This window comes from Haloferax marinisediminis (genome assembly GCF_009674585.1).
Taxonomy (GTDB): domain Archaea; phylum Halobacteriota; class Halobacteria; order Halobacteriales; family Haloferacaceae; genus Haloferax; species Haloferax marinisediminis.
The window spans coordinates 1562096-1672472 of record NZ_WKJP01000001.1; the positions used below are offsets into that span (position 1 = coordinate 1562096).

The window sequence follows — 110377 nt, forward strand, 5'->3', positions numbered from 1 at the left end:
TCGAACGCGGTGACGAACCGTTGGCTAACGATACGAGTCTCGGTGTTGGCTACGCTCCGGGAACGCCGACCGAACGGTTCGTCCGAACACTCGAACCGCGACTCCACAGTGAACTCACAGCCGTCGGAAAGGACGTGAAACTGATGGCAGTTCGCCGTGGAAACCGTCTGTCTCTCACGGTTGCGGCGGCAGTCATCGACTCTCACGTCGAAACCCTGGGCGAGTACCGCGACGTCATCGACCGCATCGAAGCCCTTGCAGAACAGCACGCGGCCGACACCATCGACCTGCCTGTCTCGGTCACGGTGAACAACGCGGACAACTACAAGGAAGAATCACTCTATCTGACGACGACCGGGCTCTCTGCCGAAGCAGGCGACGATGGGTGTGTTGGCCGTGGAAATCGTGCGAACGGGTTGATTACACCGTCTCGACCGATGAGTTTGGAAGCCACGGCGGGGAAGAACCCAGTGACACACGTCGGGAAACTGTACAACCTCCTCTCGCTTCGAATCGCTCGGCGACTCGGCGACGAACTCGGTGCGACCTACAGCAGTGTGCAACTGCTCTCTCGAATCGGCGACCCAGTTTCGGAACCACAGGCTGTCGACGTCGTCACCACGGTCACCGACGACGACGTGGTAACGAAGGCGGTTGCCGACGAATTCGAGCGGATAGACGAACTACGGTCGGACCTCCTCGCCGGCCGTGTTGCAGTCTTTTGACGAAGGTGTTCACCCACGAGCAACGACAGATCCCTCGCTACTACAGTTATGCCCAGTGTCAACGAATAACACATATCGATGACGAACGAGTCAGCACCGGACACCGGCGACCTTCGCTGGCACAAGGCCCTCGACCCCAACGAACTCCCAGAGGGGCGCGTGACGGCCGTCTCCTTCGGCGGTACGACTGTCTGTATGACCCACTACGACGGGCAGTACGCAGCTATCGACAACGCCTGTCCCCACCAAGGTGGGCCACTGGGTGAAGGCTCGATAGAGAAGGGGTTGCTCCGGTGTCCGTGGCATGGGTGGGACTTCGACCCACTCACCGGACAGTCCCCGGGTGACCACGACGACTGCACGCTCGTGTACGCAGTCGAAGAACGAGACGATGGAATCTACGTCGGCCTCCCACCAGAACGAGTACGAGAACGGACCGTCTCCGACGTGATGGTGGAGACGATGACGGCGTGGGGCGTCTCACAGGTGTGGGGTATCGTCGGCCACTCCAATCTGGGACTCGCCGACGCCTTCCGCGAGGCGTCCGAGCGAGGCGACCTTTCCTACTACGGTGTCAGACACGAAGGGGCGGCAGCGTTCGCAGCCTCAGCGTACGGAAAACTCACGGGCGAGCCCGCGGCGTGCTTCGCCATCGCCGGCCCGGGAGCGACCAACCTCCTCACCGGCCTCTGGGACGCCAACGTTGACCGCGCACCAGTTCTCGCACTCACCGGGCAAGTCGCGACGCAAGTTCTGGGGACTGGAAACTTCCAAGAGGTCGACCTCGAAGCGGCATACGGCGACGTTGCGCTCTTCGAACAGACGGTGCTGCCGAACAGTGACCACGCCGAACTGATGACACGGGCAGCGAAGACGGCGCTCCTCGAAGGGGGCGTGTCGCATCTCGTCTTCCCAGACGAGGTACAGACGATTCCTGCGGATGGTGCGAAAGCCGGTAGCCCCGAGGGGCGACTCACGCGGCGAGATATCGCCCCACCTTCGGCATCGATTCAGGAGGCAGTGGACTTGCTCGCAGACGCGACTCGACCGCTCATCATCGTCGGCCACGGCGCTCGATTCGATATGGACCGTGTCGTCGCCCTCGCCGAACACCTCGACTGCCCGGTGGTGACGACGTTCAAAGCGAAGGGGCAACTCTCAGACACCCATCCACTCGCAGGCGGCGTCCTCGGGCGGAGTGGAACACCTATCGCGAGCCACTTCATGAACGAGTCAGACCTTCTCCTCGTCTTCGGGGCGAGTTTCTCGAACCACACGGGAATCTCCGAGTACAAGCGAATCGTCCACGTCGACCACGACCCGATGGTCCTGGGCAAGCACCACAGTGTCGACGTTCCCGTGTGGGGTGATGTGGGTGTCACCGTCGACATCCTCAGAGACCGACTGAACGAGCTAGACCTGCACGCCGAGAGTCAACGCGCCGAAGTCGCAGAGCGGTGGGATATCTGGCGAGCAGAGAAGGCGACGAGACGCGACCAACCACCGGAACGTGGCGTCAACTACGCGACTGTATTCGACGCGATGAGCCGACTCCTCCCCGAGAACGCAATCGTGCCGGTCGACGTCGGCAACAACACCTACGCCTTCGGTCGCTACTTCGAATGCACCGACCACACGGTCTTGATGTCCGGCTATCTCGGGTCCATCGGGTTTGCATTCCCCGCCGCCCTCGGGGCGTGGGCGGCGACCCGCGAACCCGACTCACCGTTCGCGGGGCGACCAGTCGTCTCGGTTTCGAGCGACGGTGGATTCGGTCAGTACATGGGCGAACTGACGACGGCAGTCAAGTACGACATGAACCTCACGCACGTCCTCTTGACCGATGACGAACTGGGGAAAATTAGCAAAGAACAACGCGACGGTGGGTGGCCAGTCTGGCAGACAGACCTCGTGAACCCGGACTTCGCTGCGTACGCCGAGAACTGCGGCGCACGCGGATTCCGAGTCGAATCACCAGCAGCGCTCGAACCCGCACTCGAAGATGCACTCTCCTTCGATGGGCCGGCGCTCGTCGAGGTGCTGACCGATGCGAATCCAGTCTGAGTGTTCGAACCCAGTTTGACCAGTTCGAACCCGAACTGACTGAGACGGTCTCAGTCGTCGGCTTCGACGGATTCTGCCCGCGGTATCGTTACGTCCGCCAATCCACCCTCGATTTGCTCGCGCTGGCTTTCGAACTTCCCGGGGAGGACGAGTCGTCCACCGAGGTCGTCGAGCGGTTCGTCGCTCGCGTAGCCCGGGCCGTTCGTGGCGAGTTCGAACAGCACACCGCCGAACTCTCGGAAGTAGACCGAACGGAACCAGTGGCGGTTGATCTGCTGTGTCGGGCGCAGTCCCGCCGACTGGACGGCCGCGCGCATCGATTCCTGGTCTTCGTCGGTCGGCGTCTGGAAGGCGACGTGGTGGACCGTCCCGTGTCCTTGCCGACTGCCCTCGATTGTCGGGAGCACGTCGACGTACTTGCCGACCGGACCGGATGCGGCGAATCGAGTTCGCTCGTCACCCGGCGTGTCGCCCTGTGCCGCTTCAGTTCCGACTTCTTCCAGCCCCATCGTTTCGAGCAGGCCCTTCGTCGGTTCTGGGTCAGCAAGCCAGAGCGTGACCGAGTGGAATCCGCGGATTGCGGCCGACTCGGGGACGAACTCAGTCCACGGGACCGTGGGGTCGTCGTCCGGGATGTCGACTTCCACGAGTTCGACCGGGAGGCCGTCGGGGTCACGGAACGGGAGGACCGTCTCTCCGAAGCGTTCTATTCGGTCGTCGTAATCGACGCCGTAGTCGTCGAATCGGTCTTCCCAGTAGTCGAGGCTCCCGTCTGGGACGCGGAACGCAGTTCGGGAGACCTGTCCCGTCCCGACTTTCCCACGCGAGAGGTGTTCCCACGGGAAGAACGTCATGCTCGTTCCGGGCGTGCCCTCAGCGTCCGTGAAGAAGAAATGGTACGTGCTGGGGTCGTCTTGGTTGATAGAGCGCTTGGCGAGTCTCAGGCCGAGCGTTTCGACCCAGAAGTCCAGATTCTGCTGGGGGTCGCCTGCCATACACGTTACGTGGTGAATTCCCGGTGTCGGAGTGGGTGTTGCCATTGAACCATAATATGGGCTGGAAGGACTTGAGTTTCTGGCGACGTGAGTGTTACCGGGTTACGGCGAGGTCGACTGTTGGTGTTCAGGGAGCGCCCCAACCCACGAGACACCGACGGCAATCGTTCACTGTGGGAGGAGGCTATCGAACAGTCGACTGACAGCGAAGAGAACCACGGCCAGGACTGCCGCAGTCACCGTGACACCGAAGACAGTGACCGGAAGCGTGGACACTGCAAACGGGTTGTCGCCACCGGCAGCGAGAAACATCGCTAACGCATCTTGGCCGCCGTATCCGAGGAGGAACATCCCGTCGAAGACGGCGACGGCGAACGGGCCGGTGACTAGGCTGAAGATCGATGCGACGTCCTCGATGTCGAGCAGACGACGTGCTTCGCGTTCGGTCAACTCCGCGCCGCGGCGAATACGCTTGTAGCCCACGTACACCAGTCCGAGCGCTGCGACGACTTGGATGGCGCCCGCGTACGCGCCGATGACGATGATTCTCGGAGTCGACCACAGCGGGTTTCCGCTGGGAAAGAGCATCCGCGTCGATTCAGGGAGTGCCAACGCGATGGGGAGCACCATCGCCAGTGCAGCGAGGATGAGACTCTGCCACGCGAGTTTCCGTGAGAGTGGTTGTTTGAACAGGCTCCGGCGGCGCACCCTGAGGCGCTCGTACGTCGAGTCGCTGAGGAGTGCCGACGCGATGGGGTCGTCGATGTGATTTTCGCTGTTCATACAGTCGTATCGGCGGGTCTGCTAGCGGATGTTAAAACTCAGTCGGTCCGGAAATCATCATCTAACGAAGAACGTCTCAAACGCCAGAATATCGGGGAGTTGGATTCTGTACTAGAACTGTCGAACGGGCGAAAACAGCAGAGAAAGCGTGCAATCGGTGGACGAAAAATCGTGCTGTTCGTGTCTCGCCTCTCCCACGTGAGAGATAACGCTACGCTAACGGCTCTTCGGGTCGCTTCGACTCGACCTCTTCGAGGAAGTATATCTCGGGTTCACCGACGACACCCGCTTCTTCCATCACGGAACGGAGGTCAGACGATTCGAGGAATTTCTGTGCGTTCTCCATCGTGTCCCAGTCGAACATCATAACGAGGTCGTTCGAATCCTCAGCGAGACTGAGCAGACGATAGCCCTGTGACCCGTACTCGTTTCGGGTGCTGTCGTGGTCGTCGAAGTACGGTTTCCACTTGTCGTAGTCCTCTACAGCGTGTTTGACTAGTATTGTTACCACCATTCTCCACCAACACAGACGTACGACTGATGTGGAGATATACTCACTAGATTTGGTCGCGAAATATTCACGACGCGACGACAGACCGGACGGCAGGACTGCCACGAACCCGTGCAGGACACACGTTTTTGTTCGCTGACAGTGACTCTCCGAGTATGAAGACACGCCCCCTCGGCGGAACTGGTCACGACACCAGTATCATGACCTTCGGCACCATCGCGCTCAACTGGCTCGAACAGGAGGGCGCAGACCAGATGGTCGAACTCGTCCTCGACCGAGGGGTCAACCATTTCGACGTGGCCCCGATGTACGGGGACGCAGAACTGAAGCTGGGACCGAAGCTCCGGCAGCACCGCGACGAGATTTTCCTCGGGTGTAAGACCCAAGAACGAACCTACGACGGTGCGAAGCGAAAACTCGAACAGTCGCTCACTCGCCTCGGCGTCGACCACATCGACCTCTACCAGGTCCACGGGCTCGAATACGAGCACGAACTGGACACGATTACGGGCGACGGCGGCGCACTCGAAGCGTTCCGAGAGGCCAAAGACGACGGCCTCATCAGTCACATCGGGCTGACGAGTCACAGCGAACCGCAACTCATCCTCGACGCCATCGACCGTATCGACGACCTGGAGACACTCATGTTCCCGATGAACCCTGTCGTCGCCGGAAAGGACGACGCCGACCACGACTACGACGCAGTGCTCGAGCGCGCGGACGAGGAGGGTATCGGAACGCTCGGCATCAAAGCCTTCGCGAAGGGTCCGTGGCCGTCGACGGACGAACTTCCCGAAGGAGACCGACCATATGCGAACTGGTACGAACCCGTCGACACGCCCGCCGAAATCGAGGAGCGATTCGACTTCGCGGCCGCGCAGGGCCTGACGAGTGTCGTCAGCATGGGCGACCCCAAACTGATGGCGATGGTCCTCGACGCAGCACAGCGATACGACGGGATGGACGAGGCGGCCCAGCGCTCGCTCATCGAGAAACTTCGTCACGACGAGAGTCCAGTCCCAGAACAGCTCCACCACTGAGAACTACTCTCTCCGCTCATGGACGTTCCAACGACGGTGCAGACAGCCCTCGAAGACCGACCAGTGAGCGGTGCAGTGTGTCTCGAAGCGGGTGCTGGCGTCGGCAACACGACGGCCGGGCTCCTCGCGGCCGGGGCGAGTCGCGTCTACGCAGTCACAAACGACCCTGCGCACGCCTCACTCGTCCACGAACGAGTCGCACGCGACGAACCTGACCGGACTGCCGTCCTCGAGGCGGACGTTCGTAGTCTTCCGCTGGCAACCAATTCAGTCGATATACTCACCGCCCATGGCCTGTTCAACGTCCTCCCACCAGCGACGTTGGACGCCGTCGTGAGCGAGTTGACACGGGTCGCCGCGCCGGGGTGTCATCTCGTCGTCGACGACTACGACCCACTCCCCGACACCGCTCGCGTCCGCGACCTCTTCGCGCTCGAAAACGCTGCATCCGAGTTGGCTGACGGGAACCCTGCGCTGACGTTCTACCCATCAGGCGTGCTCCGTCGACTGTTCGTCGGCGAAGGGTGGGAGTTCGACCGAGAGCGGACGCTTCTCGACCCGGTTCCGTGGACGAACCGTCACCTTAGAGCACACGCCAGCGCCACCCGAACTGCGGCGTCGAGAGTCCCTGACGAACGTGGAACAGCGCTGGCTGAGGAGGCAGACCGACTCGCGGCGGCCATCGGCGAGGAGTCTGTCGGAACGATGTACAGCCTCGCATTTCGACTTCCCGAGTAACCGCCTCGCAGACGGGTTCTGGTTTCGTTCAGCGGGCCGATGCTGAACTGCCGTTCGTCCTAATAGATGCGGCTAATTTCTCCGATGGCGTATGCTATGTTATGTCAACCCACACGATTGGCGACCAGCAGCTACAGGTGATACACGCTGCCTTCACGGGCACACTCGTCCAACCCGAAGACCCCGGATTCGACGACGCACGGGCGATTTGGAATGGGATGGTAGACAAGTATCCGCTCCTCATCGCTCGCTGTGCCGACGTCGACGACGTCGTCACCGCGGTGAACTTCGCTCGGGAGAACGACCTCCCCGTGGCGATCAGAGGCGGCGGTCACAACGTCGCCGGAAGCGCCATCTGTGACGATGGACTCGTCATCGACCTCTCCGAGATGACGAACGTCGTCGTCGATACAGAGACCCGCCGGGCCAGCGTACAAGGTGGTGCGACGATTGGCGACGTCGACCGGGCGACCCAACGGCACGGCCTCGCAACGGCGCTCGGAGTCGTCTCCGAGACAGGTATCGCCGGGCTCACGCTCAACGGCGGGCTCGGACACCTCCGCAGGAAGTACGGCCTCTCGCTGGATAACCTCACGTCCGTCGAGATTGTCACTGCGGACGGAGTCGTTCGGACGGCGAGCGACGAAGAGAACACAGACCTCTTCTGGGCGATTCGAGGTGGTGGCGGCAACTTCGGTGTCGTCACGAATTTCGAGTACAAACTGCACGAGGTCGGACCCGACGTGAACATGCTCTTCACCTGGTACGGTGGTGACGATGTCGAAGACGCGCTGCGTGCATTCCGTGAGTACACGACAGCTGCTTCCAGAGACGGGAGTGTCGTCGCCTTCTACGCGTTCGTCCCCGAGGACGAAACGTTCCCAGAAGAATCGTGGGGCGACCCGGCAATCGCCATGATTGGTTGCTACGACGGGCCGACCGACGAAGCCGAAGCCGAGTTCCGAGAACTCCGAACGGTGGCCGAGCCAATCGCTGACATGAGTGGCCCGATAGAGTACACGGCACTCCAGACGCTCTTAGACGAGGATTACCCCGATGGCCTGCGCTACTACTGGAAGGCCGTCTACGTGGAGGAACTCACGGACGACATCGTTGACCTCGTCGTCAGGTACGGTGCGGACAGTCCATCACACCTCTCGACGGTCGACGTCTGGCACCTCGGTGGCGCAATCGGTGATGTCGAACCGGATGCGACCGCCTTCTGGCACCGGACCAACGACTACATGCTCACCTTCGAAGCGAACTGGGAAGACCCAGCGGTGGACGACGAAAACGTGGCGTGGGTCCGAAACGGTATCGAAGAACTCAGAGAGATGCTCGTCACGACCGGTGGCTACGGGAACTTCCCGGGGTTCGGCGAAGACCCGTCACAGACGCTGTTCGGCGACAACTACAACCGACTCGTGGACGTGAAGACCGTGTACGACCCCGAGAACCTGTTCAAACTGAACACGAACATCGAACCACACGAACAGCCCAGCGAGTGAGACGAGGGTCGGACTCCGATACCGACCTGTTTAGAGGGGTCTCTCACCGTCGTAGGCTTCGAACCATCCCTCGACGACGCCTTTCAGCGCGCCGGTCGTACTCCCAAGATTGAGCATCTGATAGCCGTGTTTCGCCTTCTCGTTCACGTCGTCCATCCCGAATCCGAGTCCGCCGACGGGAACGCCGGCGTCGACGGCGGTCGACAGAATCGTCTCGACAGCTTCCTGCACCTTCGGGTGGTCGATGTCGCCGGGGTACCCGAGCGAGACGGAGAGGTCGAAGGGGCCGATGAACACGAACCCGAGTTCGGGGACGGCCAGAATCTCGTCGAGGTTCGCGAGCGACTGGCGGTTCTCGATGGTCACACCGACGAGCGTCTCGTTGTCTTCGGTGTCGACGTAATCCTCGGCGAGGCCCCATCGTCGAGCACGCGGCGACGCGAGACCGCGGTCACCGGGACCGCCATCGTAGCGGAATCGAGACGACCGGACGGCGGCGCGAACCTCGTCGGCCGACTCGACACGGGGGAGGAACACGTTCCTGACGCCGAGGTCCAGCGCCTTCCGGACGAGTGTCGGGTCGGTGGTCGGAAGCCGAACCACCAACTCGGTTCCGGTGCGCTCCGCCGCACGAAGTACGTCCTCCATCGCACCGGCGTCCCACGGACTCGGCCCGCCGTGTTCGAGGTCGACCCAGACGAAGTCGACACCGAGGTCACCGTAGAACTCTACGAGCGTCGGACTGTACGCGGTGTCGAGAACGCCGAGCGCGACACCGCCCTCGTCGAATCGAGCGCGAAGACCGTTCTGTCGTCGTGACGGAGGCATGCCAATGATACGACAGGTGGTCTCAAAAAATGCGGTGGCGGTTGCGGTGAGTCAGAACAACCCGTGAATCGTTCCGTCGTCGTCGACGTCGATGTCGACGGCGGCGGGTCGCGCCGGGAGTCCCGGCATCGTCATCACGTCACCCGTGAGCGCCACGACGAACCCGGCACCTGCAGCAGGGTAGAGTTCGCGGACGTGGAGTGTCCAGTCGGTCGGCACACCGGTTTTCGAGGCGTCGTCCGAGAGTGAGTACGGTGTCTTCGAGAGGCAGACCGGAAGCGAGTCGAACCCGTGTTCGACGAGTCGGTTGAGGTCCTTCTCGGCTTGCTTCGAGAACGTCACGTCGTTCGCGCCGTAGACATGCGTCGCAACTGCCGTAATCTTCTCGCGGAGCGAGTCGTCGAGGTCGTACGTCAGTTGCAGGTCTGCACGCCCGGAAGAGACCTGTTGTCGAACGAGTTCGGCGAGTTCCTCAGCACCGCGTCCACCCTCAGCGTGTGCTGTCGACACCGAGGCCGGAATCTCACGGGTCGCACACGCATCGAGAATGGCTGCGACTTCGGCGTCAGTATCGTCGGGGAACCGGTTGACTGCGACGACGACGGGAAGACCGAAGTCTCGAAGCACGGAGACGTGGTGGAAGAGGTTTGGAAGACCGTCGCGGACCGCGTCGGGATTCGGGGTGGCGAGTACGTCGAAGTTTGCCGGCCACATGTCGAGGCCGTGGCGTTTGAGGCCGCGAACCGTCGCCACGACGACGACTGCTTCCGGTGCGGCACCTTCGCGGGAGACGATATCGAGGAACTTCTCTGCGCCGAGGTCGGCACCGAATCCCGCCTCTGTGACGAGGTAGTCAGTGTGGGCGAGTCCGACTTCGTCGGCGACGAGCGTGTTGGTTCCGTGGGCGATGTTCGCGAAGGGACCACCGTGGACGAACGCCGGCACGCCTTCGAGTGTCTGGACGAGATTGGGTCGCAACGCGTCTCGGAGGAGCGCGCTGACCGCACCAGTCGCGCCGATATCGTCGACGGTCACTGGTGTGCCGTCTCGGTCGGTGGCGACGACGATTCGGGCGACCCGCCGTTTGAGGTCTGCGAGGTCGGATGCGAGACAGAGAACGGCCATCAGTTCGGACGCCGCTGTGATGCCGAATCCGTCTTCGCGCGGCGGGCCGTTCGCACTGCCACCGAGTCCGACGACGGTTTCGCGGAGCGCTCTGTCGTTTACGTCGAGCGAGCGTCGCCACGTAATCTGGTCGACGTCGATTTCGAGGTCGTTTCCGTGGTGGACGTGGGCGTCGAGCATCGCCGAGATGAGGTTGTGTGCGGCGGTGAGTGCGTGAATGTCTCCGGTGAAGTGGAGGTTGATATCCTCCATCGGTAGCACCTGTGAATAGCCGCCGCCTGCGGCGCCACCTTTGATACCGAACACTGGTCCGAGCGACGGTTCACGGACGGCCACGGCGACGTCTTCGCCGAGTCGGGCTAACCCCTGTGCGAGTCCGACCGAGATGACGGTCTTTCCCTCGCCTTTCGGCGTCGGCGTGATACCAGTGACGAGCACGAGTGACCCATTTCGGCCGCGCTCGCGGGCAGCGTCGACCGCCTCTTGCCGCAGTTTCGCCTTGTTCGAACCGTAGGGCTCGATGTCGTCTGGGCCGAGGCCGAGTCGAGCGGCGACTGTCTCGATATCGTCCAGTGTGGCAGTTCGTGCGATTTCCTCGTCGGATGGAACCTCGAAATCAGCTGTTTCGTGTGTCATAGTAGTCTCTATCTGTCGATTCGCGCAGAAGACGAATGAAATGGGTTCGTGTCTCTAAGAATACGAGAATTGGGGACACCGACCCCGCAGTCACCTCGTTCCCGAAGAGTGAGAGTCTGAAACCGCCATTATCTCCACTGCCATCGAATACTCACCCGGTGACTGCAGATGGTGTCATTCCTCGTCGGGTACGGAAGTACCGAAGGGCAGACTGCGAAGATATCGGAGCGAATCGTCGATGTACTCGAAGGACGCGGCCACACTGCGATTGCTGTCTCGGTCGACGACGTCCCCCCGGCGGCGACGCCAGCGGAGTTCGACGCGATACTCGTCGGGTCGTCGATTCACCTGGGCAAACACGCCAAGAACGTGTACCAGTTCGTCCGCGAGAACCGCGAGGTACTCGAAGACCGGCCGAACGCGTTCTTCCAGGTGTCGCTCTCCTCGGCCGTTGGTGACGAAGCGCGACAGGCAGAGGCCGCATCGTACATCGACGAGTTCGTCGAGAAGACCGGATGGCACCCGGAGAGAATCGCGCTCTTCGGCGGTGCACTCCGCTACTCGGAGTACGGATTCATCACTCGACTGATGATGAAACGCATCGCGAAGGAAGCGACCGGCGACACGGACACGTCTCGTGACTACGAGTACACAGACTGGGACGAAGTCGAAGCGTTCGCTGCAGACTTCGCGTCTCTCGTCGAGACGGGTGACGTGTCGGCGGACGGAGAGACGGAAGGAACCGAGGCGTGAGCGCCGAGCAGGCACGCCTCGACAGTTCCTGACAACACCACGACATCGCTATCGCTCGTGGCAAAGATGACGGCGCGCACACAGACTTTTCCCGTTCTACACTATTGTACATTACAATGGTTGGTGGCGACTCCTCACGGACGAATCGAGTCACGACGACGGCACAGGGGACCGAACTGAGCGACTTCCAGCGCTTTCAGGAGTCACGTGACTACGAGGTGGCGGACGTAACCGAGTACGCCGAGGTCGCCGACGAGTTGCGCGGCGCCGTCGACGGTGAAGTCCGGTTCGACGAGTACGCGCAGATACTGTACGCGACTGATGGGTCGATTTACGGGGCGCGACCGGCCGGTGTCGTCATCCCGAAAAGCGTCAGCGACGTTCGAGCGGCCGTCGAAATCGCGGGAACACACGACGTGCCGATTCTCCCACGTGGTGCCGGGTCGTCGCTGGCGGGACAGACCGTCGGCCCCGGGTGCATCGTCCTCGACTTCTCGAAGTATATGGACGACATCGTCGACGTCGACCCCGAGAGCAGGCGAGCGACGGTGCAACCGGGGGTCGTCCAAGACGACCTCGACGACCGACTCGCCGAGTTCGGCCTGAAGTTCGCGCCCGACCCGGCGTCGTCGAACCGTGCGACCATCGGCGGCGGCATCGGGAACAACTCGACCGGCGCACACTCGGTTCGATACGGTATCACCGACGCCTACACCGAGGAGTTGCAGGTGATACTCGCCGACGGGTCGATGATTCACACGAGAGACGTGGTCGTCGACAGCGACGAGTGGGACGAACTCGTCGGGAAAGACGACCGAGAAGCGGCACTCTATCGGACCGTCCGGCAATTGGTCGAAGACAACGAAGCAGAAATCGAGCGCAAGTACCCCACGCTCAAACGCTCCGTCTCGGGCTACAACCTCCACAAGGTCATCTTCGAGAACGACGAGGGAGAGACGGTCATCAACCTCTCGAAACTCTTCGTCGGCGCAGAGGGGACGCTTGGTGTGGTGGTCGAAGCGACCCTGTCGTTGGTGACGGTGCCGGAAGAGACGGCACTCGTCCTCTACGCCTACGACGACCTGATAGACGCGATGGCAGCGGTCCCGGATGCGCTCGACTACGGCGCGAGCGCCGTCGAACTCATGGACGACGAGGTGTTCGAGATGGCACGCGCGTCGAGTGAGTACGCGCAGTATGTCGAGCAAATCCCGGACGGGACGGCGGCCACGCTGATGTTGGAGTTCGACTCGGAGCTCCACGACGACTTCGAGGCAGCCATCGAGGCTGCCAACGACCACTTCTTGCAGTCCGGGTCGGACGACGGAAACGCGTTCGACGCCATCGAGGCGTACACCGACGACGCGCAAGCAAACATCTGGAAACTCCGAAAAGCGGCGATTCCGCTGCTCATGTCGTTACAGGGCGACCCCAAGCCGTACCCGTTCATCGAGGACGCTAGCGTGCCGCCGGAGGAACTCGCGGAGTACGTCCAGTCGTTCGAGGAGGTGCTCGCAAACCACGGAACGTCGGCGGCGTACTTCGCACACGCCGGGTCCGGGACGCTCCACATCCGACCTATCTTGAACCTGAAGGACGCCGACGGCATCGAGACGATGCACTCGATTACCGACGACGTGACCGACCTCGTGTTGGAACACCACGGGTCGTTTTCGGGCGAACACGGCGACGGTCGGGCCCGAACCGAGTGGAATCCGAAGATGTACGGCCCCCAACTGTGGGACGCCTTCAAGCAACTGAAGTCGGCGTTCGACCCCGACTGGCGACTGAATCCGGGGAACGTCGTCTACCGCGACGACGACCCGGCAGACATGCGCGAGAACCTCAGATACGGGCCGACCTACCAGTCGCTCGAACCCACGACTGCACTCGACTTCGAAGAGGAAGGCGGGTTTTCCCACCTCGTGGAGTTGTGCAACGGGTGTGGAACGTGCCGGCAGACTGGGTCGGAGACGATGTGTCCAACCTATCGGGCGTCGAAGGACGAAGCAGAGACCACGCGAGGGCGGGCGAACATGCTCCGGGCGGCGATTAGCGGTGACCTGCCCGAAGACGAACTCTACACCGACCGATTCCAAGAGGAGGTTCTCGGGCTCTGTGTCGGGTGTAAGGGCTGTAAGAACGACTGCCCGACCGGCGTCGACCTCGCGAAACTCAAAGCCGAGGTCAAACACCAACACCACCAAGAATCGGGGTCGTCGTTCCGCGAGCGACTGTTCGCACAGATAGACAACGCGGCGAAACTGGGGAGCGCGCTCGCACCGGTGTCGAACTGGGCGACCGAACTTCCGGGTGCGCGGACGGTGATGGACCGCCTCTTCGGAATCGCACCGGACCGAGAGCTTCCGTCGTTCACCCGAAACACCCTCGAAGACTGGATGGCGACGCACGACCCCGCCGTGTCGGCGAACGACGCGACGCACAAGGTGCTCTTGTTCCCGGACACCTACACGAACTACGTCACGCCCGAAATCGGCAGGGCCGCAGTTCGGACACTGGAGGCCGCGGGCGTCCACGTACAACTGGCGAAAAACGTCGCACCCAGCGGCAGAGCAGCATTCTCCGGTGGGTTCCTCGACCTCGCACGCGGCCGCGCCGCCCGCAACGTCGAGACGCTCGCACCCTACGTCGAAGACGGGTGGTCGGTGGTGTTCACCGAACCCTCCGACGCAGTGATGTTCCAAGACGAGTACGCCGACCTGCTCGACCACCCCGCCGTGACCGACGTTGGCGCGGCGACGTACGGCGTCATGGAGTTTATCGACGTGTACCGACTCGACGAGGCACTCCCGATTCGTGGCCGAGACGAGTCAGTCGGTGCAGGCGCGGCAGGTGCTGGAAAGGCCGTCGTCGACGGCGGCGCGATCGAGTCACTGACGTATCACGGCCACTGCAATCAGAAGGCGCTGAACAAGGACCACCACGCGGTGGGCGTGCTCCGCCGGGTCGGCTACGAGGTCGACCCACTCGATTCGAGCTGCTGCGGCATGGCGGGGAGCTTCGGATACGAATCCGAACACTACGACCTCTCGAAGGCGATGGGTCGCATCCTGTTCAGCCAAGTCGACGAAAGCGGGGGCGACACGGTGGTCGCACCCGGCGCATCGTGTCGAACACAGCTCGAAGACCGCGATACTGGCGCGACGAGGCCGCCGCACCCCATCGAGAAGGTCGCAGAGCGAATCAGTGGGTGAGTCGGCGGTCGAACGTCGCCGACGTCGTCACACGAGAAGTCCGCACGGACAGTTCGTGGGGAGTGGGCACACACGATTCAGTTTCCCTATGTTTTTTGCCTCGTAGAGAGGCACGTCATCATAGACCATGGCGAATGCACCAGATGTCGGCGAACTGACGCCACCGAACCGGACACTGATGGGCCCCGGACCGAGCGACGTACACCCGCGCGTACTCAAGGCGATGTCCACGCCGCTGGTCGGGCACCTCGACCCGTCGTTCATCGACATCATGAACGATGTTCAAGAGCTCATGCGCTACACCTTCCGGACCGACAACCAGTGGACGATTCCCGTCTCTGGTACCGGGTCGGCGTCGATGGAGGCGGCCATCGGCAACCTCGTCGAACCGGGTGACACCATGCTCGTCCCGACCAACGGCTACTTCGGCGGCCGCATGGAGTCGATGGCCGAACGCGCCGGCGGAAACGTCGTCCACGTCGACGCGCCGTGGGGCGAACCGCTCGACCCCGTAGACGTTCAGGAAGCGTTCGACGAGTACCAACCCGACGTGTTCGGATTCGTCCACGCCGAAACCTCGACCGGCGTCAAGCAGCCGAACGTCTCCGAACTGACGAGCATCGCTCACGACCACGACGCACTCGTCGTCGCCGACACCGTCACCTCGCTCGGTGGCGTCGAACTCGAAGTCGACGACTGGGGCATCGACGTGGCGTACTCTGGACCACAGAAGTGTCTCTCCTGCCCGCCGGGTGCGAGTCCGCTGACGCTCAACGACCGCGCGATGGACAAGGTGCTCTCGCGTGAGCACTCACCCCGTTCGTGGTATCTCGACCTCTCCTTGCTCGAAGGCTACTGGGGTGAGGAGCGCGCGTACCACCACACGGCACCCATCACGAACGTCTACGCGATTCGTGAGGCGCTCCGACTCGTCGCCGAAGAAGGAATAGAGAACCGCTGGGACCGCCATCTCGAGGTCGCCAGCGCCCTCAAAGCCGGTGTCGAAGCGATGGGTCTCGGTCTGAACCCCGAAGACGACTACTGGTTGCCGAGTCTCAACGCCGTCCTCGTCCCCGACGGCGTCGACGCGGGCGAAGCAATCTCGTACGTTCTCGAACACTACGACCTCGAAATCGCTGGTGGCCTCGGTGCGCTCGCCGGCGACATCTTCCGTATCGGGTGTATGGGCTACTCCGCCAAACCGAAGAACGTCTCGTTCCTCATGACTGCACTCGGTGAGGCACTCGAAGCGCAGGGCGCGGACGTCGACGTCGATGCCGGGTTCTCGGCGATGCGCGAGCAGCTGTCCCGATAACACGGATTGACTCGCGTCTAATCCGCGTTAATTCGGTTCAACGGACCGTAGGACCGGGACAAATCGAGTCACACAGTTTCCACCCTTCATCATCGTGGCGTCGTGAGTGGCGACCGGAGCGAATCACGATGAAGCTACACACAATCGTCGGCGTCGCACTCGCCGTCCTCGTCGCGACTGCGGGTGTGGCCGCCGCCACGCCAGGAGCGAGTGCGAGCGACTCTGACGCGAACCCGAAAAACCAGCAAGGCCCCCCGAGCGAGTTGCCCGCGGAGGTTCCCGATTTCGTGTCTGACATCCACGACACGGTTACTGACTTCCTCGACGACACACTCGACGGTGCGCTCGGTCCTGCCGTGAGCGAGCATGCGGGGTCACCATCGTCGGCCGGGAACTAAGCAGATGGCCAACAACTACACAGGGAACGGAGACGCATTGGTAGGTACAATATGAGACGGACAGTCCTCGTCGCAGCATCGATACTTGTCCTCGTCACGGCAGGTATCGGTCTCGCATTCGTAACCGGTGCTGGCCCGTTCGCTGGAGGGGCAGACACCGGAGACCAGACGACCGAGGACTTCCCCACGCAGACAGCGACACCGACGAGTGGCGATGGTGCTGGGGGCGGAAGCAGTGGGGGCGACAGTAGTGGAAGCGATGGCGGGAGCGACGATAGCGGAGACACGAACACGGCCGACCAGACGCAGGCCGCCTCGGGCCCACCGTTCGCCTTCACAATCGTCAGCATCGAAGAGTGCGGACAGACGTGTCGTGACGTGACGAGTAGACTGACGAACCAGCAAGAGGCAGATGCGACCGGTGTCACCGTCTACAGTCGTATCTTCGCAGGCAACAGCACGGCCTCCGAGGACGAGGTCTGGCGCGGAAGCGAAGCAGTTGGTAACCTCGACGCTGGTGAGTCGTACACAACCACGAGGAGAGTCCAACTTTCCTTCTCGGAGGCGTTCGCAGTGCAACAAGCGGACGGGTGGATTACGGTTCAGACGACCATCCAGACGGACCAGCGAACGCTGACGTACACGGAACGTCGAGACGTCATCTAAAAACGGGGGTTCGGTCTGCGATTCGTTCAGTCGTCGGCGGACGCGATTCCAGTCGGGTCTTCAGGCAGAACGCCGATTCTCTGGAGCAGTCCCAGTGAGTCCCACGTCGCCCAGCCTTCGACGATCTGTCCGTCCGTCACCCGCATCGACATGATGCCGGGAGTCTTCTCGTCGTCAGTCGGCGCGTTCCCCGTCGGCGGGATTCCGTAGAACTCTCCTTCGTGGGTCCCGCCGCCGCAGAATCCGAGCGTCACGATCTCGTCGTCCGCGTGGATATATTCGATATCCATCTCGTAGTCCGGGAACCCCGTCAAGACGTTCTGGATGAACAACTTCAGCCCATCTCTGTCGACGTCCGCCCCGGTCATGTCGAACCAGTGGCCGACGTAGTCGGGACTGAACAGTTCATCTATCGCGTCCATGTCGTGGCCGTTCCATACCTCCTCGACGAACCGTCGTGCGAGGGCTTCGTTTTCTCGTGCAGTCATCTGTGAGACCTCCACGAGAAAATTCACGATGTGACAGTTTTGTTACGACCAGTCTAGGGTTAGTTAACTAGCACTTTATGGCATCACAGTGGTATGATAGTCGACGACACACATAGTAGACCGCAGCATATTTTCTTGGCATCTGATACGTGTTCGAACAGGGCGAGGGCCCGAGCGTCGCACCCGCTGCAATTCGTGAGAGTCGACCATCGCATGCGAACGAGACACAGGCCGACCACCGCATCCGCAACGACTTTTCACGCCGACACCGAACGCCGGGTATGAACATCGAGGTTCGCGAACTGGCCGGTCTCGGCCCGGACGCCCGACGCGCCTTCTTCGAGCGCGACGCTGGCGTCGCCGAGGTACGGTCCGACGTGCGCGACATCGTCGAACGAGTCCACAGAGAAGGCGACGTCGCACTCCGAGAGTACTCCCGCGAGTTCGACGGCGTCGAAGTGGGGAACATCGACGTGAGTGACGCGGCAGAACGCGCCTACGACGAAATCGACGACGACGTCCGCGAGGCAATCGAGACTGCTGCGGCGAACATCCGCGAGTTCCACGAGCGACAGGTCCCCGAAGACTGGCGCGAAGACTTCGACGGGAGAGAACTCGGGCGTCGCTACCGACCGCTCGACCGCGTCGGCGTCTACGCACCCGGTGGAACCGCCGCGTACCCCTCGAGCGTCCTCATGGGCGTCATCCCCGCGAAGGTCGCTGGCGTCGAACACGTGGCCGTCGCCACGCCGCCTGCCGACCCGATGAACCCCGTCACGCTGGCCGCGATGCACGTCGCCGGTGCCGATGCGGTGTACTCCGTCGGCGGCGCACAGGGAATCGCCGCCCTCGCCTACGGAACCGAGACGGTCAAAGCCGTCCAGAAAATCGTCGGCCCCGGAAACAAGTGGGTGACCGCCGCGAAGGCCGAAGTCCGCGGTGACGTGGATATCGACTTCCTCGCTGGTCCCTCGGAGATTCTCGTCGTCGCCGACGAGACGGCAGACCCGCGATTCGTCGCGGCCGACCTCGTCGCACAGGCCGAACACGACCCGAACGCCTCCGTCGTCGCCGTCACCGACGACGCGGACCTCGCAGACGCCATCGTCGCCGAAGTCGAACGACAGGCCGCCGAGCGCGAGCGCACAGAGACCATCGAAGCGGCACTCGAAAACGACGCGTCGGGTGTGCTCCTCGCACGGTCGATGTCCGAGGCAGTTCTCTTCGCCGAGGAGTACGCCGCAGAGCACCTGTCGATTCAGGCCGACGACGACGAAGCGCTGCTCGACCGCATCGACTCGGCAGGGAGCGTCTTCCTCGGTCCGTACACACCCGTCGCAGCCGGTGACTACGCCTCCGGCACGAACCACGTTCTCCCGACTGGCGCGGGCGCGAAGCGACAGGGTGGCCTCTCGGTCGACCACTTCGTCCGTTCGACGACCGTCCAGCGACTCGACCGCGACGCCCTCTCGGACCTCTCGGAGACCATCACGACGCTCGCAGAAGCGGAGGGACTGGACGCACACGCACAGAGCGTCCGCGAGCGATTCGACGAGTAGTGAGTCACTTCCACGAGTAGGGACGTCGTACCGGGACAAACACACCTTGCTCCCGGCGCCACAGTTAACCGTTCCCACAGTATATCGGGTAGTATGAGCACAGAATCCGCGACCGGAAGCGGCGACGGGGCTGTTACGGTCACGCCCGCTGCCGCGGAGGAAGCCATCTCGCTCCTCGAAGGAGAGTCGATGGACACCGACGTTGCCGGTCTCCGCCTGTTCGTCCAACAGGGTGGGTGTGCTGGCCTCTCCTACGGGATGCGATTCGATACAGAACCGGAAGACGACGACACGGTCGTCGAACAACACGGGCTTCGTGTGTTCGTCGACCCTGCGAGTATCAACTACATCGGCGGGTCCACGCTCGCGTTCGAAGGTGGCCTGCAAGGCGCAGGCTTCCACGTCGAGAACCCGAACGCGACGAGTAGTTGCGGATGTGGTGAGTCCTTCCGGACGTAGGGCCCGACTTCTTAAGCCACTCGCCCGCGAATCGAGGTACATGACCGACTTACAATCACAGACAGTCGCCAGTGGAAAGACCGTCTACGTCGCCCGCGACGAGGTCGAACGCGGGTCGAAAGGACCGTTTTACGTCGTGTACGCCACTGACGACGCCGAGAACCGATGGGGCTACCTCTGTGGCAACTGTGACTCGTTCAACACTGCGATGGACACGATGGGTCGCATCGAGTGCAACGAGTGTGGAAACGTCCGAAAACCCGACGAGTGGGACGCCGCTCACGAGTAGAGAACTCACTTCGAACACACATTCAGTTTCGAGTGGTACTGGTTACCGTGGCAAGCTTTATCACGAGAGCTAGTGTAGATAGAGTTGCATGGCCCAGGCTTCGATGCCCCCTGTTCAGGAGGCTCGGTCGATATTCGGCCGGCTGGGGTACACCGTCTCGGGGGACGGAACCCAAATGCTAGCCGAACACAAGTGGCGTACGGTCCAAGTGACCGCACTGAGTTCGCGAGAAGCGTCTGAGTGCCGACCGGTACTTACAGACGGCGGCGACGACACAGGCTATCGTCTTCGCTGCTTCGTGACGTGGGACGACCACATCGAGACGCTCAAAGAGCGACTTCTCGGTGTCGACCTCCCGTACGAGTGGGCCATTATTGGTGTGTCGAACAGTGGTGGGGACGACTACGAAGTCGTCCGCGGCGCGAACACGTAGACTCGCGCCCAAACGTTTTCTCAACCCATCCCTAACGGGTGGGTATGCCGCAGACCACGCAGTCGGGGCTCCGTCGATTCGTTCGTAGTAAACGGCTCAATGCGGCCCTCGCGTGGCTATTCGTTGGATTCCTCGCTGCCGTCGCTACCGGCAGCGTCGTTGCGAACGGAGACCTCGTCTGGGGTGGGTTCGCCGGAATCGTCGCCATCTTGACTGTCGTTCCGGCACTCGCGTTCCGCGACGCACAGGCGATGCTCCCGTGGGAAGTCGTCGCACTCGCGTCCTTCCCGCTCGTCGCTCGCGTGCTCGTTCGAGGGCAAACGATCGGCGGGCTGACGTTCTCGGGACGTGTCTCGACGTATCTGGCAGTCGCCGCAGTCGCGCTCATCATCGCCGTGGAGTTGGACGTGTTCACGCCCGTTCGGATGAACCACTCGTTCGCCGTCTTCTTCGTCGTCATCGCCACGATGGCCGCCGCTGGGGTCTGGGCCGTCGTCCAGTGGTTGTCAGACCTCTATCTCGGGACGCGCCTCCTGTTGAACGGCCGGCCAGAGGAGGTCATCGAGACGGCACTGATGTGGGACTTCGTGGCCGCAACGGTCGCCGGCCTCGTGGCGGGTCTCGTATTCGAGTACTACTTCCGCCGTCGTGCTGAGCCAAAACAGCGCCTCCCCACCGAGGTGGTCGAAGCAGCGGAGATTGTCGACCCGAAGGGAGGTGGGTCTCGATGAAAATCCGCGCTCGCCTGCGCATCGGCGCACGTCGCCAACAACAACTCGCGCGAGCGATGCAACTGATTCTCATCGGCCTCATCTTCATCGGCCTCGACCGCAGAAACCTCGGAATCGTCGTGAACGCGTCGGTCGGCCTCGGTGTGACCTACCTGCCGGCGATACTCGAACGCGACTACCGAATCCCGATGGACGCCGGGTTGACGCTCTGGATATCCGCTGCAGCGTTTCTCCACGCACTCGGAACGGTCGGCATCCCCGGCTCCGAGACGAGCTTCTACGCCGGTGTCTGGTGGTGGGACCACCTCACGCACGCACTCTCGTCGTCTGTCGTCGCTGCCGCAGGGTACGCGACGATTCGGGCAGTCGACCAGCACACCAGTGCAATCTTCCTCCCCGGTCGGTTCATGTTCGTCTTCATCTTGCTGTTCGTCCTCGCGTTCGGCGTCTTCTGGGAGGTCATCGAGTTCGCAATCTCGCGGGTCGCCGCCCTCGCCGGCACGGGGTCGGTGTTGACCCAGTACGGCCTCGAAGATACGCTCCTGGACCTCGTGTTCGACACGGTCGGTGGACTGATAGTCGCCATCTGGGGAACGGCACACCTGACCGACGTAGTCGGTGCTATTCGGTCCCGACTGGACAACACGGCGTGACGCGGACGCGACTCGTCTCGGTCGCTGCACGCTCGACAGTCGGGTGAGTCTGCGTCGTCGCTCGCCACTCACGAAAATCGGGATGCCGTATCGTGACACATCGGGGACGATTATTTGTGATAGTACGACGAATAGTCTGCCGAGATGGTGTTCAAGAAAATCACCCTCATCGGTCGGAGTAACGAGAGTTTCGACGCAGCAGTCGACGACGCAATCGACCGAGCAGAGGAGACGCTCGCCGGTGTCAAGTGGGTCGAAGTGAAAGAACTCGGGGTAGAACTGGCGTCCGTCGAGACCCGAGAGTACCAAGCAGAAGTCGAAGTCGCATTCGAACTGCAGGCCAAAGCAGACGAGTAATCGGCCACACCGAGAGGGACGTCGAGAGCCGGGTCGGCGGACACTCCGGCCCAGTCCCGCGTTGCGACCTGTCCCGACGGCTTCTTGTTCGACCGCGCCCCCACATTCGAGAAGCGAATGCCTCGGCTCCTCCACTACTCTGATATCGAGAACGTCTTCGACGACCCCGAACGTGCGGGCCGTCTCGCCGGTTGCGTCACCGTCCTCGACGACGACGACACGGTGGTCGTCGGAACGGGCGACAACACCTCTCCGGGCGTCCTGTCGCTCGTCGAACGCGGCGGACAGGCACTCGATTTCTACGACGCCGTCGACGCCGACCTCGAGACGTTCGGCAACCACGACTTCGACTACGGTGCGACTCGAACCCGAGAACTCGTCGCCGCGAGTCGTCCCACTTGGGTCTCCAGCAACGTCCGTGACGAGGCGGGCGAGCGATTCGCCGCCGCCGAAGGCGCGGTCCCGTGGACGACCCGGGACGTAGACGGGATGACACTCGGTTTTTTCGGTGTCACCGACCCCGCGACGGGGTCCATCAACCCCGAGGCGGTCGGACTCACGTTCGACGACCCGTACGAGGCAGCGAACGAGGCCATCACCGCGCTCCGCGAGAACGGTGCCGACGTGGTCGTCGCACTCTCACACCTCGGAAGCGGAGACGACGACCTCGTCCGCCGGTGCGACGTCGACCTCGTCCTCGGCGGCCACGTCCACGCCGAACGCGACGACGTGGTCGACGGTGTCCCAATCGTTCGACCCGGTGCCAACGGCCACGTCGTCTGGGAGGTGCGAATCGACGCAGAGCGAATCGAGACGGTCCGACATCGGACCGCCGAGTACCGACCGGACGAGTCGTTCGTCGCGGCGCTCAACGGGCGTGTCGACGCCGCTGGACTGGACGAGGTCCTCTGCCGAATCGACCGCCCGATGGACCGCTCTGAAGAGACAGTGGCCGCCGGCGAGTGCCGTGTCGGCAACGCCATCGCCGACGCCTATCGGTGGGCCACCGGCGCCGACGTTGGCCTGCAAAACAGCGGTGGAATCCGCTCTGGTCCACCCGTTGGCCCCGAGATAACACACGCAGACCTGGTGAGTCTCGTTCCCTTCGAAGAGCACATCGTCGTCGCCGAGGTGACCGGAACGGAACTCCTCGCGGTGTTCAACGCTGCCCGTGGTGCTACGATGGGGTTCGGGAAACCCGACTGGTGGCACGCACACGTCAGCGGTGCTCGACTCGTCTGGGACGACGACCGCGACGAAGTCGTCGAGGCGACAGTTGCAGGTGAGCCAATCGACCCAGAGGCGACGTATACGCTCGCCACCAGCGACTACGTGCTCCACAGCACACAGGAGTTCCCAGCGCTCACGCAGGCCCACCGCGCCGGCGAGTTCGAGATTCAACACGAGGCACTCGCACGGTACGCCCGCGAAGTCGGCTTCGACGCAGCGGTGGAGGGACGAATCGAGCGTCGGTCCACCGCAGCAGCGGAGGACTGACCGATGTCCCGTGACTACTGTGACGCCGGCCACTCCGTCCAAGAGGGAAAGGTTGACGCACACCCAGTGAGTGGGTGGCGAATATGACACGGGTCGTGGTCCCGGTTCGGTATCCGCTCTCCAGACACTCGCGGGCGACGCTCGAAGAGGCAGTCCGCATCGCGAGGGAACGCGACGCGGAGTTGACGGTCCTCCACGTCGACCTCTACCAGTCGAATCGCGGTGTCACGCGGACCGACCTCAAGCGTGCGGTCGAGCGCGAGTTTGGTCCACTCACACGCGCACGGTACGTCGTCCGGAAAGGATTCCTCGTCGAAGAGACCATCCTCGAAGAGGTGGCCGCCGAAGAGGCCGATATCGTCGTCATCGGGTCGAAGCAAGCGAGTCGCTGGCGGCGGATGCTCCGACGGTTCCTCGACGACCCGGACATCGACATGTTCCTCCGGGAGAAACTCGACGCGACGGTCATCACCGTCCGCGCCGACCACTAGTCAGCGGAACGGACACCGAACGGTCCGGTCTCGATAGTGTTCGAACTGTGAGTTCGTCACAGGGCTCTAGTTTACTGCTGTCTGATTACCCGAAAGGTTACTCGTCGTACTCGAATCTAAGGGGTCTTCCAGTTCACCCATGACCGCTTCGAGCGCGTCGGTCGCAGTGAGTAATCCAACGACATCCCCGTCAGAGAGGACGAGGGCTAGCTCCTGTCGTTCGGCCTGGAAGCGGTCGATTGCGTCGCTGACGGTGGTGTCTGCCGACATCGTCATCGGCGGTGCTGCAATCTCTTCGAACGTCGCGTCTCCATCCCGCAACGCGTCCATCTTATCGACCACCTGCGGGACGTAGACGATGCCCACCACTTCCTCGGGTGTGGACCCGATGAGTGGGTAGCGGGTATGTGGTGTCTCGGACACACGTTCGAGATTCTCTTCGATGGAAACCTCAGTCGAGAGGAACACGACATCTGACTCGGCGACCATCACGTTCCGAATCTCGATAGTCCCCGCCTCCAGTGCGTTCAACACCTCGTCGTGCCGCTCGCCTTCTATCTCTCCGCGCTCCAGAAGAGAACTCAACCGGTTTCGCAGTTGGCTCCGGGATTCGATAGCGTCCTGTTCTGCTTCGAGCCACGCGCCGGACATCTCGATTCCGAACAGTCGGAGCGTCCACTTTGCGACCCAGTCACCGAGCTTGATGAGTGGGGAGATGGCCACGTAGAACCAGTGGAGAGGGGCTGCTCCGTACCTGCAGACCAACCGAGAGCGTTCGACGCCGAGATACGTCGGCGTCTGCTCGCCGTGGGTCAGGTGGATGAGGTTGATGATGAAGTACGCGATGAGCGCCCCGGCACCGATTCTCGCGAGCGGTGTTCCGCCGAAGATAGGCTCGAATATCGCGGCGAGTGCCGGTTCGGCGACAATCCCAACTGCGATACTCGACGCGGTGATTCCGACCTGACACGTCGTCAGGTACAGTTCGAGGTCGTTGGTCATCTTCCACGCCCGTTCCAGTTTCGAGTCACCGTCGACGAAGTCGCCTTCGGTAAATTGACGAGCGCGTGTCAACGCGAACTCGATGGCGACGAAGAAGCCATTTGCGAGGATGAGCAAAACGCCTGCGAACAAGCGAATCCCAATCTCGGCTGGGTTCATTGGTGGTAGCGCTACATCTTTGTGTTCGACACAGGAGTATGTGTCGGATTGTCCGAGAATTTAAATACGTTATTGTGGAAAACGCAGAACCACACGGCGGCGATGTCGTTTCGACACTTCTGTGGCCACGTTTTTAACTGGGTCATCCAAAACATATTGCCAAATGGCGACTCGAGAGTTAGACGACCTCGACCGACGCATTCTGTACCACCTCCAGCTGGAAGCCCGTCACACGTCTTCGAGCGACATCGCAGATGCGCTCGACGTCTCTGCGAGTACGATTCGAAATCGGATTCAGCGACTCGAGGCGGATGGTGTGGTTCGAGGCTACCACGCCGACGTCGATTACGAGACGGCAGGGTATCAGCTGTTCACGCAAATCGTCTGTACGGCCCCGATTCCGACGCGCGGAACGCTTGCAGAGGCGGCAGCCGATGTAGACGGTGTCGTCGAAGTTCAAGAGGTAATGACCGGAGAGGCCAACGTACTCGTTCGAGCTGTGGGTGTCGATGGCGACGACCTGACACGCATCGGTGAGGAGTTGGACGAACTCGGTCTCAAGGTTTCTGACGAGGACTTGATTCGGAGCACTCACCGCAGTTCGTATTCGCGGTTTGGAGAGTCGGACGAGACGTAATTCGAGCGAGACTTGGTGATATTTTCCCCTCCGTAGTCAGCACGCGATACAACCCACGGTTCGAGGCGCAAAGCGTACTCAGCGAAACCTACTCATTGCCACGGTCAGCATCGGTCATGTCACCTCGACCAGACGGCGGCGACGCAACTGTGTGCCGCACGCGGTCGTCGTCGCCAGAGACCTGAAGCGACCCACTCGTCTCGTCGAAGACGAGGTGCGTGTGTGGGTACGCGAACTCGACGTTCGCATCCGACTGTTCGAGCAGATTCCACAGACGTGTCTGTACGTCCGACTGGATGCGTGGCATCTTGTACGGTTTCATCGCCCAGTAGCGAAGTCGCAAGAGGACGCCGTTGTCGGCGTAGGAGGCGATGTACGCGGTCGGTTTCGCCGGGTAGCGGGCGCTCCCGACACGAATGTCCGGCCCACCTTCGATGACCTGGTCGGTGTCGCGAGCAGCGATTTCTATCAACTCGCGCGCCCGTTCCAAATCCGACTCGTAAGTGACGAGCACGTCGAGTGTCATCCGCGTCCGCTCGTCTTCGGCCGAGTAGTTGATGACGTCGCGGTTACGGATGCTCCCGTTCGGGATGACGAGGAAGGTGTTGTCGAGTGTGAACATCTTCGTGTAGCTCAGATTAATCTCGTCGATGAACCCGCGGGTTCCGTCGTCCAACTCTATCATGTCCCCAATCTCGTAGGGTTGGTCCACGATGACGAACACACCGTTGATGATACTCCCGACGATTGGTGCGAGGACGATACCGAGGACGGCCGAAAACACCGTCACAGACAGGACGATGTTCCCGATTTTGAAGCCGAGAAGGTTCGCGGCGAACGCAATTCCGGCGAGGACGATAGACAGACGGACGATGCGGAGGACGGTCTGTGCGACACTCTGTCGGGTGAACTGCCGCGCCACTGGGCGGCCCAGCAGTCGGACGGCGTACTTCGAGACGACGACCGTCAAGACGAGAACGATGAATGCCGCCACGTACTGCCAGCCGGGGAACAACAGGTAGTCCGGGACGAACGCCGGTGCCGTCACGAGTCCGGACTGGAGTGGAGCGAAGACGGTCTCTCGTCCCGCCATCGGGCGTAGACTCCCGACACGAACTACTGCGTCGGCAACGCCGTCGACTCCGTGCATGGAAATCGCAACGCAGAGTGACGAAAAAAGGGTTGTCACTTTCGAGGTGTAAGACCCGAAGTGAACGACCCCCCGACTCACAGAAGACCGACCGGTGGCGGGCATGTCGGAGTGAAGACGTTACCACCTATTTTCGGAATTCGGTGCTACTCGGATATCAGTAAATGACTTAGGTGATGCCTGTATACCTCACGAACATGGCTGATGAACTGCGGCTTACGATGGAGCGCGTCGGCGAGCGCTTTAGTCTCGGCGAGTACGAGATAGACGCGTATCTGGCCGTCCTCGAACACGGGCAGTTGACTGCGAGCGAAATCGCAGACCGAACGAGCATCCCGCAACCGCGGGTGTACGACACGGTTCGAAGTCTCTCTGACCGTGGCCTCGTGGAACTCCGCGAGTCGCGGCCGATGAAAATCGTCGCGGTCGACCCCGAAGACGCGTTCTCGAACGTCCAGTCGTCGCTCGACGAACTCATCGAGGAACTCGAAGCGCGCTACACCGCGCCTGCTCGTGACACCGAAGCAGTCTCGCTCGTCAAGTCGCGGTCGACGATTCTCCGGTACATCGAAGAGATCATCGAGTCCGCAGAGTACGAACTCATCCTGTCGCTGACGCCCGACCTGCTTCGGCGCTTCCGCGACGACCTCGCGGCGGCCGTCGACAGCGGCATCAGCATCGACCTCTTGATTACGCCCGCCTCTCGCGCGCCCGACCCGGACGAGTTCAACTATCTCGACGTGGCGACCATCGCTCGCGCCCGTCGCGGTATCACCTCGCCGGTGCTCGCAGTCGCCGACGGTGAGTACTCCATCTACGCGACGCAAGACGCCCTCCGCGACGACCGCGACCGCTACGGCGTCATCTTCAACCGCTCGGCACTCGGGTTCCTCGTCAGCGGGTTCTTCGGAACGGTCCTCTGGTCCACTGCCGAGACTATCGTCGCCAACGGGAAGCGTCGCCCCTTCCCGCGTCGCTACGCCTCGATTCGCCGTGCCGTCAAGGATATCCGCGAGATAGAAGGAGACTTCTACGCCTCTGTCTCCGGTCGCGACATCGAGACGGGAGACGCCATCGTCGTCGAAGGTCGTGTCATCGAAACCGCGTTCGAAGACACCGAAGAAGTCGCCTCGCTCCACATCGAGACCGACGAAGGCGTCGTCGAAGTCGGTGGCCTCGTCGCTGCACTCGAAGACATCGAAGGACAAGAGATTCTGCTCGGGCTCGACGAAGTTCCAGACCGCGACCAGTTCAACTGAAGCGGGGGAAAACCCCCAAATCGCTCGCTGACTGCGTTCGTTTTTCGACGTCTCTTATTCGTCGCCGAACTCGTAGACGACTGCGCCGCACTCGGCACAGCCGAGGACCTCGTGTTCCGGAGAGTCGTAGATGCCCGCAGTGCCACCACAGCAATTGCGCACCGTCGTCTCTTCGACGACGCCGCCACAACTCGGACAGACTTCGGTGAACATCCGGAGTGGTTCGGTCGCAGAGAGTGCGACCATGGGGTCGACGGAGCGTTCGACGACCGTGTAGAGCGTTGCAACGTCGGCGATTGCCTGTGGGCGAGAAATCCAGACGGACATCGACGGCCCGTCGATGGAGATGCCGTCGAACTCAGGAGCGACTTCTGCGTCGAACGGGAGCGCGGTGGCGACGGCTTCCGCCAGTTCATCGTCCGAGGCCTTCCGCAGCGTCGCCATCGTCGACTCCCACTCCTCGCGCGCGTCGTCCGCGAGGAACAGTCCGTCGGGCTCTTCGACCAGCACACCGGCATCGAGGAGCGTCGACAGCATCACCTCGGGTTCGACGTTGGCGTCGAGTGTGTCCGACTGGCGGGGTTCGCCGTCATCGTGTTCGAAGACACCGCTGAGTCCAACGGCCGCGACGAGTCGTGGGGCGAACGACGGCGTGCCGGGGACGACGTAGCCACGGAGGTAGACGAGGAGCGCTCCGATGGCGAGGACGACGAATCCCGCAGGAAGCCACAGAACGCCGAGTGCGAATCCGACGATGGCGACGAACGCGGCATTCACAGCTGTACAGGGGAGACACCGATTCTCACCGGTGTGCTCGGGGCGTCTCAGTGAATCGATGACAGACATGAGTGGAAAATTGGGTGTGGGGGTGTTTCGCTGTTTGGGTCGTCAGTTCGCTGGTGGTGTCTCGACGGCGTCGAGGCGGACCGCGTGGCCTTCCTCAGACGACCGGTAGATGGCGTCGATGACACGCTGGACTGCGAGCCCCTCTTCGACCGTGTTGCGGCCGGGGTGTTCGCCAGCGGCGACCGATTCGACGAACAGTTTCTGTTCGGACTTGTGCGTGTCGTTGGTCTGTGTCTCGACGTTGGCCGTGGTAAGGTGGTTGCTCCCACCGAGGCCACCGTCGTAGAACTGCAGTTCGTGGCTTGCACGGTCGAAACGCGCGCCGCCTTCGGTTCCGCGGAGGAAGAACTCGTCGTTGGTCGGGCGGTTCGTCGCCCACGCGACTTCGAGCGAGATGGTCGTTCCCTCGGCGGTTCGGATGAAGGCGCTGGCGGAGTCGTCGACGTCGAACGCCTCCGGTCCGATGTCGTCACCCCACATCTCGACGAACGTGTAGTCGTCTCTGTCACCGAACTCCGAGCGAGTTACGCCGGAGACTTCGACGACGTCTGGGAAGTCGAGGAAGTAGAGCGCGAGGTCGATCGCGTGGACACCGATGTCGATGAGAGCGCCACCGCCGGCGATATCCTTCGAGGTAAACCACGAGCCACGTCCGGGGATGCCGCGCCGTCGAACGTAGTTGGCTTCGACGTGAGTGACGTCACCGAGGCGACCCGCCTCGTAGTGGTGACGAATGACTTCGACAGGGTTCGCAAATCGGTTGTTGAAGCCGACCATGCAGAAGCCCTCGGCTTGTCTTGCTGCATCGGCGATTCGCTCGGCAGATTCGAGCGAGTGCGCGAGCGGTTTTTCGAGAAGCACGTCGAGGCCAGCGTCGAGTGCGGCGACCGCGTACTCCTCGTGGAAGCGGTTCGGCGTCGTGATGATGACGGCGTCGACTTCGTCGAAGAGTTCGTCTTTATCCTCGTACGTGTTGACGTCGTACTTCTCTGCGAAGTGCCGACGTGCGTCTGCCTGAATGTCGAGGCCGCCAACGAGGGTCGCGCCGATGTCGACGAGGCGGTCTGCGTGGTGGTGCCCGATGTTTCCGAGTCCGACGATACCAACTCGGACCGATGAACCTGTACTCATGAATCGATTATTAACTACTGCTGGTGTTAAGTTTCACGTTCTTTGGGCTGATTTACCAGAACCGACAGCAAGCGGACGGGAGAAGAGTGCCAACTGACGACTGAGACTGAGACTGAGACGATGACTGTTCGTCTCAGTAGAGTTGCTCTTCGCGCTCTTTCCGTTCTTGTTCGCGGCGTTCTTCTTCTTTGAGTCGCCGACGGCCACGAAGGTACTGCCGCCCTTTCGGGATGAACTTGTTCTTCACGTCGAGCAGGAACGAGACGATGCCGTAGGCCCAGAAGAAGAACAGAATCGTCATCCCGCCGAGATAGAACCAGCCGAGTTCGTTGACCATGGATGTGTGATACGTCCTCGGTCGGATAAACGTTGTGTGGGAGCGTCGAGGCTTCAGTCGTCGCTTTCGGCTTCCGTGCCGGTTGGCCCACCCGCTTTGACGGCGCTTTCGATACCGTGGCTGATTGCCTCACCCGTCTCCGTGTCGAAGAGGTGGACTCTCGAGCGGTCGAGGACCACCGAGACGTCCGTGTCTTCTTCGATGACGGTGTCGGGTGCGACACTCATCAGCAGTTGGTCGTTCATCGCGATGGTGTCCTCGTCGAGGTGCGCTTCCGCATCTTCTTCGAGTTTCAGGTAGACGAAGATTTCGTCACCCATCGGTTCGAGAACGTCCGTAATCGCTTCGATCTCGTGGCTCGGGTTCGTCACGAGATGTTCGTCTTCGACGAGGTAGACGTCCTCGGGACGGATACCCAGCGTGACCTCTCGTCCGACCTCGATACCGAGGTCTGCGGGGTCGAATTCGATGTCGATGTTGGTCGACTCGAAGCCAGATTCCGTGACGTCACCGTCGAGGAAGTTCATCGACGGCGACCCGATGAAGCCAGCGACGAACAGGTTCGCCGGTTCGTTGTAGCAGACCAACGGCGGGTCGATCTGCTGGAGTTGACCGGAGTCGATGACTGCGATGCGGTCGGACATCGTCATCGCCTCTGCCTGGTCGTGGGTGACGTAGATGATGGTCGTGTCCAGTTCCTTGTGGAGGCGCTGGAGTTCCGTCCGCATGTGGACGCGAAGCTTCGCGTCGAGGTTTGCGAGCGGTTCGTCCATCAGGAAGACACCGGGGTTCCGGACGATTGCACGGGCGATCGCGACGCGCTGTCGCTGTCCACCGGACATCTCGTCGGGCATGCGCTCGAGCATGCCTTCGAGTTGCACGACGTCTGCAGCACGGTTGACGCGGCGTTCGATTTCTTCTTTGTCGTAGTTACGGAGTCGAAGGCCGAACGAGATGTTGTCGTACACGTCCATGTGCGGGAACAGCGCGATGTTCTGGAACACCATCGCCACCCCACGGTCCTTCGGCGGGAGGTTCGTGACCTCGCGGTCACCGATGAAGACCTTCCCCTCCGAGGGGATGGTCAGTCCCGCAATCATCTCCATCGTCGTCGACTTCCCGCATCCGGACGGACCGACGAGACAGATGAATTCGCCGTCCTGGATGTCGAGGTTCATGTCGTCGACAGCCGTTACATCGTCGTAGTGCTTGCTTACGTGTTCGAGTTTGACGTCTCCCATGGTTACTCCTTCAGTGCTCCTGCAGTTAGTCCGCTGACGATACGTTCCTGTGCGATTATGACAAGGATGGCCACGGGTAAGACCCCCACGATGGAAGCGGCGGCCATCAGGTTGTACGGCGTGTCGAACTGGCCTTGATATTTCAGGATACCAGCGACGATTGGTGCCCACGAGGAGGCCTCACCGTTGTTCATCAGGAACGAGAAGAAGAACTCGTTGTACACAGCGATGAACGTGAGGACTCCTGCGGTCGCGACACCGGGTGCTGACAGCGGCACGATGACGCGGAAGAGCGCCCCGAGCCGTGTCGTTCCTTCGACCCGCGCTGCATCCTCCAGTCCGTCGGGAATCTGCCCGTAGAACGTCGTGAGGATGAAGATGGACAGCGGGAGCAGCAACGCACTGAACGGGAACACCATCGGTGCCGGCGTGTTGAACAGGTCCGGCGACGAGATGGTGATTGCGCCCAGGCTAATCGCTGTGTTCCCGGTGAACAGTTCGAACAGCGGGATGAGGAACGCTGCCGGCGGGAAGTACGAGATTGCGAGGATGCCGAGCATCAACGCTCCCTTCCCGCGGAAGCGGAGGCGCCCGAAGACGTACCCCGCGAGACTCGCGAGGAGCAACACGATAATCGTCGTCGTGATGCCCAACACGAAGCTGTTGAACATGTACAAGTGGAACGGCACGCGCTCGAACATCTCGATGAACACCGCCGGGTTGAACCCTTTCGGGAGCAGCCCCATGTTGGTGATGAGACGGTTCGGCGTGAGCGCGATGACCAAGAGCCAGTAGAACGGGAACAGCGTCGTGACCAAGAAGAACACCGTCGCGACGTAGAACATCGCTCGGTACACTCTGTCGGGGTTCTTAATCGCCTTGTTGACCCAGCGGCCGAACGGCCCGCGCTTCATCTCAGCGTCGTCGGAACCGAGGTTGATTCCTGAGTTTTCGTTAGACATCTTAGAGCCCCTCGCTGGCGAAGTTGTAGATGTACACGGAGACCACGAGCGCGATGATCGCTGCGGTGACGAATGCCACCGTCGCGGAGGTCCCGTACAGCGGTGCGTTGAACGTACTGACGACGAGACAGGAGAGCGACGGCACGGTCTGACACCCTGCCATCGTCTCGATGATACCGTAGACGCGCATCGCGTCGATGGTGCGGAACAGCATCGCGACCAGCACCGTCGGCAGGATGAGCGGTAACGTAATCATCCTGAACTGCTGCCAGCGGGATGCGCCGGCGACTTTCGCGACGTCGTACAGCGAGCGGTCGATACTCTGCATCCCTGCGAGGATGAGCAGCGCCATGAACGCCGAAGTCTTCCAGACGTCGGCCACGATGATGAGGAACAGCGAGTCTGCGGTGTCGCGCAGTGGCGTCGTTCCGATGAGACCGAGTTGGTTCAGCAGCGCCGGGTTTTCCGTCGTTCCGATGAGGAACCCGATGTTCGGCTGGAACATCAGATACCAGATCATCCCCTGAATGACGATGGGAACGGCCCACGGGATGATGATAGCGACGCGGACCCATCGCCGACCACGGAAGTCCTGGTCTAAGATGAGTGCCTGACCGAAGCCGATGAGTGTTTCGAAGAGCACACTGAAGACGGTGAAGATGAGCGTCACCATCAGCGCACTCGAGTAGATGTCTGTTACGAACGGGAATTCTGTCGTGAAGGTCGGAAGGAAGGCCGACGGAAGCGCGAAGTCTCGCGCGCCAGTGAAGAGGTCGATGTAGTTCTGCAGCCCAACGAACTCACCCAGTCGTGCAGACCCCGTTAGCTGGTCGGCGAACAGCGACATGCTGAACGTCGTCGCTAGCGGGTACACTGCGATTACCCCCAAAAGGATGAGTGCGGGCGTTAGAAGCAGGTACGCGAACTGCGTCTCGGACAGATTCTCCATCCAGTTGACGGCAGACGCGTACGGACCGCTCCGTCGGGACTCAGAGAGTGCCTCCCCCGATTTTTGCTCTGTTGCCATGACAATTAATAACGATTGTGGGTGGTGTTACGTCTTACCCAACGACGGAGTTACGAGGCGCTCTGCTCGATCTGTTCGAGCTGGTTTGCGAGGTCCGACATCGCCTGTTCGGGCGACTTCTCCTGGGCCATCGCGTTGTTGACTTCCTGAGAGACCTTCCCGGACTGCTGGGGCCACACGACGGTGACCGGACGCGGAATCGCGTTCTCGCCAGCAACCTTCAGGGCGTCGAGGTACCGACCGATGACCGGCACCTGTTGTGCGCGGTCGGAGTCGAGCGTCGCGGGACGCGGCGGAATCCACCCACCGATTTCGAACATGTCGAGCTGGAACTGCTCTTCCTGCATGGCCTTGAACACCTGCACAGCGGCCTGCTTCTTCTCGTCCGGTGCGTTCGGGTTCAGCGTCAGGTGCCAGCCACCGAGGGCTGCGACGGGGCCACCAGTGCCTTCGTACTGAGCTTCGTCCGGCGTGACACCGTACGGAATCGGCATGACACCGAGGTCTTCGCCGAAGACGTCGTCGGCACCGTTGATGTTGATCGAGTACGGCCAGTTGCGGTGCATGATTGCGTTGCCACCGGTGAACGGCTTGCGCGACGGCTCCTCGGTCCACTGCAGGACGGCCTCGGGCGAGATGTTACCCGTGATGCCGTCGAGAGCGTGTTCGTCGTCCTCGCCGTGGATGAGCGTGCGGACCATCCGGATGGCGTTGAGGACGGGTTCTTCTTCGACCGTAATCGGTCGGTCACCGACGGGGCCGAAGAGGTTCTCGCGGCCACCGAAGTAGGCGCCACCGTACGAGGTCATGAACTCGTTGAAGTCACAGCACGAGAGACCCTCGTAGACGTTCGCCTGGAAGGTAAAGCCGTACTCGATGTCGGAGTTCGCTTCCATGGCTTCCTTCGTAATCGCCGAGAACTCTTCCCAGGACATGGACTCGGTCGCCCACGTCTCGAAGTCCTCGTCGGTGTAGCCTGCGTTGCGGAGCAGGTCCTTGCGGTACTGCATCGTCGGGAAGTCAGGGAACAGCGGCTGACCGTACAGGTCGCCGTTCGCGCCCTTCGCCGTGGCGACGCTCGCACCGAAGTACTGGTCCTCGATGGTCGAAATCATCTCGGACGGGAGCGACTGCGACAGGTTTTGGATCTGGTTACGCGCGATGAACGGAACCGTCCACCCACTGTCCATCATGAGGAGCGTTGGTTCTTCGCGGCCACCGTTCAGCCACTGCTGGTACTGCGCCTGACGGTTGTCGGTAACCTGCGAACCTGCGATGAGTTCGACAGTGATGTTGTCTGGGAGACCAGCGTCAGAAAGTGCCTGACGGATTTCGTCCGCGCTGTCTGCCATACGCGTGTCTGCGGCCCACTGAAGCGTGATGTCCTCAGTCGGTGCTTCGGTGTTGATCGGGGTGTCGGTGTCTCCACCGTCGCCGCCGTCTCCACCGTCTCCACCGGAGTCACCATCGCCGCCGCCGGTGCTAATACAGCCCGCGAGTCCAACTGCGACGCCCGATGCGCCTGCAGCCTTCACGAAGCTGCGTCGTGAGACGCCATTCCGCTTGCCCTTGCGTGATTCAGCATCAACCATTACAGTTTGTACTCTACATTTAGTGATTATTTATAGTTTGGGTGCCGGCTACTACCGCTGTTGTAGTAAACCGCTTGTCAATAGTGCTGCCACTCCGGAAGCCTCCCCGTCTTGCAACTTCGACGACTACAGAGTCATTTCGGAGTATTGAAACTTAATCTTTGCCCGGGTCCGGGGCCTGCGGTGTCTACAACGCCGCACGAGTTTACTCCTGTTGACTGCCAGGTTACGCTCGACCGAATCGAGGTCGTCGCCGAGCGTGGTTCAGTCGGCGACGACACGGTGTACGTCGATGTTCGAGTTGTTGGGACTCGGGTTGTTCGAGCCGTTTGGGCTCACCTATTTTGGACTCTAAATGGTTCACACGCGTGCCCGCGAGGAAAGCGGTACCCAAGGCCGTCGTCGACCATCACCACGTGTGAGGGTCAGTTTACGTGTGAGAGTCAGTTTGTGTGTCCACGGTGAGAATAGTAGACCGTTGAGAGGTCCACTTCTGAACGCGTAGAGACGTAATCGCTTTACCCCCGCCTCTGGAATCCGAGGTGTATGGATGGGCGCACTCGCGAGTACCTCGAAGGTCGCTTCGGAGATTACTACCGAAGCACCGACATCCCCCTTCCGCCCGCCCCGAGCGAACGGGAGTGGGGCGTCATCCCGTGGTCTGCCGGCGGGACACGGATGCACCGCCACCAGTCGTTACTCGACCTGGGAGACCTCAGTGACTACCTCGCACGCACCGCGCCCCGGCACGTGTACTTCTCGTCCGCCCGCTTTGCCGACCCCGGCGCGGCCTCGATGGACGACAAGGAGTGGCGCGAGGCCGACCTCGTGTTCGACATCGACGCGGACCACCTCCCCGGTGTCGACCCCGAGACGACCGCCTACCCGGACATGCTCGAAGCGGGCAAGCAAGCACTGCTGGACCTCCTCGACATCCTCGAAGACGACTTCGCCTTCGACGAGATGCAGGCAGTGTTCTCCGGCGGTCGCGGCTACCACGTCCACGTCCGCGACGAGTCGATTCGCGGCCTCGACAGCGAAGCACGCCGCGAAGTCGTCGACTACATTCGCGCAATCGACCTCGACGTCGACGGCCTCATCGAGACGCGCCAGCACGGGACGACGACTCGTCGCGTTCTCCGAACTGAGGGTGGGTGGGGGCGGCGCACCCACCAGCGCCTCCTCCGGTTCGTCGACGGGCTGATGGACCTCGAAGAAGAGGCGGCCCTCGAACGACTGAAAGAACTCGACGGCATCGGTGACGGGCGAGCGAAGACCATCCTCGGTGCGTTCCAGAACAACCCCGATGCCATCCGCGAGGGGAACGTCGAGGCGGGTGGCCCCGGCGTCCGGACACTGGTCGAAGCACTCGCACAGGAGACCATCACCGACGAGACGTCGCCAATCGACGAACCCGTGACCACGGACACGAAGCGCCTGATTCGATTACCGAAGAGTATCCACGGTGGGTCTGGCCTCGTCGTCGAACCGCTCGACCGCGACGAAATCGAGGCGTTCGACCCACTCGTCGACGCCGTTCCCGACCGCTTCCGGGGACGCGACATCACTGTCAGAGTCACCGACCCCGGTGAGGTGAGGTTCGATGACGATACCTTTACACTTCAGTCGGGCGTCCACTCAGTACGCGAAAGCCTCGGGGTGTTTCTCATGGCCCGCGGTCGAGCAGAGAAGGTGTCAGAATGAACGTAGACGACCTCAGGAGTGTGCTGCGGACGGAGCGACAGAAAGATAGCTTGCAGCAGCTCCGCGAGTCGTTCTACGACGACGTCGCGGAGTTCATCGCCGAACAGAAGGCGATGCGCAATCGCAAGGCCGAGGAGCTCGGCACCCACTACTCGTCGGAGATTCGTCGTATCACCGACGAAATCGAGACTGCCGAAGAGGTCGTCACCTCGATTTACGAACGGCGTGTCGGCAAAGTCGTCAAAGCCGCCAGTTTCGCGGCCGCTGGGATGTCCTCGACCACGGAAGGACTGACCCACGAAGAAAAACGTCTCTTCGACGACCTGGTCGCCCGCATCGAGGAGAATCGGACGAACGTCCTCTCGACGCTCGAAGACGTGGGTGCCGACGACGCGACGGGCACTGCTGGTGCCGCAGGGGCAGTCTCTCCCGACACACCGAGTGCACGAGAGGCCGAGCCAGCGTCCACCGAAACTGCCTCACCGGGCCCGGCGGTTCCACCGGACGAACCCGACCCGGAGATTGGTGTTCCCGAAACCGAAGACGCGGGAGACGTGCTCGCGGACGCGATGGGTGGCAGTTCGAACGACTCGTCGCCGACAGACGACGAGCAGTCAGCCACGACGCACGAGCAGCCGACCGGACCAGACGAACAGTCGGCCGGACAAGACGCCAAGTCGGCCACGAGCGACGACACGTCCAGCACCGACCGCCCTGTCGACGAAGCGGCGGCAGTTATCGGCGACGACACAGCACCGGCGGCCGACCCGTCGACCGAAGAGCGCGCTGCGTCGGCCCCCGACGACGACCCGCTTTCCGGCCTCGTGGACGAACGCGAGACGGTTCGTATTACCGCCGACGTAGGCACCATCTTCGGCGTCGACGAACGCGAGTACGACCTCGCAGAAGAAGACGTGGTGACGCTCCCGTCGGCCAACGCGGGCCCACTCGTCGAACGCGGTGCCGCAGAGAGACTCGAGTAAGAAACACCCTTCTGCTCGCCGTCCGAAGCGAGTGATATGCTCGCAATCGGCGACGATGCCCCCGACTTCGAACTCACCGACCAGCACGGCGACTCCGTCTCACTCTCTGACTTCCGCGGCGAGCACGTCGTGGTCTACTTCTACCCCCGAGCGGACACGCCGGGCTGTACCACCGAAGCCTGTGGGTTCCGTGATTCGTGGGACGAGTTCACTGCCCGTGACGTGACCGTCCTCGGCATCAGCGACGACCCCGTCTCGGACCTCGACTCGTTCGCCGAGAAGTACGACCTTCCGTTCTCACTCCTCTCAGACGAGGACGGTTCCGTCTCGACGAAGTACGACTCCTACGGCGAGAAGAACATGTTCGGAAAGACCTTCGACGGAGTGTTCCGCAACACGTACGTCATCGGCCCCGGTGGAACCATAGAACACGTTTACGAAGGCGTCTCTCCCGAGGGACACGCCGAAGCAATCCTCACAGATATCGAGGCCTGAGGTATCGAACAGGAGGGTTTTGACCAGCAGCGTGGCCGCTGGTCGAGAGACAACTACACACCGAGTACCATCTTTACAATCGGGGAGGGACACACCGCATTTCCGGTGAAACAAACGCGTAGCTAGTTGAAAATTTAGTATCCCGATTAGTGGGTACCACTACATAGCAGACAGGAGTATTAAGAATATATCGGTCCGGCGGAATCACACGAACCAAAGATAGTCAACGAAGACTGAACGCCGGTCAGCAAGAGAGACCTACCAGCGGTCGGCAGACCCTACTGGAACCTATTGGAAGGTCCGACCGACTTCGGTCTCGCGGTCGCGTTCGACCTCGCTCTTCTGGAAGCGCTCTTCGATCTCTTCGTACCGGCGGCGGACGTCGTCGGTGACGCTCGCACGGATTTCGTCGAGTGCGTTCTCGAAGTGTTCCATCGTCACGCGGACGTTGCCGATGCTCTCGTGGATATCCTCTTTCTTCACGCTCTGGATGAACTCGCGGGAGGCGTTCATCGATGCCTCACGGGTGAGCGCTTCGATGTCGGCACCGACGTAGCCGTCGGTCTTCGCGGCGATTTTGTCGAGGTCGACGTCGTCAGCCAGTGGTTTGTCTCGGGTGTGCACGTCGAGGATTGCACGGCGTGCATCCTCGTCTGGCACGGGGACGTGGACGTGACGGTCCAGTCGACCCGGACGCAGGAGCGCCGAGTCGATGAGGTCTGGCCGGTTGGTCGTCGCGATGACGACCACGTCTTCGAGGGATTCGAGGCCGTCGAGTTCCGTCAGGAGCTGCGAGACCACGCGTTCGGTGACACCCGAACTCGACGAGTCGCGGCCACGTTCGGTCGCGATGGAGTCGATTTCGTCGAAGAACACCACCGTGGGGGCGTTCTCGCGGGCCTTCTTGAACACTTCGCGGACGCCCTTTTCGGACTCACCGACGAACTTGTTCAGCAGTTCGGGCCCCTTGATGGAGATGAAGTTGGACTCCGCCTCGTTGGCGACGGCCTTCGCGAGGAGCGTCTTCCCCGTTCCCGGCGGACCGTACATCAGGACGCCCTTGGCGGCGTCCATGTCCATCTGCTGGAACACCTCGGGGTATTCGAGCGGCCACTGGATGGTCTCGCGGAGGCGCTCTTTGGTGTCTTCGAGGCCACCGACGTCGGTCCAGCTGACGTCCGGGACTTCGACGAACACTTCGCGGAGCGCCGACGGTTCGATGCTCTTGCGGGCCTGTTTGAAGTCGTCCTCGGTGACCCGAAGGTTTTCGAGGACTTCGGCGTCGATTTCCTCCGCGTCGAGGTCGATTTGCGGGCGGATGCGACGCAGGGCGTGCATCGCCGACTCCTTGGCGAGGGATTCGAGGTCGGCACCGACGAACCCGTGGGTGCTGTCGGCGTACTCGTCGAGGTCGATGCCGTCCGACAGCGGCATGTTCCGCGTGTGGACCTGCAGAATCTCCTTGCGGCCGTCGCGGTCCGGGACGCCAATCTCTATCTCACGGTCGAACCGGCCACCCCGACGGAGTGCGGTGTCGATGGCGTCGACACGGTTGGTCGCGCCGATGACGACGACTTCGCCGCGTTCGTCCAACCCGTCCATAAGCGAGAGGAGTTGGGCGACGACGCGGCGTTCGACGTCACCGCCGGCCTCGCTTCGTTTGGGTGCGATGGAGTCGATTTCGTCGATGAAGACGATGGCGGGCGACTGCTCGGTCGCCTCCTCGAAGATTTCACGGAGTTGTTCTTCGGACTCTCCGTAGTACTTCGACATAATCTCCGGGCCGGAGATGGTGTGGAACGAGGCGTCGATTTCGTTGGCGACAGCCTTCGCGATGAGCGTCTTCCCGGTGCCCGGCGGGCCGTGCAAGAGCACGCCTTTCGGCGGTTCGATACCGAGGCGCTTGAACAGTTCCGGGTGGCGCATCGGGAGTTCGATCATCTCCCGGACCTGTTCGAGTTCCTTGTCGAGGCCACCGATGTCTTCGTAGGTCACAGACGGCCCGTCGCCGCTGCTCGGGGCGGTGTCTTTGATCTGCTCGGCAGGCTTTTGGCTGACCTGGAACTCCGTGCTGTCGGTGACGACGACCGTCCCGTCGGGGTCGGTCGAGGCGATTTTGATGGGGACCGACTGACTGGACGCACTCATGAAGCCGAATCCGAGCGGAAGCTGCACGTTCTGGCCCGTCGTGACGGGTTGCCCAGAGAGCTTGTCGCGGATGTAGGTCCCGATGTTTCCGCCGATACGGAGGTTCTGCGGGAGCGCAATCGTGACGCGCTTGGCGGGCTTTACGTCCGCCTTTTCGACTTCCACACGGTCGTCGATACCGACACCGGACTGCTGGCGAAGTCGGCCATCGATGCGGATGATGCCCGTCCCCTGGTCTTCAGGGTACCCGGGCCAGACTCGCGCGATAGCGGTCGCGCTGTTGGGCCCCTCGATGCGGATGAAGTCGCCACCTTCGAGGCCGAGTTCGGAGGCGGCAGCGCGGTCGATTGCGGCGAGTCCACGGCCTGCGTCCTTCTGCTTGAGTGGTTTGACAGTGAGTTTCATTTATTTCTGGATGGTGATGGTGAGCACGCCGTTTCGAACGTCCACGTCGACATCGCCGCCGACGGGGAGTTCGAACTCCGTCTCGGTCATGTGGCCGCCGGTGTCGGCGACGACGATAGCCGTCGTGCCGACGATATCGACGTCGATCTCGTCCTCCGAGAGACCGATGTCGGCCGCGATGACCCAGCTATCTTCGTATTCGTACCGGCGGATGAAACGTTCGTTTCCACCGGCGAATTGCTGCATGCTCATGATAAGTCTAACCCAAGGTTAGCGTTTTGACTATATAAACTTTTCTCCCAAAAACCGGGTGACGACGGTGGAGTACCACATTATCGGTTGAATTGCGGTTCACACTCGTCGTACCTCGGTAGTTGATTCGCAGGGGAGTAACGTCAAACTAGTGGCCCATTTGGCGAACTGAATTCGAACCCGGAGGTTCACCACTTCGTGGGGGTTTATTCTCTCGTGGCGTTCAGTTCGCTAGTATGGACGCGGCTACGGTGGACCACCACGGACGGACGACGGCCTATCGACTCCGCGACGCGGGCGGGGAGGGGCCAACGATACTGTGCATTCACGGGAGCGGAGGCTCACACGCCGTCTGGCGCGGGCAGTTCCGACTCGCAGGTGACTACCCGGTCGCCGCACTGGACCTGAGCGGGCACGGTGACAGTGACGACATCGACGCAGAACCGGGATACGAGACGCTCTCTGCCTACGTCGACGATGTCGTCGCCGTCGCCGACGCGACGGGGGCGAGTGTCCTCGTGGGCAACTCCCTCGGCGGGGCCGTCGTCATGACGCTCGCACTGGAACGCGACCTCGACCTCGACGCCCTCGTCCTCACCGGAACTGGCGCGAAACTCGCCGTCCTCGACGACCTATTGAACTGGCTGGACGACGACTTCGACCGCGCTGTCTCGTTCCTTCACGGTGACGACAAACTGTTCCACAGCGACGACGAGCGATTCATCGACGGCTCGAAACAAGCCATGTACGACGCCGGGCAGGCGGTCACCAGCCGCGACTTTCGCTCCTGTCACACCTTCGACGTCCGCGACACCCTCGATGAGATAGCAGTCCCGACGCTCGCACTCGTCGGTGAACACGACCGTCTCACGCCACCGTCGTATCACGAGTATCTCGCCGACTCGATGCCGGACTGCGAGATGGCGACGATAGCGGACGCTGCACATCTGGCGATGTTAGAACAGCCGGCGGCGTTCAACGCGGCAGTGAAATCGTTCCTCGACCAGCGTGTCTCCGAAACATAGGTGCCCGGCGCATCTTCGGAACATGGGCGTCTGATGCGTCACCGAAAACGAGGCGTCTGACGCGACGTTCGAGTGTCGTCCGCTCAGTACAACTCGTCTAAGTCTTTCTCGACGTGGCTGTGTTCTTCGGCGGGGAATTCTCCCGCTTCGACGGCGTCTCGGTACGCACCTACTGCCTTCTCCATCTCGGCTTTCACGTCGCCGAACTGGGTTGCGAACGGCGGCACACGGTCGCTCATGCCGACCACGTCGTCGATGACGAGAACCTGTCCGTCACAGTCGGGGCCAGCACCGATACCGATGGTCGGGATGTCGATGGTCTCCGTCACCTGCTTGGCGACGTTCGCCGGGACGTGTTCGAGGACCAGTGAGAACGCGCCTGCCTCGGCGTGTGCCTTCGCCAGTTCGAGGATTTCTCGGGCGCTATCGCGGGTGGTTCCCTGTCTGCTGTAGCCGACTTCTTTGACGCGTTGCGGCGTGAGACCCAGGTGTGCCATCACTGGGATACCGAGTTGGACGAGGCGCTTCGTCAACTTGACCGTGTGCGGGCCGCTCTCCAACTTGACTGCGTCTGCGTCTGCTTCTTTGAGCATCCGGCCGCAGTTCTCGATACTCGCTGCTTCGTCCACGCCGAACGAGAGGAACGGCATGTCGGCGACGACGAGGGCGTCGTCAGTCGCCCGTGCCACCGCACCAGTCCGACTCAACATCTCGTCGACCGTCACCGGAAGCGTCGATTCGTACCCGAGCGACGTGTTTCCCATGCTGTCCCCGACGAGGACGATGTCGATTCCAGCCTCGTCGACGATGCGCGCTGTCGGGGCGTCGTACGCCGTGAGCATCGTAATTGGCTCCGTCCCAGCCTTCGTCTGTAGGGCCCGTACCGTGACCATGAAGGCCGTTCGCGCGTCTGACTTATCAGCGTCACCCTTGTGGTCCGCGACGGAACCGGCACGCATTAGCCCCCGCCCTCGTAGCTTTAGTCGTGCAACCAGTCGAGCGAACGAACCCAGAGGGCGTCGACTATGGGTGGGTCATGCAGATGACGTTCGTCACGACGATTCTCGTCGGGTCGCCCATCGTGGCAGTCCTCTCGTTGAACACGACGCTCCCGACGTGGGGTGCTCGTGCCGGGTTCGCCATCCGAGTCGGTGCAGTCATCTGGTTCGTGACGGCCATCGTCCTGTTCATCTACGCCAAACGGACCGACGCAGGCGACGGCGGGTCGACTCCCGAACCCGAGCCGGAAAACTGACACGTCGACCACTGTCCCGGAAACTCTTTCACACGATACGCAGAGGTTCTCGTATGATAGACGAGACCATCGAGGAGATTCGCGAGATGCAGACACACAGCTCCTCGGTCGTCGCCGTCAAGGCTACACGCTCACTCGCGGAGTTGACCGAGCGCAACTACGCGACCGTCGAAGAGTTCGAACGTGACCTCGAACGCAACGTCGGCGCGCTCAAGCGCGCGAACCAGTCGCACGCCTCTCTCTACAACGCGTTGATGGAAGTCCTTCGAGGCGTACAGGGGAAGGCAGACACGTTCGAAGAGGCACGAGAACTCACCCTCGACACCATCGACCGCGTCGTCGAGAGTGTCGAGATGGGCAAGAGTCGTGCCGCAGAGAACGCGGCGTCGCTCTTCGAAGACGGCGATACCTTCCTCACGCACGACTACTCCTCGACGGTGATGGAAGCCGTCGAACTCGCCGTCGCGGACGGCGCAGACCTGACCGCCTACGTCACAGAGGCCCGACCACGGTTCCTCGGACGGAAGTTCGCACGTGAACTCGCGGCTATCGACGGCGTCGAACCACACCTGATGGTCGACGGCGCGTCCGGCATATTCCTCAGTGAGTGTGACCGAGTCGTCATCGGCATGGACTGCATCGTCGACGAGACGCTGTACAACCGCGTCGGCACCTTCCCGCTCGTCGCCACTGCCACCCGGATGGGCGTTCCCGTGACTGTCGTCGGGTCGAGTGCCAAAGTCGTCGACGATGGCTTCCGCTTCGAGAACGAGATTCGCTCGCCCAGCGAGGTCATGCTCGAACCCGTCGAAGGAATCCAACTGGAGAATCCCGCCTACGACGCGACGCCGGTCGAACTTATCGACCAGGTCATCACCGACGAAGGCGTCATCGAGTTCTGAGTCGCTGACTGACTTCTTCTATTCGACAGCGACCCACTCGCCAGACTCGTCAGAGCGCTCGATTGCGTCGAGCACCTGCTGGACCTCGTAGGCGTCTTCGAACGACGGGTGGAACTCGCCGCCTTCCGCAGCGGCCGTGAGGAACTCGTAGTTCTCGTGGACGAAGGTGTGCTCCCACCCGATGACGTGGCCCGGTGGCCACCAGTGGTCGACGTAGGGGTCGGACTCGTCGGTGACGAGCACCGTCTCGTAGCCTCGTGAATCGCCCGTCTTGACCTCCAACTCGTTGAGGCGTTCGAGCGAGAACTTCAGGCTTCCGTCGGACCCGTGAATCTCGATGGTGTGGTCGTTCTTGTGACCGTTCGCGAAGCGCGAGGCTTCGAACGAGCCAATCGCGCCGTTCTCGAACTCGGCCTGTGCGGTGTAGGCGTCGTCGACGGTGACCGGTTTGTACTCGTCCGTTCCGGGGACGGGACGTTCGTCGACGAACGTCTGGAGGTGCCCGGAGACGCGAGTGATGTCGCCAGCAACCTCGCCGACGAGGAAGCGCGCGAGGTCGACAGTGTGTGCACCGAGGTCACCGAGGGCACCGGACCCGGCGAGGTCTTTGTCCATCCGCCACGCCCACGGCGCTTCGGGGTCGACGAGCCAATCTTGAAGATAGCGACCGCGCACGTGGTGAATCTCACCGAGTTCGCCGTCTTCGATGAGGCCTTTCGCGTACTGGATAGCCGGCACGAAGCGGTAGTTGAAGGCACACCCGGCGACAGCGTCGGCGTCGCGGGCGGCGTCGCGCATCTCCTTTGCCTCTTCGAGGGTCGGCGCGAGCGGTTTCTCACAGAAGACGTCGACGCCGGCGTCGAGCGCCGCAATCGAGGGTTCGGCGTGGAGGTGGTTCGGACCGAGGTTGTAGAACACGTCCACGTCGTCGACGATATCGCGCCAGTCGGTCGCCGTGGATTCGAAGCCGAATCGGTCGGCAGCGTCCGCGAGGGCTTCCTCGTCGCGGCCGACGATGACCGTTCGCTCCACCTCGGGTGCCTCGGGGAAGAACATCGGGAGGCGTGCGAGGGCGTTCGAGTGGGCTTTGCCCATGAAGCGGTAGCCGAGGACGCCGACTTTGAGGGGTTCAGACATTGGTTACTCCGCCCAGTAGGCTTCGCCGGGTTTCGTCTCGAAGACGGCGCGCGAGAGCACGTCGACCGCCTTCTCCAGTCCTTCGTTCGAGGAGGTGAGGGCGTCTTCGTGTTCGATGGAGAGCGCACCTTCGTAGCCGACCATCCGGAGCGTCGAGACGACGTCCTTCCAGTGTTCTTCGCCGTGGCCGTAGCCAATCGAGCGGAAGAGCCACGAACGGTCCGCGGTGTCGGCGTAGGAGGTGGTGTCGAGGACACCCTTGACCTTCGCGTGGTGGTCGTACACCTTCGTGTCCTTGGCGTGGAAGTGGTGGATTGCGTCGTGTTCGCCGAGGAATCGGATTGCCTCGGTGATGTCGATGTCCTGCCAGTAGAGGTGTGATGGGTCGAAGTTAGCTCCGATGCGCTCGTTGGTTGCTTCGCGGAGTTTCAGCATCCCCGTCGGTTCGTAGACGAGCATGTTCGGGTGCATCTCGATGGCCATGTCGACGCCGTGGTCGTCTGCGAACTCGGCGAGGTCCGACCAGTAGTCGATGGCGACCTCCCACTGGTACTCGTGCGCGTCGGCGTGCTCTGTCGGCCACGGGGCCGTAATCCAGTTCGGAACCTCGTCGTTCGGACCGCCCGCAGGAAGTCCGGAGAAGCAGGTGACGGTGTCGACGCCGAGCGCATCGGCGAGTTCGATGGCTTCCCGGAGTTCGTCGTCGGCCTCGGCGGCCGTCTCCTCGTCCGGATGGAGCGGGTTGTTGTGCGTCGCCAGCGCGCTGATTTGCATGTCGCGCTCCTCGACCGCTGCGAGGAGGTCTGCTTGCGCGTCGTCGTCGCCGAGGACAGAAGTTCGGTCGACGTGGTCTTCGCCCGGCCACCCGCCGACGCCGAGTTCGACGCCCGAGACGCCGATACTCGACAGGTAGTCGAGGGCGTCGTCGAGTGATTCGTTCCCGAGTGGGACAGTGAGCACTCCGATGTACATACGCGGTCCTACTACTACGAAGCGAATAAAAATTAAGGATACGAGCAAGGGTGTGTGACAGCGTGCGAATCTGTCGTTCGTCGACGTGAGTGAACCTGAGAACCCGATTCCGCGTCAGCGACGCAGGAATTCCGAGAGACGTTCTCTGAGGCCCGCCTCTTCACCGAGGCGGAGGTAGTACGACGCACCGCCGTCTTCGTAGTAGTTGTCGATGCGACGTTGGACCTCGAAGCCCATCCGCTCGTAGAAGTCGAGGGCGTTCTGGTTCGTCGTCCGGGCGTGGCACGTCACCACCGGATGTTCCTTGGCGACTTCGGCGACGAGTCGTTTGCCGTGGCCTTCACCGCGGGCCTCGGGAGCGACTGCGAGAAACAGGATGTAGCCGTCGCGTCGTGTCGACGCGAAGGCGACGAGTGCGTCGTTTTCGAAGAGGAGATAGGTCGTCGACCGCCGGTAGGCGTCCATGAAGAACCCTCGGCGCTGCTTCAGGAGACCCTCGTTGACCCGAATTTCTTCTTTGAGGGCCCACGCCGCTTCGGCGTACTCGGTCTCGCCGGGGCCGTCTATCCGCATCTCCACGTTGACGCTCACATCCCGAGGTAACCGGAGCGAGAATATAACTCCACCGTCCGTCAGGACACCTGCCAGTCACGACAGACTCCTGTCTCGATACCCCTCTGTCAGGATAGCTGCCAGTCACGACGGCCGACCGAAAGGACGAGGATAGTCGCCCACGCTCTAGTCGATATGGGCTTTACACTCCGCGAACACACCGCCGACGTGGCCGTCGAGGCCGACGGCCCGAGTCTCGGAGCAGTCTTCGCCGCCGTCGCCGACGGCCTCGCTGCGGCGATGTGTGACGACATCCCCGAGACAGGAGAACGCTTCTCCCTCTCCGTTCGCGCCGAGAGCAGAGAGGCCGCGTTGTTCGACTACCTCGACCAACTCATCTACGAACGCGACGTTCGGGGCGTCCTCCCCGTCGCTCACGAAGCGACGGTCCGACAGGACGGCGACGAGTGGGTGGTCGATGCCTCGGCACGTGGGGTTCCGTTCGCCGACGTCGATGCGCGCGACGTGAAGGCAGTCACCTACTCCGAGATGCGACTCGACTCGACTGACGACGGGTGGGAGTCGTACGTCGTCTTCGACGTCTGATTCGACGCATCGGCTGATTCTCTTGTTCAATCGTTCTATACCTTCTCTCTGCTGAATTCAGCCGAATAATTCCCTCGGCGTTTTACGCACTCGTCGGCTAGGTTGGGTATGTCCTCCACCGTTCGACGCGCGGCCATACTGAGTGGCCTCGTCGCCCTCCTCACCGTCGCGACCGGCACCGTGAGTGCGCACGTCAAGTACGTGACTCCGGGGAGCGACCCCATCGAAGTCCTCGCGTTCCTCGTCACGGCGCTGTCGAACCCGTTCAACCTCGCCGTCCTCGGCGTGGGTGGCCTCGGTGTCACCATCGCCGGCGCGGCCTACCTCAAACTCCGACCGTTCCCGAACGACGTCCGCGTCTTCCGGCGCACGCTCAAATCGTACGAAGACCTCCTTCCGTGGCTGCTTCGCCTCGCGGTCGGTCTCCCACTGGTCGGCGCAGGCTTTTCGGGCTACTTCTTTTCGCCCGTCGTCGAACCCGCGTCGCCAGTCTTCGTCCGCTTGTTCGGCATCACTGTCGGGTTCCTCCTGCTGTTCGGCTTTGGGACGCGACTCGTCGCTGCGTTCGGTCTCCTCTCATATCTCGTCGGCCTCGCCGTGGAACCCGCGCTCCTCCTCGCGTTCGAGTACGTCCCGGGGTTCCTCGCGATCGCACTCGTCGGTGGTGGAAAGCCGAGTGCTGACGACGTGGTCGCCTCCATGGCGGCAGACGACCGGACGGTCTACTCCCGCTTCGACCCGTTCTACCGCCGCGTCGCGCTTCCGTTCGTCGAGCGAACCAATCACCTCGAAGCGTACGTCCCCACGATACTCCGCCTCGGCCTCGGTATCACCTTCATCTACCTCGGTGTGGCACAGAAACTGATGGAACCCGGCGACGCGCTCGCCGTCGTCGCCAAGTACGACCTCACTGCTGTCGTGCCCGTCGCACCCGAGTTGTGGGTCGTCGGCGCGGGACTGACCGAACTGCTCGTTGGGCTGCTCCTCCTCGCCGGCGCGTTCACTCGTGCGGCATCGAGCGTCTCGTTCCTGCTCTTTACGACAACGCTGTTCGGCCTCCCGGACGATCCAGTTCTCGCCCACATCTCACTGTTCGGCCTCGTCTCGGCACTGCTCGTGACCGGCGGTGGACCGTTCTCCGTCGACGAGGCGTTGCACACTCGCAGTCAGAGTGACACCCCGACCACCGAACCACCCCGGTCTGCGAAGGGCGACTGACTGGCGACTGACTGGCGGCGTGACGGAATCCTATTCAATCGCCGTCTCGATTGTTCGGATATGACCACACGCGAGTTCGGCGATATCGAACTGCGACGAGTTCGCGAGCACGTCTGGGAGATTCCGCAGGAGGGCGAGATGAACGCCCCCGCGCGAATACTCGCATCCGAGGCGCTGCTCGAACAGATTGGACAGGACAAGACGCTCGAACAGTTGCGGAACGCGACGCACCTGCCGGGCATCACCAAACACGCGATTTGCATGCCCGACGGCCACCAGGGCTACGGCTTCCCCGTCGGCGGCGTCGGCGCGACAGACACCACTGATGGGTGTATCTCGCCGGGAGCCGTCGGCTACGACATCAACTGCGGCGTCCGCATGATGACGACGAACCTCACCTACGAGGACCTTCAGGGACACGAAGAGGAACTCGTGGAGGCGCTCTTCGACGCGATTCCGAGTGGCCTCGGCGGCGGCGGTGTCGTCACGGGCGACGCGGAGACGATAGACGACATCCTCGAACGTGGGATGCAGTGGGCGCTCGACGAAGGCTACGCCACGGAAGACGACCTCGCCCACTGTGAGGACGAAGGCTTCCGCGACGACGCACGTCCAGAGTTCGTCTCGCAAAAAGCCAAAGACCGCGGTCGCAACCAAATCGGCAGCCTCGGCTCCGGAAACCACTTCCTCGAAGTCCAGCGCGTCACCGACATCTACCGCGACGACGTGGCCGAATCGTTCGGCCTCGAAGCCGACCAAATCGTCGTTCTCATTCACTGTGGCTCGCGTGGCCTCGGCCACCAGACCTGTACGGACTACCTCCGTCGCATCGAGAAAGAACACACGGACCTGCTCGAAGAACTGCCGGACAAGGAACTCGCCGCCGCACCCGCCGGGTCCGAACTCGCCGAAGAGTACTACGGCGCGATGTGCGCCGCCATCAACTTCGCGTGGGTGAACCGACAACTCATCATGCACCGCACGCGCGAGGTGTTCGCCGACGTGTTCGACCGCGACTGGCGCGACATGGAGATGCGTCTCCTCTACGACGTAGCGCACAACATCGCCAAGAAAGAGGTCCACGACGTGAACGGCGACGAGCGCGAACTCTACGTCCACCGAAAAGGCGCGACCAGAGCGTTCCCCGCTGGCCGACCCGAACTCCCGCCGGCGTACGCCGACGTGGGGCAACCCGTCATCATCCCTGGGAGTATGGGTGCAGGAAGCTACGTTCTTCGAGGCGGCGAGCAGTCCCTCGGTCTCACGTTCGGGTCGACGGCCCACGGCGCAGGTCGCTTGATGAGTCGGACGAAGGCGAAACAGGAGTACTGGGGCGAGACGGTTCAAGAAGAACTCCGCGAGCAAGAGAAGATATACGTGAAAGCACAGTCGGGTGCGACGGTTGCCGAAGAAGCACCCGGCGTCTACAAAGACGTAGACGAAGTCGTGCGCGTCTCCGACGAGTTAGGCATCGGCGACAAGGTCGCCCGGACGTTCCCCGTCTGCAACATCAAAGGCTGAAAAAGTCACAAACTCGATTTTCAAGCAGTCGTCGTAGCCACGACTCGGCGCTTGTAGAAGTAGTACGCGAGCGCCGCGAGGCCGAGGAAGACGGCGGTGACGCCGTCACCGACTGCACCGCCGGAGAGGAACGCCGAGACGATGCTCCCGAGTCCGAGTGCTAGGACGAGGAGGCCGCCACCGAGAATCCATGCTCGGGGGTCGGGATTCGCGTCGGCGTACTGGCCGCTCTCGATGAGCGCCATCTCCTTTCTGTGGTCGAGATACACCATCACCGCACCGAAGACGAGGATGGCGACACCGAGGAGGACGAATGGCGTGAAGAACAACGCGTCACCAAGACCGAATGCAGACTGAACTGGTATCACAGACGTCTATCGATGTGAGAGGTATTGAAACACCAGTGATAGTTGTTACCTACTCACGTCTCGATAAATCGACCAGAACGTATCACCGACCTCAGAAGTAGCCCGGTCCACGTGGCCCCGGATTCGGCCCACGCGGACTCGCCGGTCCCTGTCCACCGATGACGACGTAGTCGCTCTCGGGGGTCCCGTCGACTTCTCGCCCGTTTTCGTACTTGACGAACGAGAGGTAGAAGTCGCGTCCACAGGGCGACTCCAATCCCGGATTCTCGACGTCGTCTGCGTCGCTCACTACGTCGGTCCACGTCACTTCTGCGGCGTCGCTCTCACCACAGACGAAGTGGACACCCTCGGCGTCTTCGAACTCCTCGCCGGGGTCGGCGTATTCCCACCCTTCCAGTGGGTACGGCGTCACCGACTTGTCGGCGAGGTAGCCGTCACGTTCGAGTTCGACGACGGCACCGCAGTGTGGACAGTAGTAGGAGACCGGAAATCCCATGAGAGAATGTAGGATTCTGCGGCCTTAACGCCCCCGCCGGAGTGAGTACGACTCGCCACTGAAGTTTATATACTAATCCGCGGCCAGCAACCGTATCCGTTGAGAATCACCGCGAGGCGTGATGCGGGTGTGCGGCACGTCGCCTCGCGGTCGCGAGTGCCGCCTGTTCGCCATCGATTCAGTCCGCCGTTCAGTGGTCAGTCCCGAGTTCAGACGCCCGATGGCCCGTCACCGACGTACCGGAACGCGACACCAGCACGTTCGGCCGTCACTTCGTCGCGGGCGGAGTCGCCGACGAAGACGGCGTCGTCGGGGTCGGCGTCGATTCGGTCGAGCGTCGTCAGCAACGGTTCGGGGTCGGGTTTGCGTGTCTCGACGGTGTCGCGGCCGACGACGGCATCGACGTGGTGCGAGAGGTCGTGGACGTCGAGTGCGACGCGACAGGCGTCCTCTGCGTTGAGCGAGCAGACGCCCGAGGGAACGCCGTCGTCCGGGAGGTAGTCGGCCAGCGGGAGCAAGTCGGAGACCCACGCCCCCTGTCGTTCGTGGGAGGCGAGTTCGCGTTCCAGTTCGTCGCGGACACCCGCCTCGTCAGCAACGTCGAGCATGTCCCAGAGGTCCATCGAAGTCGCGTCAACGCCGGCGTCTTGGAGGACGAGCGCCGCGTCGTGGGCCGCGTCGTTCCAGTCGACGCGGAGGTTGACGAGCGTGCCGTCTAAGTCGTAGACGACGGCATCGAAATCAGAGAGGTCGGGGAGACTCATTGGTCGGAGTAGGGCGTCGGAGTGAAAAGACGCTTCGGGAGGAAACCGGTCTCAGTCGAGCAGCGACCGCGCGATGACTTCCTTCTGAATCTCGCTCGTCCCCTCGTAGATGGTCGTAATCTTCGCATCGCGGTAGTAGCGTTCCACGTCGAAGTCGGTCGTGTAGCCGTAGCCACCGTGGACCTGCACGGCCTCGTTAGTCACGTCGACTGCGGCCTCACTCGCGTAGTACTTCGCCATCGACGCGGCGGTTCGTGGGTCTTCGCCGGCGTCGGCGACGCGTGCCGCTTCGCGGACCATCGTGCGCGAGGCGTGGACCTTCGTCCCCATGTCCGCAATCTTGTGGCGAATCGCCTGAATCTTCGAGATGGGGTTGTCGAACTGTTCGCGTTCGTTCGCGTAGGCGATGGCGTCGTCGAGGGCGGACTGTGCGAGTCCGGTCGCCTGCGCGGCGATACCGATACGGCCACCGGTCAGGATGTGGAACGCCGCAGAGAGACCACGACCTTCCTCGGTGAGGCGGTTCTCGGCCGGGATACGCACGTCGTCGAAGGTGAGCCCCGTCGTGTCGGAGGCACGGAGGCCGAGTTTCTCTTCTTTCTTGCCGACTTCGTAACCGGCGTCTTCGGGGACGAGGAACTGCGTGACCGAGTTCGGGTCGTCAGGGTCTGTCTTCGCGAAGAGGATGCACACGCCGCCTCGCTGGCCGTTCGTGATCCACTGCTTCTGGCCGTTGATGATGTACTCGTCACCCTCACGGCGAGCGACGGTCGACATCTCTGCCGGGTTCGACCCCGCTTCGGGTTCGGACAGGGCGAACATTCCGACTGGACGACCTTCGGCCATCTTCGGAAGCCACTTTTCTTTCTGGGCTTCGGAAGCGAACTCCGCGATACACTCGGTCGCGAGACAGTGAACAGAGAGTGCGGTGGCGACGGCGAGTTGCCCGTAGGCGACTTCCTCGTTGACGACGGCGTAGGTGGTTCGGTCGGCACCGAATCCGCCGTACTCCTCGGGGACGGTCAGTCCCGTCAAGTCGAGTTCTGCGAGTCCGTCCCAGACCTCCTCGGGGAACGTCTCGGTCTCGTCGGCCTCACGCGCAGTCGGGCGGATTTCCTCGACGGCGAACTCGTGGACCACGTCCTGAATGGCCCGTTGCTCGTCAGTCAGACCCGTAGCAGACCCTACTGATTCCATGGTGTTCACTACGGACCGTCATTGAAAAAGATGATTGAACTGTCTCAGCGGATGTGACACCCGTGTCACGGGAGGAGAAGAGACGAGTGGAGAGGAGAACAGGAGGAGAAACGGGGAGACTGCTCAGTTCTGGAGGAACGTCAGCACGTCCTCGGCGGAGGCACCCAGACCGCCACCCTGTGCGAAGGTCGGACTTCCGCCGCCACCACCGCCGAACTCGTCGGTCACTTTGGAGACGACGTCGCCGGCGGCGACGTCACCTGCGCTCGCGACGACGAGGAACGGCGCGTTGGATTCGCCGACAGCGACGATGACGTCTGCATCGCCGCGCGCCTCCTTCGCTGCCTCGCCAACTTCGTTGGCCTCGAATCCCGAGACTGACCCGAGTTTCCACGTCACACCGTCTCGTTCGACCGTCTCGAAGTCGGCGAGTCGAGCGCCCAGAATCTCCGACTTCAACTCGAAGAGTTGGGATTCGAGTTCGTCGCGTGCGTCGACGGCGTCTGCTGCCGCCGACCCGAGGTCTTCGAGGCTCGTTCCGAGGACGCTCGCGGCATCGTACGCGGACTTCTGTACCTCGGCGCGGTGGTCGATTGCCGACGGGCCGACTGCGAACTCGACACGGGTGAGTCCCTCACCGGGGTTCGACCGGCCGAGCAGTTCGACCGGCCCGATTTCGGTGGTGTTCGAGACGTGCGTGCCGCCGCAGGCCGCCCAGTCCCATCCCTCGATGGTGACGATTCGTACCTCGTCGGCGTCGGCGAACACGCCCTCTTCGGTCTTGACGTTGAACGCGACTTCCTCGCGGTCACGGGCTTCTTCGACCGGAATCTCTTCCCACGACACGTCTCGCGAGTCCCAGACTGCTCGGTTGACGAGTCGCTCTAACTCGGCGAGTGCGTCGTCGTCGACTTCGGTCGACGTCTCGAAGTCCACCCGAACCTTCTCGTCGGAGATTCCGAACCCGCCGTAGCCGAGGTCGTCGAAGATGTGTCGCGCCGCACCGTAGAGTACGTGACTCGCGGTGTGCGCCCGCATACAGTAGGTTCGGAAGTCGTCGTCGACGACGCCCGTCACCTCGTCACCGACCGAGAAGTCAGGGTCGGCAGCGAGTTCGTGGACGACGCCCTCGTCGGTCGTGCGGACGTGTTCGACCTCGGTGCCGCCGAGAACACCGCGGTCAGACGGTTGGCCACCGCCTTCGGCGTAGAAGTACGTCTCGTCGAGGACGACCGAGCGGCCGTCGATATCGGTGACTGTCGCCTCGAATGCACGGACTGTGGGGTTGTCGGATGCGAGAGCGGATGACATGTGGGCGTCGAGACGCCCGAGAGAGAAAAATCGTGCTACTCGTCCACGAGAGTCACATCGAGGCGCTCTTCGAGTGCGCGAATGACCGACCCACCGATGTTCGCGCGGGTCGCCCGACCTTGCTCGATGGCGAGGAGCTGTTTCTCTTCGAGGTCGAGTTCGGCCGCGAGTTCTTCGAGTTGCAGACCGGCGTCCTGCCGGGCAGATTCGACTGTGTCGCCGTATCCGGAGACGAGGTACGGGAGGCGGTCTTTCTCGTAGTTCGTCCCTTCTTTCTCCCAGTGCTTCGCGCTCCCCTTGGCGCTGTCGTACATCTTCGCCGTCCGCTGGGCGGCGCGCTTGCGGCGACTGCGCTCGGAGTCGTCGCGAGTCGTCTGCGACTGCTCGCGTTTGCGGTCAGTGTGGCGGTTCTCGCCGTGGGGCGCGCAGTCGGAACAGACCAACAGGTTGGCTCCGGCCACGTTCGCTCGGCGGAGTTTCGTCGTCGCCCGTCCACAGAGTTCGCAACTGTCGCCACCGGAGTCACCGCCGCCCCGGTTGGTCGAGTACTTGGCCATGTGGCGTGTTACTCGTTCGACCCTTTTAAACTCGCGCACAGCGGGTGGTTCGAACGTCGAGTCGGCACGAGTTCGAGAACGAGACAGCACTGTTGCTCTCGCGGATGTGTCAGAGAACCCACCGAGAGAATCCTCTCGTGGGTGTGTAGTTTCGGAAGGATTGTGCGTGGGTGATGTCCGTGTAGGAAATCACCTGCATCTTGCGATGCGTGGGACCGGATTTGAACCGGCGGACCTCTACAGGACAGCGCCCTCAACGCTGCGCCGTTGGCCTGGCTTGGCTACCCACGCTCGCTGTGTCTTACTGCACTCTCCGTTACCCCGCGGTAATTTAAATGACTTTCCTTTCGACTCGACAATGTCGGGCGTTTGCAGGCGACGTAGGGAGCGAAGGGCAGAACGATTTTTGGCCTCCCAGTCCCCCTGTACGGCTATGGAGTTTCGAGCACGCGACCACGTCCGTGGACTCACGGCCATCCTCTCAGTACTCTCGCTCGCGCTCGTTTTCGGGGCGGTGCTCGGTGCGATTCCGCGCGCGGCCATCCCGCAAGCATCTGACGGTGTCCTGAACGCGATTCCGCACGTGAATGCCGCCATCGGAACCGTCGCAATCGTGACGATTCTCTCCGGCGTCCGGTTCGTCCGACGTGGAGAGGTCGAGAAGCACCAGCGAATGATGCTCACCTCGTTCGCCCTCTTTGCGACGTTTCTCGTCCTCTATCTCTACAAAGTCGTCGTACAGGGGACGACGCCGTTCCCGGGGCCACAGACGGTCTACCAGTTCGTCTACCTCCCGACGCTGGCGATTCACATCCTGCTCGCCATCGTCTGTGTTCCCATCGTCTACTACGTCTTACTGCTGGCGCTGACCCGGCCCATCTCCGAGGTGTTTGGGACGAAACACGCCCGATTCGGTCGTCTCGCAGCGTCGCTGTGGCTCATCTCGTTCGTCCTCGGAAACGTCGTCTACTTCCTGCTCTACGTCGTCTACTGAACGGACAAAGGGAGTATCCTGTCCGGACCGACGAGCAGGAATCGAACCTGGTCGAGATTGGCCACGGACAGGTAGTCGGTACGTGGTGTGACCGGCAGGTCACAGAGACGGAGCTGGGCGAGACGTCTCGCTGACATACACGTCGCCCCGTCGTCAGTATCGCACTCCGTCTGTACCTCGTGCCGTCACCCGGTTTCTGACGGTGCGAAGTACGTGTAAATAGACGAATGCGAAGGAAAAGAAACGACGCGTTGATTATGTTAGCACGGCGCGTAGAAAGAATCAACTAACGCGACAGACGGCGAAAACAGAACGTCTCAGGCGTCAGTCGCTGGCGGGAGCGTCTGCGCCGACGATTGGCCGACTGATGTCGCGGTCGGTCTCCTCGCCGTCGATATCGTAGGGGTACTCGCCGGTCACACAACCGAGACACAGGTCGGACCGCGACTTTTCGAGGACTTCTGCGACAGAATCGATAGAGAGGTACGAGAGGCTATCTGCCCCGATGGTGTCGCAGACTTCTTCGACGGACTTGTCCGAGGCGATGAGTTCCTCCCGTGTTGCCATGTTGATGCCCATATAACAGGGAGCCACGATTGGTGGCGCACCGATGCGCATGTGGACCTCTTCGGCACCGGCCTCACGGAGGAGTTGGACGAGTTGGTTGGAGGTGGTCCCGCGAACGATACTGTCGTCGATCAGTGTGACGGACTTCCCTTCGACAGTGCTCTTTATCGGGTTGAGTTTCAGGCGGACAGCGCGCTCGCGTTCGTCCTGCGTCGGCATGATGAACGTCCGGCCGACGTAGCGGTTCTTCATCAGACCCTCCGCGAATTCCACGGTCGCATCGTCCTCTTGGGCCGCTTCGGCGTACCCGGAGGCGAACGCGCGTCCCGAGTCGGGAACCGGCATGACGACGTCGGTGTCGACACCGGCCTCTTCCCAGAGTTTGCGCCCGAGACCACGACGCACCTCGTAGACGAGCGAGTCGTTCATCACGGAGTCTGGTCGGGCGAAGTAGATGTGTTCGAAGAAGCAGTGGGCCGTGTTCTTGCGTTCGACGAGTTGGTACGAGTCGAATCCAGAGCCGTCGGGTTCGAGAACGACGAGTTCGCCCGGTCGGACGTCGCGGACGAGTTCACCGTCGAGCGTGTCGATTGCGGCGGACTCGGAGGCGATGACGTAGCCGTCGTCGACTTTCCCGATACAGAGCGGACGGTTACCCTCTGGGTCGCGAACGCCCAGCACCGTCTCGTCGTGCATGATGGTCAGCGCGTACGACCCGTGGATTCGCTCCATCGTCCGCTTGACCGCACGGACGAGGTCCTCTTCGAGGAGGTTCCGGGCAAGGTCGTGGGCGATGACTTCCGTGTCGCCCGTCGAGGTGAACGCGTGCCCGTAGTTCTCCAGTTCGTCGCGGAGTTCGTCGGCGTTCACGAGGTTCCCGTTGTGCGCGAGGCCGAGTGAGCCCGACTTGAACGAGACGGCGAACGGTTGTGCACAGGACTTCGACACGTCGCCTGCAGTGGGGTATCGAACGTGTCCGATGCCTGCTTGTCCGTTCAGGCCGTCGAGGTCCTCCGCGCTGAAGGCGTCTCCGACGAGGCCCATCTGGACGTGGCTGTGTTGTTGGAACCCGTCGTGGGTGACGATGCCTGCGGACTCTTGCCCTCGGTGTTGGAGGGCGTACAGTGAGTAGTACAGGGGTCGTGCAGCGTCTCGGCCGCCGAGTGCGACGCCGACGACACCGCACTTCTCGGTTGGTCCGCTGATGTGGTGGGAGTCGTCCCGCCCATTTGCCATGGAAGCAGATAGAGCGGGGAGGGGGTAAAAAACCCGTCCTTATGCAGTAACTGCGGGTTCCGACACCAGAAAATATGCATATGTGTGCACAAATGTAGGGCAACACAGCCACGATGGCGGTCGCTGATTCGAGTACGGACGCCGTCTGTAGCGAGGAACGACAGTGACGGTTCGTCAGGCGGGGTGACGCGCCGGATGACGCCGCAGAACGAGCGCCTAGTGGTACCGAATAGCACAGAAGAGAAGACAGACCGAGTGTCAGGAACGCGATTGTGTTGCTCGCCGTGAGACGGCGAGACAGAAGACAAAGTGACGGTCAGCGACCGTCGAGAGTCGTTATTTATCGCCGGCTTTCGACTGCCAGGCGTAGCTGCGACGCTTCTTCGACTTACCGAAGCCGCAAGACGAGCAGACCTTCTTCTTCACGTGGTAGGACTTCTCGCCGCAGCGACGGCACTTCACGTGCGTCGTCTTGTTCTTCTTTCCTTGGCTAGGGGTTCCTGCACCCGTCATGCTTTGATGGTGACGACGTTATCGCCGCGTATAATGGTTGTGTCTTGGACTTGCTCGAGTTCGATATCCCCGGGCACAGTGTCTTCGTCCAGCGCTTCTTCGAGAACGACGTTCATGTGCTGGTCGTAGCCAGCGAGGACGCCGTAGTATGCGTTGCCGTCCTTGAGGAGAACCGTCACCGGTTCGTCGAGTGACGCTTCGAGGACGTCGAGAGGTCGACCGCTCATAGTTCAATTCCATCCCGTAATTATCTTAAAGGTGCCGAACCGCCCGAATCGGCGACTCTCACCGAATACAGAACGAATCGGTGTTGAGACGGCCGTGTCTGTCCCCAAACGACACCGCCCGATAGCGATTGTTACGGACGTGTGTGCGAGCGCGATGAACCCACGTAGTTTTTAGTACCCCAGTGAGTAGGTGCCGATACCAGAAACCCGCGGGTAAGTGCGGGTGTGCCCAAATCGACCGGCTGGGCCCACCTCGCACGCGGGGTCAATCGACCGACGAGCTGCAAGACGCCGGGGCCGATGGCCCCCAGACACCCGTCTTTCCGTGAGCACCCTCGCCACCTCGTGGCTTTCGATGCTCGGAATATCGAGATTCAAACCATGGAAATCGAAATCGCAACCATAGGCGGATACGAAGAAGTCGGCCGTCAGATGACGGCCGTCCGTGCCGGAGACGACGTCGTCGTCTTCGACATGGGCCTCAACCTGTCGCAGGTCCTCATCCACGACAACGTTGAGACCGAAAAGATGCACAGCCTCGACCTCATCGATATGGGCGCCATCCCGGACGACCGTATCATGAGCGACCTCGAAGGTGACGTTCAGGCAATCGTGCCGACCCACGGCCACCTCGACCATATCGGTGCCATCTCCAAACTGGCACACCGCTACGACGCACCCATCGTCGCGACGCCGTTCACCATCGAACTGGTGAAACAGCAGATCGAGGGCGAGAACAAGTTCAACGTCAACAACGACCTCATCAAGATGAGCGCCGGTGAGACGATGTCTATCGGTGACTCCGGACAGGTCGACCTCGAGTTCGTCCACGTCACCCACTCCATCATCGACGCCATCAACCCGGTCCTCCACACGCCGGAAGGTGCCATCGTCTACGGTCTCGACAAGCGGATGGACCACTCGCCGGTCCTCGAAGACCCAATCGACATGAAGCGCTTCCGTGAGATTGGCCGCGAAGGAAACGGCGTCCTCGCCTACATCGAAGACTGTACGAACGCCGGCCGGAAGGGCCGCACGCCCTCCGAGTCCGTCGCACGTCGCCACCTCAAGGACGTCATGACCTCCGTCGAGGACTACGACGGCGGGATCGTCGCCACGACGTTCTCCTCTCACATCTCGCGTGTCTCCTCGCTCGTCGAGTTCGCAAACGACATCGGCCGCCAGCCTGTGCTCCTCGGTCGCTCGATGGAGAAGTACTCCGGCACCGCCGAGCGCCTCGGCTTCGTCGACCTGCCCGACGACCTCGGGATGTACGGTCACCGAAAGTCCGTCGACCGAACCTTCAAGCGCATCATGAAGGAGGGCAAGGAGAACTACCTGCCAATCGTCACGGGCCACCAGGGCGAACCACGCGCGATGCTCACCCGTATGGGCCGCGGCGAGACCCCGTACGAACTCGACGATGGCGACAAAGTCATCTTCTCTGCGCGGGTCATCCCGGAGCCGACCAACGAGGGACAGCGCTACCAGTCCGAGCGTCTCCTGCGCATGCAGGGCGCTCGCATCTACGACGACATCCACGTCTCCGGTCACCTTCGTGAGGAAGGGCACTACGAGATGCTGCAGGCGCTCCAGCCCCAGCACGTCATCCCGGCCCACCAGAACCTCAAAGGCTTCGCTCCGTACGTGGACCTCGCAGAGAGTCAGGGCTACGCCCTCGGCCGCGACGTCCACGTGACGCGGAACGGCAACATGATCCAACTGGTGGAGTGATGAGTTCGGACGCGACGGAACAGCGAGTGCTCGAGGCGATTCGTGAGCGACGCGAACTCGTCAACGAAGCGCTCGACGAGGACGTACCGATGGCCGAGCCAGAACGGCTCTACGAGGCCTCTCGGTACCTCCTGAAGGCCGGTGGGAAGCGACTCCGCCCGACAGTCTCGCTCTTGACGGCCGAGGCGCTCGCCGACGTCGAACCGATGTCGGAAGATTACCGCGCGTTCCCGACCCTCACGGGAGAGGCAATCGACGTGATGATTGCCGCCGTGAGCATCGAGGTCATCCAGTCGTTCACCCTCATCCACGACGACATCATGGACGACGACGACCTTCGACGCGGCGTTCCAGCAGTTCACAAAGAGTACGACACCGAGACCGCGATTCTCGCGGGCGACACGTTGTACGCGAAGGCGTTCGAACTGCTGACGAAGACGGGCGCGGACCCGGCGGCCGGCCTCGAAGCCGTCCGTCGTCTCGCCACCACCTGCACGCAAATCTGCGAAGGACAGGCGCTCGACATCGACTTCGAACGGCGAACCGAGGTTCTCCCCGACGAGTACCTCAGGATGGTCGAACTCAAGACGGCCGTCCTCTACGGAACCGCGGCCGCCATCCCGGCGGTCCTCATGGGTGCCGACGACGACGTCGTCGAAGCCCTCTACCAGTACGGCATCGAGTCCGGAAGCGCGTTCCAGATTCAAGACGACGTGCTCGACCTGACCGTGCCGTCAGAGAAACTGGGTAAGCAGCGAGGGTCTGACCTCGTCGAGAACAAGGAGACAGTCATCTTCCTGCACGCACGCCAGCAGGGTCTTGACGTGGACAACCTCGTCGATGCAGCGTCGGCCGAAGAACTCACCGAGGCCGACGTCGAGGCCGCCGTCGCGGAACTCGAAGCCGCCGGCAGCATCGACTACGCTCGTGAGATGGCCGAAGACCTCACCGAGCAGGCGAAAGCACGTCTCGATGTCCTCCCCGACAACGAGGCGCACGACTTGCTCCGCGACATCGCCGACTACCTCATCACCCGCGGGTACTGAGCGCCCCCGGCGTCGGCAGTCGTTTCTGTTGGACCTGCGGTCCGACACACCGTTTCTCACCGTCGCTCGTCTCTCCGAGCGCACCGCAACTGATATCCCTACAGGCGTGTTAACATTTCTCGTACCCCTGCCCGCGCGAGGACCCTTCCCCGCAATCCGGGCCTGTTTTTAGGCGCGCCGCGGAATCGGACGGTAATGGACGACGAGCTTCGAGAACGTATCGAGCGAGAGGCGGAGAAACACGCACTCCTCAACGCAGTTAAACACGACAGCGACGCCGACGTGGGTGCCATCATGGGCCCGCTGATGGGCGAGAATCCCGAGTTCCGACAGCACGGTGGCGAGATTCCGGGACTCATCGGTCCGGTCGTCGCGAACGTCAACCAGCTTTCGACGGACGAAAAACGCGAGCGACTCGAAGAACTCGCGCCCGACGAACTCGCAGAGATGGAAGCCGAAGAGGAAGAAGACGACTCACTGCTTCCCGAACTCCCGAACGTCGACGCCTACGACGAGGTTCGCATGCGCGCCGCGCCGAACCCCAACGGTCCGTGGCACCTCGGCCACGCCCGCATGCCCGCCGTCATCGGCACGTACAAAGACATGTACGACGGGTCGTTCATCGTCCGCTTCGACGACACCGACCCCGAGACGAAGCGTCCCGACCTGAGCGCGTACGACGCCATCCTCGAAGACATCGCATACCTCGGCTTCGAACCCGACGACGTGATTCGCGCCTCCGACCGCGTCGAGACCTACTACGACTACGCCCGCGAACTCATCGAGATGGGCGGCGCATACACCTGTTCGTGCTCCGGTGAGGAGTTCTCGAACCTGAAGAACAACGCCAAGCCGTGTCCACACCGCGACAAGGACGCAGAGACGACCCTCGACGAGTTCGAGGACATGGTCGCCGGCGAGTACTCCTCCGGCGAGATGGTCCTCCGCGTCAAGACCGACATCGAGCACAAGAACCCCGCGCTGCGTGACTGGGTCGCGTTCCGTATGATCGACACGCCCCACCCACGCGAAGAAGCCGAAGACTACCGCGCGTGGCCGATGCTCGACTTCCAGTCTGGCGTCGACGACCACCTCACGGGTGTCACGCACATCATCCGCGGCATCGACTTACAGGACTCCGCGAAGCGCCAGCAGTTCGTCTACGACTACTTCGGGTGGGACTACCCCGAAGTCATCCACTGGGGCCACGTGCAGGTCGACGACTACGACGTGAAGATGTCCACGTCGAGCATCAAGGAACTCATCGACGCGGGCGAACTCGACGGCTGGGACGACCCACGCGTGCCGACCATCAAGAGCCTCCGTCGCCGCGGCATCCGTGGACAGGCCATCGTCGATGCGATGGTCGGCCTCGGAACGTCCACCTCGAACGTCGACCTCTCGATGTCGACCATCTACGCGAACAACCGCGACCTCGTCGACGACGAGACGGACCGCTACTTCCTCGTCCGTGATGGACAGGAGTTCGCCGTCGAAGGCGGTCCAGACGTCGCGCACCCGCCGCTCCACCCGAGCTTCGAAGACCGCGGGACCCGCGACATCCCGGTCGGCGACAGCGTCCTCCTCGAATCGGGTGACGTGCCCGCCGAAAGTGACCGCGTCTGGCTCAAAGGCTTCGGTGCGGTCCGCCGCGAGGGCGACACGCTCGTCGCAACCGGTGACGACCTCGACGTGGTTCGTGAGGGCGAAGTCGACGTGATTCACTGGGCACCCACCGACGGCGTCTCGGTCCGAATGCGCACCATGGACGGCGACGTACTGGGCGTCGCAGAACCCGACTTCGGCGACGTCCCCGTGGACGAACTCGTCCAGTTCGAGCGCGTCGGATTCGTCCGCGTCGACGAGAAGGGCGACGACGAGACGCTCGTCTTCTTCGCCCACAAGTAACGCCACCCGAACACGAACACTCGTTTTACCGCCGCCCGCGTAGGACGCGGCGTGACCCTCGTAGACCTCACTCGACGTGTCGAGTCCGGGATGCCAACGTATCCCGGCGACCCACCCGTATCGGTCGAACCGCACGCCGAATTCGACACCGACGGCTACCGAGTCTCCCACCTCGAACTCGGGAGCCACACTGGCACCCACGTCGATGCGCCGGCACACACCGAACCGAACGGGCGAACGCTCGACACGTATTCAGTCGAGGACCTCCGCTTCACTGCCCACGTCGTCGAGTGCCGCCACATCGGGGCGAACGGATTCGTCACACCAGACGCGATTCCGTCCGAACTGTCCAAAGACGTCGATTTCCTCGTCTTCCGAACCGGGTGGGAAGACGAGTGGGGAACCGACCGCATGACCGACCATCCGGCGCTCGCGCCCGAAACTGGACGAGTGTGTGCCGACCGAGGAGTGTCGGTCGGAATCGACGCACTCAGTCCGGACCCGACCGGTGGTGACGGCATCCCGGTTCACCACGCAGTCCTCGGGTCCGGAAACGTCATCGTGGAGAACCTCTGTGGGTTGCAAGCGCTTCCGGCCGACCGTCCGGTCGACCTCTTCGTGATGCCGCTTCGGGTCGATGCCGACGGAGCACCGGCGCGAGCCGTGGCAGAAGTTTAAGTCGGAAGACGGGGGCAGTGGAGAAGGAAGGCGAGGCCAGTAGAGAGAAAAGACGGAGCCAGTGAAGCCAACAAGCTGCCGCGAATGGGCGCTCAGAGCGCCACGACGAGAACGAAGCCGACGAGAATCGAGGCCGTCAACAGGACTTGGACGGCAGACGACGCGAGGACGCCAATCGTCGTGTAGAGGGCGCGCCGACTGCTCTGTTCTGCGTCTTCGTGTTCGAGATACTCGATGACGAAGACGGTTCCAGCGACGCCGAGGACCAACCCGAGGGGACCGAAGACGAACAGTAAGATGAACCCAACGACGCCCGCGATAATCGACGTTCGCGTCGACGCGCCGCCAACTCGTGCAGCGATGACGCCGGCACCGTAGTCGGTGACGATGGCGATGACGCCGACGAGGAGGAGGCCGAAGAGCGCGAGCAGACTCGGCTCTGAGAATCCGGACGACCACCAGTAGACGAGGACCCCGATGACGGAGAGAATCGCCCCCGGGAGGAACGGAAGGATGCTCCCGGCGACGCCGAGGACGAGGAGGGCGAGTGCGAACCAGAAGAACAGGTCCATACCTCTCGTTGAACCCGGAACGTAATCACCTCACCGAGAACACACCGCCGACCAGATTCGGGGCATGATTTATTGCCTCGTCAACGGAATGATAACAAGAACCATGCCAATCGATCCGTCCTTCGAAGAGAACCGAGAGCGCGTCGACGACGGGAGTGGTGTCGCAGTCTGGGGGCCGACCGACCCACCCGAGAAGCTCGGAATTCACGGGACACACGTCGCCGTCGACTTCGATATCTGTCTCGCTGACGGTGCGTGTCTCGAAGACTGTCCTGTCGACGTGTTCACGTGGGTGGACACACCCGGTCACCCCGAGTCGGACATCAAAGCCGAGCCGACACACGAAGACCAGTGTATCGATTGCATGCTCTGTGTCGACGTCTGTCCGGTCGATGCCATCGACGTCGACCCCGGCCGAGCGGGACGCATCTAGCCTCGTCCGCACGTCGTCTCGCCCGTACTGACTCTCTCGCGTGCGAGCCGGACGCCGAGAGCGACGGCCCTCGCTGACTTTTCAAGCGGGTAGCACAAAAGATTATTATGAATCTGAGCTAGCACTAAGCAGAGAGTGTTCTCAATGCACATGGTGGTACTTACCAAAGGTGTCCCTGACTTTCGAGAGGGACAGGTATCGTTCGACGAAAACGGGCATCTAGAGCGGGGGAAGACGCCCACGGTGATGAACCCGAACGACAAGTTCGCACTGGAGGCGGCGCTCCAGACACGGGTTCGACACGGCGGCAACGTCAGTGTGATGAGCATGGGTCCGCCGGGGTACAAGGAAGTGCTCCAGGAGGCGATGGAGTCGGTGTACGCCGACGACCTGTATCTCATCTCTGACCGGGAGATGGCGGCGGCCGACACGTGGGCGACGGCGATTACGCTCAGTGCGGCCATCGAGAACCTCGACGAGATGCCGGATATCGTCTTTTCGGGGTTCAAGACGGCAGACGGGGAGACCGGTCACACCGGCCCCCAGACGAACTGGTGTCTCGACATGCCGCTCGTCACGCACGTCATCTCGCTCGACATCGACGAAGAAGAACGAGTTCTCCGAGCGAAACGACTCGTCGAGGGGGACATAGAAGAGATAGAGACGGTCGAAACCTCACTTCCGGCGTTCGTCGTCGCCGACCCGGAGTTCGTCCCCTCGTATCGGTCGGCCGGCGAGCGGCTCACGTTGAAGGACCTCCGCGCGGAGACTCAGCAACGTGCGCCTGACTTCGAGGACTATCTGACGGTGTGGGACCACACCGGCATCAACGTCGACCCAGACTACATCGGCCTCGACGGGTCACCGACCATCGTCTCGTCTGTCGACCCGATTCCGAAAGCGCCGGCAGAGCGTGAGGCGACGATGGTCGACCCGGCAGACACCGAGTCGATGACAGCCGTTCTGGAGGCGATGCAGTCGGCAGTCGGTGGCGACGCGTCGGCCGCGGAGGTGACTGGCGATGACTGAGTTCGACCCGGGTGAGTACGAGATCTCGGAACTCGGTCCCGCGCTCAAAGACATCGAAGACGTCGGCGAGTTAGAAGAGATTCTGCAGGCGGAACACCGCGGACAGAACCGCGCACCCGTCATCGCGCTCATCGAGAGTCGTATCGAGAAGTTCTCCGAAGACGACGACGAACCCGCAGACGCCGGGAGCCTCGACCTCGCGTCGATGAGTACGGCCGACGTGGGGAACGCGCTGCAAAACATCGACGAGGTAGACGACCTCGAAGCACTCCTCGAAGCAGAAGAGGCGGGCGAAGACCGGGGCGCAGTCAAACGCCTCATCAACAAGCGCATCGACTCCGTCCAGGGGAGTGACGAAGAGGTCACGGTCGCCGATGTCGACGAACGAACCGCCGAAGAGCGACATCCCGACCTCGACCACCCGACGCGCGACAAGCGTCACGTTCGCTCGCTCCACGGCGGCGTCTACGAAGACATGTGGGTCTACTGTGAGACGCAGGCGGGCGAACTCGTCGACGTCTCGAAAGAGATGCTCGGGAAGGCGCGCGAGTTGATGGACCAGTACAACGACGACTACGATGCAGACGAACGTGTCGTGGCCGTCCTCATCGGGTCCGACGTCTCGAAGCACGTCGACGACGTCATCGCCTACGGTGCCGACGTTGTCGTCGTCCGCGAAGACGAGCGACTCGAACGGTTCCAGCACAAGCCCTACACGGAGATATTCTGCGACATGGCCCGCGCGGGGGCGACTCACAACCGTGGCGAAGTGACGGATGGCCGTGACGAGGAGTGGCGCGAGTACGACAAACCGCGCTACACGGTGTTCCCGGCGACGAACAACGGCCGCGACCTCTCGGCACTCGTACAGGCCGAACTCGACTCCGGCCTCGCCAGCGACTGTTCTGGACTCTACATCACGAACGAAATCATCTCGAACCCCGTCAAGACCGGCGTCGCCGGCGAGAAAAAGGAGTTCGAGCGCGTGCTTCACATGAAGCGCCCGGACTTCTCCGGGTTCGAGTACTCGACGATTCTCTGTATCGACAACCCGACACGAGAGTTCCACCCACAGGGTGCATCGGTCATTCCGGGGAGTTTCGACATCCCCGAGGGTGACCCAGACCGCGAGGGTCTCGTCGTCGAACACGACGCGCCGCTCGACGACGACTGGTTCCGTATCTTTGTGACCGAGTGGGACCAGTTGGACGAAGGAATCGACCTGACCGGCCACGACGTCATCGTCGCCGTCGGCCGGGGTATCGGCGACGACCCGACGAAGGGTATCGAACTGGCGCTGGAACTCGCAAATCAGTTCGAAGACGCCGAAGTGGGTGTCACCCGCGGTATCGTCACGGGGTCGTTCCAGTTCGACGGCCACGTCGAACAGTACACCCACGAAGACAGACAGATTGGTGAGACCGGACAAATCGTCGCGCCCAAACTGTACATCGCGGCGGGCATCTCCGGCGCAGTGCAGCACAAAGTCGGCATGGACGAGTCGGACACGATTATCGCAATCAACACCGACCCGGACGCGCGCATTCGCGACTTCTCCGACTACTTCATCGAAGGCGACCTGTTCGACGTTCTCCCCCGACTGACGACGGCACTGAAAGAAGGACGATTCGAGGCGGCAGTTGCGAGTGATGGTGGTGAGCGAATCGAAGATTCGCGAGTCTCGTCAGACGGAACGTCTGACGGTGGCGTTGCCGGCGACCGAGGTGATTCCCAATGAGCGACTACGAACACTACGAAGCTATCGTCGTCGGGGCAGGCCCCGGCGGTGCGGCCGCAGCAGCGACGTTCGCTAACTACGGCATCGAGACGCTCGTCCTCGAACGCGGTGTCGAAGCCGGGTCGAAGAACGTCTCGGGAGGACTCATCTACGCAGAAGAGTCCGCACCGTACACCATCGACGACCTCTTCCCCGGATTCCGCGAAGAGGCGGCAGAACGGCCGATTACGAAGTACCACATCCACAACCTCGCCGGGGACAAGGTGGAGTCGTTCGACCTGACGAAACTCCACGAACACGACACCGAGTGGTCGGACTCCGTCCTCCGGCGGAAGATGGATTCGTGGCTCGAAGAGCGCGTCCACGAACGAACGCGCGAGACAGGTGGTGGCCTCTTGACTGGCGTCCACGTCACCGGCTTGCTCCGCGAGGAAGGGAAAATCGTCGGCGTCGAGTTGGACGAACTCGACCCGATAACGGCCGACGTCATCGTCGCCGCCGACGGGGTGAACTCCGAACTCGCTCGCGATGCGGGCTTGATGGACTGGGACGACCCCGAACAGTGGTTCCAGGGCGTCAAAGCCGTCGTCGACATGCCGAGCGACGTCATCGCCGACCGGTTCAACGTCGACGAAGACGAAGGCGTGGCGCACCTCTTCTCTGGCGACCTGTTCCAAGGTGTCCGCGGTGGCGGGTTCCTCTACACGAACCGCGAGACGCTGTCGCTGGGGACCGTCTTCCACCTCGACAGTCTCGTCGCCGAACAGGCCGAACCGCACGAACTCCTCGACGCCATGTTGACCCACCCGCTGCTCGGACAGTGGCTGGGTGACGACTACACGGAACTGGAGTACAGTGCGAAACTCGTCCCCGACTCGAAGAAGGTGGCACTGCGCGAACCGCACTTTGGCCGCTTGCTCGTCGTCGGCGACGCCGCCGGTCAGATGCAGGCCCAAGGGCCCATCATCAAGGGCATGAACCACGCGGTCACCGCAGGTGCGCTCGCTGCCGAGTCGTACGCACAGGCGAAGTCGCGAAACGAACCCGAGAAGGCGGGAGCGCGGTACGCCAAGAAACTCCGGTCCGAAGGTGTGATGCAGAAGCTTCGCCCGCGCGGGTACGAGATGTTCCGTGGCGTCACCGAAGACGACAGCGTCACCAACCTCACCGAATCCGTGCTGACGTCGTTCGTCGGTCGTGCCGGCATCCGGGCGCTGTCTGGGCAACTCGAACGCCTCTACAACGTCCCGGCGCTCTCGTCGATGATTCCGGACACGCAGACGCCGTACGTCACGCTCCCGACAGTCATCGCAGAGGAACTCGGGACACCGGTCCGCGAGCAGAGTTCGGTCACGCCGCCGAGTCTCGAAGAGCGCATCGGGAACCTGACCTACGACACCGACATCGGGACGCCACACATCACACTCCTCGACAACTCCTACGAGGCGAGTGGTGCCGCCGTGGCGGCCTGCCCGGTCTCCGCAGTCGACTTCGGTGGTGGCTGTTACCGCGAAGAACTCGTGCGGACGAACGGCTCCGAAGAGCGCGTCGTCAGCCTCGACACACAGCCCTGTGTCGAGTGTGGGACGTGTGCCGTCGTCGCCGACACCGAGTGGAGACACCCACGCGGCGACAAGGGTGTCGAGTTCAAGTGGGGATGAACACGTGACCGGGGACACTGCACAGTCAGGGTGGTCGGACGATACCGACCGCGTCGCTGAGAGCGAACGCGACCCAGAACACGTGCGGTTCGGAGAGCGCGTTCGGGAACTCGCGTCCGAGGCCCAACAGGCCCGCGAGCGCTTCGACCCCCCAGACGAATCGGCGGCAGACGAGCGAGCACTGGCGTGCGCCCGCGACGGTGTCGGCCCGGCCGTCTCGCTGTACATCGAAGCACGAACCGGTGGGCGAATGGTCGAGTTCACCCGCGAGGAGTTCCGACTCCTCCAGCGAGCGCTCAACGACTGGTTGGCGATGTACGCTCGGTGTTACGGCGTCGACCTCGACGCCGACTTCACCGTTCGAGAAGCGGCGGAAGTCCTTCTCAGAACTCACAACGTCGTCGACACGGCCCAACTGTTGACCTGCGTCCCCGCTCGGTACTGAGCGTTCGTCGTCTCAGTACCGAGCAGTCTCTCGATTATTGGCCCAGAATACCCCGCAGAGCGCCTAGCTAGACGAACGAGACGTTCTGGCAATTCATCACGAACAACTATTATTAACCATGCCTGTGATTGTGTACCATGGAAGTTACTGACAGTCTTAACTTCGGCCACAAAGACCGCAAGGACATCTACGAGTACATCGAGAGCCACGGGACCGTCAGAGAAGACGAGGTACGGCGAGCGCTCAACTTCGAACCCGCGGCCCTCGGTGCACACCTGACGATTCTGCGACGAGACGGCTACATCCGAAAAGTCGGAAAACACGTCGAAGTCGCGTACGCGCCCGAAAAAGAACAGACGGTCGAACTGGACGGGCTCGACGTGACGATTCGGATGGCCCAGAACGTCGACTTAGAGAGCCTCGTCGAGGCGATTCACGAAGTCGCCGACGAAGGCCGTTACATCGAAGCCGAGACTGTCGCGGACGTACTCGACCACGAAGAAGTCGTCCTCCGGCACAACGACGTCAGTTCCCGGATGGTGTTCGTCGCAACCGTCGACGAGAAACTGGCGGGGTGGGTCCACCTCGACCTGCCCGAAGCCGAGAAACTGAGTCACACCGCCGTCCTCACCGTCGGCACACGACCCGAGTACCGCGGCCACGGAATCGGGAGTCGCCTCCTCGAACAGGGTGTCGAGTGGGCGCGCGACCACGGGTTCGAGAAACTGTACAACAGCGTCCCGGCGACGAACGAGGGCGCCATCGAGTTCCTCGAAGCCCACGGGTGGGAGACCGAGGCGGTCCGTGAAGGCCACTACAAGATAGACGGTGAGTACGTCGACGAAGTGATGATGGCCGTCACGCTTCGGTGAGTCTCCGACACTACGACCAGTATTTTTCTGCGCCGTCGAGGGGTTCAGCGACGACGCCGTCTTGTTGAACGAGCGCTCTCGCGTGTGCCGTACAGACGTCTCTGTCAGCATCCCACGGAATGTAGAGTCTGACCGCGGCGACGCCGTCGCATCCGGATTCGCTACACTCGGCCATACCCGTCCATCGTCGTGGACGACTATCGATGTACCGCCCGCGTGGTGACGCGAGTACGATTACAGATACCTCTCGCGCTCGTCGTGCGCGACGTCTCCGCCGTACTCGTCGACGAGCGGTTCGTACGCGTCGCCGAGGGCACGCATACACTGCGCAGTCGAGTGGAAGCCGAGTTCGTCGGCCACAGAAGACCACCGCTGAGTCTGGAGTACCTTCCTGACGAGCAGGCGCTCTTCGCGGTCGGTGAGTGACGCGCGTTCGGGGGAAATCAGGTGCGCGAGTGCGAGGCGGCGGAACGCGCCCGGTGCCGTCGTGTAGAGACCCGGCCCGTAGGATGCACCGACGACGACGCGCCACTCGTAGTCCGAAAGCGACGGGTCGTCGTCGATGTCGACAGACGCGAGTGCGGCCCGCGCGACGTCCGGGTCGAGGTCGGAGAGCGCGTCTCCGAGGACGTCGCCGATGCGCTGGACGAACCACTCGGCGTGTCGGTCGTGGAGGGCGTGGCCCGCTGTCGAGAGCGGGAGCAACATGAGCGCGGAGTACTCACCGCTCGTGTCGTTTCGAGTCGTCGAGAGGTGGACGGTCCCGTAGTCGTTCTCGCGCCAGAACGAGAGGAGTTCGGGCGTCGCGCCGAATCCGACCCCGAGGTAATCGGCGTCGTCCTCGAACTCGTCGCGAATCGCCGAGAGCAAGCGCGACCCGAGTCCCGACGACCTGACGGCGTGGTGGGTTGCGATTCGCATCACGCGATAGCCGACTGGAATCCCGGCGTCTTCGTCGCGGAGTTGACTCGTGAACACGTCGGGGAGCATGTTCCCACGGATTCGGCCGCCGTCGTACATGTGGCGACGCGTCTCTGCATCGAGGTTACCCTCGCGTGCGAGCAAGGCGACAGAGACGACTCGGCCCTCGTAGGTGAGCGCCCTGAGCGTCAGGTTGGGCGCGTCGAGGAGACGAGCCAAGTCGTCAGGCTCGGTTCGGTAGTGGGCGAGGACGAGCAGTCCGAACGCCTCTCGAAGGAGGTGTTCGTCGGCGAGCAAATCGTCCGGTGTGAGCGTCTGATACTCGACAGACGCCGGGGTCGCGTCCGCAATCAACTGCGCGACGGGCGGGCGAGCGTCGAGCAACAGGGCTCTGAACGTCCACGATTCGACGGGGTCGCCGGCAGCGTAGCGAATCGGGTCGTCGAGTCGAACGTCGGTGACGGTGTGTGAGGACTCGTCCAGTCTATCCCGGAACCTGACGGCGAACCCGCGCCCTGCTCCCTCGTACCCGCGAACGGTCGTACAGAAGGCGACCGAGGGGGCATCGAGAAACGACGTGAGGAGACGAACCGGGAGGGCGGCGGCTTCGTCGACGACGACGGCGTCGGCAGTGGTCGCCGCCGCACCTGCTTCGGTTGGGGCAACGTATCGGATACGTCCGCCACGCGACGACGACAGGTCGAACTCGTCCGCACTTCCCGACTGGAAGTCGCCGAGTTCTCTGAGGAGTCGTTCGGCCCGGACGAACACTTCGGCGGCGTTGCGTCTCCCCGGTGCCGTGACGACTACGTCGCGTCCCTCAGCAGCGAGACTTCCGGCGGCGAGGCCTGCCGCGCTCGATTTCCCCCGTCCTCGGTCTGCTTCGACGACGACGGCGGTCTCCGGTTCGGCGAGTGCTTCGAGTTCGGCGAGTGCGTCGGCTTGGTCGGCAGTGAGACAGTCTTCGTATGCGCGACGCGGGAACCGCCGGTCACTTGGGACCGACGGAAGCGCCGTGTCGAACGAGATTCCCTGTCTGTACGCACCGTCGCGTTCGACGGTCCCGGTGTCGAGGTTCACGAGCGCGATACCGGGGTGGTCACGCAGCGTCGAGACGAGTCGGCCGCGGAAGCGACCGGTCACGTCGTCGGTGGTAAACGGTGGGACGGCGAGGCGTTCGTCGAACGAGTCGCGGCGAGTGACCCACTCGTCGGGGGGTGGGGTGAGGAGGACGAGGAGGCCGCCGCCGTCGACGGCACCGGCGACGCGCCCGAGCGTGTTCGCGGAGAAGTCCTCGTGGGCGTCGAGGACGACGATGGTTCGTGTCGTCCCGAGGAGTTTCGACGCCTGTCGTGGCTCGACGCGGTCGAAACGGAATCCCTCGCGAGTCGTGACGAACGTCACCTCGTCTTCTGGGACGTCTGCACCGCGAACCACGTCGAAGGCGGCGTCGATGCCGGCGTCTCGGTCGCCCGAAAAGACGAGAAGTCGGCGCTGGTCGGTGTCCATCGCCTCGTCGCGGCGGGCGGACGCGAGCGACTCCACGTCGAGTGTGCCGGCGGTGTCGTCGTCGCGAGCGTCGTCGCCGGGGGTGGTCATACCTCTCGTTTTCCCGCGAGCATATTCACTTCCTTCGGTCGGGGCGCACTGCCAGTGGTCGTCTGCTCACGGGCGAGTCTCGTAGGTGTTCAAATTCCTCCATTTTTTGGAGACATTCTCGGTGGCGAGATGCCCGAATCTCGGGGTATGCGGACTCATCGCACGCCGGTACGATTTTGAAAGCGCTTTTATGGGGTCCGAAGTAAGGAAAGGTTACAGCCTGTCCGGGGTTGATGAACCTCCTCGCCGTAGGGAATATGCCCACCCATCGCGACCGACCGACGGGTGACGCCGGCGAGGGAGTCGAGCCCGCGAGCAGGATTTAGGTGAACAACAATGGCAGTCTACGTAGATTTCGACGTACCGGCCGACCTCGCTGACAGCGCCGTCGCGGCGCTCGAGGTCGCCCGAGATACTGGTATCGTGAAGAAAGGAACCAACGAAACGACCAAGTCCATCGAGCGCGGCAACGCTCAGCTCGTCCTCATCGCGGAGGACGTCTCCCCCGAGGAGATCGTCATGCACCTCCCCGAACTCGCAGACGAGAAGGGCATCCCGTTCATCTTCGTCGAGACGCAGGACGACATCGGCCACGCCGCCGGTCTCGAAGTCGGCAGTGCCGCTGCCGCCATCGTCGACGCTGGCGAAGCGGCCGACGATGTCGAGGACATCGCGACTAAGGTCGAGGACCTTCGATAACCGACCATGAGCGCGGACGAACAAGCCAGCGACTCGACGCCCGCGGAAGTCATCGAAGTCGTTGGAAAGACTGGGATGCACGGCGAGGCCATGCAGGTCAAATGCCGCATCCGTGAGGGCTCCAACAAGGGCCGTATCATCACGCGAAACGTGCTGGGTCCCGTCCGCGAGGGCGACATCCTTCAGCTCCGCGAGACCCAGCGTGACGCCGACTCCATCGGAGGTCAGTAATCATGGTCGAGAAGCGAACGTGTGACTACAGTGGTGAAGAAATCGAGCCCGGAACGGGCACGATGTACGTCAAGGTCGACGGAACCATCCTCCACTTCAAGAACTCGAAGGCCGAGAAGAACTACTTCCTCGGTCGCGAGGCTCGTGACCTCGAGTGGACGGAAGCCGGTCGACGCGCACGCGGTCGCGCGGAGGAGGACAACTAAATGTCCGACGCCGAGCGTACCTTCGTGATGGTCAAGCCGGACGGTGTCCAGCGCGGTCTCATCGGCGACATCGTCTCCCGCTTCGAAGAGCGTGGTCTGAAGATGGTCGGTGGCAAGTTCATGCAGATTTCGGAAGAACTCGCCCACGACCACTACGGTGAGCACGAAGGCAAGCCGTTCTTCGAGGGTCTCGTGGACTTCATCACGTCCGGACCCGTCTTCGCGATGGTCTGGGAAGGTCAGGACGCGACGCGGCAGGTCCGCCAGATGATGGGCGAGACCGACCCCGCCGAGTCCGCCCCCGGTACCATCCGCGGCGACTACGGTCTCGACCTCGGTCGGAACGTCATCCACGGCTCCGACCACGAGGACGAGGGCGCAAACGAGCGCGAAATCGACCTGTTCTTCGACGAAGACGAACTGGTCGACTACGAGCGCATCGACGAGACCTGGCTCTACGAGTAAGTCTCGTCTCGATTTTCCACTTTCTCACTCGAGAGGAGCGACGGCCATCTCGGCCCACGTCCTCTCGTCCGCGCTCTCTCCGAGACGAACACCCGGTCGTCGTCTCGGGATGAGTCGTGGTACCACCGACCCTTCGACACGCGAGCTGGTTAGATACCGTCTACAGGTCCTGACCGTCAGGTCTGGCGCAAATAACCGCTTTGCTCGTCGCCAGCGAAGTGGAGGGCATGGTGGAATTGGAACTCGTCCTCATCACACTGCTGGTGATGTTCTTCGTGGGCGCAATTGCGATGCTCGGGGTGACGGCGGCCGCCGCGTGGGTGACTGCACGACTCGCAACGAACGCGTTAGCTCTGGCTCGACCGGTGGTACTCGGTCCAACCGACATCCGCGACGTCGAACTCAAAGTCGCCGGACTACGTGCGCTCGACCACGTCGACGCCGGCGTCGTCACTGCTGTCGTTCCAGAGCGAAGACGAGGGACGCGCGGACTCGACCGATTTTCGTTGACCGACGGTGTCCGATTCGACCTCGCGCTCGCGACGCCCGACGACAGAACCGCACGACTCTGGGTACCGTTTCCGACCAAGCTGACTGGTGAGTCCCGACTCGAACGTGTCGCCGAGGCGTGCGGTGTCTTCCCGGACGAAATCTCGGATGCAGTGGGAACGGAACTGCCACTCGTCCGGGATGCAGATGGACGATGGCACGTCGGTGAAGCACGACCCCGTGACTACCACAGTAACGTGGACGAGCGAGCGTACGAACCCGACTGGGCCTGACGAGTCCCGTACACCGACGTACCGTATCCTGATACAGTCGAGGTGACAAAGCACTTATTCCACTCTCCCGGGAGCGACGTATGGACGATTTTCGCTCGACCAACCGCGACCACTGGGACGAGTTGGCCGACCTCCATCCATCGACACCACTCTACGATGTGGATGGATTCTTGGACGGAGAGTCGAGCCTCATGGACCTCGAACGCGACGAACTCGGGTCAGTCGAAGGGAAGTCGCTCCTCCACCTCCAGTGCCACTTCGGCATGGACACGCTCTCGTGGGCACGAGAAGGCGCGACAGTCACCGGAATCGATTTCTCTCCGAAGGCAATCGAGATGGCTCGCGAACTCCGCGACGAGGCCGGAATCGACGCCGGCCAGGCCCGCTTTGTCGAGAGCGACGTCTACGAACTCCCAGAGAATCTCGACGGTGAGTTCGACATCGTGTTCACCTCCTACGGTGCGATTACGTGGCTCTCAGATATCGGCCGGTGGGCTGAAATCATCGACCACTTCCTCACGCCCGGTGGGACGTTCTACATCGCCGAAGTCCACCCCGTCGTCGGGGCGGTCAGCGAGACGAATGGCGAGTTCGCAAAGTTCGAGTATCCGTACTTCTCCGACGAGGTCCACCGATTCGAGAGCGACGAAGGCTACGCCAGCGATGACAAAATCGAGCACGGAACGACCTTCTATTGGGCACACACGACGGGCGATATCCTGAACGCGCTCATCACTGCTGGCCTCGATATCGAGTTCGTCCACGAGTTCCCGAAGATTTGCTACGAGCGCTTCCCGAATCTCGTCGAAGGCGACGATGGGTGGTGGCGCTTCCCCACCGGGAAGCCAGACATTCCGATGACGCTGTCTATTCGGGCGACGAAGCGGGACTAACAGCTCAAAAAAGAACGGACGGTCGAACCGCGAGCGATTTCAGGCACCTCCACGGTATTCTTCGACGACAGTCTCCCACGAGACACGTCCCTCGCTAACGATGTTCTCGGGGGTGAGTGCTTCCGTCTCGAAGACTGCTGCCTCACTTGGGAGGTTCGGGTCGAGTCCTTGGAGGAATAACGGCAAGACGTTCATCTCTTCTGGCGGTCTGCCGGTCTCTTCTATCGAGAGTTCGGGGACGTCACCATCGGTCACGACCACACGCGACACCATGCCGAATATCTGGTGTGGGGGACAGTAGAAGTCGTACACGCCCGGCGTTTCGAACTTGTACAGCCAGTACCCACCGACGGGCACGAGTGGCGACGAAATCGGTCCGACGCCCTCCGGGACACGGTTCTGCCGTCCGTGTCGCTCGTGGTACGCTGAAACGCCGTGGTCCGGCGTCTCTGCGCTGTAGATGACCACATCGCCCGGTTCGACTGTGAGTCCAGTCGGTTCGTAGTGGAACGCTGTGCTCTCGGCGAGGAGTGTTGCGAGTTCTTCGACCGTCAGTGTCACATCTCCCTCCGGGGTCGGCGCAGTTACTTCGGCGGTCGGGTCGCTCAGTTCGCCGGCCTCGACGACGCCGTCTGCGGCAGCGGCGTTGATTTCAGCAATCGTGTCCTCGTCGAGGACACCCGGTGCTGTGAAGGCGAACAACTCCTCCGGGAGGTCGATGTGTAGTTCGACCTCGTGTGCCGGTCTGACGGGTTGTTTGAACGCCTCGAAGCAGTCTTCCCCTGATTCTCCCGAACACGGGTTTGGTTCCGCCGATGCGTACCCGAATATCGGGTCTAACTCGTTCGGTTCTGGCCCACCACCACTGTTACCGTTGTCCGGTGTCGAATCGTCTTCTCCGTTCTCGTCACTCTGTGCGACGGCAGTTCCCATCGCCATCCCGAGAAACGCCGATGCCCCAGCGGCGCGCAGGAGACTCCGACGTGCTATCGGGAGCCACTGTTGCTCGTCGCTCGGTTCACCCGCTGCTGGTGTGATTGTCACATTCTACCACCATATGAAATGACAACGTGTTCAAATATAAACTCGCGTAACGTTCAATGTTGTTGATAATCAGACGGTATTGAAAAGCGTGGAATACTGGTGGTACGATTCGCGAGAACGGCTATCACGCAGACGTATTCGACCGAAAAGAGAAGAAAAGAGAGTGACCAGCGTCGAGCGACTATCGCTCAGTCGGCGGACTGGACGGGTTCTGCGAGGTCGATTTCGCCCGCGTCGAGTTCGGCTTCGACTTCACGGGCGGCTTTGACCATGTTCTCCATCTTCTGGTAGGCCACCTTGCGGGGCAGGAGTTTCACACCACAGTCCGGCGAGATGGTGAGTTTCTCCGGTGGGACGACCTTCAGACCCTGCTTGATGTTCTCTTTGATCTCCTCGACCGTCTCGACTTCCGCGTCGTGAACGTCGACGACACCGAGCGCGAGGTCGGGTTCGAACTCGGGGTCGGTGAACACGTCGATTTGGTCGTAGCCACCGTTGCAGAGCTCCACGTCGAACTCGTCGATGGGGAAGTCGTTGAGTTCGGGGTAGATGCGCGAGTAGTCACCGTAACAGACGTGCAGGCCGATGCGAACCTCGTCCGGGACGCCCGAGACGATGCGTTCGAGACACTCGCCGACGATGGCGTGGTCGTCGGGCGTCGTCGCCAGTGCGGGTTCGTCGATTTGGATGTACGTCGCGCCTGCGTTGACGAGCTGCTCGATTTCCTCGTTGACGAGGTCGGCGAGGGCGTAGGCGAGTTCTGCCTCGCTGTCGTAGTGTTCGTTGAACGACCAGCTGGCGAGGGTGTACGGACCCGTGATGGGTACCTTGACGGGCTTGGAAGCGACGTCGCGGGTGAACTCGAACTCGTCGACGAGCCACGGTTCGTCGTACTCGACCTCTCCGACGACGGAGGGCTTGTCGAAGTAGTTGTGGCCCCAGACCTTCACTGGGCCGTTGAACTCGTAGCCCGGGATGCGGTGGGCGAAGTACTCGACCATCTCTTCACGGCGCATCTCGCCGTCGACGACGGTGTCGAGACCAGCGCGCTCGTGTTCGTTCGTGATGACGCGACAGGCGTCGTCGTGGGCCTCGTGGAGGTGCTCTTCGGTGAACTTGGAGTCGGGGTCCTCGGCGAGGTCGTTCGCGCGGTTGAGCCACTTCGGCTTCGGGTACGACCCGACGACGGTCGTGAGCAGGAAGTGTTCGTTCTCGTGGTTCTCGGGGCGGAACTGCTCGCGGTTCTCGGCGTCACGGCTCATGCTTCCACCTCCAGTTCGTCTTCGGTCGCAGCAGCGAGTGCAGCGAGTTTCTCCGTCGCGCGGTTCTCCGGCAGGTAGAACAGTTCGGTGTTAGAGGTCACGTACGCAGTGTCGAACGTCTTGTTCTGGACGCGGTCGAGCGTCCACTCGACGCGCTCGCGGACCGTCGCAGGGTCTTCGACCAGCGTGTTCTGGCCGTCGACGAGGCCGAGCGCGATGTCGTCTTTCGTGCCGTACTCGTTGATGTTGTAGAACGTCTGGTCGCGGTCACCGGCGACGAAGTCGAAGCCGATTGCGTCCACGTCGGCGTCCATCAGGTGCGCGTAGACTTTCTCTTCGAGCGACCCCCAGTAGGTGTGGACGACGACGTTGGCGTCCGTAGCGTCGGCGACTGCCGAGATGGCTTCGGGAACCTGCGCGTCGATGTCTTCGGCCGGCGGCGACTCGACGAGCGAGGGTTCGAGGAGGAACAGCGTCTCGTGTTCCGGGAAGGCGTCGACTTCGCCGGCGAGGAACTCACTGACTGCATCGAGGAACTCCGCCTCGTCTCCGTAGTACTCGTCGGTCGAGAGGTCAGCCAGCGAGTACGGACCGGGGAGAACGGCCTGCAGCGACTCGTCGCCGAGGAGGTCGGCCGTCTTGTCGAGTTCGGCCGCGACGTCACCGGAGAAGGTGAGTTCGCCGCGGACCTGCGGGTCGCGGTAGAAGTTGTTGTTGTCGTAGTAGCGGACGATACCGCCGGTCTCGACGTTCTCGTGGACCGTCAGCGGGTGCGCGAGCATGTCGTCCCAGCGGAGTTGGCCTTCGACGACGTGGTCGAGGCCGGCGTCGACTTGCTCAGAGACGACTTCCTCGCGGGCGCGGTCGTACGCGCTCACGATATCCGAGCCTTCGTTGCCGGAGATGAGGTCGTGTTTCTGGTGTCCTTTGAGGTCGGAGAGCGTCTGCTTCGCCCAATCCGGGAGGGGATACAGCCCCGGTGTTGTCGAGACGAGTTCGGTCATCACCCGTCGCTAAGAAATGACGCCGTATAATATTTCCTGTATGGACAAATGCGTGTGAGTTATTTTAGTGCGAGAACCGTGAGCGTCTCGTAGGGGTACGACTCCTGAACGACGACTTCGTGACCGAAGCCGTTCTCTTCAGCCCGAGCGAGGACCTCGTCGTATCCGGTCAGACTGCTCACGAGGAGGTACACCTCACCGCCGGGTTTGAGCACCCGACCGACAGTGTCGAGAAACGGATTGATGATTTCGCGGCCGTCTTTCCCGCCGGTGAGTGCGACTTCCATCCAGTCGTCGCGGGCCGCTTCGAGGTCTTCGGGGAGGTACGGCGGGTTGAACGCGACGGCGTCGAACGAGTCGTCACGGAAGGGCGAGACGAGATTCCCACGCACCACGTGGAACCCACGCTCGCCCTCCTCGCGGAGTGCAGCAGACCGCTCTGCTGCCTGCTCGCACGCGTGTGGATTCAGGTCGCTCGCCACCACCTCGGCGTCCGTCTTTCGGACGAGTTGTTCTGCCACCCACCCGGACCCGGTGCCGACTTCGAGGACACGACCAGAGACACGTCCGATAACGGCCTGTGCGAGGAGGCCCGAGTCTTCGGCGGGTTGGTAGACGGAGGTGTTCATCCCGCGGCGTTCTGCGAGGTCAGTCATTTCGGCCCTCAGAGGGTCCGCTGTTCTGGGGAGTGGCCTGCGATGGGGCGTCAGTGAGTGGAACCGGCCCCGACTGTCCGCGCGACGAGAGTTCGCGCTGTGGGAACGGGATGCTGATGTCCGCTTCGTCGAACGCCTCGCGGATGGCGCTGATTACGGCGGTCTGCGCTTGCCACTTGCGGCGCGCACTCGGGCGGTCTATCCACGGACGCACCCCGAGGACGACGGCGGAGTCGTCGAACCGCTTGGCGACGACCTGTGGTTGGGGCACCGACATGGTCTCGTCGAGGCTTTCGACGGCATCCTGTGCCACCGAGGCGGCGTGGTCGAGGTCTGTCTCGTAGTCGACGCCGACTTCCACTTCGAGACGGAGTCGGCCCTTACGACTCCGATTGACGAGGCTCTCGGAACTCACCACGTCGTTCGGAATCATCACGTACTCCCCGTCGAACGTCTGGATTCGGGTGTTCACGACCGTGATATCGGTGACGATGCCCTCGTGATTTCCGACTTCGACCCAGTCGCCGATTTCGAACGGTCGGGAGAACATCAAGACGAAGCCTGCGATGAGGGCACCGAGCGTCTGTCTCGCGGCCATCCCGACCACGATACCGAGGAATCCGGCCCCGACGAGGATGCCACCGAGGTCCGCCTGCCAGATTCCGAGGATGACGACGACGGCGACGAGGTACGTCGAAACCTGCGCGAGACGGAAGATAATCTCGCGCTGGTGGTCGGATATCTCGGGTCGCGTACTCGCGACTTCGCTGATGAGTCTGCCGAGGACGGTAGTGACGACGTACGCACCGACGAGGAACGCCGCAGAGAGGGCAATCTGCACGAGTGTGTCCGTCCCGAGTCCGTACTGTTCGGACAACGTGGCGATGTCGCCCGAAGACGACCAGACCGAAAAGAGGAACACTCCACCGAGGACGACACCGACGAGGCGGAACAGCGTGACGCCGAGGTGCCAGATAGCCGACGAGACGTTCTCGGAATCTCTGTCGTGCAGTCGCGCACCGAGCGACCAGATGGCGACGATTACAGCGAGCGCCAGGGCGCTCGCGCCGATGCGCAACTCGACCGACGGGAACAACGTCGCAAAGTCGATTGGTGCGTTGCTCTGGAGGGCGACTATCGAGTGTGTGTGAGGAGACATGGAGGACAGAAGGGAGGCGTACACGGGGTGTGTCATAGTTTACAAGCCGACGTCTGCGGCCAGTTGGGCGAGTTCGGCGAACTCTGCGGGTGCCATGTTTCCGGCGCGTTTCCGGAGGACGTCTTCGTCAGCGGCATCGACGACTGCGTCGGGGTCGGACAACCCAGAGATGTGTGGCGTGTTTCGAATCCCGTTGCGAATCGTCTTGCGACGCTGGGTGAACAACGCCTTCACGAAGTCGAGGAAGAACTCCTCGTCGTCGACCTCGTAGTCCGGCGCACGCGGCGTCACGCGGACGATGGCGCTCTGGACAGCGGGTTTGGGGGCGAAAGCTTCACGAGGAACGATTTCACAGACGTCGACCTCGCCGTAGTGTTGTGCGCTCACCGAGAGGCGGCCGTACTCGGACGTTCCCGAGTCGGCGGCCATCCGCTCGCCGAACTCTTTCTGGAACATGAGCACGAGCGGTTTTCCTCGCGGGAGGAGACGGAACGATATCTCCGAGGAGATGCCGTACGGGAGGTTCGAGACACACGCCGTGAACTCGGGGAGGTCCACCTCGAGTGCGTCGCCTTCGATGACCGTGAGGCGACCCGCCTCGACTTCGTCGGCGAACTCACGGCGGAGATGCGCCGCGAACGTCCCGTCCTGTTCGACGACGGTCACACGGTCTGCGACGTCGAGGAGTCGGTCGGTCAGGACGCCCGGTCCACCACCGATTTCGAGGATGTGAGATTTGTCTGTGTCCTCGGGGAGATACGTCGGGATTCGGTCGACGACGCGGTCGTCGACGAGGAAGTGCTGGTCTCGGTCGGGGTCACCGCGGACGCCTGCCCGGCGGATGAGCGCGTCCGGGTCGCGTGTGCCGGCCGCGCGAGCCTGTTCGCTTCCGTCGCTCGTCATTGCCAGAGGTAGCGTGTGCGGCCGGGTAAAACTCCCGTTCCACTTATTGGTCGTTTCGAACGAACGTCTTGTACTTCACGTCGTCGTCGTGGAGTTCGTCGAGGATGCGCTCGACGATGACCTCTTTCGGATGGTGAAGCCCGGAGACGCGCTCGTGGAGGTCGTCGAACGACTCGAACGGGCCGTAGCGCTTCCGCTCTTCGAGAATCTTGTCCCGCAGCTTCTTGCCGATACCGGGGAGCAAGTTGAGTTGGTGGAGGCGAAGCGTAATCGGTTGGGCCTCGTTGTAGAAGTTCACGAAGCGTGCTTCGTCGGCGTCGACAATGTCCTGGACGACGTACTCTAATTCGGAGTCCGCCGTATTCGAGAGGTCACCGTACGACAACCGCTCGACGTTCTGGACGACTTCGCGGTCTGCAACTGGCGCGACGACGACGCGGTCGCCGATGCTCACGTCCGCGTCTTCAGCCAGCGTCAACTCGAGGAGACGGAAGTTCGACTCGTCGAGCGCGTAGGCGATGGGCTCTGCGTCGAACCGTCGTCGGCCATCATTTTGACGCCCGTGCCGGAGCACGTCGAGCAACACGGCGTACTCGACCGTTGCGTCGGCGTCGCCGCTCTCCGAAGCTGTCATGTCAGTAGATACGACGAGGCTATATTTAAATAGTTGGCCGCGCCGTCGCCCGTTCAGACGTACTTGGCGACGACGTTGAGAATCTCGTCGAGTTCGTCGCCAGAGAGTGCGTACCGTTGCTGGGCGAACACCGCACGCAGTTCGTCGCGGGACTCCGGCAGGAGGTCCGCGATTTTGATTGCGGTGGGGGCGTCGACTTTCTCAAGTTCGGCGAGCTCCTCGACGAGTTCGCGAGATTCCTCGGGGTCGAGGTGGGCGAACCGGTTGACGTGCTCGATTGCACGCGCCAGCTCGTAGCGCATCTCGCGCTCTTCGTCGGCAGCGCGTTCCGCCTCAACCTCGGCGAGGAGTTCTTTGACCTCAGACGTGGTCAGGTACTCCTCGTCGAGCTTTTCTTTGAAGATGGTCATCGCTTACTGCTGGGCGCGCAGGTGAGCGGGCCGGACGATAACCAGCTTCTCTTTGCCACCGTCGTTGATCTGGACCTTGAACGCACGGCCCTGTTTCCCGACGACCTCACCGGTGAGGCCGTTGAAGCGCGGGTGGAACCGTCCCTCGCGCACGCTCGGGTCGAGGTTGAGATGAACCTTCTGACCCTCGTCGAATTCGGCGATAGAGCGCTGCGGCGGCGAAGTACCGCGCTCGCGCGGCTTGTTCGAGAGCTTTCCTCGCGTCCCCTTCATTGGACCATTGGAGCTCGGCATAGTCGTGAGAACGAGTACTTGCGTCGCCATTATAAATTGCACGTTACGAACCGCGCGTGTGCATCTCCCGCGTGGTCGCGGCGGAGGGACGGACTTAACCCGAGTCGGTGCGGGGGTTCGCGTATGACCGAAGACGAGCGACGCATCGAGACGCGCGCCATCCACGCTGGGCAGGAGCCCGACGAGGAGACGGGCGCGCTCATGACGCCAATCTACGCGAACTCCACGTACGTACAGGACGGCCCTGGCGACCACCGTGGCTACGAATACTCTCGGACGGGGAATCCGACGCGGACCGACCTCGAAACGAATCTCGCGGCGCTCGAAGGCGGCTCGTACGGCCGGGCGTTCTCCTCGGGGATGGGTGCAATCAACACCGTCCTCAACCTGCTCGAAGCGGGCGACCACGTCGTCGCCGGCAACGACGTCTATGGGGGAACACACCGCATCTTCACGCAGGTCTACGAGAAGTACGACCTCGAATTCGACTTCGTCGAGACGACCGACCACGACGCCGTCCGCGACGCTGTCCGCGACGAGACGGAACTCGTGTGGGTCGAGACGCCGACGAACCCCCTCATGCGCGTCAACGACATCGAAGCGCTGGCCGACATCGCCCACGAAGCCGATGCGCTCTGCGCCGTCGACAACACCTTCGCGACGCCGTACCTCCAGCGCCCGCTCGAACACGGTGCCGACATCGTCTCGCACTCGCTGACGAAGTACCTCGGTGGCCACTCCGACATCGTCGGTGGCGCGCTCGTCACCGACGACGAGGAGCTCGACGAGGAGATTGGCTTCTACCAGAACTCCGTGGGTGCGACGCCCTCGCCGTTCGACTGCTTCCTCGTCCTCCGTGGGACGAAGACGCTGCCCGTCCGCATGGACCGTCACTGCGACAACGCCCGTGAACTCGCCGCGTGGCTCGACGACCACGAAGCCGTCTCTGAAGTGTTCTATCCCGGTCTCGACTCCCACCCGCAACACGAACTCGCGGCCGAACAGATGGACGACTTCGGCGGCATGCTCTCGTTCGAACTGGACGGGACGCTCGAACAGGCGTCGACAGTCGTCAAAGAGACCGAGGTGTTCACGCTCGCCGAGAGCCTCGGCGGCGTCGAGAGTCTCATCGAGCAACCCGCGGCGATGACGCACGCCGCCATCCCCCGCGAAGAACGTCTCGAAGCGGGACTCACCGACGGTCTCATCCGTGTCTCGGTCGGCATCGAACACATCGACGACATGAAAGCAGACTTCGAACAGGCGTTCGGCGAAGCGTTCTGACCGGGGTCTCGTCTTCTCATTTCCTCCTCGAAGAACGCCGTTCTGGGCATCGAAACGGTTGTTTCCGACTTCTGGGAACCCGAGCAAGGGTTATAGACTATGACGATGAATCATTACATATGTCCCAGGAGTCAGCATCACTGAGCGCAGAGTTCGTCCAACAACCGACCCCAGAACTGGTCGACCACGTATTCGTCGACTCCGACGACCGAGAGGGAACGAGCCACAGCGCCGAACAGTTCGGTATCGGCCTCGCCGGCGGTGTCCTCCTCGGCGGAATCGTAGGTCTCATCGTGGGATCGCTCCAGCTTGGCGTCCTGTACGGGTTACTCTTCGGCGTCGTCGTCGGCCTCTACCTGATGGAAGTCCGCTGAGACGGTCGCTCGCCAACGCAGTCGCTCAGCGGGATGCAGTTTCGCGGAAAAGGTCGGTCGTTCAGTTAGATACGGCCGACGTTCTCGACGGAGACGGACTCGACGCCGTCGACTTCCGTGAACGCCTCTTCGACAGCCTCGGTGCCGCCAGCGTCGTCAGGGACGATGACCGTCGGCAGGAGTGCGACGAGACCGAACGCGACGTCGTCGCGCTCGAATCCCTTGATCTTCGCACCCTCGGGGAGGGAGTCTTCGAGCTTGTCCTCGAGGTCGTCGAGGTCCAGCTCGGGGCTGTTCGGCATGACCTTGATTTTAGCGGCTACTTTTCCCATGATTATGGACCCATGAACCCGCAGTCGGGGCACTCGTAGAGGTTGCTCTGCTTGCGGCACTTGGAACAACGCGAAATCTCCTGGCCACAGTCGGGGCACTTGAACGTCGCGGCGCTCATGCCAGCGATGTTGATGCCACAGGACACACACTGGTGCGCGTGTCGCTGTTCGGACTCGCTCATACGTTGAACAACCGGCGCGCGACTTTTAACCGTTGTCTTTCCGGGTTCTCTGGGGGCACTCTGTGGCCCACGTCGACATACCTCATCCGAGGACCAACGGGCCCATGAGCACGCTCATCAGGTGGACACGGCGGCATCCGAGTCGCACCGGGACGAACCCCACGACTGCCGCGACAGCGAGAACGCCCACGCCGCCCACGCCTGCGAACGCCCACGAGAGGACGACGAGGAAGGCACAGACGGCGGTGACGAGTCGTCGCTGGTCGACCCGACCGACGAGTTCCAACAGGTGGTCACCGACGACCGGGACGAACACCGCTCCACACGTGCCCGCGACGATGGTCACCGGCACTGCCATCCAGAGCCCAGACGGTAAGTCGGCGGCCGTGAGTGCGACGAGCGCCCCGGTTCGCGGCGTTCCCAACCCGGCCAACGCGAACAGCGCGAACACCGTCGTCGCAGTCGTGGCCGCACTCGTCGCTGTGACGTACGCTCGCGCCGACTCGTCTGGGTCGTCTGCGGGGAGGACGGCGAGTGCGAGTGTCCCAGCAATCCCGGCGGAGACACCGGGGAGATAGCCAACGAACGCGCCGCCACCCGTCCCGGCGAGGACACTCCGGAGCACTGCCTGCGGCGACGTACCGAGCGTCGTATCACCCTGTGGCGGGACACCAGCGCCATCTCGTGCATCGAGGAGTACGGGCACGCCAAACAGCCCCGCCAAGAGCGGGGCCAACACGCCGCCGACAGGGAGCGGTCCGGCGAAGGGTCTCCCAAGGACAGCGAGACCCACCCCCGTCGCTGTGGCGATGGTCACCCCCGCAGCGAGTTTCGCGCGCGCCGTCGGTTCCGTCCAGACGAGGGCGGCCACGATAGCACCGAGTGCCATCCACAGGTTGTCGCGGACGAGGGGGTAGACGTGGACCGTGGCTTCAGTTATCGGGACGGCAACAGGCACGGCGAGACAGAGTGCGGCACCGCTTCCGAGCGCCGACAGTCGAAGTGCCTCGCGTCCTCGTCCACCCAAGACGAGTCGATGACCCGGCAGTGCACCGGGTGCGAGCGCAGCATCCGGAACGCCGAGTGCCAGCGCCGGCACCACGTCGAGGAACGTGTGGACGGTGGCCGCAGCGAGGATGGTGGCGGCAATCGCTGTGGGCGGGCCGGGAACGCTGGACGCCACGCTGGCAAGCACGAGCGCGAACGCGTTGGCGTGGAGGCCGGGGACGAGTCCAGAGCACGTCCCGAGGAGGATGCCAACCGCGACACCGACGGCGACGGCGACAGTCGGGTCCGACGTGGAGAGGAGACTGGTCGCGACGGCGGAGCGAGTAACACCGACCGCGCCAGTGAGCCACATCGCTCCGAGGTGGTCCCGGTCTGGGATATGAATCTACGCAGTTGGAACTCTCGTTTCGAACCGCTCGGAGTAGGTCGAATCCGCGCGCTCGGTGTGTCGAATCGGTGACGAGCGCTGACGCTCAGGGTGTGTCGAAAGAAAGCAGAATTGGGAAGCGAGTTAGGCCGCGAATGCGGCGTGTGTCTCGCGAGGTTTAGCCGAAGAGGGCGCCGAGGCCTTCGCCGTCAGCGTCTTCGTCTTCGTCGTCGTCGCCTTCGTCGGCGGCTTCTTCTTCAGCGGCTTCCTCTTCGTCGTCGTCGTCAGCGGCCTCGACCTCGCCACCAGCGCTGCCTGCAGCAGGTGCGGGGGCAGCGGCGGCCGTCTCGATGGCCTCTTCGATGTCGACGTCCTCGAGCGCGGCGACGAGCGCCTTGACGCGGGACTCTTCGACATCGACACCGGCAGCCTCGAGGACTGCGGTGATGTTCTCTTCGTTGATCTCTTCTTCCGTCTCGTTCAGGATGAGTGCGGCGTAGACGTATTCCATTGTTGTGTTCCTCGTTGTGTGTTGTTAGAACAGCGAGCCGAGAGCGTCGCCTGCTTCGTCACCTTCGTCGTCGTCGGTGTCGTCGGCTTCGGCCTCGTCGGCTTCTGCTTCTGCTTCTTCTTCGTCCGTCGATTCGTCTTCCGCAGCGGGTTCCGCGCTCTGCGCGGAGACGCCACGAAGTTCCTCAGGGAGTGCCTCTTCGTCGTCGATGTTGGCTGCGAGCGCGCGCAGTTGGGCGTCCGCCTTCGAGATGAGCTCCGGCATGAAGTCCGGGCTCTCGATGTTGGCGAACAGACCGACTGCCTTGGCCTCGCCGGTCGCCTTCGCGATGAGCGTCGGCGCGGTCTGGGTCGTCGGGTAGACCGCGTTGACCGAGAGGTTCGTCGCAGCGGCGACGGCCGACTGGATGTCGGCGCGGTACTCGTCCACGTCGATGGCGAGTTCGTCGGGTTCGAACAGGACGCCTTCGGAGAAGACGCCACGAAGGTCGAGACCGACCTCCTTGGGCTCGATACCGAGTTCTGCCAGGACGTTGGAGAGTTCCTCGGAGACTTCCTCGCCCGCAGAGAGGACGTGGGAGTCTTCGGTCACCTTGATGGAGCCGTCCATAATGCGAGCGGACGCTCCGACCTGCTGGAGTTCGCCAACGAACGGACCCGGGTCTACACCCGTGTCACCCTCGGGGATGACGATGTCGTTCGGGGCGACCTCACCAGCGTTGATGGGCGCAGGCGTCTTCGACGCCTCGAGCTCTTTGTACAGTGCGAACGGGTTGTCGTTCGTACCGATGAGCGCGACTTGCCCGGCGACGTACTCTTTGAGTTCCTCGAAGCCGTCGTCGACCTGGTCGAGGGCGCGGTTCACGAGCGTGTTACGGCTCATGCGGACCTGCGCGGAGCCGTGCAGCTCGCGGCGCATGGCCTGAAGCTGGCGGCTCGGAATGCCCGCGACGCCAACGACACCGACGGATTCGTAGGATTCGACGAAGTCGACGAGCTTGTCGACTTCGTCCTGCTTCCACTGCGGAATAACCTCGGTCTGTCGGGTCTCAGATTCGCTCATGCGGGCACCTCCACGGATGGACCCATCGTCGTTTTCACGAAGATAGAGTCGATGTTGAGGGGGCCCTTTTCGAGCGTCGCTTCGAGACGACGAACGATAACGTCGATGTTCTCCGCGATCTCGTCAGGGGTCATGTCGTCCGCACCGACGCGCGTGTGGAACGTGCGACGGTCGCGGGAACGGAGTTGCACCGTGTTCTTCATCCGATTCACCGTCTCGACGACGTCGTCGTCGGGCTGAAGCGGGGTCGGCATCTTACCACGAGGACCGAGCACGGTACCAAGGTAGCGACCGATGTCCTGCATCAGTGCTGCCTCAGCAACGAAGAAGTCGGTCTCGTCAGCAAGGTCTTTCGCCGCATCAGTGTCGTCACCGAAGTCTTCGAGCTCGTTCGGCCCGAGAACCTCGTCGGCGACATCTTCAGCGCGGAGCGCGGTTTCACCGGTCGCGAACACCACAATCTGGGTGTCCTGGCCGGTGCCAGACGGGAGCACGACGCTCTCGTCGACACGCTTCGACGGGTCGTTAAGATCTAGATCGCGCAGGTTCACGGCGAGGTCAACCGTTTCGCGGAAGTTCCGCCCAGGTGCCTCGTCGAGTGCGCGAGTGACTGCGTCAACTATTGTGTCTGCCATTATTCACCTCCGTAGTACGCAGGATTGCTCCTACGGGTCAGTGAAACAGGCTACTGCCTGCCTCGTCCGGCAGGACGAGTAGGCTCAACTTAAGTCCGTCGAAGAAAGGGCGTCGAGGCGCCCGAATTCGGGCGTTTCGCGTGCCAAGCGCACACATGCAGACACACGAGACTACGCGTATTGTGGAGAGAAGAAAGCGGGCCGAGGAGACTCGACCCGACGGAAAGTGCGGTTCGACGTGGCGAGACGATTATTCGTCGTCGAACTGGTCGTCGAACTCGCCGCCGTCGATGCGCTCTTTGAACGTCCGAGCGTCTTCGCCCTCGACGGTGACGCCGAGCGACGCACACGTGCCGGCGACTTCCTTCGAGGCGTTCTTGAGGTCGTACGCGAGCAGGTCAGAGGACTTCTGCTTGGCGACCTTCTTCAGCTGTTCGATGGAGATGTTGGCGACGAAGTCCTTCTGGGGCTCGCCGCTGCCAGTCTCGAATCCGACCTCGTCCTTGATGAGGGCAGCCGTCGGCGGGACACCGACCTCGATCGAGAACGAACCGTCGTCTTCGTACTCGACGGTGACGGGCACTTCCATGCCGTCGAACGCTGCCGTCTGGTCGTTAATCTGGTTGACGACGTCCTGCACGTCGACGGGGGTCGGGCCAAGTTCCGGGCCGAGCGGCGGGCCGGGGTTCGCCTTCCCGCCGGGAACGAGTACTTCGATAGTTCCAGCCATACGTGGAAACACCGTGTGGCGACTTTTAACGGTTTTCTTTCGCCGGGAGACGTGTGCGAAGACGACGCATAGGCCGGCCTGCGACCACCCAGCTGCGGCCGCCAATTCGGTGTCGGGGGCCTACAACTCGACGCCGAACGACTCGACGTCGCCTGCGAGCGACGCCATCGACCCGAGGAGGGCGGCCACGTCGTCGAGGTCCTCCGTCGAGATGACTTCGACGGGCGTGTGCATGTAGCGGTTCGGAATCCCGATGTTTAGCGAGGGAATCCCGGAGCGACTCGTGTAGAAGGCGTCTGCGTCGGTCCCGGTGTACGTCCCGGTCGCTTCCAGTTGGACGTCGATGTCGGCCGCCACCGCTGCGTCACGGGCGAGCGTGACGACGTTCGGGTGGTTGGCGCTCCCGCGGCAGACGACCGGCCCCTCGCCGAGTTCGACCGGTCCCTTGGCCTTGCCCGGCACGTCCGGGTTGTCCGTCGCGTGCGTCACGTCGACTGCGACCATCGCGTCGGGGTTGAGGTCGTAGCCGACCATCTTCGCGCCCTGTACACCGACTTCTTCTTGGACGGTACTCACGGCGTAGACCGTCGCATCGACGTCTGCTTCGACCGCGGCGCGAAGGCCTTCGGCGGCCGACCACGTGCCGACGCGGTTGTCCATCCCGTTGGCGGCGATGCGGTCGCCCGCGAGGTCACGGACCCGCGCTTCGACCGTCACGGGGTCGCCGATTTCGACGTGGTCTTTGGCGTCACCTTTGCTCGTGACGCCGATGTCGACGAACTGCTCTTCGAGGTCGTCGTACTCTTCTTTGCCCGTCTCGCGGAGGTGAATCGCCGTCTGGCCGATGACACCCGGCACGTCGCCGTCTTCGCTGTGGATGGTCACGTGCTGGCCCTTCGAGACGGTCCGGTCTGCACCGCCGATGGCACCGATACGGATGAAGCCGTCGTCGTCGATGTCGCGGACGATGTACCCAATTTGGTCCGCGTGACCTGTGAAGGCGATTTCCGGGCCCTCACCCGTTCCCTCGTGAACTGCGACGGCGTTACCGTAGGCATCGACCGTCACGTCGTCGGCGAACTCCGAGACGTAGTCGACCCACACGCGCTGGCCGGCGGTCTCGTAGCCAGAGGGACTTGGTGTCGTGAGCAGGGCGTCGAGGAAAGAACGTCGGTCGTCGTCCATGAAGGTTTTTCGTGGCGCGTGCGTGAAGAACACAGCGAAAATCGAAACGCCGACGCTGGCAACAATAGACCGACACGAACCGCAATAGGTTAGCAATGGCAGCAATAGAGCGGCACGAACAGCAGTGGGCCGCCGTGAACAGCAATAGATTGAGCGGACGAAGCTACCGGACGTTACCAGTCGGTGAGTATCGCCACAACGACTATCACTCTTGTGAGCGTATTGAGGTGTATGGCCGATTTTACCCTCTTCGAGGTACACCTGCACGACGGCTTCGAGTTCAGCCCTTCCAACCGCGCACCGCTCTTCAACAAGAGTGAGCGCGCCGACGACGACTACGAGGCGGAACTGGAAGAAGCGCACGAAGACGAGTACGAAGTCGAAATCGAGGCGGACGAGGACGACGCCGAATCCGGCGGCAGTCGCGCGATGTCGATGCTGTTCGGTCTCGTGCTCCTCGTCGGAATCGCAGCAATCGTTCGCTACATCCGTGGCCGCGGCGACGACGACCTCGACGAACTGGTCGACCTCGACGACCGCGAGGAAGTCGAAATCGGTGCCTGAACCGATATCGACCCCGACTCGAGACTGACGCCGACGCGAGAACCGCCCTGAACGTCCCCATTTTTGTGTCCCAGTTCGCCCAGTGACGACGCCGGTCGGATACGCTTAAGCGAGTCCCGTAGAAAGCCCGGAACATGACCGTTTCGAGCGCTCCCGGCAAGGTGTACCTGTTCGGGGAGCACGCAGTCGTCTACGGCGAACCGGCGGTTCCGTGTGCCGTCGAACGCCGGGCGACTGTCTCCGTCTCGCTCCGTGACGACGACCACGTCCGGGTCCGTGCCGAAGACCTGAGTCTCAACGGCTTCACTGTCGAGTACAGCGGTTCGACCGGTGGTCGGCCAGACGTGGACGTTCCGGCACCACTCGTCGAGGCTGCGATGGGCTACATCGACGCTGCCGTCGAGCAGGCCCGTGACGCCGCCGACGCCCCCGACGCGGGGTTCGACATCAGCGTCGAGAGCGACATCCCCCTAGGTGCAGGACTTGGGTCGTCCGCCGCTGTCGTCGTCGCCGGCATCGACGCTGCCACCCGCGAACTCGGTGTGGAACTGACGCCTCGTGAAATCGCCGACCGAGCGTATCGGGCCGAGTACGAAGTCCAAGACGGGCAGGCCTCGCGCGCCGACACGTTCTGTTCCGCGATGGGCGGTGCCGTCCGCGTCGAGGGCGATGACTGCAAGACGATAGACGCACCCGCGCTTCCGTTCGTCATCGGCTTCGACGGCGGTGCGGGCGACACCGGTGCGCTCGTTTCTGGTGTTCGAGACCTCCGCGACCGCTACGACTTCGCCGCAGACACCGTCTCGACCATCGGCGACATCGTCCGTCGCGGTGAGACGCTCCTCGCCGACGCGGACCCCGATGCAGACCCGAGCGAGGAACTCCTCTCCGAACTCGGGGAGTTCATGAACTTCAACCACGGCCTGCTGGAGGCTCTCGGCGTCTCCTCCCGGTCGCTCGATTCGATGGTGTGGGCGGCCCGCGAGGCGGGCGCATACGGCGCGAAACTGACCGGTGCGGGTGGCGGCGGCTGTATCGTCGCACTCGACCCGACGCCGGAGACACAGACCGGCCTCCGGTTTACGCCCGGGTGTGAAGACGCCTTCCGCGCCGAACTCGCTACCGAGGGCGTTCGCCTCGAAGAACCACCCGCGAACGCCGACTCAGGAGCGGAGGAGTCGGCGTGAGTCTCGTCGTCCTCAAACTTGGCGGGAGCGTCGTCACCGACAAAGACGAACCCGAGACGGTGGACGAAGACGGGCTCGCTGCTGCCGCAGACGCTGTGGCGGCCCTCGCCGAGTCGGGGCAAGTCGTCGTCGTCCACGGCGGTGGGAGTTTCGGCCACCACCACGCCGCCGACCACGGTGTCTCTTCGGACACTGGAACCCACGACGCCGTCGGCGTCCGCGCCATTCACGACGCGATGAAGCGCCTGAACGACGCCGTCCTCGACGCGCTCGCAGAACGTGACGTGCCGGCCCTCCCAGTCCACCCGCTCTCTGCTGGCGCGCGCGAAGAAGATGGTTCGCTATCGCTTCCGCTCGCCGCGACCGAGACGATGCTCACCGAAGGCTTCGTCCCGGTCCTCCACGGTGACGTCATCGCCCACGCGGGCGAGGGTGCGACCATCGTCAGCGGCGACGACCTCGTCGTGTCGCTCGCGTCCGGTCTCGGTGCCGACCGCGTCGGCCTCTGTTCGACCGTTCCCGGCGTCCTCGACACCGACGGCGACGTGATTCCGGAGATTACGGCGTTCGAGGACGCCGCCGATGCACTCGGCGGGTCTGACTCGACGGACGTGACCGGCGGCATGGCCGCAAAAGTTCGGAAGTTGCTCGCACTCGGTGCCCCTGCGCACGTCTTCGGACCCGACGGACTCTCCGCGTTCGTCGCTGGGGAATCGCCGGGCACCGTGATTCGCGGCGAGTAGAGAGCGTTGTCCCTCGCAGTGTGCAGTTAGAATTCGACGACTAACCCGTCTTCTGCGACTCTCACCTCGCCGTCGAAGTGTGCTTCGACGCCTTCGACGAGTTCGTCGGTTACGCGGTCGGCGTGCGGATACAGATGGGTGAGAAACACCGTGTCGATATCGTGGCCGGTGAGCGTCTCGCCGAGTTTCGTCGGCGTCGGGTGGTTCGAGACGTCCACGTCGTCCGGGAACGAGCAGTCGTGGACGAGAACGCTCGCCCCGTCGGCGAACGTGGTGAGACCGTCGAACGCTTCGGTGTCGCCGGAGACGACGAGGTCGGCCTCACCGAAGTCGTTCGTGAACCGATACGCGAGCGTCGTCATCGAGTGACGAACCTCGTATCCCATCACGTCGAATCCGGCGATGCCGAACTCGTGGGGGCCGACTTCACGGACCTGCAGGTCGAGTCGGTCCTTCATGTAGTCGTGTACGTCCAAGAGTCCCTCGACGAGCGCTTCGGTTCCTTCGGGACCGACGATTTCGAGGTCGTCTTTCCCGACCAACCACCGGGCCTTGATGAGCGGCATGAGGTCCGAGACGTGGTCGAGGTGGAGATGCGTCAAGAGCACCGACGAGACGCCTTCGTAGCCGACGTCGGTCTCGGCGAGTCGAGCCAAGACACCAGAACCACAGTCGACGAGCAGTGCGTTGGAATCCGATTCGAGGAGGAGACCGGACTGGGCACGCCCCGAGACGGGCATCGCGCTCCCGGTTCCGAGAAATGTGAGACGCATGCGCGACTATACCACGCATCGCGCGTTAGTCCTTGTGTTCGTTCTGACCCGGCGCGTGAGAATGCTAGTGTTCATGGTCTGACTGGTCTTGGTGACACACAGCTCCGTGTCCCGCATTCGAACCCTCCTCTCCCACGGCGTCTTCGCCATCCTCGGTGACGCGCTCCGAGAGGTAACCGACCCGCGACTGGAGAACTGACGACTGTCGGCCGGGGACGTGACGGGAGAACGGCACAACCCTCATACCTGCGGAGGCTAACCCCGAGGTAATGACTCAGCGTGGCCGTTCCCTCCTCACAGGCAAACGGGACGACTACGACTTCGACCCCGAGTCGGTGCCAGTCGCCGACGAGGACGTCCTGGACTTGCTCGAACCCGCCGTTCAGGAGTGGTGGGTCGACCAGTTCGGCGAGTTCGTCCCCGGCAACGGCGGCTTCTTTACACCACCACAGCGAGGCGCCATCCCACTCATCCACGAAGAGAAGAACGCGCTCATCTGCGCACCGACAGGGTCGGGAAAGACGCTCGCGTCGTTTACGGCCATCATCAACGAGTTGTTCCGCCGTGACCGCGAGTCACCCGACGGCCTCGACAACTCGGTGTACTGTCTCTACGTCTCTCCGCTCAAGTCACTCGCCAACGACATCCATCGGAACCTCACCGAACCGCTGGACGGAATCGCCGATATCGCCGGCGAACGCGACGAGACCATCGACATCAGACACGCCATCCGCCACGGCGACACCTCCTCAGCTGACCGGCAGAAGATGCTGGAGGAGACGCCGCACATCCTCAACACCACCCCCGAGACGCTCGCTATCCTGCTCAACTCGCCGAAGTTCAAAGAGAAACTCCGAACCGTCGAGTACGTCGTCGTCGACGAGATTCACAGTCTCGCCGAGAACAAACGCGGCACACATCTCTCGGTCTCGCTGGAGCGACTCGAAACCCTCGCGGAGTCGTCACCCACGCGCATCGGATGTTCTGCCACCGTCGAACCGCTGGACACCGTCGGAGAGTTTCTCGTCGGATACGAAGACGGCGACCCTCGGGAGTACGAACTCGTCGACACACGGTTCGTCCGCGACTTCGACATCGAACTCGAGTGTCCCACAGACGACCTGATTCGAACGCCGCGTGCCGAGGTACAGACACGGTTCTACGACCGTCTCCACGAACTGGTCGCCTCGCACACGAACACGCTCGTGTTCACGAACACCCGCTCGGGGGCCGAGCGCGTCTTGCACAATCTCCGCGAGACGTACCCCGACATCGACGAATCGAACTCCGGGTGTCACCACGGAAGTCTCTCGAAAGAGCGGAGACAGGAGATAGAGTCAAAGCTGAAAGCCGGCGAGTTGCAGGTCGTCACCACCTCGACGAGTCTGGAACTCGGTATCGACATGCCGCACATCGACCTCGTGGTGCAGGTCGGGTCGCCGAAGTCGGTGGCGGCGCTCCTCCAGCGCGTCGGCCGGGCGGGCCACCAACTCGGCCAGACCGTCGAAGGCCGCGTCATCGCCCTCGACAGAGACGAACTCGTAGAGTGCGCGGTGATGTTGACGAAGGCCGAAGAGGGATTCGTCGACCGCGTGTTCATCCCCGAGAACGCCTTCGACGTGGCGGCACAGCAGGTCTACGGGATGGCTATCAACTCGATTCGCCCCGAGTCAGAGGTCCGCGATATCCTGCGTCGGGCCTATCCGTACCGAAACTTCTCGGACGACGACTTCGAACGCCTGTTTCGTTACCTCACCGCCGACTACGACGGCCTCGAAGACAAGAACGTCTACGCGAAGGTGTGGCGCGATACGAACGACCCACCCGACGGCGAGCACCACTACGAAGAGTACCCCGTCGGCGAACCGCTCGTCGGCAAGCGCGGACGGATGGCCCGCGTCATCTACATGACCAACATCGGCACCATTCCCGACTCCTTTACTTGCGACGTGCTGGTTCGCGGGGCCGACCAGTGGGTCGGTACACTCGACGAAGCCTATCTCGACACGCTGGAGAAAGGCGACGTGTTCGTCCTCGGCGGCGACAACTTCGCGTATCGCTATCGCCGCGGGTCGAAGGTGTACGTCGACCGAACCGCCCAACGGCCCACGGTTCCGTCGTGGTTCTCCGAACGCCTCCCACTGTCGTACGACCTCGGCCGCGAGATAGCCCAGTTCCAGGCGGATATCGTCGAGAAACTCGAATCGGACGGTCCGCCCGCCGTCCGCGCGTGGCTCCGTGACCGTCCACTCGACGAGAACAGTGTTCGCGCAGTCACGCGAATGTTCGACGAGCAAGTTCGGTACGCGGGCCCAGAGAGCGTGGCGACTCCCTCGCGTCTGGCCATCGAGACGGAACTCAACCGCGAGACGTATCGCCGACACTACTACGTCCACTGCACCTACGGCCGGCAGTTCAACGACGGCCTCTCGCGCTTGCTGGCGTACCACTGCGCCCGCCGGACCAACGCGAACGTGCAGGTCGCCGTCGCCGACAACGGCTTTTCCATCTCGATGCCGCTGAACCGGAAGGTGGACCTCGGCACCATCCTCCGTGAGGCCGACCCCGACACCCTCGCCGAGGACCTCCGGGCCGCACTCGACGGCACCGACCTCCTGAAGCGCTACTTCCGTATCAACGCGACGCGCTCGCTCATGATTCTCAAGCGCTACAAGGGCTACGAGAAGACGGCCGCCCAACAACAGGTCTCTTCGGAGATGTTGCTGTCGTTCGCACAGGAGTTAGACGAGTTCGCGGTGATGGAAGAGACCTATCGGGAGATTCTCGAAGACAAACTGAACCTCGCCGCTATCGAGGTCGTTCTCGAAGACATCCAATCGGGCGACGTGGACGTGGTCGACCAGCAGGTTTCGACGCCGACGCCGCGGGCATTCGGCCTCGCCACCCTGATGGCGAGCGACGTGGTTCTCGCCGAAGACGAGAGCGCGGTGCTTCGGGAGTTCCACGAGCGTGTCCTCGACGAGATTGGCGAGGACGACATCGACCTCGACGTGAGTTAAAAGTCAGCGGCAGCGGTACTGGACGTCGTACGATAGGTTGGGGCCTTCCTGTCGGACGGTGCCTTGACCAGTGACGTTCAGCGTGTTCGCCGCTTGGTCGACTACGCGGACGGTGGAATCGACGATGGGGCCGGCCGGATCCGTGACGGTTCCCTGACCAGACACCTTCAGATGGAGCGTGCCCGTCCCGCAGTCGGCGACCTGACCAGTAAACGTCATCGTGCCGTGCAGAACGACGCGTCCGCTCGGGAAGACTGTCCCGCTGACATCCTCCTCGAACGTCCCGTCGAGTGTCCCCGAGATGGTCCCCTCGAGGTGGCGATCCTCGTGGCGGACGCCGTCTGCGTACCGTGTGTTGGTGATTTCGAGGTTCGTAATCTGGCCCGTGCCGGTTCCCATTTGTGGCTGTTGTGCCGAGGCGACGGCCGGGACCGAACCGAGCAACGCCGTCCCACCAATCACGCGCAGGAGCGCGCGCCGGGTGGATGTGTGACCCCGAGCGTGGGTGGCACCAGTCCTCCTGTTTGGATGTGGCGACATACCGACACACTCGGTCTTTACAGCAATAGTTACCCACCGACTACCTATCACGGCCCGTTACCTTCCGCCCTAACGGATCAAACCGGTCGCTGCCCCTTCGAGCAAAGTCGGGTGCCCACCAGCCGTCGGATTCGTGAGCGAACAAGACACGTCCGTCGGTCGAAAAACAGCTACTGAACTCGTCTTCTGCAGCCTGCAATCTTTTTCAGCGAGCTTACCGCCGCGCCCACCTAAGCATCCGCTGGTAGAACGGGTCGGATTCGAGCGCGCTGGCGTCGCCGACGAGGCAGAGTGCTTTCTTCGCACGCGTGAGCGCGACGTTGATGCGTCGGTGGTCTTCGAACAACGGCCCGTCCAAGTCGCCGGTTGCGACGAACGAGACGATAATGACCTCTTTCGAGGAGCCTTGGAACCGGTCCACGGTATCGACGGTCACGTCGGTTCGGCGGGAGATTTCGGCAACCTGCGCCCGGAAGGGAGCGATGACACCGATATCCTCCGAGGCGACACCGGCGGCCTCGTAGGCGGCGACGATTTCGGCGACTCGGTCAGCTTCGACAGGGTTGGTGTTGCCGACGCGGCGGCCATCGGGGTCGACGAACGTCACTTGGTCTGTGAGTTCGGCGGGTAAGTCGGCGGTGTCGACGCCGAGGTCGCGGAGGTGCTGCCCCGCGACTTCGCCGGTCGCCGGACGGAGTGCGCCGTCGTAGAACTCCGCCGAAGCAAACGCCTGAATCCGCTGGGACATGCGGTACTGGCGGTCGAGCATCACCGACGCTTCGGGGTGGGCTTCGATGAGTCGCTGGAACAGCGATTTCTGCAGGTCGTTCTCGGCGCGAACGACGGGTGGCAGTTGCTTGTGGTCGCCGACGAGGACGAACCGGTCGGCGAGGTTCGCCGCGGCGAGCGTCCCCGGTTCGGTGAGTTGCGAGGCTTCGTCCACAAGAGCGACGTCGAACGACTGCTCGCGCATCACGCGCGACCCACAGGAGGCAGTCGTCGCGGCGACGACCGGGGCGTCGTGCAAGGCGGCGGCGAGTGTGTTGGGGTCGCCGCTGCGAGAGAGGCGAACGTCCAGCATGTCCTCGCGGACACCCGATTCGGTGCCGACGCGGACGATGTCTTCGAACCCTTGGTCGCGCAGTGCTTCGAGCGCGTTGTCCACCGCGCGGTTCGTGAACGCCGAAAGGAGGACGCGATTTCCGTCTTCGACCAGTGCGCGGATGGTCCGAGCGATGGTGTAGGTCTTACCCGTCCCGGGCGGTCCGTGGATGAGCGCGAGGTCGTCGGCGTCGACGGCGAGACTGACCGCCTCGTCTTGCGCCTCGTTGTTGTCGATGTACGTCTCGCCGGCCGAGCGGGCTTCGAACTCGGGTGCGCGCCGGTCGAACAGCACGTCCTTGCGGTCGGGTGACCCCTTCAACACGGCGTCGTGGAGGGCGGTGAGGAGTCTGGCGACGTTGAGTTCGGAGGGGTAGACGTCGAGGCGGCGGAGTGGAACCGGTTCGTCCGTCGTGACGACGACTTCGTCACCGAGTTCGACGATGCGTGCGATTTCGGCGTGTCCCTCGACGGGGTGGCCGTCACTGGCGAGTGCGACGTCGCCTTCACGGAGTTTAGACACCGAATCGTCGGTCTTCCGGGCGCGGAGTTCCCACGTTCCGTCGGGTAGTTCTTCTTCGCCCAGCGGTTCGAGACCGATAATCGCCCGGTCGTCGTCTGCCCGTTCCTCGGCGGACTGTTCCCAGAGTTTGCGGTACTCCGCGTGGACCGCCCGGCGCTCTTCTTCGATTGCGCGGTAGAATCGGTCGAAATACTCGCGTTCGTCTTCGGGAACTGGCGTACCGATAGCACCGGCTTTCGACTCCTGTCCGAGGCGTCCCGAGACGACCATGCAGGTGTCTTTCTCGAAGCAGTACTGGCACTTCGAGTTCACTTCGTACCCCGTCGGCACGGAGGCGTCGTACTCCATCGCGGCGATTTCGTTGCGCGTGCGGACGACGAATTCGAGAAGCCCACGGCCAATCGAGAAATCCTTCGCCGGCGAGAGGTCGCCCGACTCTTCGGTCCGGTCGAGTGTGGTGTTTTTCGTGTAGAGGAGCGTCCCCGTATCGACCGGGATACCACGTTCGTGCAGGATGAGGGCGTACGCGGCCGCCTGAATCTTGTCCTGGAATCGCGGGTCGCGATTGAGGTTCTTTCCCGTCTTGAGTTCGACGGGTGAGCCACGGCGAAGGGCGTCAGCGCGGCCTTTGATGCCGAACGTCGGCGAGATGAGCGTGTACTCAGAGCGCCACTCGTCTTCGTCCGTGAGGACCCCCTGCGAGAGCCAGCCTTCGATTGCGGCGGCGTTTCGGCGGACTTCGTCGGCGACTTCGTCTACTTCTCGGCCGAGCAGTCCGAGTTCGAGGCCGCGTTCGTCGATGCGTTCGTCGATGGAGGAGTCGAGGTCACGGCCGCGGAGGAGGTCACCGAACACCTCGTGGACGATGGTCCCTTTGACGACCGGGTAGTTCAGCGGGATGCCGGAGAGTTTGTTCAGGTAGTACATCCGCGAGCACTGGACCCACGAGCGGATGTCGGTCACGTCGACGAGGAAGTCGGGTTCGACGACGACGAACGACTCTTTGCCGGTCGCGTAGGTCGTCTCGCCTCGGTACTCCGATTCGTCGACGTCGGTGACGAGGATATCCATCCCCGGTTCGGCGTGTTCGGCGGCGTGGGTCCACTTCCCCCAGAGCGTGACGGTGATGGGGTCGGCCGTCCCCCGTTCAGGACGAAGCGTCACCTCCGCCAGCGAACGCTCTCCGTACCGCGTCTCGACCTCACGTGGGGCACCAACCTCGACGAGCGGACCGCGAAGATTCACGTCGAAACCGTCGGTGAGGAACGGCCAAATAGGCGTCGGTCGACCAACTATTTCGTCGCCATCGGAGTCGTGTGACGTGGTTCCGGGCCGACAGTAACCGTCACGTTCTTTCGCGCTGCCGCGGTACCACTGCACATGCGCGTCAGAGATTGGCAAGACATCCTCTCGGACGTCGTCGAAGATGGTCGCGACCCGGGCGCGTGGCGCGCCGTCGCGGGAACTCGGCGTGGCGGTCTCGGCGAAGACCTCTTTCTCAGCCACCGCGACGTTGGTGTCTACCAACTCAAGACGTACGCCAAGAATCCGTACGAAGTCCGTGGCGTCGGCACGCGGGTCGCTCGCCGTATCGACGACGACCTAGAACCGCTGTTCCCCAACCGTGAGACCGACACGGACGCCGGTCGGTTCGGAGTCCAGCGCCCGCCGGAAGACGAAGACGAAGCCACGTCGATGGCCCGTCGCCTCGAAGAGACGATGAAGGTTCACGCAGAGGTTCCAACGACACCGGACGATTTCTTCACCGACGTGATGGAAGCGCTCGACAGTCCGGCGTTCGGACCGATGGACTACGAGTTCGACGCTCGCCCCGACAGACTCGACGACTTGACCGACGAGTTCACCGACGCGAACGAACTCCTCTCGGCCGAACTCGACGACCTCATAGAGACTGACGAGGTCGACCGCGGGTTCTACTGAGAGCCATCGGTTTCAAATCGCCTCGACGCGACGAACTCGATATGAACGATTGGGGCGCGAGTGGACCGACCCACGACTCGGGGGCGCTCGTGCAGGAGGCGCGATGGTAGGGCCAAGTTTGAGTGACGACGAGATGCGACTCGCGAGTTCACGTCTCAGAATCGGCTTCGTACTACTCGTTGGCGTGTCTGCTGGCCTCATCGCCGTCACTGCAGATGCGACGCTTCCACAGGTTGGTCTCGCGTTCGCCGGTGGGACTGTCCTCGGCATCGCACTCATGGTTTTTCTGTCGTACTGGGGCCGCGAGTTTACCAACGTGAATCGGCGTCGGTGAGTTTCACCGAGAGGCAACGAACTGGTGAGGCGATGAAAAGACGACGTGGTGATAACTATCTGGTAATCGTGTCAATATTGTAATAAATATGCAAATAAGTAAGCTCGCCTGAACGAAGTTCGATGAACCGCAGAATATATATAGATACATTGAGGACCGAATACCGCCGGTAACCAGGGCAGGGGCAACGACCTGGTTTTCAACCGGAATACGCTGGGTTGTGCCAGAGTTGGGCCTCTGTCACAAGACAGCGTACCTACCCAAGGTGCGTGTGCGACCTGAACCACGTTCAGAACCCGGACGCGCACCCTGATGGAGTTGCAGTCTCCTCAGGGCGATACCCGAGCGATCCATCGCTCGGGGGCGTCCAATTCTGCATCAGTCGGCAAGTTCTCCGGATGGTCCCACACACGTGATGCGGCCGCGATACCTCGTTTGTCTGCGACGTACTCGAAGAACCGAGCGCCGCGTTCGTACTGTCGGCGTTTGAGGCCGAGACCGAGTGCGCGTCGAGCGAGTTTTGCAATTGGTCCACCACCTTGCCGTCGCTCGTCGAGTTTGCGGCGCAGGTCTTCGTACTCTTCGTCGAACGCGCGGTCCATCAGGAGTTCCGCGTAGCCTTCGACGGACGTCATCGCCGTGTCGAGTTCGGCGAACGCATCTCGGTCGAGGTCACCCTCGACGAGTGCGTCGATACCGCGGTTCATCCGTTTTTCGAGGTGGGTCGAAAGCCACGGGGCCGCGCCGAACTCCGCGGCGTGCGACACCTCGTGGAAGGCGATCCAGCGGCGGAACCGTGGGTAGTCGACGTCGAGCGAATCGGCGACGCGACGGATGTTCGGGTGGACGAAGTAGAGGCCGTGGTCGTCGTCGCCCTCGGCGAGGAGGAGAGGGTCGTACTGTCCGAGGACGTTGTTGCCGAGGAACGAGAGGACGAGCGCGAACGTTCCGGTGTTGACCGCGCGGGTGACGCCCGGAAGCACCGAGGGACCGTGTTCCTCGAAGGGGGCCATAACTCGGCGGAACGTTCTGACGTTGGCGTCTATCCAGTGGTGTCGGTTCTGTACCTCTACCACGTCGGGGACGTCGAACGACACCTCGGCGACCTCGGCGAGTCGGTCCCGTGCGTCTCGAACGTCAGATGCGTACCCCTCTCGTTCGGCAGCAGAGAGGTCGAGCGTACCCGGGTCTGTCGCTGCTCTCGCGGCTTCGCTGACGGCATCCCAGTCGATATTTCCGGTCCCCGTCGCCGAAGCGTCTGCGACGACTCGGACGCTCCGCAGGAAGTTCATAGACTACGGACGGGCGCTGTGGGCAAAACGCTTCGGACAATGTTGAACAGCTAGACAGTCAGGATGACAGACAGTGATTCGCCCGAAAATCGACCGTCTACCCCGTCAGACACCAGCGTTCGCGCATTCGACTGCCACTAAACACTATACCCCCTCCCGCGTGGTTTGTGTATGAACCGAACCATCGACCACGTCGCGTTCGGTGGTATCGAGCTGTACGAACTCCGAACTGCTGCCAACGAGGTCGGTCTCACACCGACGTACGGTGGTGAGCACAGCACCGGAACGACGCACATGGCAGTCGTTCCTTTTCCCGACGGGTCGTACCTCGAACTCATCGCACCGACGCTCGGGACAGACGCTGAGAACGCCGGGTTCTGGCCGACCCACCTCGCTGCTGGCGCTGGCCCCACCGGATGGTGTCTCGAAGTCTCCGACGTCGCTGCCAGCGCGAAGGCCGCCATCGACAGCGGTGTCCCAGTCGACGGCCCGCACGAAGCGTCGAGAGAGCGACCCGACGGCCGCCTCGTCGAGTGGGATATGTGCTTCGAAGGCGACGACTTACGGCTCCCGTTCACCATTCGGGACCGAACACCGCGGCCGTATCGCGTTCCACGAACGTCCCAGAACACTCCCATCCGTGGACTTCAGACGGTCATCGTCGCAACCCGTGACCGTGAGGCGACCGCCGACCTATTCGCCCGACGGCATCGCTACCCCTCGCCCGTCGATATCAACGGTCCCTTTTCGAACTTTGCCGTCCTTCCGGGCACGCCACTCGCCCTCTGTGAACCCGGTGACGACGAACTCGGCGAGCGAATCGAGACAGTCGGCGAAGGACCGTGTGCGTTCCTCGTCGGCGTCACCGACCTCGACCGGGCGCGGCAGTCGCTGTCGCTCGGACCGGAGATTCGCTTCAGTGACCGCCGGATGGCGTGGTTCGACCACGAGATGTTCGACCGGCGGTTGGGCGTGGTCGAACTCCACTGAACGGCCTCACGAACGACTAACAAACTGCCTCACGAACGACTCACCAACGGCCCACTGCGACTCCCTGAACGACCCGCATCGACTCCCCGCGCCCCGCCTCAGGCCGCGCAGTTGTTCGGCCCGAGTTCGAGTTCAGTCGCTTCTTCTTCGTCACCGATAGATTCTCGCCCGGTGTTTATCGCGATGACCCGTTCGTAGTTCGGCGGTTTCTCCGGCGTCTCGTCGGCGATGCGGTGGACGAACGTCTCTTCGTCCATCCCCAGAAGGTCTAACTCCTCGCGGAGTTCGCCGAGCGTCGTGCTCACGAGTTCTCCTGGCGAGGCGACACCGTAGGTCCCGTCGGTGGCGACAGAGACGTGACCGGGGAGAATTCGTGTCTCTGCTGGCAGCGAGAGAATTCGTTCGTGGAGGGTGTCGTAGAGCAGTTCTGCACCCGTCGCGGCGTCTGCATCGCCGAACTGGAGTTCGGTCCGACCGACCGACTCGACGAACAGCGTGTCGCCGGTCAAGAGGAATCGTCCGTCGACGAGGTAGTTCGTCATGTCCGAGGTATGTCCCGGTGTGTACAGTGCTTCGATTTCCACGTCGCCCACTCGCACCGTGTCACCGTCGTCCAGCGGCGTGAAGTCGTACTGAACGTCACGGTCGGTTGCGTGGCTTCCGAGGTAGTACGGAACGCCGAGTCGGTCTGCCAGCGCCCGCCCCCCGGAGACGTGGTCGGCGTGGACGTGGGTGTCGAGGACGCCAGTGATGACCATCCCTGCGTCGGCGGCGACGAGTTCGAACTCGTGGTACTGTCGTGTCGCGTCCACGACGACGGCCTCTCGTGTCGACCGAGACCCGACGACGTAGCCGAGACAGCCTTTGGCGCGACGCTGGACCTGTGCGACGAACAGGTCGTCGTCTTCGGTATCGAGTTCGACGACTTCGTACAGTTTACTCCAGTCTTGCATGCCGCCTTTGACGACTGACACGTCGTCGTACCCGCGGGTACTGAGTTCGAACCCGAGCGACGTCGACGACAGTCCCTTTCCACAGATCGTGACGAGTGGTCCAGATTCGGCGAGTTCCTCGACTCGCTCCCAATCCCAGTCACCACCGAGCCCATCGACGGGATGGTACGGAACGTTCACTGCACCCTCGATATGCCACGCTTCGAAACTCCCTGGTGGTCGTGTGTCGACCACCGTAAACGACTTCCCGGCGTCGAGGTCGGCCGCGAGTTCCTGAACCGTAATCTGGTGGAGGAGTTTTCCCATGTGTGTAGCTATGGCAACCACGCCCAAAACCGTTTGTGGCGAGGAGATTCGACCGCGAAGTCGCGTCGTCAGCGGTGCCGATGTGGTCACTCCGAAGCGTGAACGGTGGCGCTGTCGCTCGGCGAGTGAGCGCGAGAAAAGTTCGAGTTGAAACGGTCGACCCGTCTACAGTTCCGCCTCGAAGTCTTCGAGGGCGTAGACGGTGTCGGTGCCGCGGCGGTCGAGCGTCTCGTTGGCGAGGAGCCAGTAGACGACCGACAGTGCACGGCGACCCTTGTTGTTCGTCGGAACGACGAGGTCGACGTTCGACGTCTGGTTGTTGGAGTCACACATCGCGATGACGGGGATACCGACCGTGATGGCCTCCTTGACTGCCTGTGCGTCACCGATCGGGTCGGTGACGACGACCACGTCAGGCTCGATGTAGCCGGCGTAGTCCGGGTTCGTCAGCGTGCCAGGGATAAAGCGTCCCGTGCGGGCACGAGCGCCGACGGCGTCGGCGAACTTCTCGGCCGGGAATCGACCGTACTGACGGGAGGACGTAACCAGAATCTGCTCTGGGTTGTAGTTCGCGAGGAAGTCCGCGGCGGTGCGGATTCGCGAGTCCGTCTGGCTCACGTCGAGCACGTACAGCCCATCGTCACGGACACGGTGGATGAACCGAACCATGTCCTTGGTCTTCTGCTGGGTACCGATGTGGACACCGGCGGCCAGGTAGTCTTCGACCGGGATGAGCAGGTCGGCGTCTTCGTCGGGCATGACGTCCTCGTCGAAGGCCGGCTCAGGCTCTGCTTCTTCGGCCTCGGCGGCCTCGTCGGCCGCCTCGGCGGTCTCTGCTGTCTCGTCTTCGGTGGCGGCCTCGTCGATGCCCGTCTCGGCGACCTCTTCGGTCTCCGTCTCGGGTTCCTCGTCGGCGACCTCCACCGCGTCGTTTTCGTTGTCGCTCATACTGCGTCGTCCGCGATGCGGATGAGTTCGTTCAGCTTGGCAGTTCGCTCGCCTTGCACCGTGCCGGTCTTGATGAACGGCGCGTCGGTGGCGACGGCGAGGTGTGCGATGGTCGTGTCTTCCGTCTCACCAGAGCGGTGAGAGATGACAGCGTCCATCCCGTTACGGGAGGCGAGTTCGACGGCGTCGAACGCGTCGGACAGCGTCCCGATCTGGTTCGGTTTGATGAGGATGGAGTTCGCGGCACCCACGTCGATACCTTCCTGCAGGCGGTCGACGTTGGTGACAAAGAGGTCGTCACCGCAGATCAGCGTGCGGTCTCCCACACGGTCGGTGAGTTCCGCGAAGCCCTCGTAGTCGTTCTCGTCGAGGGGGTCTTCGACGTAGACGAGGTCGTACTCGTCGACCATTTCGGCGACGTAGTCGATCTGCTCGTCCGTCGTCTTCGTCTCGTCGCCGTAGTGGTAGACACCATCTTCGAACATCTCGGACGCGGCGATGTCGAGACCGAAGCGAATCTCGAAGCCGAGTTCGTCCTCGACGTCGGAGACTGCTTCTTCCATAATCTCGAACGCTTCGGCGTCGGAGACTGCTGGTGCCCACGCACCCTCGTCGCCCTTCGCGGCGGGCACACCACGCTCGTCGAGAATCTCGGACGCGCGGGCGTGGACCTTCGCGTTGGCGAAGACGGCTTCGGAGACGCTCGGCGCACCGACTGGTGCGGCGAGGAACTCCTGGATGTTCGTGGCTTCCTTGGCGTGTTCACCGCCACCGATGACGTTACCGAGTGGCGTCGGGAAGTTGTCCCCACGGAACGCGCCGCCGAGGTGCTGGTACAGGGGTGCACCGAGCACGTCGGCGCCGGCCTTCGCGGCCGCCATCGAGATGGCGACGGCGCTGTTGGCGCCAATCTCCGAGAAGTTCTCGGTACCGTCTGCTGCTCGCAGTGCCGCATCGACTTCACGCTGGTCACCCGCGTAGACTTCGTCTACGAGACGGGGAACGGCGTGGCGTCGGGCCGCTGCGATTGCTTCGGTCGGCGGCAGTTCGATCGCTTCGTACTCGCCAGTGGATGCACCACTCGGGGCCGCAGCACGACCGAACCCACCGGATTCGGTGAGCACGTCGGCTTCGACCGTCGGGTTGCCACGGGAGTCGAGCACGCGGCGCAGTGAGACTGATGTGATTCGAGTCATGTTGTCACTTACCCTCTCGTTTCACGGTGAACGGAAGGACACCTGCATCGTACTCCTCAGCGGCGATGAGTATCGGTTCGGTCTGCTCAGTCTCCACGAGCACGGGTGCTCCGTAGGAGACCTGCAGCGCTCGCGCGCCGAGGATGCGGGCTTTCTCGTACCGATTGTACCGTTGTATCATTGGTAGGGTGACACGACGTCCACGAGGTCTTTGTGCGATACCATCATCCGCCGGCAGCAGGCACGAGTGACCCCGAGGTCGTCGAGGACTTCTGCAGGGTCCTCGTCACCCTCGCGAGCACGGGCCTGGAATTCATCCCAGTGTTCGCCAATCACCTTGCCGCAGGTGAAACACCGGACGGGAATCATCATGGTTAGATCACCTCAGCGGTAGGACTTCTGGTAGCGAGCGCGTGCGCCCGGTCCGCCCCACTTCTTGGGTTCGGACTGGCGAACGTCGTTGACCAGCAGCGAGCGGTCGAACTCCATGTACGCGTCGCGAAGTTCCGCGTCGTTCAGGTGCTGCACCAGCCCACGAGCGAGCGCGGTGCGGACTGCGTCGGCCTGACCGGCCACGCCGCCCCCGTTGACGCGCACGTCGATGTCGACCTGCGAGCGGAGGTCCTCACCTGCGATGCGGAACGGTTCCAGCATCTTCAGGCGGGCCATCTCCGGCTCGACCAGCTCGACCGGCTGGGAGTTGATACGGACTCGACCTTCACCGTCGCGCACGGTTGCGCGGGCGATGGCGGTCTTCTTCTTCCCGGACGTGTTGGTTACCATGTGACGTTAGCACCCAGCTTCTCGGAGACCTCTCCGAGCGAGATGAACTTGATGTTCGAAAGTCGGTCCAGCGAGGTCTCGTCGAGCATCTCGCCGTCTTCGTCGAACGGGTTGCCGACGTAGACGCGGATGTTCGAGAACGCCTCGCGTCCTCGGGGCTTCTTGTACGGAACCATCCCGCGGATGGCGCGCTTGAAGATGCGGTCGGGACGCTTCGGGTAGTACGGACCCTGGTCCGAACCAACGTCGGCGCGCTTGCGGTAGACGCTCATGACGTCATCTTCGGAACCGGTGATGACGGCGTCTTCCGCGTTGATGACGGCGACCTTCTCGCCTGCGAGGGCGCGCTGAGCGACCTCCGAGGCGACGCGGCCCATGATGCAGTTCTTCGCGTCGACGACGACGTCGGCGTCGAATTCTGCGAGGCTCATCGGATCACCCGCACGTTGGACCCTTCGGGGTTCTGTTCAGCAATCTGTTCGAGCGTCACGACGTCGCCAACCTGCTCGATCTTCGTTCGAGCGGTGGACGAGAAGTCCACAGCAGCGACTGTGACGTTTTTCTGCAGCACACCGCTACCCAGCACCTTGCCGGGCACGACGACGGTTTCGTCTTCTCGAGCGTATCGTTCGATACGGCTCAGGTTGACTTCCGCGTGGGTGCGCCGTGGCTTTTCGAGACGGTCCGCGACATCCTGCCAGACGTTGGCACCGGACTCACGCGAGACCGCCTTCAGCTCGGCGATGAGACTGTTGAGTCTCGGGTTCGTCTTACTCATTGTCTACCTCCAGAGAGAAAGCGGAGTGCAGGGAGCAGGATTTGAACCTGCGGACTCCTATGAGACAGCGCCCTGAACGCTGCGCCGTTGGCCAGACTTGGCTATCCCTGCAAGCATTCCGCTGTACTTCATGCCCCGTAAAAACACCTTCGGTCCGACCCGGTGCCGTGACACAGTCACACGCCACGCTGTCCGTGGGTTTGACTGGTCGCGGGGTGGGCGACCGTCGGTGGTGGTACGGGGCAGTAATCATTCTTACAGTGAGACCTTCTCTTCGAGCTCGGCTGCGCGGTCACCAAGCGAGGCGACGGCGCGAAGCACCAGCTCATCGACCGTGAAGGAACCATCCGTCTCCACACTGAAGACGAACGCTTCCGGCACGTCGTACACTTCGACCTCTTTACCGGGATACCGCTTCGTCAGGTCGTTGTCGAACTCGCTCGTGACCACGA

119 protein-coding genes and 2 tRNA genes (2 of these 121 cut by a window edge) are annotated in these 110377 nt (G+C 62.5%); 56 read left to right on the forward strand and 65 right to left on the reverse strand.

Annotated features, from left to right (window positions below):
- Nucleotides 1-725 carry the 3' portion of a methionine adenosyltransferase gene (locus GJR98_RS08125; protein ID WP_151137193.1) on the forward strand. The gene continues 433 nt to the left of window position 1, outside the view, so only the last 725 of its 1158 coding nucleotides appear in the window; the start codon falls outside the window, past its left edge; it ends in the stop codon at nt 723-725.
- A 78-nt stretch (nt 726-803) separates the two neighbouring features.
- Complete coding sequence (locus tag GJR98_RS08130) at nt 804-2789, forward strand: thiamine pyrophosphate-binding protein (protein WP_151137195.1); 1986 nt, start codon at nt 804-806, stop codon at nt 2787-2789.
- 50 nt (nt 2790-2839) lie between these two features.
- Here GJR98_RS08130 and GJR98_RS08135 read toward each other — a convergent pair whose 3' ends face one another.
- From GJR98_RS08135 to GJR98_RS08145, 3 genes are all read right to left on the reverse strand, one after another.
- Nucleotides 2840-3829, reverse strand: a complete 990-nt coding sequence (locus tag GJR98_RS08135) for a VOC family protein (protein ID WP_151137197.1) — start codon at nt 3827-3829, stop codon at nt 2840-2842.
- A 123-nt stretch (nt 3830-3952) separates the two neighbouring features.
- Nucleotides 3953-4567, reverse strand: coding sequence for a hypothetical protein (locus GJR98_RS08140; RefSeq protein WP_151137199.1), 615 nt, complete (start codon nt 4565-4567; stop codon nt 3953-3955).
- Nucleotides 4568-4778: 211 nt separating this feature from the next.
- Nucleotides 4779-5078 (reverse strand): cyclase, encoded by a 300-nt coding sequence (locus tag GJR98_RS08145; RefSeq protein WP_151137201.1) that lies wholly within the window; start codon nt 5076-5078, stop codon nt 4779-4781.
- 155 nt (nt 5079-5233) lie between these two features.
- Here GJR98_RS08145 and GJR98_RS08150 point away from each other — a divergent pair, with 155 nt between their 5' ends.
- From GJR98_RS08150 to GJR98_RS08160, 3 genes are all read left to right on the forward strand, one after another.
- Nucleotides 5234-6118 carry an aldo/keto reductase gene (locus tag GJR98_RS08150; protein WP_151137203.1) on the forward strand — a complete coding sequence of 295 codons (885 nt, stop codon included), beginning with the start codon at nt 5234-5236 and terminating at the stop codon, nt 6116-6118.
- Between the two features lie 18 nt (nt 6119-6136).
- Nucleotides 6137-6856: a class I SAM-dependent methyltransferase gene (locus tag GJR98_RS08155; RefSeq protein WP_151137205.1), complete on the forward strand. Its 720-nt coding sequence runs from the start codon at nt 6137-6139 to the stop codon at nt 6854-6856.
- Nucleotides 6857-6957: 101 nt separating this feature from the next.
- Nucleotides 6958-8364, forward strand: coding sequence for an FAD-binding oxidoreductase (locus GJR98_RS08160; protein ID WP_151137207.1), 1407 nt, complete (start codon nt 6958-6960; stop codon nt 8362-8364).
- A gap of 30 nt (nt 8365-8394) precedes the next feature.
- Here GJR98_RS08160 and GJR98_RS08165 read toward each other — a convergent pair whose 3' ends face one another.
- Together GJR98_RS08165 and GJR98_RS08170 are read right to left on the reverse strand one after the other, a co-directional pair.
- Nucleotides 8395-9192, reverse strand: a complete 798-nt coding sequence (locus GJR98_RS08165) for an HpcH/HpaI aldolase family protein (protein ID WP_151137209.1) — start codon at nt 9190-9192, stop codon at nt 8395-8397.
- A 51-nt stretch (nt 9193-9243) separates the two neighbouring features.
- Nucleotides 9244-10953, reverse strand: coding sequence for a formate--tetrahydrofolate ligase (locus tag GJR98_RS08170; RefSeq protein WP_151137211.1), 1710 nt, complete (start codon nt 10951-10953; stop codon nt 9244-9246).
- 168 nt (nt 10954-11121) lie between these two features.
- Between GJR98_RS08170 and GJR98_RS08175 the strand changes: the two genes are divergently transcribed.
- From GJR98_RS08175 to GJR98_RS08195, 5 genes are all read left to right on the forward strand, one after another.
- Nucleotides 11122-11706, forward strand: a complete 585-nt coding sequence (locus tag GJR98_RS08175) for a flavodoxin domain-containing protein (RefSeq protein WP_151137213.1) — start codon at nt 11122-11124, stop codon at nt 11704-11706.
- Nucleotides 11707-11822: 116 nt separating this feature from the next.
- Nucleotides 11823-14921 (forward strand): FAD-binding and (Fe-S)-binding domain-containing protein, encoded by a 3099-nt coding sequence (locus GJR98_RS08180; protein WP_151137215.1) that lies wholly within the window; start codon nt 11823-11825, stop codon nt 14919-14921.
- 178 nt (nt 14922-15099) lie between these two features.
- Entirely contained in the window at nt 15100-16236 is a 1137-nt protein-coding gene (locus tag GJR98_RS08185) for a pyridoxal-phosphate-dependent aminotransferase family protein (protein ID WP_191965481.1), read from the forward strand.
- 128 nt (nt 16237-16364) lie between these two features.
- The gene (locus tag GJR98_RS08190) at nt 16365-16634 is read left to right on the forward strand and encodes a hypothetical protein (RefSeq protein ID WP_151137219.1); all 270 of its coding nucleotides are present in this window, start codon (nt 16365-16367) and stop codon (nt 16632-16634) included.
- 51 nt (nt 16635-16685) lie between these two features.
- Nucleotides 16686-17300, forward strand: a complete 615-nt coding sequence (locus tag GJR98_RS08195; RefSeq protein WP_151137221.1) for a hypothetical protein — start codon at nt 16686-16688, stop codon at nt 17298-17300.
- 26 nt (nt 17301-17326) lie between these two features.
- Here GJR98_RS08195 and GJR98_RS08200 read toward each other — a convergent pair whose 3' ends face one another.
- Nucleotides 17327-17788, reverse strand: coding sequence for an ester cyclase (locus tag GJR98_RS08200; RefSeq protein WP_151137223.1), 462 nt, complete (start codon nt 17786-17788; stop codon nt 17327-17329).
- Between the two features lie 287 nt (nt 17789-18075).
- On the opposite strand from GJR98_RS08200, the gene hisD reads away from it, so the two are divergent.
- The 9 genes from hisD (at nt 18076) to GJR98_RS08245 (ending at nt 24257) form a co-directional block, all read left to right on the forward strand.
- Nucleotides 18076-19347: a histidinol dehydrogenase gene (hisD, locus tag GJR98_RS08205; protein ID WP_191965482.1), complete on the forward strand. Its 1272-nt coding sequence runs from the start codon at nt 18076-18078 to the stop codon at nt 19345-19347.
- A 93-nt stretch (nt 19348-19440) separates the two neighbouring features.
- Nucleotides 19441-19806 carry a HesB/IscA family protein gene (locus tag GJR98_RS08210; protein WP_151137227.1) on the forward strand — a complete coding sequence of 122 codons (366 nt, stop codon included), beginning with the start codon at nt 19441-19443 and terminating at the stop codon, nt 19804-19806.
- A 40-nt stretch (nt 19807-19846) separates the two neighbouring features.
- Nucleotides 19847-20095, forward strand: a complete 249-nt coding sequence (locus tag GJR98_RS08215; RefSeq protein ID WP_151137229.1) for a DUF5816 domain-containing protein — start codon at nt 19847-19849, stop codon at nt 20093-20095.
- 88 nt (nt 20096-20183) lie between these two features.
- Complete coding sequence (locus GJR98_RS08220; protein WP_151137231.1) at nt 20184-20528, forward strand: DUF7116 family protein; 345 nt, start codon at nt 20184-20186, stop codon at nt 20526-20528.
- A gap of 44 nt (nt 20529-20572) precedes the next feature.
- The gene (locus GJR98_RS08225) at nt 20573-21259 is read left to right on the forward strand and encodes a hypothetical protein (protein WP_151137233.1); all 687 of its coding nucleotides are present in this window, start codon (nt 20573-20575) and stop codon (nt 21257-21259) included.
- Nucleotides 21256-21912 carry a hypothetical protein gene (locus tag GJR98_RS08230; protein ID WP_151137235.1) on the forward strand — a complete coding sequence of 219 codons (657 nt, stop codon included), beginning with the start codon at nt 21256-21258 and terminating at the stop codon, nt 21910-21912. The genes GJR98_RS08225 and GJR98_RS08230 overlap by 4 nt, the downstream gene beginning before the upstream one ends.
- A 144-nt stretch (nt 21913-22056) precedes the next feature.
- Nucleotides 22057-22269 (forward strand): dodecin, encoded by a 213-nt coding sequence (locus GJR98_RS08235; protein ID WP_151137237.1) that lies wholly within the window; start codon nt 22057-22059, stop codon nt 22267-22269.
- Between the two features lie 117 nt (nt 22270-22386).
- Nucleotides 22387-23766 carry a bifunctional metallophosphatase/5'-nucleotidase gene (locus GJR98_RS08240; RefSeq protein WP_151137239.1) on the forward strand — a complete coding sequence of 460 codons (1380 nt, stop codon included), beginning with the start codon at nt 22387-22389 and terminating at the stop codon, nt 23764-23766.
- 83 nt (nt 23767-23849) lie between these two features.
- Nucleotides 23850-24257, forward strand: coding sequence for a universal stress protein (locus tag GJR98_RS08245; protein ID WP_151137241.1), 408 nt, complete (start codon nt 23850-23852; stop codon nt 24255-24257).
- Nucleotides 24258-24323: 66 nt separating this feature from the next.
- On the opposite strand, the gene GJR98_RS08250 is transcribed toward GJR98_RS08245, so the two are convergent.
- On the reverse strand, nt 24324-25418 hold the full coding sequence (locus GJR98_RS08250; protein ID WP_151137243.1) for a CNNM domain-containing protein: 1095 nt from the start codon (nt 25416-25418) through the stop codon (nt 24324-24326).
- 163 nt (nt 25419-25581) lie between these two features.
- On the opposite strand from GJR98_RS08250, the gene GJR98_RS08255 reads away from it, so the two are divergent.
- Nucleotides 25582-26055, forward strand: coding sequence for an Lrp/AsnC family transcriptional regulator (locus GJR98_RS08255; protein WP_151137245.1), 474 nt, complete (start codon nt 25582-25584; stop codon nt 26053-26055).
- A gap of 88 nt (nt 26056-26143) precedes the next feature.
- Here the strand turns inward: GJR98_RS08255 and GJR98_RS08260 are convergent, their stop codons facing one another.
- Nucleotides 26144-27205 (reverse strand): mechanosensitive ion channel family protein, encoded by a 1062-nt coding sequence (locus GJR98_RS08260; protein ID WP_151137247.1) that lies wholly within the window; start codon nt 27203-27205, stop codon nt 26144-26146.
- 197 nt (nt 27206-27402) lie between these two features.
- Between GJR98_RS08260 and trmB the strand changes: the two genes are divergently transcribed.
- The gene (gene trmB, locus GJR98_RS08265) at nt 27403-28464 is read left to right on the forward strand and encodes an HTH-type sugar sensing transcriptional regulator TrmB (protein ID WP_151137249.1); all 1062 of its coding nucleotides are present in this window, start codon (nt 27403-27405) and stop codon (nt 28462-28464) included.
- 54 nt (nt 28465-28518) lie between these two features.
- Here the strand turns inward: trmB and GJR98_RS08270 are convergent, their stop codons facing one another.
- The 7 genes from GJR98_RS08270 to GJR98_RS08300 all read right to left on the reverse strand — a co-directional run bounded on the left by GJR98_RS08270 (nt 28519) and on the right by GJR98_RS08300 (nt 35600).
- Entirely contained in the window at nt 28519-29310 is a 792-nt protein-coding gene (locus tag GJR98_RS08270) for a hypothetical protein (RefSeq protein ID WP_151137251.1), read from the reverse strand.
- 42 nt (nt 29311-29352) lie between these two features.
- Nucleotides 29353-30441: a Gfo/Idh/MocA family protein gene (locus GJR98_RS08275; protein ID WP_151137253.1), complete on the reverse strand. Its 1089-nt coding sequence runs from the start codon at nt 30439-30441 to the stop codon at nt 29353-29355.
- 133 nt (nt 30442-30574) lie between these two features.
- On the reverse strand, nt 30575-30778 hold the full coding sequence (locus GJR98_RS08280) for a hypothetical protein (RefSeq protein WP_151137255.1): 204 nt from the start codon (nt 30776-30778) through the stop codon (nt 30575-30577).
- Between the two features lie 53 nt (nt 30779-30831).
- Complete coding sequence (locus tag GJR98_RS08285; protein ID WP_151137256.1) at nt 30832-32019, reverse strand: ABC transporter ATP-binding protein; 1188 nt, start codon at nt 32017-32019, stop codon at nt 30832-30834.
- 2 nt (nt 32020-32021) lie between these two features.
- The gene (locus tag GJR98_RS08290; protein ID WP_151137258.1) at nt 32022-32981 is read right to left on the reverse strand and encodes a carbohydrate ABC transporter permease; all 960 of its coding nucleotides are present in this window, start codon (nt 32979-32981) and stop codon (nt 32022-32024) included.
- A 1-nt stretch (nt 32982) separates the two neighbouring features.
- Nucleotides 32983-33930, reverse strand: coding sequence for a carbohydrate ABC transporter permease (locus GJR98_RS08295; protein WP_191965483.1), 948 nt, complete (start codon nt 33928-33930; stop codon nt 32983-32985).
- A gap of 128 nt (nt 33931-34058) precedes the next feature.
- The gene (locus GJR98_RS08300) at nt 34059-35600 is read right to left on the reverse strand and encodes a substrate-binding domain-containing protein (RefSeq protein WP_151137262.1); all 1542 of its coding nucleotides are present in this window, start codon (nt 35598-35600) and stop codon (nt 34059-34061) included.
- 546 nt (nt 35601-36146) lie between these two features.
- Here GJR98_RS08300 and priS point away from each other — a divergent pair.
- Genes priS through bcp form a run of 3 tightly spaced genes read left to right on the forward strand, consistent with a single transcriptional unit; the run spans nt 36147 to nt 38782 of the window.
- Nucleotides 36147-37304 carry a DNA primase small subunit PriS gene (gene priS, locus GJR98_RS08305; RefSeq protein WP_151137264.1) on the forward strand — a complete coding sequence of 386 codons (1158 nt, stop codon included), beginning with the start codon at nt 36147-36149 and terminating at the stop codon, nt 37302-37304.
- Nucleotides 37301-38287 carry a DNA replication protein gene (locus GJR98_RS08310; RefSeq protein WP_151137266.1) on the forward strand — a complete coding sequence of 329 codons (987 nt, stop codon included), beginning with the start codon at nt 37301-37303 and terminating at the stop codon, nt 38285-38287. The genes priS and GJR98_RS08310 overlap by 4 nt, the downstream gene beginning before the upstream one ends.
- Nucleotides 38288-38323: 36 nt before the next feature.
- A complete protein-coding gene (bcp, locus tag GJR98_RS08315) occupies nt 38324-38782 on the forward strand; it encodes a thioredoxin-dependent thiol peroxidase (RefSeq protein ID WP_151137268.1) in 459 nt (152 codons plus the stop codon).
- Nucleotides 38783-39070: 288 nt separating this feature from the next.
- Here bcp and GJR98_RS08320 read toward each other — a convergent pair whose 3' ends face one another.
- Together GJR98_RS08320 and GJR98_RS08325 are read right to left on the reverse strand one after the other, a co-directional pair.
- Complete coding sequence (locus GJR98_RS08320) at nt 39071-41335, reverse strand: CDC48 family AAA ATPase (protein ID WP_151137270.1); 2265 nt, start codon at nt 41333-41335, stop codon at nt 39071-39073.
- A complete protein-coding gene (locus GJR98_RS08325; RefSeq protein WP_191965438.1) occupies nt 41336-41587 on the reverse strand; it encodes an Hsp20/alpha crystallin family protein in 252 nt (83 codons plus the stop codon).
- A gap of 236 nt (nt 41588-41823) precedes the next feature.
- Here GJR98_RS08325 and GJR98_RS08330 point away from each other — a divergent pair, with 236 nt between their 5' ends.
- Nucleotides 41824-42612: an alpha/beta fold hydrolase gene (locus GJR98_RS08330; RefSeq protein ID WP_151137272.1), complete on the forward strand. Its 789-nt coding sequence runs from the start codon at nt 41824-41826 to the stop codon at nt 42610-42612.
- An 83-nt stretch (nt 42613-42695) separates the two neighbouring features.
- Here the strand turns inward: GJR98_RS08330 and panB are convergent, their stop codons facing one another.
- The gene (gene panB / locus GJR98_RS08335) at nt 42696-43505 is read right to left on the reverse strand and encodes a 3-methyl-2-oxobutanoate hydroxymethyltransferase (protein WP_151139408.1); all 810 of its coding nucleotides are present in this window, start codon (nt 43503-43505) and stop codon (nt 42696-42698) included.
- 92 nt (nt 43506-43597) lie between these two features.
- On the opposite strand from panB, the gene GJR98_RS08340 reads away from it, so the two are divergent.
- Both GJR98_RS08340 and GJR98_RS08345 read left to right on the forward strand, forming a co-directional pair.
- Nucleotides 43598-43867 (forward strand): DUF5822 domain-containing protein, encoded by a 270-nt coding sequence (locus tag GJR98_RS08340; RefSeq protein WP_151137274.1) that lies wholly within the window; start codon nt 43598-43600, stop codon nt 43865-43867.
- Nucleotides 43868-43920: 53 nt separating this feature from the next.
- Entirely contained in the window at nt 43921-44769 is an 849-nt protein-coding gene (locus GJR98_RS08345; protein ID WP_151137276.1) for a translation initiation factor eIF-2B, read from the forward strand.
- An 18-nt stretch (nt 44770-44787) separates the two neighbouring features.
- Here GJR98_RS08345 and GJR98_RS08350 read toward each other — a convergent pair whose 3' ends face one another.
- The 3 genes from GJR98_RS08350 to GJR98_RS08360 all read right to left on the reverse strand — a co-directional run bounded on the left by GJR98_RS08350 (nt 44788) and on the right by GJR98_RS08360 (nt 47469).
- On the reverse strand, nt 44788-45906 hold the full coding sequence (locus GJR98_RS08350; protein WP_151137278.1) for a Gfo/Idh/MocA family protein: 1119 nt from the start codon (nt 45904-45906) through the stop codon (nt 44788-44790).
- Between the two features lie 3 nt (nt 45907-45909).
- Nucleotides 45910-46878 carry a sugar phosphate isomerase/epimerase family protein gene (locus tag GJR98_RS08355; RefSeq protein WP_151137280.1) on the reverse strand — a complete coding sequence of 323 codons (969 nt, stop codon included), beginning with the start codon at nt 46876-46878 and terminating at the stop codon, nt 45910-45912.
- A gap of 114 nt (nt 46879-46992) precedes the next feature.
- Complete coding sequence (locus GJR98_RS08360; RefSeq protein WP_151137282.1) at nt 46993-47469, reverse strand: GNAT family N-acetyltransferase; 477 nt, start codon at nt 47467-47469, stop codon at nt 46993-46995.
- Between the two features lie 156 nt (nt 47470-47625).
- Between GJR98_RS08360 and GJR98_RS08365 the strand changes: the two genes are divergently transcribed.
- The 3 genes from GJR98_RS08365 (at nt 47626) to GJR98_RS08375 (ending at nt 50775) form a co-directional block, all read left to right on the forward strand.
- Nucleotides 47626-48036, forward strand: coding sequence for an archease (locus GJR98_RS08365; RefSeq protein ID WP_151137284.1), 411 nt, complete (start codon nt 47626-47628; stop codon nt 48034-48036).
- 108 nt (nt 48037-48144) lie between these two features.
- Nucleotides 48145-49254 (forward strand): DoxX family protein, encoded by a 1110-nt coding sequence (locus tag GJR98_RS08370; RefSeq protein ID WP_151137286.1) that lies wholly within the window; start codon nt 48145-48147, stop codon nt 49252-49254.
- Between the two features lie 60 nt (nt 49255-49314).
- Nucleotides 49315-50775: an RtcB family protein gene (locus tag GJR98_RS08375; protein ID WP_151137288.1), complete on the forward strand. Its 1461-nt coding sequence runs from the start codon at nt 49315-49317 to the stop codon at nt 50773-50775.
- Nucleotides 50776-50795: 20 nt separating this feature from the next.
- Here GJR98_RS08375 and GJR98_RS08380 read toward each other — a convergent pair whose 3' ends face one another.
- The 7 genes from GJR98_RS08380 to GJR98_RS08410 all read right to left on the reverse strand — a co-directional run bounded on the left by GJR98_RS08380 (nt 50796) and on the right by GJR98_RS08410 (nt 55759).
- A complete protein-coding gene (locus GJR98_RS08380; RefSeq protein WP_151137290.1) occupies nt 50796-51143 on the reverse strand; it encodes a hypothetical protein in 348 nt (115 codons plus the stop codon).
- A 91-nt stretch (nt 51144-51234) separates the two neighbouring features.
- Nucleotides 51235-51639 carry a hypothetical protein gene (locus tag GJR98_RS08385; protein WP_151137292.1) on the reverse strand — a complete coding sequence of 135 codons (405 nt, stop codon included), beginning with the start codon at nt 51637-51639 and terminating at the stop codon, nt 51235-51237.
- A gap of 209 nt (nt 51640-51848) precedes the next feature.
- Nucleotides 51849-52403, reverse strand: coding sequence for an HAD family hydrolase (locus GJR98_RS08390; protein WP_151137294.1), 555 nt, complete (start codon nt 52401-52403; stop codon nt 51849-51851).
- Nucleotides 52404-52454: 51 nt separating this feature from the next.
- Nucleotides 52455-53600: an acyl-CoA dehydrogenase family protein gene (locus tag GJR98_RS08395; RefSeq protein WP_151137296.1), complete on the reverse strand. Its 1146-nt coding sequence runs from the start codon at nt 53598-53600 to the stop codon at nt 52455-52457.
- Between the two features lie 123 nt (nt 53601-53723).
- Nucleotides 53724-54911, reverse strand: coding sequence for an alanyl-tRNA editing protein (locus tag GJR98_RS08400; protein ID WP_151137298.1), 1188 nt, complete (start codon nt 54909-54911; stop codon nt 53724-53726).
- 35 nt (nt 54912-54946) lie between these two features.
- Nucleotides 54947-55468, reverse strand: a complete 522-nt coding sequence (locus GJR98_RS08405) for a helix-turn-helix domain-containing protein (protein WP_151137300.1) — start codon at nt 55466-55468, stop codon at nt 54947-54949.
- Between the two features lie 206 nt (nt 55469-55674).
- Nucleotides 55675-55759, reverse strand: a tRNA-Leu gene (locus tag GJR98_RS08410).
- 142 nt (nt 55760-55901) lie between these two features.
- Here GJR98_RS08410 and GJR98_RS08415 point away from each other — a divergent pair.
- Nucleotides 55902-56462, forward strand: a complete 561-nt coding sequence (locus GJR98_RS08415; RefSeq protein WP_151137302.1) for a DUF420 domain-containing protein — start codon at nt 55902-55904, stop codon at nt 56460-56462.
- Nucleotides 56463-56786: 324 nt separating this feature from the next.
- Here GJR98_RS08415 and purF read toward each other — a convergent pair whose 3' ends face one another.
- From purF to GJR98_RS08430, 3 genes are all read right to left on the reverse strand, one after another.
- Entirely contained in the window at nt 56787-58265 is a 1479-nt protein-coding gene (gene purF, locus GJR98_RS08420; protein ID WP_151137304.1) for an amidophosphoribosyltransferase, read from the reverse strand.
- Nucleotides 58266-58601: 336 nt separating this feature from the next.
- A complete protein-coding gene (locus GJR98_RS08425) occupies nt 58602-58778 on the reverse strand; it encodes a 50S ribosomal protein L37e (protein ID WP_082682159.1) in 177 nt (58 codons plus the stop codon).
- Entirely contained in the window at nt 58775-59005 is a 231-nt protein-coding gene (locus GJR98_RS08430) for an LSM domain-containing protein (RefSeq protein WP_151113567.1), read from the reverse strand. The genes GJR98_RS08425 and GJR98_RS08430 overlap by 4 nt, the downstream gene beginning before the upstream one ends.
- A 381-nt stretch (nt 59006-59386) precedes the next feature.
- Here GJR98_RS08430 and GJR98_RS08435 point away from each other — a divergent pair, with 381 nt between their 5' ends.
- The 4 genes from GJR98_RS08435 (at nt 59387) to GJR98_RS08450 (ending at nt 64371) form a co-directional block, all read left to right on the forward strand.
- Complete coding sequence (locus GJR98_RS08435; protein ID WP_151137306.1) at nt 59387-60739, forward strand: ribonuclease J; 1353 nt, start codon at nt 59387-59389, stop codon at nt 60737-60739.
- Nucleotides 60739-61785 (forward strand): geranylfarnesyl diphosphate synthase, encoded by a 1047-nt coding sequence (gene idsA3 / locus GJR98_RS08440; protein ID WP_151137308.1) that lies wholly within the window; start codon nt 60739-60741, stop codon nt 61783-61785. Before GJR98_RS08435 ends, idsA3 begins: the two co-directional genes overlap by 1 nt.
- Before the next feature lie 195 nt (nt 61786-61980).
- Nucleotides 61981-63693 (forward strand): glutamate--tRNA ligase, encoded by a 1713-nt coding sequence (locus GJR98_RS08445; RefSeq protein ID WP_151137310.1) that lies wholly within the window; start codon nt 61981-61983, stop codon nt 63691-63693.
- Between the two features lie 51 nt (nt 63694-63744).
- Complete coding sequence (locus GJR98_RS08450; protein WP_151137312.1) at nt 63745-64371, forward strand: cyclase family protein; 627 nt, start codon at nt 63745-63747, stop codon at nt 64369-64371.
- Between the two features lie 92 nt (nt 64372-64463).
- On the opposite strand, the gene GJR98_RS08455 is transcribed toward GJR98_RS08450, so the two are convergent.
- Complete coding sequence (locus GJR98_RS08455; protein ID WP_151137314.1) at nt 64464-64943, reverse strand: DUF456 domain-containing protein; 480 nt, start codon at nt 64941-64943, stop codon at nt 64464-64466.
- 103 nt (nt 64944-65046) lie between these two features.
- Here GJR98_RS08455 and GJR98_RS08460 point away from each other — a divergent pair, with 103 nt between their 5' ends.
- The 6 genes from GJR98_RS08460 (at nt 65047) to GJR98_RS08485 (ending at nt 71121) form a co-directional block, all read left to right on the forward strand.
- Nucleotides 65047-65376 (forward strand): 4Fe-4S dicluster domain-containing protein, encoded by a 330-nt coding sequence (locus GJR98_RS08460; protein WP_058572090.1) that lies wholly within the window; start codon nt 65047-65049, stop codon nt 65374-65376.
- A gap of 144 nt (nt 65377-65520) precedes the next feature.
- Entirely contained in the window at nt 65521-66405 is an 885-nt protein-coding gene (locus GJR98_RS08465) for an electron transfer flavoprotein subunit beta/FixA family protein (RefSeq protein WP_151137316.1), read from the forward strand.
- Entirely contained in the window at nt 66398-68143 is a 1746-nt protein-coding gene (locus GJR98_RS08470) for an electron transfer flavoprotein subunit alpha/FixB family protein (protein WP_151137318.1), read from the forward strand. The genes GJR98_RS08465 and GJR98_RS08470 overlap by 8 nt, the downstream gene beginning before the upstream one ends.
- Nucleotides 68140-69804: an FAD-dependent monooxygenase gene (locus GJR98_RS08475; protein ID WP_151137320.1), complete on the forward strand. Its 1665-nt coding sequence runs from the start codon at nt 68140-68142 to the stop codon at nt 69802-69804. The genes GJR98_RS08470 and GJR98_RS08475 overlap by 4 nt, the downstream gene beginning before the upstream one ends.
- Before the next feature lie 4 nt (nt 69805-69808).
- Nucleotides 69809-70249: a hypothetical protein gene (locus GJR98_RS08480; RefSeq protein WP_151137322.1), complete on the forward strand. Its 441-nt coding sequence runs from the start codon at nt 69809-69811 to the stop codon at nt 70247-70249.
- Between the two features lie 137 nt (nt 70250-70386).
- Complete coding sequence (locus tag GJR98_RS08485; RefSeq protein ID WP_151137324.1) at nt 70387-71121, forward strand: GNAT family N-acetyltransferase; 735 nt, start codon at nt 70387-70389, stop codon at nt 71119-71121.
- A 10-nt stretch (nt 71122-71131) separates the two neighbouring features.
- On the opposite strand, the gene GJR98_RS17475 is transcribed toward GJR98_RS08485, so the two are convergent.
- Nucleotides 71132-71296 carry a hypothetical protein gene (locus GJR98_RS17475; RefSeq protein WP_191965439.1) on the reverse strand — a complete coding sequence of 55 codons (165 nt, stop codon included), beginning with the start codon at nt 71294-71296 and terminating at the stop codon, nt 71132-71134.
- A 59-nt stretch (nt 71297-71355) separates the two neighbouring features.
- Nucleotides 71356-73641 carry a tRNA(Met) cytidine acetyltransferase TmcA gene (gene tmcA, locus GJR98_RS08490; RefSeq protein WP_151137326.1) on the reverse strand — a complete coding sequence of 762 codons (2286 nt, stop codon included), beginning with the start codon at nt 73639-73641 and terminating at the stop codon, nt 71356-71358.
- Between the two features lie 336 nt (nt 73642-73977).
- On the opposite strand from tmcA, the gene rpl7ae reads away from it, so the two are divergent.
- The 6 genes from rpl7ae (at nt 73978) to GJR98_RS08520 (ending at nt 76917) form a co-directional block, all read left to right on the forward strand.
- Nucleotides 73978-74340: a 50S ribosomal protein L7Ae gene (gene rpl7ae / locus GJR98_RS08495; protein ID WP_151137328.1), complete on the forward strand. Its 363-nt coding sequence runs from the start codon at nt 73978-73980 to the stop codon at nt 74338-74340.
- Between the two features lie 6 nt (nt 74341-74346).
- The gene (locus GJR98_RS08500) at nt 74347-74571 is read left to right on the forward strand and encodes a 30S ribosomal protein S28e (protein WP_004060228.1); all 225 of its coding nucleotides are present in this window, start codon (nt 74347-74349) and stop codon (nt 74569-74571) included.
- A 2-nt stretch (nt 74572-74573) separates the two neighbouring features.
- Complete coding sequence (locus GJR98_RS08505) at nt 74574-74777, forward strand: 50S ribosomal protein L24e (protein ID WP_058572098.1); 204 nt, start codon at nt 74574-74576, stop codon at nt 74775-74777.
- A complete protein-coding gene (gene ndk, locus GJR98_RS08510; protein WP_151137330.1) occupies nt 74778-75242 on the forward strand; it encodes a nucleoside-diphosphate kinase in 465 nt (154 codons plus the stop codon).
- Nucleotides 75243-75469: 227 nt separating this feature from the next.
- Complete coding sequence (locus tag GJR98_RS08515; protein WP_151137332.1) at nt 75470-76024, forward strand: hypothetical protein; 555 nt, start codon at nt 75470-75472, stop codon at nt 76022-76024.
- An 80-nt stretch (nt 76025-76104) separates the two neighbouring features.
- Nucleotides 76105-76917, forward strand: a complete 813-nt coding sequence (locus GJR98_RS08520) for a class I SAM-dependent methyltransferase (RefSeq protein ID WP_151137334.1) — start codon at nt 76105-76107, stop codon at nt 76915-76917.
- A 39-nt stretch (nt 76918-76956) separates the two neighbouring features.
- Here GJR98_RS08520 and GJR98_RS08525 read toward each other — a convergent pair whose 3' ends face one another.
- The 9 genes from GJR98_RS08525 to GJR98_RS08565 all read right to left on the reverse strand — a co-directional run bounded on the left by GJR98_RS08525 (nt 76957) and on the right by GJR98_RS08565 (nt 84283).
- Nucleotides 76957-77961, reverse strand: a complete 1005-nt coding sequence (locus GJR98_RS08525) for a cupredoxin domain-containing protein (protein ID WP_225316386.1) — start codon at nt 77959-77961, stop codon at nt 76957-76959.
- A gap of 188 nt (nt 77962-78149) precedes the next feature.
- Nucleotides 78150-79223 (reverse strand): methionine synthase, encoded by a 1074-nt coding sequence (locus GJR98_RS08530; RefSeq protein ID WP_151137336.1) that lies wholly within the window; start codon nt 79221-79223, stop codon nt 78150-78152.
- Nucleotides 79220-80227 carry a 5-methyltetrahydropteroyltriglutamate--homocysteine methyltransferase gene (locus tag GJR98_RS08535; protein WP_151137338.1) on the reverse strand — a complete coding sequence of 336 codons (1008 nt, stop codon included), beginning with the start codon at nt 80225-80227 and terminating at the stop codon, nt 79220-79222. Before GJR98_RS08535 ends, GJR98_RS08530 begins: the two co-directional genes overlap by 4 nt.
- A 59-nt stretch (nt 80228-80286) precedes the next feature.
- Nucleotides 80287-80883 (reverse strand): HemK2/MTQ2 family protein methyltransferase, encoded by a 597-nt coding sequence (locus GJR98_RS08540; RefSeq protein ID WP_151137340.1) that lies wholly within the window; start codon nt 80881-80883, stop codon nt 80287-80289.
- On the reverse strand, nt 80876-82078 hold the full coding sequence (locus GJR98_RS08545) for a mechanosensitive ion channel family protein (protein WP_151137342.1): 1203 nt from the start codon (nt 82076-82078) through the stop codon (nt 80876-80878). The genes GJR98_RS08540 and GJR98_RS08545 overlap by 8 nt, the downstream gene beginning before the upstream one ends.
- 3 nt (nt 82079-82081) lie before the next feature.
- Entirely contained in the window at nt 82082-82945 is an 864-nt protein-coding gene (locus tag GJR98_RS08550; RefSeq protein WP_151137344.1) for a 16S ribosomal RNA methyltransferase A, read from the reverse strand.
- A 43-nt stretch (nt 82946-82988) separates the two neighbouring features.
- Nucleotides 82989-83579, reverse strand: a complete 591-nt coding sequence (locus GJR98_RS08555; protein WP_151137346.1) for a DUF655 domain-containing protein — start codon at nt 83577-83579, stop codon at nt 82989-82991.
- 53 nt (nt 83580-83632) lie between these two features.
- The gene (locus tag GJR98_RS08560) at nt 83633-83989 is read right to left on the reverse strand and encodes an RNA polymerase Rpb4 family protein (RefSeq protein WP_151137348.1); all 357 of its coding nucleotides are present in this window, start codon (nt 83987-83989) and stop codon (nt 83633-83635) included.
- 3 nt (nt 83990-83992) lie between these two features.
- Nucleotides 83993-84283 carry a 50S ribosomal protein L21e gene (locus GJR98_RS08565; protein ID WP_151137350.1) on the reverse strand — a complete coding sequence of 97 codons (291 nt, stop codon included), beginning with the start codon at nt 84281-84283 and terminating at the stop codon, nt 83993-83995.
- Nucleotides 84284-84406: 123 nt separating this feature from the next.
- Here GJR98_RS08565 and GJR98_RS08570 point away from each other — a divergent pair, with 123 nt between their 5' ends.
- Together GJR98_RS08570 and GJR98_RS08575 are read left to right on the forward strand one after the other, a co-directional pair.
- Complete coding sequence (locus GJR98_RS08570; protein WP_151137352.1) at nt 84407-85567, forward strand: cystathionine gamma-synthase; 1161 nt, start codon at nt 84407-84409, stop codon at nt 85565-85567.
- Between the two features lie 119 nt (nt 85568-85686).
- Nucleotides 85687-85941 (forward strand): hypothetical protein, encoded by a 255-nt coding sequence (locus GJR98_RS08575; RefSeq protein WP_151137354.1) that lies wholly within the window; start codon nt 85687-85689, stop codon nt 85939-85941.
- A 65-nt stretch (nt 85942-86006) separates the two neighbouring features.
- On the opposite strand, the gene GJR98_RS08580 is transcribed toward GJR98_RS08575, so the two are convergent.
- From GJR98_RS08580 to GJR98_RS08615, 8 genes are all read right to left on the reverse strand, one after another.
- Nucleotides 86007-86273, reverse strand: coding sequence for an elongation factor 1-beta (locus GJR98_RS08580; RefSeq protein WP_007543492.1), 267 nt, complete (start codon nt 86271-86273; stop codon nt 86007-86009).
- Between the two features lie 2 nt (nt 86274-86275).
- Entirely contained in the window at nt 86276-86455 is a 180-nt protein-coding gene (locus GJR98_RS08585; protein ID WP_004042997.1) for an HVO_2753 family zinc finger protein, read from the reverse strand.
- 82 nt (nt 86456-86537) lie between these two features.
- Nucleotides 86538-87815: a tripartite tricarboxylate transporter permease gene (locus GJR98_RS08590; RefSeq protein WP_151137356.1), complete on the reverse strand. Its 1278-nt coding sequence runs from the start codon at nt 87813-87815 to the stop codon at nt 86538-86540.
- Nucleotides 87816-88008: 193 nt separating this feature from the next.
- A complete protein-coding gene (rpl12p, locus tag GJR98_RS08595) occupies nt 88009-88341 on the reverse strand; it encodes a 50S ribosomal protein P1 (protein ID WP_151137358.1) in 333 nt (110 codons plus the stop codon).
- Nucleotides 88342-88365: 24 nt separating this feature from the next.
- A complete protein-coding gene (locus tag GJR98_RS08600; RefSeq protein WP_151137360.1) occupies nt 88366-89403 on the reverse strand; it encodes a 50S ribosomal protein L10 in 1038 nt (345 codons plus the stop codon).
- Nucleotides 89400-90038, reverse strand: coding sequence for a 50S ribosomal protein L1 (locus tag GJR98_RS08605; RefSeq protein WP_151137362.1), 639 nt, complete (start codon nt 90036-90038; stop codon nt 89400-89402). Before GJR98_RS08605 ends, GJR98_RS08600 begins: the two co-directional genes overlap by 4 nt.
- Nucleotides 90039-90288: 250 nt before the next feature.
- Nucleotides 90289-90768: a 50S ribosomal protein L11 gene (locus GJR98_RS08610; protein ID WP_151137364.1), complete on the reverse strand. Its 480-nt coding sequence runs from the start codon at nt 90766-90768 to the stop codon at nt 90289-90291.
- Between the two features lie 120 nt (nt 90769-90888).
- Nucleotides 90889-91953, reverse strand: a complete 1065-nt coding sequence (locus GJR98_RS08615) for a M42 family metallopeptidase (RefSeq protein ID WP_151137366.1) — start codon at nt 91951-91953, stop codon at nt 90889-90891.
- A gap of 231 nt (nt 91954-92184) precedes the next feature.
- Between GJR98_RS08615 and GJR98_RS08620 the strand changes: the two genes are divergently transcribed.
- The 3 genes from GJR98_RS08620 (at nt 92185) to GJR98_RS08630 (ending at nt 94447) form a co-directional block, all read left to right on the forward strand.
- On the forward strand, nt 92185-92517 hold the full coding sequence (locus GJR98_RS08620) for a hypothetical protein (RefSeq protein ID WP_151137368.1): 333 nt from the start codon (nt 92185-92187) through the stop codon (nt 92515-92517).
- A gap of 134 nt (nt 92518-92651) precedes the next feature.
- Entirely contained in the window at nt 92652-93704 is a 1053-nt protein-coding gene (mvk, locus tag GJR98_RS08625) for a mevalonate kinase (protein ID WP_151137370.1), read from the forward strand.
- A complete protein-coding gene (locus GJR98_RS08630) occupies nt 93701-94447 on the forward strand; it encodes an isopentenyl phosphate kinase (RefSeq protein WP_151137372.1) in 747 nt (248 codons plus the stop codon). The genes mvk and GJR98_RS08630 overlap by 4 nt, the downstream gene beginning before the upstream one ends.
- A 26-nt stretch (nt 94448-94473) precedes the next feature.
- Here GJR98_RS08630 and GJR98_RS08635 read toward each other — a convergent pair whose 3' ends face one another.
- The gene (locus tag GJR98_RS08635; RefSeq protein ID WP_151137374.1) at nt 94474-95220 is read right to left on the reverse strand and encodes an MBL fold metallo-hydrolase; all 747 of its coding nucleotides are present in this window, start codon (nt 95218-95220) and stop codon (nt 94474-94476) included.
- A 269-nt stretch (nt 95221-95489) separates the two neighbouring features.
- Between GJR98_RS08635 and GJR98_RS08640 the strand changes: the two genes are divergently transcribed.
- Entirely contained in the window at nt 95490-98240 is a 2751-nt protein-coding gene (locus GJR98_RS08640) for an ATP-dependent helicase (protein WP_151137376.1), read from the forward strand.
- Nucleotides 98241-98243: 3 nt separating this feature from the next.
- On the opposite strand, the gene GJR98_RS08645 is transcribed toward GJR98_RS08640, so the two are convergent.
- Complete coding sequence (locus tag GJR98_RS08645; RefSeq protein ID WP_151137378.1) at nt 98244-98780, reverse strand: hypothetical protein; 537 nt, start codon at nt 98778-98780, stop codon at nt 98244-98246.
- 214 nt (nt 98781-98994) lie between these two features.
- A complete protein-coding gene (locus GJR98_RS08650; protein ID WP_151137379.1) occupies nt 98995-101649 on the reverse strand; it encodes an ATP-dependent helicase in 2655 nt (884 codons plus the stop codon).
- 135 nt (nt 101650-101784) lie between these two features.
- On the opposite strand from GJR98_RS08650, the gene GJR98_RS08655 reads away from it, so the two are divergent.
- Together GJR98_RS08655 and GJR98_RS08660 are read left to right on the forward strand one after the other, a co-directional pair.
- Nucleotides 101785-102345, forward strand: coding sequence for a hypothetical protein (locus tag GJR98_RS08655; protein ID WP_151137381.1), 561 nt, complete (start codon nt 101785-101787; stop codon nt 102343-102345).
- Between the two features lie 103 nt (nt 102346-102448).
- Nucleotides 102449-102679 (forward strand): hypothetical protein, encoded by a 231-nt coding sequence (locus tag GJR98_RS08660; RefSeq protein ID WP_151137383.1) that lies wholly within the window; start codon nt 102449-102451, stop codon nt 102677-102679.
- A 329-nt stretch (nt 102680-103008) separates the two neighbouring features.
- On the opposite strand, the gene GJR98_RS08665 is transcribed toward GJR98_RS08660, so the two are convergent.
- On the reverse strand, nt 103009-103971 hold the full coding sequence (locus GJR98_RS08665; protein WP_151137385.1) for a zinc-dependent metalloprotease: 963 nt from the start codon (nt 103969-103971) through the stop codon (nt 103009-103011).
- A 171-nt stretch (nt 103972-104142) separates the two neighbouring features.
- Between GJR98_RS08665 and GJR98_RS08670 the strand changes: the two genes are divergently transcribed.
- Complete coding sequence (locus GJR98_RS08670; RefSeq protein ID WP_151137387.1) at nt 104143-104961, forward strand: VOC family protein; 819 nt, start codon at nt 104143-104145, stop codon at nt 104959-104961.
- A gap of 98 nt (nt 104962-105059) precedes the next feature.
- On the opposite strand, the gene GJR98_RS08675 is transcribed toward GJR98_RS08670, so the two are convergent.
- The 10 genes from GJR98_RS08675 to GJR98_RS08720 all read right to left on the reverse strand — a co-directional run.
- Nucleotides 105060-106220, reverse strand: a complete 1161-nt coding sequence (locus GJR98_RS08675) for an MBL fold metallo-hydrolase (protein WP_151137389.1) — start codon at nt 106218-106220, stop codon at nt 105060-105062.
- A gap of 165 nt (nt 106221-106385) precedes the next feature.
- Nucleotides 106386-107168 (reverse strand): 30S ribosomal protein S2, encoded by a 783-nt coding sequence (rpsB, locus tag GJR98_RS08680; RefSeq protein WP_151137391.1) that lies wholly within the window; start codon nt 107166-107168, stop codon nt 106386-106388.
- A complete protein-coding gene (gene eno, locus GJR98_RS08685) occupies nt 107165-108364 on the reverse strand; it encodes a phosphopyruvate hydratase (RefSeq protein ID WP_151137392.1) in 1200 nt (399 codons plus the stop codon). The genes rpsB and eno overlap by 4 nt, the downstream gene beginning before the upstream one ends.
- A gap of 4 nt (nt 108365-108368) precedes the next feature.
- A complete protein-coding gene (locus GJR98_RS08690) occupies nt 108369-108545 on the reverse strand; it encodes a DNA-directed RNA polymerase subunit K (protein ID WP_004060263.1) in 177 nt (58 codons plus the stop codon).
- Entirely contained in the window at nt 108542-108736 is a 195-nt protein-coding gene (locus GJR98_RS08695) for a DNA-directed RNA polymerase subunit N (protein ID WP_151113665.1), read from the reverse strand. Before GJR98_RS08695 ends, GJR98_RS08690 begins: the two co-directional genes overlap by 4 nt.
- 12 nt (nt 108737-108748) lie before the next feature.
- A complete protein-coding gene (locus tag GJR98_RS08700; RefSeq protein ID WP_058572137.1) occupies nt 108749-109147 on the reverse strand; it encodes a 30S ribosomal protein S9 in 399 nt (132 codons plus the stop codon).
- Nucleotides 109141-109578, reverse strand: coding sequence for a 50S ribosomal protein L13 (locus GJR98_RS08705; RefSeq protein WP_151137394.1), 438 nt, complete (start codon nt 109576-109578; stop codon nt 109141-109143). Before GJR98_RS08705 ends, GJR98_RS08700 begins: the two co-directional genes overlap by 7 nt.
- Complete coding sequence (locus GJR98_RS08710; RefSeq protein WP_151113671.1) at nt 109575-109925, reverse strand: 50S ribosomal protein L18e; 351 nt, start codon at nt 109923-109925, stop codon at nt 109575-109577. Before GJR98_RS08710 ends, GJR98_RS08705 begins: the two co-directional genes overlap by 4 nt.
- Nucleotides 109926-109951: 26 nt before the next feature.
- A tRNA-Leu gene (locus GJR98_RS08715) sits at nt 109952-110036 on the reverse strand.
- A 144-nt stretch (nt 110037-110180) separates the two neighbouring features.
- Nucleotides 110181-110377, reverse strand: partial view of a DNA-directed RNA polymerase subunit D gene (locus tag GJR98_RS08720; RefSeq protein ID WP_151137396.1) — the end only. Its footprint extends 586 nt past the window's final position; the window shows 197 of its 783 coding nt (coding positions 587-783); its start codon lies off the right edge, out of view — the gene reads right to left on this strand; its stop codon occupies nt 110181-110183.

What these genes read in the sequence shown, in the direction of transcription:
- GJR98_RS08130 (WP_151137195.1), top strand. Translation starts at nt 804, where the DNA reads ATGACGAACGAGTCAGCACCGGACACCGGCGACCTTCGCTGGCACAAG.
- GJR98_RS08135 (WP_151137197.1), bottom strand. Translation starts at nt 3,829, where the DNA reads ATGGCAACACCCACTCCGACACCGGGAATTCACCACGTAACGTGTATG.
- GJR98_RS08140 (WP_151137199.1), bottom strand. Translation starts at nt 4,567, where the DNA reads ATGAACAGCGAAAATCACATCGACGACCCCATCGCGTCGGCACTCCTC.
- GJR98_RS08150 (WP_151137203.1), top strand. Translation starts at nt 5,234, where the DNA reads ATGAAGACACGCCCCCTCGGCGGAACTGGTCACGACACCAGTATCATG.
- GJR98_RS08155 (WP_151137205.1), top strand. Translation starts at nt 6,137, where the DNA reads ATGGACGTTCCAACGACGGTGCAGACAGCCCTCGAAGACCGACCAGTG.
- GJR98_RS08160 (WP_151137207.1), top strand. Translation starts at nt 6,958, where the DNA reads ATGTCAACCCACACGATTGGCGACCAGCAGCTACAGGTGATACACGCT.
- GJR98_RS08165 (WP_151137209.1), bottom strand. Translation starts at nt 9,192, where the DNA reads ATGCCTCCGTCACGACGACAGAACGGTCTTCGCGCTCGATTCGACGAG.
- GJR98_RS08170 (WP_151137211.1), bottom strand. Translation starts at nt 10,953, where the DNA reads ATGACACACGAAACAGCTGATTTCGAGGTTCCATCCGACGAGGAAATC.
- GJR98_RS08175 (WP_151137213.1), top strand. Translation starts at nt 11,122, where the DNA reads ATGGTGTCATTCCTCGTCGGGTACGGAAGTACCGAAGGGCAGACTGCG.
- GJR98_RS08180 (WP_151137215.1), top strand. Translation starts at nt 11,823, where the DNA reads ATGGTTGGTGGCGACTCCTCACGGACGAATCGAGTCACGACGACGGCA.
- GJR98_RS08185 (WP_191965481.1), top strand. Translation starts at nt 15,100, where the DNA reads ATGGGCCCCGGACCGAGCGACGTACACCCGCGCGTACTCAAGGCGATG.
- GJR98_RS08190 (WP_151137219.1), top strand. Translation starts at nt 16,365, where the DNA reads ATGAAGCTACACACAATCGTCGGCGTCGCACTCGCCGTCCTCGTCGCG.
- GJR98_RS08195 (WP_151137221.1), top strand. Translation starts at nt 16,686, where the DNA reads ATGAGACGGACAGTCCTCGTCGCAGCATCGATACTTGTCCTCGTCACG.
- GJR98_RS08200 (WP_151137223.1), bottom strand. Translation starts at nt 17,788, where the DNA reads ATGACTGCACGAGAAAACGAAGCCCTCGCACGACGGTTCGTCGAGGAG.
- GJR98_RS08210 (WP_151137227.1), top strand. Translation starts at nt 19,441, where the DNA reads ATGAGCACAGAATCCGCGACCGGAAGCGGCGACGGGGCTGTTACGGTC.
- GJR98_RS08215 (WP_151137229.1), top strand. Translation starts at nt 19,847, where the DNA reads ATGACCGACTTACAATCACAGACAGTCGCCAGTGGAAAGACCGTCTAC.
- GJR98_RS08220 (WP_151137231.1), top strand. Translation starts at nt 20,184, where the DNA reads ATGGCCCAGGCTTCGATGCCCCCTGTTCAGGAGGCTCGGTCGATATTC.
- GJR98_RS08225 (WP_151137233.1), top strand. Translation starts at nt 20,573, where the DNA reads ATGCCGCAGACCACGCAGTCGGGGCTCCGTCGATTCGTTCGTAGTAAA.
- GJR98_RS08230 (WP_151137235.1), top strand. Translation starts at nt 21,256, where the DNA reads ATGAAAATCCGCGCTCGCCTGCGCATCGGCGCACGTCGCCAACAACAA.
- GJR98_RS08235 (WP_151137237.1), top strand. Translation starts at nt 22,057, where the DNA reads ATGGTGTTCAAGAAAATCACCCTCATCGGTCGGAGTAACGAGAGTTTC.
- GJR98_RS08240 (WP_151137239.1), top strand. Translation starts at nt 22,387, where the DNA reads ATGCCTCGGCTCCTCCACTACTCTGATATCGAGAACGTCTTCGACGAC.
- GJR98_RS08245 (WP_151137241.1), top strand. Translation starts at nt 23,850, where the DNA reads ATGACACGGGTCGTGGTCCCGGTTCGGTATCCGCTCTCCAGACACTCG.
- GJR98_RS08250 (WP_151137243.1), bottom strand. Translation starts at nt 25,418, where the DNA reads ATGAACCCAGCCGAGATTGGGATTCGCTTGTTCGCAGGCGTTTTGCTC.
- GJR98_RS08255 (WP_151137245.1), top strand. Translation starts at nt 25,582, where the DNA reads ATGGCGACTCGAGAGTTAGACGACCTCGACCGACGCATTCTGTACCAC.
- GJR98_RS08260 (WP_151137247.1), bottom strand. Translation starts at nt 27,205, where the DNA reads ATGCACGGAGTCGACGGCGTTGCCGACGCAGTAGTTCGTGTCGGGAGT.
- trmB (WP_151137249.1), top strand. Translation starts at nt 27,403, where the DNA reads ATGGCTGATGAACTGCGGCTTACGATGGAGCGCGTCGGCGAGCGCTTT.
- GJR98_RS08270 (WP_151137251.1), bottom strand. Translation starts at nt 29,310, where the DNA reads ATGTCTGTCATCGATTCACTGAGACGCCCCGAGCACACCGGTGAGAAT.
- GJR98_RS08275 (WP_151137253.1), bottom strand. Translation starts at nt 30,441, where the DNA reads ATGAGTACAGGTTCATCGGTCCGAGTTGGTATCGTCGGACTCGGAAAC.
- GJR98_RS08280 (WP_151137255.1), bottom strand. Translation starts at nt 30,778, where the DNA reads ATGGTCAACGAACTCGGCTGGTTCTATCTCGGCGGGATGACGATTCTG.
- GJR98_RS08285 (WP_151137256.1), bottom strand. Translation starts at nt 32,019, where the DNA reads ATGGGAGACGTCAAACTCGAACACGTAAGCAAGCACTACGACGATGTA.
- GJR98_RS08290 (WP_151137258.1), bottom strand. Translation starts at nt 32,981, where the DNA reads ATGTCTAACGAAAACTCAGGAATCAACCTCGGTTCCGACGACGCTGAG.
- GJR98_RS08295 (WP_191965483.1), bottom strand. Translation starts at nt 33,930, where the DNA reads ATGGAGAATCTGTCCGAGACGCAGTTCGCGTACCTGCTTCTAACGCCC.
- GJR98_RS08300 (WP_151137262.1), bottom strand. Translation starts at nt 35,600, where the DNA reads ATGGTTGATGCTGAATCACGCAAGGGCAAGCGGAATGGCGTCTCACGA.
- priS (WP_151137264.1), top strand. Translation starts at nt 36,147, where the DNA reads ATGGATGGGCGCACTCGCGAGTACCTCGAAGGTCGCTTCGGAGATTAC.
- GJR98_RS08310 (WP_151137266.1), top strand. Translation starts at nt 37,301, where the DNA reads ATGAACGTAGACGACCTCAGGAGTGTGCTGCGGACGGAGCGACAGAAA.
- bcp (WP_151137268.1), top strand. Translation starts at nt 38,324, where the DNA reads ATGCTCGCAATCGGCGACGATGCCCCCGACTTCGAACTCACCGACCAG.
- GJR98_RS08320 (WP_151137270.1), bottom strand. Translation starts at nt 41,335, where the DNA reads ATGAAACTCACTGTCAAACCACTCAAGCAGAAGGACGCAGGCCGTGGA.
- GJR98_RS08325 (WP_191965438.1), bottom strand. Translation starts at nt 41,587, where the DNA reads ATGAGCATGCAGCAATTCGCCGGTGGAAACGAACGTTTCATCCGCCGG.
- GJR98_RS08330 (WP_151137272.1), top strand. Translation starts at nt 41,824, where the DNA reads ATGGACGCGGCTACGGTGGACCACCACGGACGGACGACGGCCTATCGA.
- panB (WP_151139408.1), bottom strand. Translation starts at nt 43,505, where the DNA reads ATGGTCACGGTACGGGCCCTACAGACGAAGGCTGGGACGGAGCCAATT.
- GJR98_RS08345 (WP_151137276.1), top strand. Translation starts at nt 43,921, where the DNA reads ATGATAGACGAGACCATCGAGGAGATTCGCGAGATGCAGACACACAGC.
- GJR98_RS08350 (WP_151137278.1), bottom strand. Translation starts at nt 45,906, where the DNA reads ATGTCTGAACCCCTCAAAGTCGGCGTCCTCGGCTACCGCTTCATGGGC.
- GJR98_RS08355 (WP_151137280.1), bottom strand. Translation starts at nt 46,878, where the DNA reads ATGTACATCGGAGTGCTCACTGTCCCACTCGGGAACGAATCACTCGAC.
- GJR98_RS08365 (WP_151137284.1), top strand. Translation starts at nt 47,626, where the DNA reads ATGGGCTTTACACTCCGCGAACACACCGCCGACGTGGCCGTCGAGGCC.
- GJR98_RS08370 (WP_151137286.1), top strand. Translation starts at nt 48,145, where the DNA reads ATGTCCTCCACCGTTCGACGCGCGGCCATACTGAGTGGCCTCGTCGCC.
- GJR98_RS08375 (WP_151137288.1), top strand. Translation starts at nt 49,315, where the DNA reads ATGACCACACGCGAGTTCGGCGATATCGAACTGCGACGAGTTCGCGAG.
- GJR98_RS08385 (WP_151137292.1), bottom strand. Translation starts at nt 51,639, where the DNA reads ATGGGATTTCCGGTCTCCTACTACTGTCCACACTGCGGTGCCGTCGTC.
- GJR98_RS08390 (WP_151137294.1), bottom strand. Translation starts at nt 52,403, where the DNA reads ATGAGTCTCCCCGACCTCTCTGATTTCGATGCCGTCGTCTACGACTTA.
- GJR98_RS08395 (WP_151137296.1), bottom strand. Translation starts at nt 53,600, where the DNA reads ATGGAATCAGTAGGGTCTGCTACGGGTCTGACTGACGAGCAACGGGCC.
- GJR98_RS08400 (WP_151137298.1), bottom strand. Translation starts at nt 54,911, where the DNA reads ATGTCATCCGCTCTCGCATCCGACAACCCCACAGTCCGTGCATTCGAG.
- GJR98_RS08405 (WP_151137300.1), bottom strand. Translation starts at nt 55,468, where the DNA reads ATGGCCAAGTACTCGACCAACCGGGGCGGCGGTGACTCCGGTGGCGAC.
- GJR98_RS08415 (WP_151137302.1), top strand. Translation starts at nt 55,902, where the DNA reads ATGGAGTTTCGAGCACGCGACCACGTCCGTGGACTCACGGCCATCCTC.
- purF (WP_151137304.1), bottom strand. Translation starts at nt 58,265, where the DNA reads ATGGCAAATGGGCGGGACGACTCCCACCACATCAGCGGACCAACCGAG.
- GJR98_RS08425 (WP_082682159.1), bottom strand. Translation starts at nt 58,778, where the DNA reads ATGACGGGTGCAGGAACCCCTAGCCAAGGAAAGAAGAACAAGACGACG.
- GJR98_RS08430 (WP_151113567.1), bottom strand. Translation starts at nt 59,005, where the DNA reads ATGAGCGGTCGACCTCTCGACGTCCTCGAAGCGTCACTCGACGAACCG.
- GJR98_RS08435 (WP_151137306.1), top strand. Translation starts at nt 59,387, where the DNA reads ATGGAAATCGAAATCGCAACCATAGGCGGATACGAAGAAGTCGGCCGT.
- idsA3 (WP_151137308.1), top strand. Translation starts at nt 60,739, where the DNA reads ATGAGTTCGGACGCGACGGAACAGCGAGTGCTCGAGGCGATTCGTGAG.
- GJR98_RS08445 (WP_151137310.1), top strand. Translation starts at nt 61,981, where the DNA reads ATGGACGACGAGCTTCGAGAACGTATCGAGCGAGAGGCGGAGAAACAC.
- GJR98_RS08455 (WP_151137314.1), bottom strand. Translation starts at nt 64,943, where the DNA reads ATGGACCTGTTCTTCTGGTTCGCACTCGCCCTCCTCGTCCTCGGCGTC.
- GJR98_RS08460 (WP_058572090.1), top strand. Translation starts at nt 65,047, where the DNA reads ATGCCAATCGATCCGTCCTTCGAAGAGAACCGAGAGCGCGTCGACGAC.
- GJR98_RS08465 (WP_151137316.1), top strand. Translation starts at nt 65,521, where the DNA reads ATGCACATGGTGGTACTTACCAAAGGTGTCCCTGACTTTCGAGAGGGA.
- GJR98_RS08470 (WP_151137318.1), top strand. Translation starts at nt 66,398, where the DNA reads ATGACTGAGTTCGACCCGGGTGAGTACGAGATCTCGGAACTCGGTCCC.
- GJR98_RS08475 (WP_151137320.1), top strand. Translation starts at nt 68,140, where the DNA reads ATGAGCGACTACGAACACTACGAAGCTATCGTCGTCGGGGCAGGCCCC.
- GJR98_RS08485 (WP_151137324.1), top strand. Translation starts at nt 70,387, where the DNA reads ATGGAAGTTACTGACAGTCTTAACTTCGGCCACAAAGACCGCAAGGAC.
- GJR98_RS17475 (WP_191965439.1), bottom strand. Translation starts at nt 71,296, where the DNA reads ATGGCCGAGTGTAGCGAATCCGGATGCGACGGCGTCGCCGCGGTCAGA.
- tmcA (WP_151137326.1), bottom strand. Translation starts at nt 73,641, where the DNA reads ATGACCACCCCCGGCGACGACGCTCGCGACGACGACACCGCCGGCACA.
- rpl7ae (WP_151137328.1), top strand. Translation starts at nt 73,978, where the DNA reads ATGGCAGTCTACGTAGATTTCGACGTACCGGCCGACCTCGCTGACAGC.
- GJR98_RS08500 (WP_004060228.1), top strand. Translation starts at nt 74,347, where the DNA reads ATGAGCGCGGACGAACAAGCCAGCGACTCGACGCCCGCGGAAGTCATC.
- GJR98_RS08505 (WP_058572098.1), top strand. Translation starts at nt 74,574, where the DNA reads ATGGTCGAGAAGCGAACGTGTGACTACAGTGGTGAAGAAATCGAGCCC.
- ndk (WP_151137330.1), top strand. Translation starts at nt 74,778, where the DNA reads ATGTCCGACGCCGAGCGTACCTTCGTGATGGTCAAGCCGGACGGTGTC.
- GJR98_RS08515 (WP_151137332.1), top strand. Translation starts at nt 75,470, where the DNA reads ATGGTGGAATTGGAACTCGTCCTCATCACACTGCTGGTGATGTTCTTC.
- GJR98_RS08520 (WP_151137334.1), top strand. Translation starts at nt 76,105, where the DNA reads ATGGACGATTTTCGCTCGACCAACCGCGACCACTGGGACGAGTTGGCC.
- GJR98_RS08530 (WP_151137336.1), bottom strand. Translation starts at nt 79,223, where the DNA reads ATGAGCCGTGACGCCGAGAACCGCGAGCAGTTCCGCCCCGAGAACCAC.
- GJR98_RS08535 (WP_151137338.1), bottom strand. Translation starts at nt 80,227, where the DNA reads ATGACCGAACTCGTCTCGACAACACCGGGGCTGTATCCCCTCCCGGAT.
- GJR98_RS08540 (WP_151137340.1), bottom strand. Translation starts at nt 80,883, where the DNA reads ATGACTGACCTCGCAGAACGCCGCGGGATGAACACCTCCGTCTACCAA.
- GJR98_RS08545 (WP_151137342.1), bottom strand. Translation starts at nt 82,078, where the DNA reads ATGACACACCCCGTGTACGCCTCCCTTCTGTCCTCCATGTCTCCTCAC.
- GJR98_RS08550 (WP_151137344.1), bottom strand. Translation starts at nt 82,945, where the DNA reads ATGACGAGCGACGGAAGCGAACAGGCTCGCGCGGCCGGCACACGCGAC.
- GJR98_RS08555 (WP_151137346.1), bottom strand. Translation starts at nt 83,579, where the DNA reads ATGACAGCTTCGGAGAGCGGCGACGCCGACGCAACGGTCGAGTACGCC.
- GJR98_RS08560 (WP_151137348.1), bottom strand. Translation starts at nt 83,989, where the DNA reads ATGACCATCTTCAAAGAAAAGCTCGACGAGGAGTACCTGACCACGTCT.
- GJR98_RS08565 (WP_151137350.1), bottom strand. Translation starts at nt 84,283, where the DNA reads ATGCCGAGCTCCAATGGTCCAATGAAGGGGACGCGAGGAAAGCTCTCG.
- GJR98_RS08570 (WP_151137352.1), top strand. Translation starts at nt 84,407, where the DNA reads ATGACCGAAGACGAGCGACGCATCGAGACGCGCGCCATCCACGCTGGG.
- GJR98_RS08575 (WP_151137354.1), top strand. Translation starts at nt 85,687, where the DNA reads ATGTCCCAGGAGTCAGCATCACTGAGCGCAGAGTTCGTCCAACAACCG.
- GJR98_RS08580 (WP_007543492.1), bottom strand. Translation starts at nt 86,273, where the DNA reads ATGGGAAAAGTAGCCGCTAAAATCAAGGTCATGCCGAACAGCCCCGAG.
- GJR98_RS08585 (WP_004042997.1), bottom strand. Translation starts at nt 86,455, where the DNA reads ATGAGCGAGTCCGAACAGCGACACGCGCACCAGTGTGTGTCCTGTGGC.
- GJR98_RS08590 (WP_151137356.1), bottom strand. Translation starts at nt 87,815, where the DNA reads ATGTGGCTCACTGGCGCGGTCGGTGTTACTCGCTCCGCCGTCGCGACC.
- rpl12p (WP_151137358.1), bottom strand. Translation starts at nt 88,341, where the DNA reads ATGGAATACGTCTACGCCGCACTCATCCTGAACGAGACGGAAGAAGAG.
- GJR98_RS08600 (WP_151137360.1), bottom strand. Translation starts at nt 89,403, where the DNA reads ATGAGCGAATCTGAGACCCGACAGACCGAGGTTATTCCGCAGTGGAAG.
- GJR98_RS08605 (WP_151137362.1), bottom strand. Translation starts at nt 90,038, where the DNA reads ATGGCAGACACAATAGTTGACGCAGTCACTCGCGCACTCGACGAGGCA.
- GJR98_RS08610 (WP_151137364.1), bottom strand. Translation starts at nt 90,768, where the DNA reads ATGGCTGGAACTATCGAAGTACTCGTTCCCGGCGGGAAGGCGAACCCC.
- GJR98_RS08615 (WP_151137366.1), bottom strand. Translation starts at nt 91,953, where the DNA reads ATGGACGACGACCGACGTTCTTTCCTCGACGCCCTGCTCACGACACCA.
- GJR98_RS08620 (WP_151137368.1), top strand. Translation starts at nt 92,185, where the DNA reads ATGGCCGATTTTACCCTCTTCGAGGTACACCTGCACGACGGCTTCGAG.
- mvk (WP_151137370.1), top strand. Translation starts at nt 92,652, where the DNA reads ATGACCGTTTCGAGCGCTCCCGGCAAGGTGTACCTGTTCGGGGAGCAC.
- GJR98_RS08635 (WP_151137374.1), bottom strand. Translation starts at nt 95,220, where the DNA reads ATGCGTCTCACATTTCTCGGAACCGGGAGCGCGATGCCCGTCTCGGGG.
- GJR98_RS08640 (WP_151137376.1), top strand. Translation starts at nt 95,490, where the DNA reads ATGACTCAGCGTGGCCGTTCCCTCCTCACAGGCAAACGGGACGACTAC.
- GJR98_RS08645 (WP_151137378.1), bottom strand. Translation starts at nt 98,780, where the DNA reads ATGTCGCCACATCCAAACAGGAGGACTGGTGCCACCCACGCTCGGGGT.
- GJR98_RS08655 (WP_151137381.1), top strand. Translation starts at nt 101,785, where the DNA reads ATGCGCGTCAGAGATTGGCAAGACATCCTCTCGGACGTCGTCGAAGAT.
- GJR98_RS08660 (WP_151137383.1), top strand. Translation starts at nt 102,449, where the DNA reads ATGGTAGGGCCAAGTTTGAGTGACGACGAGATGCGACTCGCGAGTTCA.
- GJR98_RS08665 (WP_151137385.1), bottom strand. Translation starts at nt 103,971, where the DNA reads ATGAACTTCCTGCGGAGCGTCCGAGTCGTCGCAGACGCTTCGGCGACG.
- GJR98_RS08670 (WP_151137387.1), top strand. Translation starts at nt 104,143, where the DNA reads ATGAACCGAACCATCGACCACGTCGCGTTCGGTGGTATCGAGCTGTAC.
- GJR98_RS08675 (WP_151137389.1), bottom strand. Translation starts at nt 106,220, where the DNA reads ATGGGAAAACTCCTCCACCAGATTACGGTTCAGGAACTCGCGGCCGAC.
- rpsB (WP_151137391.1), bottom strand. Translation starts at nt 107,168, where the DNA reads ATGAGCGACAACGAAAACGACGCGGTGGAGGTCGCCGACGAGGAACCC.
- eno (WP_151137392.1), bottom strand. Translation starts at nt 108,364, where the DNA reads ATGACTCGAATCACATCAGTCTCACTGCGCCGCGTGCTCGACTCCCGT.
- GJR98_RS08690 (WP_004060263.1), bottom strand. Translation starts at nt 108,545, where the DNA reads ATGATACAACGGTACAATCGGTACGAGAAAGCCCGCATCCTCGGCGCG.
- GJR98_RS08695 (WP_151113665.1), bottom strand. Translation starts at nt 108,736, where the DNA reads ATGATGATTCCCGTCCGGTGTTTCACCTGCGGCAAGGTGATTGGCGAA.
- GJR98_RS08700 (WP_058572137.1), bottom strand. Translation starts at nt 109,147, where the DNA reads ATGGTAACCAACACGTCCGGGAAGAAGAAGACCGCCATCGCCCGCGCA.
- GJR98_RS08705 (WP_151137394.1), bottom strand. Translation starts at nt 109,578, where the DNA reads ATGAGCCTCGCAGAATTCGACGCCGACGTCGTCGTCGACGCGAAGAAC.
- GJR98_RS08710 (WP_151113671.1), bottom strand. Translation starts at nt 109,925, where the DNA reads ATGAGTAAGACGAACCCGAGACTCAACAGTCTCATCGCCGAGCTGAAG.